Source organism: Streptomyces sp. NPDC043853 (assembly GCF_056436025.1).
In genome coordinates, this window is sequence record NZ_JBWKDJ010000006.1 from 169,563 (window position 1) to 284,905 (window position 115,343).

The window sequence follows — 115,343 nt, forward strand, 5'->3', positions numbered from 1 at the left end:
AACGGCCCGCCATCGGCACCCTCGTGTTCGGCACCGACGGCCGACTGCTCACCACCTACCGCAAGCAGCACCTGTACGGGCAGGAGCGGGAGGTCTTCACCGCCGGCGACCGCGACGGCCGGTTCGACCTCGGCGGCCTGCGCTTCGCCCTGGCCACCTGTTACGACAACCACTTCCCGGCGCTGACCTCCCGCGGCGCCGCCGACGGCTGCAGCGTCCAGCTCGCCTCCTCCCTGTACGGCACCGGAGACGGCGTCAAGGAGCGCGCGTCCCTCTACCCGGCCATCGCCGCGGACTCCGGCATGTACGTGGCCCTGGCCAACCACGTGGGCCCGGCCGGGCCCTGGACCGGCTGCGGCCGCGCCGCCGTCTGGGCCCCGGACGGCACCCTGCTCGCCGAGGCCGACGACCGTACGGCCGGCGTGGTCACGGCCGAGGTCCCGGCCCCGGGACGGCGCTGACAGGAAACTGCCGGACCGGGTGCAGTTTCCTGAGCCGGACGTCCCTGGTGACGGCTTCGCGGCGGTGCGAGATTTCTTCCGTCGCCGCCGGGAGGGCACCCCCTTCCCGGTCAACGCCGAACCGGAGGCCCGCCGATGACCACCGCCGTCCCGCCCGGCACCGCCGCGGACCCGGACACCCGCACCCGGCTGCGGGCCCCGCTGCGCCGCCGCCGGTTCCGGCTGCTCTACGCCGGCCAGTGCCTGTCCCGCACCGGCGACTTCGTCTTCCAGGTCTCGCTGGCCGGATACGCGGTCACGGCGGGAGATCCGGCCCTGCTGGCCTACACCCTGTTCGGGCAGGCCACCGGCACCGTGCTGATGCTCCTCGTGGGCGGCGCGCTGGCCGACCGGTTCGGGGCCCGCTCGGTGATGCTCTGGGCCGACCTGGCCCGGGTGCTGGCCACCGCCGGGGTCGCCGCCCAGGTGGCGGCGGGCGGGCAGCACCTCTGGGCGATCGTCGCCTGCGGTCTGCTGCTCGGACTCGGCGACGGCGCCTTCGAGCCGGCCTTCACCCTCGCGTTCACCGAACTCCTGCCCAAGACGGAGCTGCTGGCGGCGAACGCCCTCCAGTCGGTCGCGCTGCGCACCGCGGGCATCGCGGGCGCGGCCCTCGGCGGGGTCCTGCTCGCGGCGGTCGGCGCCGCCGCCTCCCTGGCCCTGGGTACGGCCGGCTTCGGCCTCGCCCTGGCCCTCGTACTGGTCGCGGGCCGCTGGCCCACCGCGGACCGGCCCGCCTCGGGCGACGGGCTGCTGAAGGAGGCCACCGGAGGCATCCGGTACGTGTTGGCGCACCGCTGGCTGTGGGTGTCGATCGGCAGCTTCGGGGTGAGCGTGGCCCTGGTCATCGCCCCCGCGAAGGCCCTGCTGCCGCAGGTCTCCGCCGACCTGCTGGGCGGCGGCGCGAGCACGTACAGCCTGCTGGTCGGCAGCCAGGCGGCCGGCGCGCTGCTGGGCGGGCTGCTGGTGGGCCGGCTGCGGTGCGTCCCGCCCGGGGTACTGGTCTTCGGCGGGATGACGGTGGTCTGCGCGGGCTTCGCCGTGCTGGGTCTGTCGGCCTCGGCGGCCGCCTCCGTGTGCGTGGCCCTGCTGGTCGGGGCGGTGCTGTCGGCGGCGACCGTGGCCTGGGCCGCCACCCTGCAGAGCCGGGTGCCCGGCGCGCTGATCGGCCGGGTCGCCGGCGTCGACTGGCTGATCTCGCTGGGCGTTTCCCCGCTCGCCCTGGTGGCCGTACCGCACCTGCTGGCGTTCGGCGCCCCCGCCGGCCTCCTGGTCACGGCCTCCGTGATCGCCCTGGCCGTCAGCGCCGCCACGGTGCTGGTGCCGGACGTACGGCGGCTGGCCTGGCCGGGCGGCGAGACCTCGGCTTGACCTGCCAGACCCCGCCTGACCTCACCTGACCGTGCCCGGCTCCGCCGAGAGCCCCCTGCGCCCCTGGTTCCCCGCCCGGCGCACGCTTCCCACCGGCCAGCGAAGCCCCTCAAATTCCGAGATGCGGAAACACTTATCCGAAATCGACCCCCTGGGGTAGCATCGCGCCGGACCGAGCGGAGCCGTGCCAGGGGAGATCTGCATCGTGACCTTGACCAGCCTGGGCCTGAGCCAGCGTGAGGAAAGCGTCTACCGGCACTCGCTCCGCACCACGAGGGTGTGCCCCGAAACGGTCGGCCGGAGCCTGGGCATCAGCCGGGACGAAGCGGACCGGGCGATCCGCAGCCTGTGCCGGCACAAGCTCCTCCGGCCCGCCCGGGAAGGGCACGCGGTCGCGATCGACCCGGTCCTCGGCATCGAGCGCCTCATCGAGCGGAAGCTGCACGAACTCAACGACCAGCTCCGGCTGGTGGCCTCGGCCCGATCGCTGATCCCGGAACTCGTGGAAGAGGCCCGCGCCGGCGAAGGCCCGGGGGAGGCCCCCGGCGAGGGCCGGACGAGCGGGATCGAACGGCTCGACGGACTCGACGAGATCCGCGCCCGCCTCGACGAACTGGCCTTCTTCGCCCGCACCGAGATGTGCGCCCTCCAGCCCGACGGGCCGCTCACCCCCGCGTTCATCGAGGCCGCCCGGCCCCTGGACCTCCGGTGCCTCAGGCGCGGGATCACCCTGCGCACGGTGATCCTGCGCACCGCCCTGGACGACCCGCTCACCAGCGGCTACCTGCACGAGATGACCGACCTGGGAGCCGAGTTCAGGGTCGTCGACACGGTCATGGACCGGATGGTCATCTACGACCGCGCCACGGCGGTCGTCCCCCTGGACCCGTCGGACAGCGCCCGCGGCGCGCTCATCGTCCGCCAGGGCGGACTCGTCTCCAGCATGGTCACCCTCTTCGAGAAGGTGTGGACCTCCGCGGAACCGCTGCCCGGCCGGGAGGCGGAACCGCGGACCGAGGACATCACCGAGACCGACCGCCAAGTGCTCACCCTGCTGGCCCGGTTCGACAAGGACGAGATCGCCGCCCGCGAGATGGGCATCTCCATCCGCACCTTCCGCCGCCACGTCGCCGACCTGCTGCTCCGCCTCGGTGCCTCCAACCGCTTCCAGGCGGCCATGTCCGCCAAGGAACGCGGCTGGATGTAGCCGGGCGGAGGTGCCCGCGCTCTGCGACACCCCCCCCGGAGCGGCCGGCTCGTCGGCAACCACACCCCCGACACCCTCCACGACCTCGCGGTGCGCCTGGCCCGCCGGCCCGGCCTGCTGGACCGGGTGCCCGGTCAGAGCCAGGGGATCTGCTCGGCCGCGTACCGGTAGGCACGGAAGACGGCGTTCTGCGCGCCGGCGGAGGACTCCAGTCCCACCCCCTGCCCGAAGGAGCCGAACTCCGGCACCACGAACTCCCACACCACGTCCCCCTCGGGGGTCACCTCGAAGAGCCGGCCGAAGGAGCCCTCCGCGATGAAGGTGTTCCCGTTGGGCAGCCGCTGGGCGCTGGACATGTACGGGCTGTAGAAGTTCTGCGGCGGGTTGTCCTCGTACGACCAGACCTCCCGGCCCGTGTGCGGGTCCACCTCCACCGCCCGGGAGTACGGCACCGACGTGGTGTCCCGGTAGGTGCCGTTGTCGAAGACCAGGATGTTGCCGTTCTCCAGCTCGTGCGGGTAGTGGTGCTGGGAGTGCACGCCGGGGCCGAGGCTCCAGCGGACCGATCCGTCGGCGCGGTCCACGGCCACCGTCGTGGAGGCGCTGCGGAAGCCCACCACGATGCCGCCGTCGGCGAGTTCGTTGACGGTGTTCGCCATCGGCCAGTGGTTGCGGGCGAAGTGCTCGTTCAACGGCACCTCGGCCGGGTCGAGGTGCTCGACGGCGGCCCAGCGCCACACCACCTCGCCGTCCCAGGTCAGTTCGTACACCACGTCCCCGTAGATCGCCCCGCCCGGGGCCTCGGAGCCGGGGATGCCCCCCTGGATCCGGGCCGCGTCGGCCGGGTCCAGGGGCTCGACGCCCAGCACGATCAGGTTCCCGTTGCGCAGCACGGAGGCGTCGTGGTGGTGGAAGGGGTGCCGGGTCTCCCGCACCACCGTGGAGTCCGGCGCCAGCTCCTGGAAGACGCCGCCGTGGTAGACGTCCCAGATGGGGAACAGGGTCGGGCTGCTCAGGTCCTTGCCCTGGTTGAAGAGGTTCCCGTTCGGCAGCAGGCGGGCGTGCCGGCCGGGCGGCTGCGGCGGGTTCCAGGTGTGCACGGTCCGGCCCTCGATGTCGACGAGGTGGATCTCGCCGGAGCCGGCGATCGGGGTGTACAGGGTGTACCCCCCGAAGCTGCGCTCCGGGTCGTGGGCGCGCAGGCCGAGGCCGCGACGGCGCAGGGTGTTCTGGTCGATGGTCACGGGGTGTCTCCTGATCGGTGTGACGGTGGGTGGGTGACGAGTGGACGGGCGGGGAGCCGCCGGTCAGGGGGCCGCGTTCACGGCGGTCGGGTCGGCGGCCTTCAGCGGCCCGCCGTCCACGTGCTTCAGCAGGGCCGCCCGGTCGGCGGCGCCCGGCAGCTTCTGTGCGGCCTTGGCCCAGGCGGCCTCCTCGGTGAGCTGCGTGAGGAGCTGGGCGCTCAGCGTCGCGCCGTACTCGTACGCGGGCTGGAAGGTCTCGACGTGCTCGGCCTGGAGGGCGCCCTTGGCCTGGGCGAGGACGGCCCTTCGGGCACCGGCCGGGTCGGCCGCGGATTCCCGCTGGGCGCGGATCAGCGTCCGGAGCACGGCCGTGGTGGTCTTCGCGTCCGCCTTGGCGCCGGCCACCAGCAGGGTCCGGGCGGTGTAGCCGGTGAACGGGACCTCGGCGTACTTCTCGCCCAGGGCGGTGCGGGTGGGCCGGTAGAACCCGGGGAAGGTGACCCCGGCGTCGACGTCCCCACGGGCCAGGGCCGGACCGACCTGGTTCGGGGCGAGGTTGACCACGGTCACGTCCGCGGCCGTCAGCCCGGCCGAGGCCAGCATCCGGGACAGCGCGTACTCCACGTTGGTGCCCTGGGGGACCCCGACCTTGCGGCCCTTGAGCGCGGCGAAGCCGCCGATGCCCCGGTCGGTCCGGGTCAGCAGCCGCCAGTCGGAGAACCGCGACAGATCGGCGACGACCTTCACCTCGCGCCCGCCGAGGGCGGCCGTCACGGCCGGCAGGTCCCCGACCACGCCGAGCTGCGCCTGGCCGCCGAGTACGGCGTTCAGCGCGTCCCGGCCGGTGGGCAGGGTGGTCACCTTGGCGTCGATGCCCTCGGCGGACCACAGGCCGCGTTCCCGGGCGACGTAGACGGGTGCGCCGCCGAGGTGGTCGCTCGCGGCGAGGGACACGGTCCGGCTGCCGCCGTCGCCCCGGCCGGCGGGGGCGGCCCCGGAGCAGCCGGTGGCCAGGGCGGTGAGCAGGGCGGCCGCGAGGGCCGCGGCGGCCGCCGCGCGGCGGCCGAGGGCGAGTCCGGGCATGGGGGATCAGGTCCTGTCGGTGTGGTGGGTGCCGAGGGGAAGGGGCAGGGAGAAGGCGTCGGGGATCGGGCGTCGGGGACCAGGCGTCGGGGATCGGGCGTCGAGGATCAGGCGGGGCAGCCGAGCCGGCGGGCGATCAGGGCCCGCAGCTCCGGGTCGGGCGGCCCGGACGGCACGGGGTGGTCGGCCAGCACCCGGCCGGGCGAGCCGCCGAGGACGACGACCCGCTCGGCGAGGGCGAGCGCCTCGTCGATGTCGTGGGTGACGAACAGCACGGTCAGGCCGGTGCGTTGCCACACCTCCCGGAGCAACTGCTGCATACGGGACCGGGTCAGGGCGTCGAGCGCGCCGAACGGCTCGTCCATCAGCAGGATTTCGGGCTCGGCCGCCAGAGCCCGGGCCAGTGCCACGCGCTGCTGCATACCGCCGGACAGCTGGGCCGGGTACTTCTCGGTGCCGTCCGCGAGGCCGACCTCGGCGAGGGCGGCGAGCGCCCGCCGCCGGCGTTCGGCGCGCGGCAGCCCGAGCCGCTTGAGGGCGAACTCCACGTTGCCGCGGGCCGTGCGCCACGGGAAGAGCGCGTAGTGCTGGAAGACCACACCGCGCTCCGGGCCGGGGCCATCCACGGGGGCGGAGCCGGCCGTGACCAGCCCGGTGGTGGGCCGGACGAACCCGGCCACCGTGTTCAGCACCGTGGACTTGCCGCAGCCGCTGGGCCCGAGCAGTGCGGTGAAGGACCCGGGGGCGAATTCCAGGTCGGTCCGCTCCAGCACCGGCGCCGCGCCGGCCCCGTACCCGACGGACAGCCCATCCAGCCGTACGCCGAGGCTCATGGCGCGCTCCAGTGCACGAACCGGCGGCCGGCCGCGGCCAGCGCGAGGTCCACGACCACCCCGAGCAGACCCAGCACGATGAGCCCGGCGAACATCCGGTCCACCCGCAGGAACTGCCCGTCCACCTGGAGCCGGTACGCCAGGCCGCTGTCCGCGCCGCCGAGTTCCGCGGCGACCAGCGCCAGCAGGGCCACCGAGGCGCCGTAGCGCAGGGCGGCGAGCAGGGCCGGCGCGGCCGCCGGCAGCAGCACCTCGGTGAACCTCCGGTGCAGTGGCGCCCCCAGCGAACGGGCCGCCCGCAGGTGGCTCTCCGGCACCCGTGACACCCCGTCGTGCACGTACAGCCATACGGCGAGCAGGACGGCGTACGCGATCAGCAGCCGCTTCGCGGTCTCCCCGATGCCGAACCACGCGGTGGCCAGCGGCACCAGGGCGATGGCCGGGATCGGCCGCAGGAAGGAGACCACCGGGTTCACGGCGGCGGCCAGCCGTGGCAGGCAGCCGGTGGCGAAGCCCAGCGCACCGCCGATGACCGCGCCCAGCGCGAAACCCTGTCCGGCGCGGACCAGACTGGCGCCGAGGTCGGCGGCCAGGGTTCCGCTGCGTGCGCCGTCCGCCAGCGCGGCGGCGGTCTCGGCGGGGGAGGGCAGCAGGCCCGGAGCCACCGCGCCCGACCAGGCGGCCAGCGACCACAGCGCGAGCACGGCGGCGGCCGTGCCCAGGGCCGGGCCGGACCGCCCGGGGGCCCGGCCCCGGGCCGGCGGTGAGGGGGTGGCGTGCACGCGGGGACTCCTCGCTCATGGGCTGCGTTGATAAGCAGGATCAATAATTGACCAGGCTTATGAACCGCGTGTTGCAGCAGTGCGAAACGTTCCGGGGCTCCGGGCGGGTGATCGCGGATGGGGTACGTTCACCAGCGTGTCCCGCCCCGAACCCACCCCCGAAGCCATAGCGGTCGGGCAGGTGATCCGCGCGTGCCGCAAGCGGCGCGGCGTCTCCATGGCCGCCCTCGCCACCCGGTCCGGACTCTCCCAGCCGTTCCTCAGCCAGCTGGAACGCGGCCTCACCACCCCCAGCCTCAGCTCCATCTACCGGATCGCGGAGGCCCTCGACGTCCCGCCCGGCACCTTCCTGCGTCCTCCGGGCCGGCCCGGCACCGTCAGCCACGAGACCGACCCGCAGGTGATCCGGGTCAGCGAGACCGCCGGCCAGGTCGCCCGGGTCCTGATCCCCGGCGGCAGCAGCGCCCTGATGGAGGCCTACGAGCACCACTTCGAGCCCGGCCGCGGCGAGCGGGGCTGGTTCGAGCACCCCGGCGAGGACTTCCTCTACGTACTGGAGGGTGAGGTCGTGCTGGAGGTCGAGGGCGAGGAGCCGCTGACCCTGAGGGCCGGGCAGAGCGCCCACCACCGCGGCGAGGTCCCGCACCGGTGCCGCCTCGCGGGACCGGTGCCCGCGCGCACGCTGCTGGTGGTCGCGGGGGGCCGGTAGCGGGCCGGCCGGGGCCACGCCCGGTGCGGCGGCACGGGTCGGGGAAACACGAACGCCCCGGCCCCCGCAAGGGGAACCGGGACGTTCGCCGTTCTGCCCGCGCCTGCCCGACTGCTGCTGTGTTCCTGTGTTCCTGTGCTCCTGTGTTCCCGGGCTCATGCGTTCCCGGGGCCGGTCAGGACTCCTGGGCGGCGTCCTTCTCCTGCTGCTTCGCCTTGATCCGAGCGGCTTCCTTGCGGACCTCGGCCTGGGTGGCGCGCTCCTTCTGCAGCCACTCCGGCATCTCCTGCTTCAGCGCCTCGATCTGCTCGGTGGTGAGGGCCTCGGTGACCCCGCCGCGCGCGAGTCCGGCGATGGACACGCCCAGCTTCGCCGCGACCACCGGGCGGGGGTGCGGACCGTTGCGGCGCAGCTCGACCAGCCACGCGGGCGGCTCGCTCTGCAGCGCGTTCAGCTCGGCGCGCGAAACCACGCCCTCCTGGAAGTCGGCGGGGGTGGCAGGAAGGTACACACCCAGCTTCTTGGCCGCGGTCGCGGGCTTCATCGTCTGGGTGTTCTGGTGCGACGTCATGCCGTCAAGGGTATCGAGCGTGTGCACGGCCTCCGACCACGCCGGGTAACCTGGCCAGGTGACAGGCTCGGACACCTCCCCCTCGGCTCCCTCGGCCACCGCGGCACCCGCGGCAGCCGGGTCTTCCGCCCCCGGCTTCCGGCTGGCGTACGTCCCGGGCGTCACCCCGGGGAAGTGGGTCCGGATCTGGCACGAGCGGCTGCCGGAGATCCCCCTCACCCTGGTCCAGGTATCCGCCGCCGAAGCCCCCGGCGTCATGGCCGGCGGGGATGCGGACGCCGGCATCGTCCGGCTGCCGGTCGACCGGGACGTCTTCAGCGCCATCCCCCTCTACACCGAGACCACCGTCGTCGTGATCCCCAAGGACCACCTGGTGGCGGCCGCCGAAGAGGTGTCCACCGGCGACCTCGCCGACGAGATCGTGCTGCACCCGATGGACGACACCCTGGTCTGGGAGTCCCTTCCCGGCCGCCCGGCGATCGAGCGGCCCGCCACCACGGCGGACGCCATCGAGCTGGTCGCCGCCGGAATCGGCGTCCTCGTCGTCCCGCAGTCCCTGGCCCGCCTGCACCACCGCAAGGACCTCACCTACCGGCCGGTGACGGACGCCCCCGAGTCACGGGTCGCGCTCTCCTGGCCGGAGGCCCGGACCACCGACCTGGTCGAGCACTTCATCGGCATCGTCCGCGGCCGCACCGTCAACAGCACCCGCGGCCCGCAGACCCCGGCCGCCCAGCCGCAGTCCCGTCCCGCACCGGCGAAGAAGACCGGCAAGACCCCCGCGAAGGGCGCCGCCAGATCCGGCGGCACGGCGAAGGGGAACACGGGCAAGACGGCGGGCAGGAACCCGCGCTCCGGCGGGGCCGCCCCGAAGGCTGCCAAGGGCCGCAAGCCCCGCCGCCGCCCGTAGTCCCGGGTCCCCTCCGGCCCTCCCTTCCTCCTGCCCCTCCTCCGGCCCCTACTCCGGCCCTTCCTCCGGCCCGGCCGGTCCCGCCGGATTTCCTCCGGTGGACCGTCACCCGCGCCCCGGTCCCGTCGTTCATCCCCGGGGCGATCCGGCTTTCCGGGTCCGGTGCGCCGCCAGGTCGTCTCTTTCGGATCTTGCCGGTAAGCAAGATCCGAAAGAGACGGCCTAGGCTGGGGGCGCATCGATGGCGGCGAAGGGGAGAGCCGGAGCGATGGACGACCGGGCGCGCCGAGCGGCGCGGCGGGTGGCGGTGCTGGTCGGCGCGGTGGTGCTGTTCGCCGCCGGATGCAGCGGTGGCGGCGATGGCGGCGGAGACTCCGACGGGGACCGGGGCGCCAAGGAGAAGACCCGCCCCGGCGTCGTCCGGCTGCCCGAGCCGCACATGGCCTTCGACTACCAGATCGGCGGGGCGTACCGGCCCCCGGCCGCTGTACGGGCGGTCTCCCGCGACCGCGGGGACCAACCCGCCCCCGGCCTCTACAACGTCTGCTACGTCAACGCCTTCCAGGCCCAGCCCGACGCGACCGAGTGGTGGCAGAAGAACCACCCCGACCTGCTGCTCCGCGAGGGCGCCCGGGCGGACAGCCCGCCCGTGATGGACAAGGACTGGGACGAGGCCCTCCTCGACGTGTCCACACCCGCCAAGCGGGAACGGCTCGCCCGCATCGTGGGCGAGTGGATCGACGGCTGCGCCGCGGACGGCTTCCAGGCCGTCGAGGCCGACAACCTCGACTCCCACGAGCGGTCCGGCGGGCGTCTCACCGCCGAGCACGACCTGGCCTTCGCCGAGCTGCTCATCGACCGCGCCCACGCCGCGGGACTGGCCATCGGCCAGAAGAACGCCGCCGAGCTCACCGTCCGCGGCCGGAGCCTCGGCTTCGACTTCGCCGTCGCCGAGGAGTGCGGCCAGTACGACGAATGCGAGGCCTACGCCCGGCCCTACGACAACCGGGTCTTCGACGTCGAGTACGAGGCGGCCGGGCTCGCCGCCGCGTGCAAGGCCTACGGCGCCACCCTCTCGATCGTGCTGCGCGACACGGACGTCCGGCCCGCCGGGAAGGACGGCCACCGCCGCCGTACCTGCTGACTCCCCGAAGTGCGGGCAACGCGGAGAGTGCCGAGACTTGTGGCATGACCAAGATGATGGCAGCGCTGGAGGGCGGGCCCGACGACCTGCCGGACCGGACCGTCGAGATCACCACTCCGGGCGAGGACATCAAGATCCAGCACCAGGGCGGATACGAGCACTTCCGGCCGACGCCCCGGCGGCAGGACACCGCCGGGGGGTCGCTCCCGGTCTACGAGTGGTGGGAACGCACCAAGATCGCCGAGTGACGGCAGGACGGCCGGTCCGCATCACCGGGTGACGGCCGGACGGGACGGCGCGCACCGCCCCGCCCGGCCGCCGGCTCACACGGCCGCGGCCTCCGCCCGCGCCGCCGGACGCGGCGGTGCCAGCCGCCCCGCCCGGTGCAGCCCGTACACGGCCGCGGCGCACACCAGGCCGAGCGCGGACAGCGCGATCCACGGCAGGGCGGGCAGCCCCGCGTCACGGGCCGCGTCGAGCGCCACCCCGGTCAGCAGGTTGCCGAGGGTGATCCCGATCCCGCAGACCGTGTTGTACAGCCCGTAGTGCGTGGCCACGAGCCGGTCCTCGGCGAGCCGCACGATGGTGTCCATCTCGAACGGGTAGGCGATCATCGTGCCCAGTGCCAGCAGCAGTGCGGACAGCGCCGGCGCGCCCCCCGCCACCAGCCACCGCCCCGGTCCGCCCTCCGGCACCGGCAGCACCGCCGGCACCAGCAGCGGCACGAAGCCCGCGCCCATCACGAGCAGCCCCCAGGTGAGCGCCCGGCCGGGTTCGACACGGGCCTTGCACCACGCGGTGATCCGCGTCTGGAGGAGGATCGTGCCCAGGCCGGACACGGCGAACAGCACCGCCACCGCCGCCGTGCCGAACCGGCCCTCCCCGCCCAGCCGCCGTACCTCAAGCGGCAGCGCCAGGTAGACCTGGAACGACATCACGTACGAGCCGGTCATCGCCACGGAGAACAGCAGGAACGACCGGTTGGCCAGCATGCCCCGCCACTGCCCGAGCACCCCCCTCGCCGGACCGTCCGCCTCCGCCTTCGGGTCGGTGCCCCGCCGGGCCGGCAGGGCACGGATCTGGACCGCGCTCAGCACGGCGAAGGTGCCGGCCGCCACCAGGCAGGTGACACGGAAGTCGACCCCCGTCAGCACCATGCCGACCAGCGGACCGAGCAGGATCCCGGCCTGGTAGAAGACGTTGAACAGGGCGAACGCCTCCACCCGCCGCTCGCCCGCGTCCGTGGCCAGGTACGCGCGGGTGGCCGGGTTGAACAGTGCCCCCGCCAGCCCGGTGGCCGCGGAGGCGGCCAGCAGCGCGGGCACCGAGTCGACCAGCCCGAGCGTCGCGAAGCCGATGACGCGCAGCACCAGCCCCGCGATGATCATCGGCTTGTAGCCGAGGCGGTCGGCGAGCGTGCCGCCGATCAGGAACATGCCCTGCTGGCTGAAGTTGCGCACGCCGAGGATCAGTCCGACCAGCCAGCCCGCCAGCCCCAGCGGACCTGCCAGATGGGCCGCCAGGTAGGGCATCAGCATGTAGAAGCCCAGGTTGATGGTGAACTGGTTCAGCATCAGCAGCTGGACGCTGCGCTCGTACGTGCGGACCTGCGCGAAGGTGCTCCTCACCGGTCGGCGCCCTTCGTCTCACGGGTGTCACGGGTGTCGGTGGTGTCACGGGTGCCGTGGGCGTCGTCCGCGCTCTGCCCGCCGTCCCCGCCGTCCCCGCCATCCCCGCCGTCCCCGTCGGCCGCGTCGGCCAGGGTGAGCGGGTCGGCCACCGCGGTGCACCGGGTCCAGCGGCCGACCTCCTTCTCGTTCAGGCTGCCGATCACCTCGGGCTCCGCCGCGGGCGGCGCGTCCAGCAGCCCGTGCGCCGCGCAGTAGTCGTCGTCGTAGACCGTGCCGAGGTAGCGCTGCGGCCCGTCCGGGAAGACCGCCGCGATCCGCGTGTCCGCGGGCAGCGCACGGGCCAGCCAGCCCGCCACCAGCGCGACGGCGCCGACGCTCCAGCCGCCGGTCGCGTAGTGCGAGGAGGCCAGTCGGCGGCAGGTCCACACCGCTTCCGCCGGGGACACCCAGTGCACCTCGGAGAACTGGTCGTACGCCACGTTGCGGGGGTAGATGCTCGACCCGAGCCCACGCATCAGCCGGGGCCGGGCGGGCTGCCCGAAGATGGTGGAGCCGATGGTGTCCACACCCACGAGCCGGAGCCCGGGGTAGAGCTGCCGGAGCACCCGGGACACCCCCGCGGAGTGGCCGCCGGTGCCCACGCTGCACACCAGTACGTCGATGTGCCCGAGTTCGGCGGCCAGTTCGAGGGCGAGCGGGGTGTAGGCGGTCGTGTTGTCGGGGTTGTTGTACTGGTCCGGGCACCAGGAGCCGGGGTGCCGCGCCATCAGCTGCTGTACCCGGTCGCGGCGGGCCTGCTGCCAGCCGCCCGTCGGGTGGGGCTCCGACACCACGTTGACCTGCGCGCCGTAGGCGGTCAGCAGCCGGGTCATGGAGCTCTCCAGGCCCGGATCGGTGACCAGGGTGACCGGGTGGCCGTACACCATCCCGGCCAGGGCCAGCCCCAGCCCCAGGGTGCCGCTGGTGGACTCGATGATCCGCGCTCCGGGCCGGAGGTCGCCCCGGGCACGGGCCCGCTCCGCCATGTGCAGCCCGGGACGGTCCTTGATGCCGCCGGGGTTGAACCCCTCCAGCTTGGCCCAGAACCCGCGTCCGGCCGGAGCGAGGGGCTCGGAGATCCGCAGCAGCGGGGTGTTGCCGACCAGCCCTGACAGGGCGGATCGTGCGGATCCTGCGGATCCTGCGGAAGGGGTCGCGTCGGTGGTCGAGGAATGCATTGTTCCGCTCTCTATCGGTGAAGCGCTTCCGGAATTCGCTCGGATCGCATGCTTCTGCGCGCGCGGGCGGTCTATGACGCCCAGGACGGCGGGACGAGCATGCGGCGGCCGCTTCGTGGGCCGCTCGGCGAGCGGTCTAGATGCGCCACCGGCAGACGGCGGTGAGGGTGGACCGGCCCGTCGGGGAGGGGCGGGCCCTGGTCGCGTCGGGGGCGCCGGCCCCCGGCGTACGTGCGGTGGGACGGGCGGCCGTGTCGTACTCGGGCACCTCCGGGGCCGCCGGGACGGGCCGGTGGACGCTCTGCGCCTGCGGGACCAGGCCGGGGGTGGCGCAGGCGGCGCCCCCGTGGTCGTGCGCGTGGTCGTGCGGGGAGTGGTGGTGGCGGTCCGGCGGGGGCGGTACGTGCGGCCGTACGGGTCCGGCCACGGGGGCCGCCGCCACCACCGCCGCGGGTGCGGCAGTGGCGGCGGCGGGCGAGTCCGGTGCCGGGTCGAGGGGGGCGAGGCAGTGGAACGCGGTGAGCAGCAGCGTGCTCAGCAGCCCGGCGAGCAGCGCGCCGGACCTGCGGACCTGGGAAAGGGGCCGACGGGAAGGGAGCCGACGGGAAAGGAGCCGACGGGAAAGGAGCCGACGGGAAAGGAGCCCATGGGCAAGGGGCCGACGGGAAAGGGGTACGCGGGAACGGTGCGGCACAGTTCCTCCGTGCAGCGGTGAGCGGGATGGTCCGGCGGCAGCGGACCGCCGCTATACCCGCAGGACCCCCGTCGTTCTGGCCCCGCGCAGCGAGGTGCCGGAGCCGTCGCGGACGAGGTGACACTGCACCGCACCCGTCCGGGCCGCGGGTGTCGCGTCCGCCGCGGCCGGCGACAGCGGCGCGTGCGCCGGTTCCGCCGGCACCGCCTGGGGCGCCGCCGCAGGCGAACAGTCGTGGGCGGGCGACGCGGGCTCGTGCCCATCACCCTGCCCGTGCCCGTGCCCGTGCCCCTGGAGGGCACCCGCGTCCACGGCGATCGGGGCGGAGGCCGCGCTCCGGTGGCCGGGCGTGCTGCCCGAACCCGGGGCATCGATGCACAGGAAGCCCACGGCCACCAGACACAGCCCGAGCAGGCGCACCCCGAACAGCCGCAACAGGACCGCCCGGGAGCGGCCCGGGACGGCAGGACGGCGCGACCGGGCTGTGATCACACCGTGATCATAACCACCTCGGCTCCGCGCGAGGTGCACGGATCCGGTCAGTCGGGGAAGGAATCGCGTCGGTGTGCCCGGACGGCCCGTCCGGGTCAGCGCGAACGGGTCGCGGCGCCGTCCGTCGTGTCCGGCCCGTCCGGGTGAAGGGTGACCGTACCGTCCGGCTGCGGCCGCAATCGGGCCCCGAACTCGCGGCTGACCCGGTCCAGGGTGCCGCCCAGCCACCGGCAGTCCTCCGCCGAGGCGCGCCGCAGCCGCATGCGCCGGGCCTGCAACGGCACGATCCGCAGCTCGCGCAGCCGTCCCGTGGCGGCCTCCAGGGAGACCAGGTACAGCGGCCGGAGGTCGTCGCGGTACAGCTCGTAGCCGGTGATGCCCTCGTAGTCGTTGATCAGGTCCCCGCAGCCGTAGGCGATGAGACGTCCCCGGTACACCTCGACCGGCCGCGGGTGGTGCGAGGAGTGTCCGTGGACCACGTCCGCTCCGGCGTCGACGAGCGCGTGCGCGAACCGGATCTGGTCCCGGGGCACCCGGTATCCCCAATTGGAGCCCCAGTGCACCGAGATGACGCACACGTCGCCCGGCCGCTTCGCCTCCCGGATACGGGCGGCCAGCGCGGCCGCCGCGGAACCGGACGCCTCGGCGGCGAAGGCGACCCCGCTCCGGTCGGCCGTCGCCGCCCAGCCCGGCGGCACCCCGCTGGACGCCATGCCGAGCGAGAGCACCAGGACCCGCCGCCCGGAGCCCACGGGCACCGCCGCCGGCCGGGCGGCCTGCTCGGCGTCCCGGCCCGCCCCCGCCGTCCGCAGCCCCGCCACGGCCATCACGTCCAGGGTCTCCTCCAGCCCGCGCCGCCCGTAGTCCAGCACGTGGTTGTTCGCGAGCACGCACACGTCGGGGCGGGCCGCCGCCAGACACGGCAGGTTGGCGGGGTGCATGCGGTAGTGCACCCCCTTGCCGGGCATCGCGTCGTCACTTCGCGTGACACTGGTCTCCAGGTTCAGCACCAGGGCGTCGGGCACCGTCCGGGCGAGCACGCGCAGCACGACTCCCCACGGCCAGGAGAAGTCCACCGGCCGCGGGATCGGCCCGTTCACCGCCTCGGCCAGCTCCACATACGTCCGGGCATCACGCACGTACGCCTCCGCCAGCTCCGGATCACCGGGATGCGGAAGGATCTGGTCCACGCCGCGCCCGAGCATCACGTCCCCGGTCAGGCACAGCGTGACGGCACCACCCTGCACAATCCCAGCCTAGGCCGCTCCGGCGGGGCCGGGATCGCCGCCGGTCACAGCGGGCGCCCCGAGCGCAGATCGGGGAGCGGCTCGACAGGGTCGTGGTCGCCGGCCCGGACCCAGCGGGTGTGGTCGTGGTGCTTGATCGGCTGTCTCCCTCCGTGCCGGCCCGGCTCGTACCTCGTGAGGCGCACGCTGGTGTAGCCCTCGGAGGGCGAGTCCCCTGCCACCCCCAAGGCGTAGGAGAAGAGGCGGTCGGCGGCGCCGGGGCCCAGGAGCAGGACGCCCCGCTCACGCAGCACCGGCGCTGCCTCGCGGAGGCGCCGCTGCCAGCTCTCGCCCGCCAGCCGGGCGATCAGGGCAGGCAGAACCCTCTTGCCCTCGACACGCGTGAAGAGCTCGACCAGTCGGTCGCGGGCACTACCCGGAGCAACGATCGCACGCTGGTCCGCGTAGGAGAGGTGCAGCAGGACGTTCTCCGGGAGCGGGTCGTGCCGGTGGAGCCACAGCACCTCGTCGCGCACTGTCAGTGCGCTGAGCCTCCGTGGGGCCCCGTCGACCATCTGCTCGGCCCGCAACCTCAACAGCCCCACGGACCAGCGGGACGACCTGTCGTCGGCGTGGACGAGCACCACGAGCCGGCCGTGCGCGGAGGGCGGAACGTCCCACTGCTGGGACAGCGACAGCTTGACGTCGAAGCCCACGGCCTCGTCGTGCAGGTTCCGGGCGAGCAGGATCAGGTCGGTCGAGCCGCCCGGCCCGAACGACTCCCAGCGCCGCAGACCGTGTTCGACTGCCAGTGCGGCCCTGGCACGTGCCGTGCGGCTCATCGACCTCGGGTCGAAGCTGTCCGGGAAACCCGCACGGGGCTGCACGTTCGCGTCAATGCTTTCGCGCAGCAACCGGGCGAGACGACTGCCGTCGGGGTCCGCTGCCTTCCAGGCCAGCGCGAGCCGGTACAACCCGCGGTCGCTCAGGGGCCAGGCCGGCTCCGCCGGCACCAGAAGGCGGTTCCCGGAGTCCGCTCCGGCAGGCGTCGCGTCCACGTACACTCGCTCGGCCGACGGGCTCGCCGCCATCACGGCATGGGCCTTCGCGGACATGTGGATGACGGGCCAGGTGCTGCTGCGGCGCGCGAGCGAGCGGAGTTCATGGGCGTGCAGCAGCAGCTCGACGCCGTGCGACGGTGTTCCGCTGAGCTCTGTGACGTTGACCGCCATGTGCACCCCGTAGGGGAATCCCGCGGCGGTCAGCGCCCGGGGCAGCTGCTCGGCCAGACCGTTCACCAGGTCCGCCGTGCCGATCGACGCGTCGCAGATCAGAACACAACCGCCCGCGATCACTTCGTTCTCGACGAGGCCGTTCGGCGCAATGTCCAGGCGGTGGATCACCTTTTCCGCCGCCCAGGACAGCTGCTCGGAACGGCGCTCGTCCTCCGCGTCGCCGGTCGGTTCGGCCGTCATCTCCAGACCGATCAGGGTCCTCAGTCCGAAGAGGGAGCGGGACGTCGCCCGGAGTCGGCCCGCCCGCTCGGGGTCGCGTCCGTCCATCAGGAACTGGGCATGTTCCAGAGCGAGCAGGGCTGCGCTCTCGTCGCCCGCGTGCCGGAGCAGCATGGCCTGGAGCTCCAGGGCATCCGCCTGTTCCCATTCGAGTCCCGGCCCCCGGAAACGGAGGACGGCCTCCTCGGCAGCTGCGAGGGCCTCCTGCGGCCGGCCCAGCTGGAGCAAGGTGTCCACCGTGTCGGTCAGGACCTCGCCCACGGCACGGTCGTCCCCCAGGACCTCGTGGACCCGGCCGAGTTCCGTCCGCACCTCCAGTGCCCGTTCGTGGCGGCCCGCCGCCGAGGCCGCGACGGCCAGGAAGCGCAGGGCCTCACGCGCGAGCGGCACCCGGACCGCATCGAGGCCCTCGTCCACCACCCCCTCGGCCCACTCCAAGGCCTCCGGGGTCCTGCCGAGCCGGAACTCCGCCCCGGCCAGGCCGAGATGGGCCGACGAGAGGGCGTAGGGGTCGGAATGCAAGGTGAACCCTTCGGCCGCCTCGTCGAAGAACTTCCGCGCCTGCGTCGGTTCACCCCGGTCCAGGGCCAGTGTTCCGGCCAGCAGCAGCACATGGGAGGACAGCAAGTCCCAGGGCGAGACCTCGGACGAGTGCAGCAGCGGACCCAGGTTCTCGGCGGCGGCCTGCGTCCGGCCGCCGGTGTGGTGGGCCCAGGCGAGCGCCAGCCGGGCGAACCCCTGGTCGCCGGACCGGATGAGGACGTTCGCCGCGCGTTCGAAAGCGTGCCGGTGACGGGCCGATCCGCCGGTGTCGCGCAGCAGGTACAGCAGTACGACCAGGGATTCCCGTACCCACTGGTCGTGCGTGAGGTCGCCGGCCTCGATCACCGACGCGAGCGCGTTCGAGATCCAGGTGTCCGCCAGCGGGCCGAGCAGTTCCCCGGCCACCGGAGGCTCCAGGTCCGGGTCGGGCACACCGAGCAGGTGGCCGAGGTGGGAGGCAGGGCGGGAGGCATCGTGCAGAAGGACCGCGGCAGACCGGTGGAAGGCGGCCAGACCGTCATCGACGTGCTCGCCGGTGCCGGGCCGCGAGACGCGGCGCAGGGCCGCGTGCAGAGCGGCGTGGAACCGGTACACCTCCCGGCTCCGCCGTTCCAGCACGCCCGCGCCGACGAGCTGTTCCACGGTCCTGCGCGCCCGGCCGGCCGTGAAGCCGAGCAGCGCCCGGGCCTCGTGGACCGTCAGCCGGCCCGTTCCCGCGACGGCCAGGCCGGTGGCCGCCTCGATCAGCTCGGGCGGGAGCGTCCGGGTCATCAGCCCGTAGAACGAGAAGTCGGACCTGGCACGCCCTCGCGCGAGGTCGGCGTGGATCAGCACCCTGATCAGGTCCTCGACCGAACGTGACGGGTCCGCCGCCAGCCAGGCGGCGCAGAGCCTCGCCTCCAGCGGGTACCACCTGCCGGTGCCCGCCAGGAAGGCGAGCAGAGCGGACCGGGACTGAAGGTCCAGCCGGGGGCCTGCGGCGACGGCCAGGATCGCCAGGAGGTCCTCCTGGGACAGCGGCAGGAGGCGACCGGTGGTGAACTCGGACGGCACCTGTTCCGGTTTTCGTACGGTCACCAGCCAGGCGCAGTCCGGGGTCGCTGCGCAGAGCCGGTCGAGGAAGCCGGTGTCGTGCGCATCGTCCAGGACGATGAGCACACGCCGCCCTTGGAGGGCGTCGACGGCGGTGGTCAGGAGCTCCCCGGTGGTCCACGGGCGGTTGTCCGGAGGCAGGCCCAGCGCGGTCAGCAGCATGAACAGCGAGGCATCGGTGTCGACGGGATGCGGGGTCGAGCCGCGCAGGTCGAGGAAGACCTGGCCGTCCGGGAAGGAGTCCCGTACCCGGTGCGCGATGTGCAGGGCCATGGCCGTGCGGCCCGCGCCGGGCTGGGCGCCCGTTTCGGTCAGGCACACCCGGCGGCGCCGGTCGCCCCGTGCGGAGAGCGTGTCCGCGAGGACGCGGACCATGTCGGCATGGCCGACGTACGGCTCCGGCGCGGGCGGCAGCCCGTAGGGGCCGGGCTCGGGCGCCACCGCGGAGGGATCTGCCTCGGCCGGCGGCGCGGTCCGCTCCGGTACGGCCACCCCGAGCAGCTCCAGTGTCTCCCGCGAGGCGCGGGCGAACGGCCGCAGTTCTGCCGGCAGTTCTTCGGCCGCCGCCGCATCGGGCAGGACCGAGGCGAGTCCGGTGGTGCCGACGCGATCGCCGATGTGACGGTCGAGGGCGTCGTGGAGGCGCCACACGTCGTCCGTCGTGAGCCGCTCCCGCAGGGCCGCCTGCGCGTCCGGGCCCAGCGAGAGCGTCACCGAGTCACCCTCGTCGGCGACCTCGAACAGGCCGCTGGTGATGACCTCCGCCACGGCCGCCGTGGCCGCCTCCGGCACCAGTGCCTCCCTGATCACCTGCAGTACGGGCAGGCCCAGCCGGTCGAAGGCGGAACACAGCACGGCGAGGCGCACCGCCGGCCGGCTCGCCGTGCGCAGGAACCCGTGCGCGCGGACCTGTGGCGGCACCGGCCTGGCGGCCGGTCCGGACCGGGCGGGCAGGCGGCCGGTCTGCGGGACCAGGACCGCACTGCAGCCGGCCGGATCGTTCCGCATCAGCGCGCGCGACCACCGTCCCAGGGAGTGCGCGGAGAGGGACAGGACGGGCACCGGCTGCGGGCGGAGGACCCCTCCGGTCGCCTCCGGGTCCCGGTCGAGCGGCGGCGGTGCGTCGTAGGGGAGCCGGGCGCCGTAGGGGCCCGGGACGGTCGGGGTGACCCGTACGAGCGGGAGGTCGAGCCCGGTGCTCCGCCACAGCCGGGTGGGCAGCGGGTTGAGCAGGGCGGTCGGGGTCGTCCCCGCCCACGCGTGCAGCTGCTGCCACACCGCGGGCCGCCGCCAGGCGTCCGCCGAGCAGTCGGACACGACGACCACCAGCATCCGGCCGTCGGGGGAGCCGGCCGGGCCCGGCGCGACGGGGCTGCCGTCCGGCCCGAACGACAGGTCGCGGGTCCTGAGCGTGCGGAAGGCGCCGAGCCGGGCGACGAGCGAGGTGAACTCGCGGACGGTCTCCTGCCACACCCGCATGCCGGGGGAGCGGTCGACGACGAAGGTCACGTCGAACCACCGCTCGGGTGCCGGGGCGAACACGGGGATGAGCCGTCCGCCGCGCGCGTACGCATCGACCGTCAGGTCCATGTCGAGTTCGCTCCGCCGTCCCGCCCGCCACCGCCGCTTCCACGGCCGCAGCGCGCGGGTGAGCTCCAGGCCGTGCGGGAGCCCGGACGCGCCGGGTGTGGACACCGCGCTGCCGCGGAGCCGGTCCGGTCCGCCCGACCGCCGCTCGTGCAGGGCGTGCCCGTCGGCACCGCCGGCTCCGTCGGCCCCCGCGGCCCGGTCGGTCGCGGAGGCCGGCTGCCCGCCCGCGGGCGGGGACGGCCGTCCGGCGGCAGCCGGGGGCGTCGGCGGCGCGGACGGCGTACCGGAGACGTCCCCCGCCCCCTCGGTCTCCCCGGGTCCGGGCCGTGTCCCGGCCGTGTCCGGCGGCCGCACGGGATCCGGACCCCTGGGTGCGGTCGCAGCGCCGTCGGCCATGCGCGCGGCGAGCCACAGCACCTCGGTCAGGGCCGTTCCGTCCAGGTCCGGCGCGGCCCCGCGCAACGCCGCCAGGACCCGGGACAGGTCCCCGGACCCGGCGGCCACCGCGGGCACGCCCGGCCCGACGGACACATCGGGCCCGCCGGACGCATCGGGCCCGCCGGACGCGTCAGGCACGGGACAGCTCGCGCAGCAGAAGCTCCTCGATCTCCCGCCGGCGGTCCTCGTCCGGGGCGTTCTCCGTGCTCAACAGGTGTACGGCGTTGAGCAGCTGGTCCACCGCCAGGTTCTCGCCCTCGCCCAGCCGGGCGACGAAGGAGGCGATCAGCCGCTGCGCGGCGTCGGCGCCGGCAGCTTCCGCGTCCAGGTGCGCTGCCACCACCCGGGTCAGCGACTCGACCGTGGGACGCGGCATGGTGAACCGTACGCAGCGCCGCAGGAACGCGGCCGGGAAATCGCGCTCCCCGTTGCTGGTCATCACGATGAAGGGGAACTCGACGCACTGCACCCGGCCCCGCTCGATGTCGTGCCTCATGTCGCCGTCCCACTCGCGGACCGACACCACGTCCTGCGCGTACCGGGCGAGTTCGGGGATCTCGAACTCGCCGCGCTCCAGTACGTCGAGCAGGTCGCTGGGCAGGTCGAGGTCGCTCTTGTCGATCTCGTCCACGAGCAGCGCCCGCGGGTGCGTGGCGGGCAGCAGAGCGGTGCCCAGCGGCCCCATCCGGAGGAACGGGGCGATGTCGTCGCTGCCGTCGCGTCCCTCCAGCCGCTGGGCGTGGATCCGGCCGAGGGCGTCGTACCGGTAGAGGGCTTCGCCCAGGTTGCTGCGTGAGGTGACGTGCCAGCGCAGCACCGGCCCCAGCGCGAGCTCGACGGCGACCTGCTCGATCACGGTCGACTTGCCCGATCCGGCCGGGCCGGTCAGCAGGAGCGGGCGGCGCAGCAGCAGGGCGGCGTTCACGGCCTCCACCAGACCGGGCGGCGGCACGAACTCCTCGTGCAGGGGACGGCGGGGGAAGTGCCGCCAGGGCGGGGCCGGGTCGAGCCGGCGGGGCTGCTCGGGGGCTCGGCCGTGCCCTGCGTAGAAGGGCTGCCAGGTCATCAGGGTGTCTCCCCCTCGGTCGGGAACCCGGTCGGGTGGTCGGTCGGGCGATCGGTCGGGTGGTCGGTCGTGTACTTCTGGAACCAGTCACAGAAATCGAGGTAGTCCAGGTCGGCCCAGACGGCGCGGAGCCGGTGCAGGTCCTCCCGGCCCAACCGGCCGGAGTCCTCGTCCGCCGGACCGGCCGGATCCGGTCGGCCGGTGCGCCGTCGCGCCCGGTAGGCCGTGCAGAACTTGCCGGGCAGCTGGTGCCAGCTCTCGTCGACGTAGCGGCGGGCGTCCTCGGAGACCCGGGCGTCCTCGTCCGGCCACAGCACGATCGGCGAGGCCTCCAGCAGGGTCGCCATGATGTCGCCCAGCCGGGCCGGGTGGTGGCCGAGGGCCACCGCCTTGCCTTCCGTGCGGCCCTCCAGTCGGGCGCGCAGTTCTCCGTCGGGGCGGGTGTCGCCCTCCTCCAGCCAGTGCAGGCGCTGCCCGCACCGCGCGGACTCCAGCACCCGCAGGTGTTCCCGGGCGTCGTCGTTGATCCACCACCGGTGCTCGGGCAGCTGGATCCGGTCGCTCCAGCGCAGCACCACGTCGTGCCGGTCGCCCAGCCGCCGGCCGTAGTCCGTCTCCTCGGGCCGCCACTGGACCAGCAGCAGGGCGGGGGCCGCGATCTCGACCCGCTTCAGCGGGAACCCGAGACGACCGGCCAGACCGGAGGCCCAGCGCAGGGCGGCCGCGATCTGCCGCTCCACCCCGGTGCGGTCCGGCCGGCAGGGGAACTCCCGGTGGCCGTGGTGGGTGTCGCCGTCGAGCAGCCAGGCCGTGAGGGACTCGGGCCATTCGTCGCAGACGGCCGCGTGCAGCGAGACGACGAGCCGGAGCCGCATGTCCCGGCTGCGTTCCGCCCAGCGTTCGAACGCGTCGTTGAGGTCGATGTCCGCGCCGATGTCGGCGGCCCACTGCCGCAGGGCGGGGTGTGCCGGGGGAACCCCCGTATCCATCGCCAGGGAAGCGACGAAACGCGCCAACGGCACCACCGGACTCTGGGCGACCAGGGGCGCGCTCAGCCGGAGGTATTCCACCGCGTCGCGCAGCAGGTCGTTGCCCGTGGCCGTGGGCAGCCCCTCGGCAGCCTGCGGTACGGCGGTGAACAAGGAGCGGTTGAGTACCTTCGAGGTCAGTTCGCTGCCGGGCCACGCGGCCAGCAGTGCGCGGGTGCGTGCGCAGTGCCGGACCGCTTCGAGGACCCTCCGCGCTCGCGCGCCCTCCCGGAGACCGAGCGCGGCCACCGCCCTTTCCAGGTCGTCGAGCCCTGCCGGGTCGTCGAGCCCCTCCAGGCCGTCGAGCACCTGCAGTTCGTCGATTCCGTCCGCGCCGGTGTGCGGGTGTGGACAGGCGAGCCCGCGCACGGTGTCGTACGGTCGCCGTACGCCGTCGGGGCCGTGCGCGGTGAGCCGGCCGGACAGTGCTCGGGCGAGGGCCTCACGGGCCAGCGGGCCCAGCTGCCGGCCGGCCAGGCGGGCCGCATGCCGCCGGTTGTATGCCAGCCACAGTCCGGAATCCTCGAACTGGGCGCCGTCCCAGTCCATCCGGTGGATGTCCTGGCCGACGGCGCCGCCGTCGAGGCGGACGGCGTCGACCACGGCCTCGGGGGACAGGCACGCGGCGGCCCGGTCCACGCCCCGGCGGACCACCCGGGTGACCGTCCGGACGAACTTCAGCTCGAACGCCGCCTCGGCGACGCCCGCACCCATCAGCAGGGACAGCCGCGTGTTGCCCTGCCGGACGCCCGAGACGACCGCCTTGACCTCGGGCACGGCGCCCGCCGCGTGACAGGTGTCCACCACCGTGACCACCCCGGACAGCCCCGGGGTCTCGACCACCTGCCGGAGCAGCGAGCCCACGTCGACCGTGGTGGTCAGCTCGTCGCGCCGGGAATCACCGGCCATGAAGTACAGGCTGCCACCGGATTCGATCCCGTGGCCCAGCAGGGCGAGGACCAGGACCGCACCCTGCCGCCCGGCCGCCCGCGCCGCCGCGCGTACCGCCTGCTCGACCTCGCCCTGGGCGACCTCGCCGTACAGCAGGGTCCTGGCCGGCTCGGAAGTCACGCAGGCTCCGGCCTCCGGGTCGGTCAGTACGGAGTGGAAGTCCTTCGCCGCGGCCTCCAGTTCGGTGAGGATGCCCAGATCGGGGCACTGGGCCGCGATCACCAGGGCGTGGCGGCCGCCGGTCACTGGTCCGCGAGGGTGTCCAGGGCCTCGACGACGGGCCCCGCGACCGCGCCCTGGGCGAGGTAGAGGGCGGCGGGGTGCACCCAGAGCCCGTCCGAGTCGACCCGGCCGCTGGCCGGGCGCACCCGGCCCGTGCTGGGGCGGACGAACTCCTCCAGCACCGGACGCGCCGCGATCACGTCGTCGCGGTCCCAGAAGTTCAGCCAGCGGCCGACGCATTCAGGGGTGCTCGGGGGCTGCGGCCTGGTCCGGGGGAGAACGGCCGTCCGGATGCCCAGGGGGGAGCCGAGGGTCACGAACAGCGGAACCTCGGCCTTGTGCTCGTGGAGGGCTTCCAGGGCGACCACCGTGCCGAGCGAATGCGCGATGACCACGGTCGGCCCGTCCTGGTCGAGGCAGTTCCGCACGCGGTCCCTGACCCGGCGGTCCAGCGGGACGCCCGCGGCGTCCGCCTCACCGCGGTTGAGGTAGCGGGCGACCTGTCCGAGCGCCGTCACGGTGAGCCGGGAACTGGTCAGTTCGCCGAGCCACCGCAGGCCCGGCACGGACGCGAGCGTGGTCAGCGCGTTCAGCGTCCGGCGACCCGCGGCACCGGCCCCCTGGGCCTGTCCGGTCGGTTCGAGCCTGGCCCGGGCGTGGGACAGCACCCGCTGCTCCCGGGAGTCCACCGCGGGGTCGGCGAGCCGACGGTCGATCACCTCCAGCAGGAGTTCGGCGACGACGGCCTCGTCGCCGGCGTCCCCGGTGCCCGGCGCGCCGCCCTGGCCTCCCGCCCGGTGGAAGAGGTCCCCGTAGTACGCGAACCGTGTCTCGACGCCCCAGCCACGTGTCAGCGCGGACACCTTCCGCGCGTGTCCGGCGGCCCGGGCACCCTCGGCGAGGGCGCGCAGCCACTCCGCCTGCTCGGCATCAGGGTCCCGCGGCCCGCCGATGCCGTGGACGAACACCAGACGCGGCGTCACCTTCCCACCCCCCAAGTCGGATTGCCAGCTTAGAGGACTCGTCGGGTCCGACCGCCCACGTCCGGCGCACGACCGCGCCGCGGACCGGACCGCCGGCCGGTGCTCCGGCCGCCCGCGGGGTCGCCCGGCACGGGGTCCGCGGTCGGGGTGTGCTCAACCCCGGGCGTACGACCGGAGGTTGAGCCAACCACCGGTATGGGCTCCCCCGCGCGGGGGAGTGCTCCGCGACTGTGGTCGGACGCGGGTGCGCGTGGGCCCCGGCTAGCGTCGGAGCCATGGTTGCTTCCACCTCTCGCAGGGCGGCCACGGCCGCCGTACTCGCACTCGCCCTCGCGCTGCCCGTCGCCGCGGGCGGTACGGCTTCCGCCGCCGCCCCGGCCCCCGCCTCGCCCTCTCCGGCCTCTCCGGCGCCGTCCGTCACGACGTCGGCGTGGGCCGCGCCGCTCTCGGGGACGTCGGCCGCCGCGGGCCGGCGCCTGACCGCGCCGCCCGCACTTCCGCGGCCCACCGGCGGGTTACCGGTCGGCAGTACCGTCCTCCACCTCGTCGACCGTTCCCGGCCGGACCCGTGGGTGCCGACCGCCGCCGGACGTGAGCTGATGGTCACCCTGCACTACCCGGCCGCCCGCTCCGGCACCGGCCGGCCGGCCCCCTACGCGACCACCGAGGAGGCCGCCCGGCTGATCGAGGGGGCCGGGCTGGGCGACGCCGTCGATCCGGCGGAGCTCAGTGCCACGCGCACGTACAGCAGGAGCGACGTCCGGCCCGCACCGGGCCGGCGCCCGCTCGTGGTGCTCTCACCCGGCTTCAGCCTCTCCCGCTACACCCTCACCGCGCTGGCCGAGGACCTCGCAAGCCGCGGCTACGTGGTGGCCTCACTGGACCACGCGTACGAGTCCTACGGCACGGCCGTGCCCGACGGGCGCGTGCTGGGCTGCGTGGCCTGCACGGAGGTGCTCGAGGGCCGGGCCAAGGGCAGCAAGGTCACGGCCGCGCGGGCGCGGGACGTGTCCTTCCTGCTGGACCGGCTGACCGGCCGTCACCCGGTGTGGAAGCACGCCGGGATCATCGACCGGAAGCGGATCGGGATGGCCGGCCACTCCATCGGCGGCGCCGCGGCGGCCACGGCGATGCTCGGCGACCCGCGCGTCCGGGCGGGCGTGAACATGGACGGCGCCTTCCACGACCAGCTCCCGGCCGGGGGACTCGGCGGGCGGCCGTTCCTGATGCTGGGCGCCGACGACGGGCACCGGCCGGGAGGCGAGGACACCACCTGGGACCCCACCTGGCGCGCGCTCGGCAGCGGCGAGAAGCGGTGGCTGACGGTGGCCGGGACGGACCACGGGTCCTTCACCGACGCGCCCGTCATCTTCGAGCACTTCGGCCTGCCCAGTGAGCCGATGACGGCGGACCGTGCGACGCACCTCACCCGCGCCTACGTCGCCGCGTTCTTCGACCGGCACCTGCGCGGCACGGAACAGCCCCTGCTGGACGGGCCGTCCCCGGCGAACCCGGAGGTCTCGTTCCACCACCCCTGACCGGGCCGGCACGCCGTCCGGTACCGCTCGGCGCGGTCCGGCCCGGGACGGGGGTCCGGGCCGGACCGGGGGCAGTCCGGTCCGGCCGCGGGGACGGGGCGGGCCTACCAGATGGCCTCGACCCACTCCGGGTGGTCGATGAACGGGTTCCGGTTGTGCTGGTAGGTGTCGAAGATGATCTGGTTGCGGCGCTGCTCGAAGGCGTCCGGCGGGTCGATCTCGTTCCACTGCTTCAGCACGCTGATCCGGCCGTGCCACGGTACCGAGCCGTTGCCGGAGGAGTCGTTGACCTCCAGGTCGGCGAAACCGTCACCGCCGTCGTAGCGCACGGCCATGTAGAGGATCATGCGCGCCACGTCGCCCTTGACGGCGTTGCGCGGCTCGAAGGAGTTGGAGTCGGTGTAGCTGCCGGCGGCCTCGCTGACCGGACTGCCGCCCAGGTCGAAGTCCTTGTTGCCACGGGTGCTGTTGACCGTCACGTCCTCGGGGCGGATGTGGTGCAGGTCGGTGCCCGGGCCGGCGGACGTACCGAAGCCGCCGTGGCTCTGGGCCCATACGTGCTCGCGGTTCCAGTCGTTGACCCCGCCGCCGTTCGTCGACTTGGACTGCGAGCGTCCGGAGTAGACGAGGATCACGTTCGCGGAGTTGTTCGGGTCCTGGTCGGTGACCTTCAGGGCGTCCCAGACGGCGGTGTACGAGATCTTGGACTGGTTCTTGATGATGCCGTGCAGCGCGGACTTGAGCTCGGCGCCCGTCTTGCCCTGGGCCGCGGCGTAGTAGTCGGCGGCGTAGGAGTCGGCCGCGGCAGCCGGGGCGGCCGGGGACTGGAGCAGGAGCAGGGTGGCCGCGGCGGCGCCCAGGGCGGCCCATCTCGAACGGCGAGGGAAGATCTTCACGTGGGGGAAACCTTTCGGCACGCACGACCCGCCGTCGGGCACGACGGGTGTCGGTCATTGAGGGGAGGTTCACACCGCGGCATGCCATTCAGGTGACGGCCGGAAGGCATGCACATGACGAAGGTGCACGGTGAACGTACACGTGCCCGGGCGGCCCCGGAACCCGGGGTGTGCGCCCGGGATTTCGGAGGATCGCACTCCGGTTTTCCCTGCTCGCGACGGGTGCCGGCAGGTGGGGCGGCGCCTGCGCGCGGCGCCGCCGCAGACGGCGATCGCCCCGCTAGAACCCGTCCACGCCGAGTTCGGTGATGCCGGCGAAAACGTGCTCCCAGACCTCGCCGGAGGGGTCGCCGTCGAGCGCGTCCGCGTCGAGGTCCCGCATCGAGCGGAGGAAACCGGTCCTGCCGCCCTCGGCCGCGTGGCCGTCCCAGCAGGAGCCCATGTGCCGGCGTACGCCTTCCAGGAAGCGCACGAACACCTCGGCGTCCCGGCACAGCGGGAACGGTTCCTCGCCGCCCGACCCGAACGTGGCGTCCGGCTGGCGCAGCAGGACGGCGCCGGTCGTCCCGTCGACGAGGACCTCGCCCTCGTCGCAGTACCCGAAGTCGAAGCCGCCGAGGCGCAGGAGCCCGTCCCGGCCGTCCGGCCGGGGGCCGCCGGGTTCGGCACGGAACGCGACCGAGCCGGCGCCCCAGCTCGTGGGCATTCCGGGTCCGGACAGCAGCGCCCGGGTGGCCGGGTGGCGGAGCGTCCCGGGGAGTTCGCCCGCCGGTACGCGCACCATCGAGTCGGCGCCGAACACCTCGTCCAGTCGGGCGGCGGTCAGCGGGCCGCGGCCGTCCCGGTCGGTCGCGAACCACGGCTCGGGGACGGGGGCTTCGCCGGGCGCCTCCGGCATCACCTCGCTGTCGCTGTCGCCTTCGGCGGCCCGTGCGCGGTCCCGGTTCTCCTCGACGAGGAACACGCCGCGGGCGACCACCAGGAGGTAGCGGCCGGGCGCCGCTTCGACCGGGTCCTCCCAGTCCTCCGGAGCGAAGGGTGCCGGCCCGTCCTCGGGGTCGAACAGCCAGGTGTCCGGCCACAGGTCCTCGGTCACCTCGGCGACGCCCTCCGGGGCGGCCCGAGACCGTTCGCCGGTGTCGAGGTCGATCCACGTCTCCGGGCACCACAGCGCGGACACCCGCACGAACCGGCGCCCGTCACCGGCCCGTTCGAACACGTCGGTCTGCCACCCGCCGCTCAGGTTCGGGTCGGCCTCGTACGCGCCGACCGGCCGCCACCAGGCCCACAGGGTCCGCCAGGGCAGGTGCGGCGCGGCGGCGGCGATCCCCTCGGCGTACCCGGTGTGGCCGAGCGCCTTCGCCGCGAAGTGCAGCCAGGAGGCGTACTCCGGGCGCGGGACGGCGGCCGTGCCGAGCAGCACCTCGGCCTGGGAGACGATCTCCCGGCCCGGGCCGCCCGCCCGCTCCGGGCCGGACGCGCAGGCGGCGAGGAGTTCGCGCAGCCGCGCCCGGCCGGTACGCAGGACGGCGGCGGGGTCGTCGAAGGCCGCGGCGGGGCCGGCCGGGGCCCCGGAACGGGCATGATCATCGCTCATGGGGCGTCATGCTGTCAGGCGTTGTGCGGCCCCCGCCGACCGCCCCTGTCCCCACCGGCCCCGCCGGTTCAGGTCTCGCAGGATTCGGCGAGGTAGGTCGCCGCCAGCTCGCCCGCCCGGCTGAACCAGTCCGTGAGGACGGCCACTTCGTCCGGGGTGTACTCCGCGAAGAGCGTTGCGAGGCGCGCGTAGTACGGCTCGTAGACCGCCCGGACGCGGTCGGCCGCCTCCGGGACGGCGGCCACGCGCACCCGCCGCCGGTCGGCCGGGTCCGGCTGCCGGGTCACGAACCCGCCGCGTTCCAGGCGATTGATGATGCCGGTGACCGCCCCGGTCGTGACGTGCGCGCGCACCGCCAGGTCTCCGGCCGTGACCGGGGCGTCCCCGGCCTCCAGGACGTACGCGAAACAGATCAGGTCGGTCACGCTGAGCCCCAGGTTCCGGGCGAACTCCTGCTGGCCGACCATGCTCGTCGCGATCAGGTGGTCCATCGCGGAGATCGCCTCCGCGGGCGAGGCTGCGGGGCGGATCGTGCCCTCCATTGATATTTCCTTAGTACCTAAGATAAATTCCTCAGTTGCTAAGACATCATAGGTCGGGGCGGCCCGGAAGGCGTGGAAGCATGAGTGCAGGCAAGGGAAGTGAAGGAAGCCGGGGGCACCAGTACGACGAGGGTCATACCGTCGCCGGATGGTCCGGGACCGCCGTCGCCACGGTCGGGGCGGCACTCGCCGGAGTGGGCGTGTGCGGCTGGACCCCCGGACTGTGGCTGGGGCTCGGCGTCCTCGTGGCGGCGGCCCTGCTCACCTGGGGCCTGCACCTGGCGGGCTGGGGCAAGGCCCCCGGGCCGCGGCCCGTCGGGCAGTGGGGCTTCGGGTCCCGTGACCACGCCGCACGCGCCGGGCACGCGGGCTGCCTCGGCTGCCGCCTGGCCGGCCGGCGCGCGACCGCTCCCGCGGCGGTCTCCGCGGCCGGCGCCACCGCCCCCGGATCCCGTACGGCCGGGGCCGCGGCGGATTCCACATCCTGAGACCCCATCGGGTATCGGGCGATCCTCGGCGAGACTGGCGATCGTCGAACACCGTTGCGTTCGACGTCAGTTCGCCAGATTCCCCCGTTCACTGGTTCGCCAGTCCACCCTGGATCAGGAGTCCCGATGAAGCGTACGTTCCGCACCCGCGCCACGGTCACCGCCGTCGCGGTGGCCGCCGCCGGCGCCCTCGCCTTGGGCACCGCTGCGGCCCAGGCGGGCGAGAAGGACGACCCGCGGCACGGCAAGGCAGGCAAGCGCGAGATCGCCGCACTGTTCGACCAGTGGAACGCGGCCCTGCAGACCGGCAGCGCCGCGAAGGTCGCCGACCGGTACGCCCGCGACGCGGTGCTGCTGCCCACCGCCTCACCGCAGATACGCACCAACCGTGCGGAGATCACCGACTACTTCGAGCACTTCCTGCAGAAGAAGCCGAAGGGCGAGAAGGTCCGCTCGGTGATCAACGTGCTGGACCGCAACTCGGCGATCGACGCGGGCATCTACCGGTTCCACCTCACCGACCCCAAGACCGGGGAGACCAAGCCGCTAGACGCCCGCTACACGTTCGAATACGAGAAGCGCAACGGCAAGTGGCTGATCGTCAACCACCACTCCTCGGTGATCCCGCCCGCGAGCTGATGCCGACGGGCTGATGCCGACGGGCTGATGTCCGTCGGCTGATGTCCGTCGACTGATCCAGGCTGTCCGACCCCGGCCGAGCGATCCCGGGACGGGTGCCGATGGCCGGTCCGCGGACGGGTCCGGTGGCCGGTCCGCGGGGCCCGGTCCCCGCTTTCCCTCCGGCGCGGGGTCGGGCACGTCCGGAACGGACCGGCTAGGCTCGCCCGCATGCCGGACCTGGTGATCCTGCGGCACGCGAAGAGCGCCTGGCCGCCGGGCGTGCCCGACCACGACCGACCCCTCGGCCCGCGCGGCCTGCGGGACGCGCCCGCCGCCGGGCGGCTGTTGGCGCGGTCCGTTCCGCGACCGGACCTCGTGCTGTGCTCCCCGGCCCGGCGCACCTGCCAGACCTGGGAGCTGGCCGCGGGCGCGTTCCCCGCCCCGCCGCCCGTCCGCCTCGAACCGCGCCTCTACGCGGCCGAGGCCGAGGAGATCCTCGACACCGTGCGGGAGACTCCGGACGAGGTCGGGACCCTCCTCGTCGTCGGGCACAACCCGGGCCTGCAGGACCTGGTACTGCTGCTCGCCGGCGGGGCAGCCGGCGATGACGCCCTGGACCGCCTGGAGGAGAAGTTCCCCACCGCCGCGGTCGCGGTGCTCGGCTGCCCCGGAACCTGGGCCGGCCTCGCCCCGGGCGGCGCACGGCTGGCCGCCTTCGAGATCCCGCGCGGCTGACCGCCCGGCCCCGTTCAGACCTCCCGGAACGCCGACGGCCGCCCCGGTGACCGGTCAGACCTCCGGGAACTCCGGGGCGATCCCGAGCACCGGAGCGATGGTCCCCCAGATCGTCGACCGGGCCGTGGCCAGGCCGACCCGCGGGTCCTCCAGCATCACGCGGATGCCGAGGCCGTCGCACAGGGCCAGCACCAGCGTGCCCAGCGCGGCGACGTCGCACGGCCGGAACTCCCCCGACGCGATGCCCCGTTCCACCGCTCCGGTGACCCACGCGTGCAACTGCTCGTACAGGTCGACGGCCAGGTGCCGGGCCGCCGGATCGCGCTGGGCGCGCACCCACAGCTCCTGCCAGAGCTTCCAGTCCTGCCGGAGCTCCTCGTCCGTCGGCAGCATGCTGCGCAGGATGCGGGCCAGGACCACGGCGGCCGGCACCGAGTCCGGGACCCCCTCGGTGTCCAGCCCGGTCTGGGAGAAGGAGTGCGTCATCGCCTCGGCGAAGAGCTTCTCCCGGGTGTCGAAGTGGTAGTGCAACAGGGCCTTCGACACCCCCGCGTGCTCGGCGACCTTCCGCATGCTGATGTTCTCGAAGCCGATGTCGGCGATCACTTCACACGCGGCCGTCAGGATTCGCTCACGCGTCTCCAGTGCGCGCTCGGCCTTGGTCACGTCGGCTGCTCCCCGTGTCGGCGCCCGTCGGCGGGTGAGTGGGTGGACGGCGGCGGTACGGCGGCCCGGCCCGCCGCACCCGTTCCCGTATCGGCTCCGGTACGGGCTCCGGTATCGGTTCCGGTGTCGGTGCGGGTACCCCCATCCTGGCCCATCGCGCTTCCGCCGCCCCCGTAGCCGTGGAAACCGCGGCCCGTCTTGCGGCCCAGCAGGCCCGCTTCCACCATCCGGGACAGCAGCGGCGGCGGGGCGTACAGCGGCTCCCGGTGCTCCGCGTACATCGACCGCGCGATGGACCGTACGGTGTCCAGGCCGATGAGGTCGGCCAGCGCGAGCGGACCCATCGGGTGGGCGCAGCCCAGGGTCATGCCGCGGTCGATGTCCTCGGCCGAGGCCGCTCCGGCCTCGGCCATCCGGACCGCGGCCAGCAGGTACGGCACGAGCAGGGCGTTCACGATGAAACCCGCCCGGTCCCGGGCGCGCACCACCTGTTTCCCCAGGGCACCCGAGGCGAACGCCTCCGCGCGGAGCACCGTCTCCTCCCCGGTGAGCAGGCAGGGCACGAGCTCCACCAGGGGGAGGACCGGCACCGGGTTGAAGAAGTGCAGGCCGATCACCTGCGCCGGCCGGGAGGTGGCCGCCGCAAGGCGGATGACCGGGATGGAGGAGGTGTTCGTCGCCAGCACGGCGTCGGGGCGTTCCACCACCGCGTCGAGCCGGGCGAAGACCTCCAGCTTCGCCCGCTCGTCCTCGGCCACCGCCTCGATGACCAGGTCCCGGTCCGCGATCCGCTCCAGGTCGGCGGTCACCGTGATCCGGGCGGCCGCGGCCCGCGCCGCCGCGGCGGTCAGTTTGCCGGCCGCCGCGGCCCGGCCCAGCGAGCGGGTGATCCGCCCCAGGCCGGCGTCCGCGGCCGCCCGGCTCGTCTCCACCACCACGACGTCCCGTCCGGCGCGGGCGCAGACCTCGGCGATGCCGGATCCCATCAGTCCGCAGCCCACCACCCCGACCCGGTCCGTGCCGGACCCGCCGTCGGTCACCGGGCCCCCGTGCCCTCGTCAGCCGGCATCTGCAGGACGCCCGTGCCCCGCTTGACGAGTTCACCCGCGATGATCAGGCGCTGGATCTCGGAGGTGCCCTCCCAGATGCGGTCGACGCGCAGCTCGCGGTAGAGGCGTTCGACCGGGTAGGAGCGGTCGTACCCGCGCCCACCGAAGATCTGCAGGCACCGGTCGACGACCCGGCCGGACGCCTCGCTCGCCGCCAGCTTGGCGATGGCCGCCTTGGCGTGCAGCGTCTTGCGGTCCACCCGGCCCTCGTCGACCTCCCAGGCCACCTGGTGGGTGTAGGCGCGGTTGACGGCGATGTCCACGGCGCAGTCGGCGAGCATGCCCTGCACCAGCTGGAAGTCGGCGATGGGGGAGCCGAACTGGCGCCGCTCGACCGCCCAGTCCCGGGCCAGCTCCAGGGCGCGCTCGGCGGCGCCGATGGTGCGCGCGGCGATCATCAGCCGCTCCTCGGTGAACCAGGAGCGGGTGATGTCGTAGCCGTTGCCCACCTCCCCGAGCACGGCGTCGTCCGGCACGTGCACGTCGGTGAAGGTGAACTCGGGGTGCTCGTAGACGAAGGTGTGCATCCAGCGCGGCACCCGGGTCATCTCCACGCCCGGGGTGTCCTTGTCGACGAGGAACAGGGTCGGTGCCCGCTCCTCCCCGGCCGCCGCGAGCACGATCATGAAGTCGGCGTGGTCGCCGACCGTGACGAACCACTTCTCGCCGTTCAGCACCCAGCCGCCGTCGGTCCGGGTCGCCGTGGTCCGGATGCTCTGCGGGTCGGAGCCGGCCTCGGGCTCGCTCACCGCGTAGCAGTCGCGGCGCCGGCCCCGGATCACCGGCACCAGGTAGCGCTCGCGCTGCTCGGGGGTGCAGTGGGACAGGGCGTTGGCGGGCCGCCACACCATGTCCCAGAGCGCGCCGGTGAGCCGGCCGAGCTCCGCCTGCACGAGGACCTGCTCCAGGATCGTGAGGCCGGCGCCGCCCCACTCCGCGGGCATGTTGACGGCCTGCAGGCCGCTGTCGAGGACGGCGTCGCGGATCTCGGTGTGGGCCTGCGGGGGCAGGCCGTTGTTCTCCTCGCAGTCGGCCTCGTACTTCATGATGAACTCGGTGAGTTCGCGGGCCGCGCCCTGGAGCTCCTGCTGGCGGGCGGTGAGTCGGAAGTCCATGGGGTCCTCGGGGTCCTTTCGGTGGCTGTGGCAGGTATCGCCGGTGTGGACGGCGTGGTCGTACGGGTGTGGACGGCGTGGTCGTACGGGTGTGGATGGCGTGGTCGTACGGGTGTGGGCGGGGTGGACGGCCCGGGGGCGCGGGTGGGGTCAGTGCGGGAGGGCCAGCACCCGGGTGCCCCGCTTGACGAGCTCGTTGGCGATGATCAGGCGCTGGATCTCGGAGGTGCCCTCCCAGATGCGGTCGACGCGCAGCTCGCGGTACATCCGCTCGACCGGGTAGGAGCGGTCGTAGCCGCGGCCGCCGAAGATCTGCACGCACCGGTCGATCACCCGCCCGGCGGCCTCGCTCGCCGCGAGCTTCGCGGTCGACGCCTTGGCGTGCAGGGTCTTGGGGTCGGTGTGGGGCTGGTCGGCCTCCCACGCGACCTGGTGCGCGTAGGCGCGGTTGACGGCGATGTCGGCCGCGCAGTCGGCGAGCATGCCCTGCACCAGCTGGAACTCGGCGATGGGGGAGCCGAACTGGCGCCGCTCGACCGCCCAGTCCCGGGCCAGCTCCAGGGCGCGTTCCGCGGCACCCACGGTACGGGCGGCGATCATCAGGCGCTCGTCGGTGAACCACTCCTTCGTCAGCTCGTAGCCGTTGCCGACCCCGCCGAGCACGTCCTCGTCGGCGACGAAGACATCGGTGAAGGTGAACTCGGGGTGCCCGTTCACCGCGGAGTGCATGAACCGCGGCACCCGGGTCATCTCCACGCCCGGCGCCTGCTTGTCCACGAAGAACAGGGTGGCCGCCCGCTCCGGGCCGGCATCGGCCTGCACCAGCAGGAAGTCGGCGATGTCACCGCAGGTCACGAACCACTTCTCGCCGTTGAGCAGCCAGCCGCCGTCGGTCCGGGTCGCGGTGCTCGTACCCGACCCGGGGTCCGATCCGGCACCCGGCTCGGTCACCGCGAACGCGTCGAACCGCTCGCCCCGGATCACCGGCAGCAGGTACTTCTCCCGCTGCGCCTCGGTGCCGTGGGCGAGGACGTTCGCAGGCCGCCAGGGGATGTCCCAGAGGCAGTTGGTGACCTTGCCGAACTCCTCCTCGACGATCACCTGGTCCAGCAGGGACAGGCCGGCCCCGCCCCACTCCGCGGGCATGTTGATGGCGTACACGCCGGCGTCGATCGCCGCCCGGGTGAGTTCCCGGACCGTGTCCGCGGGCAGCGGGCCGCCGGCCTCCTCGGACTGGTTCTCGTACCGCATGAGCAGCCGTGCGTAGGCGGCGGCACGGGCCTTGAGGGCGGTCTGTTCGGTGGTGTAGCGGAAGTCCATGGTGCTCTCGGTCTCCTTCGGGGGACGGGGAGGGGAGGTGGGGGTGAGAGGAGGTGGGGTGAGGGGAGGCGGTCCTCAGTCCAGGACGGCCCGGGCGTCCAGGGCCAGTGCGCCGTCCGGGCGCACCAGCAGCGGGTTGACCTCCAGTTCGGCGATCTCCGGATGGGCGGCGGCGACCTCGGTGATCCGCTCGATCACGGCGGCCGCGGCGGCCACGTCCACCGCCGGCCGGCCGCGTACGCCGTCCAGCAGCGCGCCCGTCCGCAGACCTCGGAGCAGCTCCCCGGCCCGCGCGGCCGGTACGGGCGCCAGGGCGAACGCCACGTCGCGCAGGGTCTCGGTGAGCACCCCGCCCAGCCCGACCATGGCCACCGGCCCGAACCGCGGGTCCCGGTTCACCCCGACGATCAGCTCGATGCCGTCGGAGAGGTCGGCCATCGCCTCCACCGAGTAGGCGGGGGCACCCAGCCGGGCGTGCATCTCCCGGTACGCGGCGAGCAGCGCGGTCCGGTCGGGCAGCCGCAGGGCCACCCCGCCCGCGTCGGACTTGTGCAGCAGGTGCAGCGCCTTGAGTACGTACGGGCCCTCGAACTCCTCGGCCGCGGCCAGCAGTCCCGCCTCGTCGGTGACCTCGCGGGCCGCCGGGAACGGCACCCCCGCGGCGGCCAGCAGCGCCCGCACCCCGTGGTACCCGGGGTCCCCGAGCGCTACGGCGGGGTCGGGCAGCGCGGCGATCCCGGGCGCGGGCGCCGCCGCGCGGCCGGTCATCGCGGCCAGGGCGCGGGCGGCGTCCTCGGTGGCGGCGAACACCGGGACCCCCGCCCCGGCCAGCACCCGGCAGCTCGGCGACTGCGGGTACATCGACTGGACCACCAGGGGCTTCGGCATGGCGCCGAGGTGCGCGACGATCTCCTTGGCCGCCCGGGTCTCACCCTCGGCGAGTACGGAGCCGCCGGCCGGGCCGCCGCCAAGGCCGCCCTCGGAGGCGGCGTACCCCCCGAAATAGCCGGTCATCAGCACGGCGTCGACGTCCTGCGCGGCGAGGAGTTCGGCGACGGTGGCGGCGTAGGAGAGCGGGTTCCGCTCGCCCATGCCCGCCAGGTCGACCGGATTGCCGACCGCGGACTGCTCCCACAGCACCGTCCGCAGCCGGTCCTGTGCCGCCCCGCCGAGCTCGGGCACGTCGAGCCCGGCGTCCTCGGCGGCGTCCGCGGCGACGGCGCCGTGGCCGCCGCCGTCGGTGAAGACCGCCGTACGCCGCCCGCTCCCGGACCGCCCGCCTCCGGACCGCCGGCCTCCGGACGGTCCTCCTCCGGCCGCGGCGGAGAGTCCGGCCAGGACCACGGTCATCTCCCGCGGCGTACGGACGAGTTCCACGCCGGCGTCGCGGCAGGCGGCGGCCACCACGTCGGCCGAGGTGGTGAGCGCCCCGGTGTGCGACCGGGCGCTCCGCGCGGAGGCGGTGCCCCGGCCCGCGGTGAGCAGCACCACCGGCTTGCCGGCCGCGGCGGCCGCGGTGGCGAAGGCCCGGCCGTCGCCGAAGTCCTCGGCGTACACGGCGATCACCGCGGTGGCCTCGTGGCGGCCGCAGTCCTCGACGAGGTCGACGAGGGTGACGTCGGCCTGGTTGCCGAGCGAGACGAACCGGGAGAAGCCGAGGCCGTGCGGCTCGCCGCGGAGCTGGAGTTCGAGGGCGAGGTTGCCGCTCTGGCTGAGCAGGGCGATCCCGCCGGGCGCGAACCGGTCGGAGGCGAGGTACAGCTCGGTGGTGTTGTCGGCGATGCCCAGGCAGTTGGGTCCGACGAGGACGGCCCCGGCGTCCCGGACTCGCTGGGCGACCGCCCGCTGCCGGGCCAGGCCCGCCGGGCCGGACTCCGCGAAACCCGCGGTGATCGCGACGATCGCCCTCGCGCCGCAGGCCAGGGCTTCGTCCACGGCGGCCTCGAAGCCGGCGCCCGGCACGGAGATCACCACGAGGTCGACGGGTTCGCCGAGCGCGGTGAGCGAGGGGGCGGCTGTGCGGCCCAGCACGGTGCCGCCGCGCCGGTTCACCAGGTGCACCGGCCGCCGGTCGGGGGCGCGGAGCGCCTGGGAGGCCACCGCGTGGCCGTACTTCGCGGGATCGTCGCTGGCCCCGATGACGGCGACGGAGCGGGGGTCGAACAGGGCGGTGAGGTCGCGTCGGTCACGTCCCATGTCAGCGCTCCACGCGGAGGGCGGAGTTGGGGCAGCTCTCGGCGCAGGCACTGGCGGTGCCCTCGGCGCCGGGCGGGACGGGCACGGCGATCACCTTCGCGTAGCCCCATTCGTCGAGTTCGACGAGCTCGGGCGCGTGCTCCTGGCACAGCCCGTAGCCCTGGCAGAGGGTGGAGTCGAGCAGGAGTTTCACGGCGTGTTCCTTTCGGTGGTGCGGTGCGTGTGGTGCGTGCGGTGCGGTTCGCGGGGGTGGTGGGCGGCGGGTGGAGGGCGTCCCGGGCACGGGATCGGGGTCAGTGACCGCCGTCGGACCGCGGGCGCCGGGCGGCAGGGCCCTGCGCCCGCGGCACGGCCGGACCGCGGGCCGGGAGGGAGCCGGCCACGGCACCCGGGGCGGGGTGGCCGATCGGACCGGTGACCTGACCCGGACGGCTGTCTGCCGGGGCAGGGCGGGTGCCGGGCACCGGCCGCGTACGGCCGGCTGCCGGGGCGGGACCCTCGGGCGGGTCCGTGCGGTCGTGCCGGTCGTCCGCCGTTGCCGGGGCGGGGGTGGGGCGGTGTGCCGGGGCCGGACGGGCGAGGGGGGAGGGCGGGGGAGAGGCGGCCGAGCCGACGGCCGCCGACAGGTCCGCGGCGCGGTGGTGCTGGTCGGCAGGGGCAGGGGCAGTCGCGACCGGGGCCGGGCCGTGCGCCGGGCCGGGACGTGCGGTGGCGGACGGCGGGAGCCGGCCGGCCGGGCCGACGGTCCGCCGTGGGTCGTCGGCGCGCTGGTGCCGGTCGGCCACGGGCGCTGTCCGGGTGTCGCCCGTCGCCGCCGCCGTCGTGGCTGTGGCCGTGGCCGTGGCCGTCGTGAGGGCGGGGTGCGGTGCGCGGCCGGGGCCGGGGCCGGTGGTGAGGGGCGGGTGGTGGCCGACGGGGGCCGTGTTCGCCGGCCGGTCCGCCGCGCGCCGGTCGCGGGTGTTCGCGGAAGCCGCCGTCCGGTTCGGGGCACTGTGCCCCCCGGGGCCGGGTACCTCCTGCTCCGGGGCGGCTTCGGCAGGGTGGGCGTACCCGGGCGCCGGTGCCGGCCCGGATACGGGGACCAGGGCCGGTTCGCGGTCGGTGAGGGTGCGCGGGTTCCCCGGCGGGCCCTCGCCGCGGGCTGAGGCCGGGAGCCCGGACCGCTCGGCGCCGGGGCCGAGGCCGGGGCCGGGGCCGGGGCCGGAGGAGTCCGGCATGACTGCGGCGCGAGGGCGTGGACCAGGGTCGGCGGGCTTCGCCGCCGGGGTGTCGGCCACCGATGGGACGGCCACGGTGAGGCCGGTCCGGGCGCCCCGGGGCGAGGAGGCAGCGGCCTGGCAGGCCGGGCACGGTGCGTCGAGGTGGGCGCGGGCCGCGGCGGGGAAGGCGCGCAGCAGGCTGCCCGCGATACCGGCGGCGGCGTCGAGGAGACCGCAGGCGCCGCGCCCGCGGAGGCCCCGGGACCAACGCTCCAGGTTCTCCAGGGTGCCCGGCCCGGCCGATCCGGCGGTGAGGGCCCGTACGGCGTCGCGGACCGCCGCCGTGCCCGAGACGCAGACGCCGCACTGGCGGGCGCTCTCGGCGGCGAGATGGTCCACGGCCTGGGCCGCGGCGGCCACCGGGCAGTCGCCGGGAGCGAGGAACCGTACGGCCCCGCAGCCCAGGGCGGTACCGGCGGCCGCGAGGGCCGCCGGCTCCAGCGGGAGGTCGAGGCCGTCGGGACCGACGAGCCCGCCGAACAACCCGCCCATCAGCGCCCCGGCCGCGTCCGCGCTGCCGTGGGCCGCCGCGAGGGTGCGCAGCGGGACGCCGTAGGGGACCTCGGTGAGGACCGGTGCGGCGCCGCCGCCGGACAGGGTGACCAGGGTGGTGCGGGCGATCCGGTCCGCCAGCCCGGGCCGGGCGGCGGTGAGCGCGATCCGGGCGAGGGTCTCGACGTTGGAGACCAGGGTCGGTGCGCCGCCGACGCCCCGCTCGAAGGGCCGGGGCGGCTTGGCCGTGGGCAGCGCCGGACCGCCGTCGATCCGGCGGACCACCGCGGTCTCCTCGCCGGCGACGTAGGCGTGGGGGGTCTCGACGACCTCGACCGGCAGGCCCGGGGGGTGCTCGGCCAGGGCGCGGCGGACCCGTACGGCCGCCTCCCGGTCCGAGAGGTAGACGTAGCCGCGTACGGCTCCGGTGATCGCGGCGGCGTGGGCGAGGCCGTCGAGGACCAGGTGGGGCCGGGCACGCAGCAGCCACCGGTCCTTGACCGAACCCGGCTCGCCCTCCTCGCCGTTCGCCACCACGACCGGGCCGCCGCCACCGGCACCGCCTGCGATCCCGATCCCGATCCCCGTCCCGGTTCCGTTTCCGGTCCCGTCGTGTCCGGCGCGCTCGCCCTGCTCGCGTACCGAGCGCAGCTTGACCGCGGCCGGGAAGCCGGCCCCGCCCCGGCCGCCCAGCCCGGAGGCGGCGAGGTGGCGCAGCAGCTCGTCCGGGGTGGTGGTGCCGGCGTAGCCGCCGGCGGCGCGGTACGCCCCGGCGTTCTCCGTCACGTCCGGTGCCGTTCCGAGCAGGGGGCCCGGCGGCAGTGCTCCCGGGTATCGGATCACGGTCACGGTCGGTCTCCTGTCGGGATGTGGGTCCGCAGCGTCCGTACGGCCTCTTCGAGCGCGGTGCGGTCCCTGGCGGTGCGGCCGTATCCCGCTCCGGGGAGGCCGATGAGCATGCGGTGGTGGTCGAGCACGACCTCTCCGGCGAGCAGGGCGGCGGCGGGGTCGCCGGGCCTCGACCCGGCGGCGACTGCGGTGACCAGGTCGGTGACCTCGGCGAGGTATCGGAGCCAGCTGTGCCGGCTGCCGCGCAGGATCAGGCGTTCCACGCGGCGCCGTTCGGCTGCCGCCATGTGGGCCGGAGCCGCGGGAGAGGGGGCCCGCGCGGGTTCCGGGTGGCCGGGGTGAGCCGGGGGCGGGCCGGGCGGGAACACCGGAGCCGCGCGCAGGGCCGCGACCGCAGCGGGCAGCTCCCGCTCCGGCTCGGGGGTGAGCCCCAGCCAGTCCAGACGCCGACGACCGCTCATGCGTGCCTCCGGGGAGGGGTGGGTGGCGCCGCCGCCCGGTTGGACCGGACGACGGGGCCAGGGGGAATGGGGGAGTGGGGAAAGGGGTGACGGGGTGGGAAGCGCCGCGCTGCCGGCCTGCCGGCCCATCGGGGCCTGTCGGCCTGCAGGCCCGATCGGCCCTGGGGCCTTTCTGTCGGCCCGGTGACCTGCCGTGCGCCGCCCGCCCGTGGGGCGTCGAGCGTGTTGCGGGCCTGACCGGGTTCGTCGGGTCCGTGTTCCGGCGGCCTCGGGAGTGCTGTCGTGTCGATTCCGCGCCGCGTCGCGGACGGATCGTGCAAGGACCGGTACGTACGGGAGCGGGCGGTGCGGTGTCTCGGCCGTGGGGTCGTCCGGGCGTACGGGTGTCCGTGCCCCCGTCGGGGACGGATCGTGCACGGACCGACCGGGTGCGGGCCACGCGGCGCCGGATGGATCGGGACGGGCCGCGAGGCGCGGATCGGATCGGCTGCGTACGGCCGGACGGCGGTGGCCGTACGCCGGCTGCTTCGGACCGGCGAGCAGGGAGAACAGCGGAAACACGCCGGCGCAGCGACGAAGGAACTCGCTTGCTGACCGATCGGTCAGCCTGTAATCAAGCTAGCTGACCGATCGGTCAGCGTACAAGTCTTGACCCGGCGGAATTCAGCCAGCAATCTGACTGTCCAATCGGTCAGCGTAGTTCCGGTTGTCCGCCGGACCCCTGCCTGTCCGCCGCCGGGACGACTCGACATCGAACGCCGACACCGATCGCCGCACGCGCGGCACGGAGGAGTCAACGATGCACTCCAGAGCACCTGCCACACCCCTGAACCAGCCGGTCGACCGGTCCGTCGACCAGCCCGTCGACCGGCCGCCCGGCCACCCCCTCCGGGACGCCCCCGCGCCCCCGCCCGCACTGGCGGCCCGCTACTACACCGATCCGGACACCGCCGCAGCGGAGACGGAAGCGGTCTTCGCCAAGTCGTGGCAGGTCGTCTGCCACGAGTCCGACCTGCCCGACCCGGGGGCCCGGCTCGCCGCCACCGTGGCCGGCCGCGAGGTCCTCGTCGTCCGCACCGAGGACGGCGGACTCGCCGCCCACCTCAACGTCTGCCGCCACCGCGGAACCCGCCTGGTCAGCGGCCCGGAACCGGCCGCCAAGGCCATCCGCTGCCCCTACCACGGCTGGACCTACCGCCTCGACGGAACCCTGGTCGGCGCCCCGGAAGCGCGCCAGATCCCCTGCCTGGACAAACCGAAACTCGGGCTCTTCCCGGCCCGCGTGGAGTCCTTCCTCGGGTTCGTCTTCGTCAACCTCGACCCCGACGCCGTACCGCTGGCCGAGAGCTGCGCCGGGCTCGCCCAGGCCGTCGGCCACTACGCCGACGCCGACCTGGTGCCGGTCGGCCGCGACCGGATCCACGACCTGGCCCGCGCCGAAGTCCAGGAAGCCAACTGGAAGGTGGCGGTCGACAACTATCTGGAGGGCTACCACGTCCCGGTGGCCCACCCCGGGCTGATGCGCCTGCTCGACTACCAGGGTTACACCTGCGAGATCGAGGACTCCTACGTCCTGTTCGCCTCACCGCTGCGCGACAAGCCGTCCTCGAACTGGGCGGAGCGCCTCTACCAGCGCATCGCCGCGCCCATGCCCGGTCTGGGCGAGGCCGACCGCCGTGTCTGGCGGTACGCGGTGATCTACCCGAACACCCTCATCGACTTCTACCCCGACCACGTACTGGCCTGGACCGCGATCCCGACGGCGGTGGACAAGGTGGCCGTGCCCGGCGCCTTCTACACCCGCCGGGGCACCGGCCTGCGCACCCGGCTGGCCCGCCGCCTGAACATCCACATCGGCTGGATCACCAACGACGAGGACGCCGAGCTCGTCGCCCGCGTGCAGAAGGGGCTCTCCACCCCCGGGTTCGAGCCAGGTCCCCTGTCCCGCCGTGAATCGGCGGTCGGCTGGTTCGCCGACCGCATCCGGGCAGCCCTCGGCCATACGGAGCGCTGAGCGCGGCATCCGCCCCGCGCCCGCCACCGTCGAGCCCCGCGCGGCCCCACCGGCCCCACCCCGCCCCACCCCGCACCCGTGCCACGCCGCCCGCCCCCTCGGCCCCGCCGTCCCCCCACCCGGCCGGCCCCTACGGAGAGGACCTCCATGTCCCCCGAGGCACTTCCCCTGTCCCGCCGCTCCCTCCTCCGCGCCGGCACCGCCGCGGCCCTCGGCCTCACCGCGGCCGGCTGCGGATTCGCGTCCTCCGACGACCCGGCCGCCGGAGCGACCGCCGAAGCACCGATCGACGTCAAGGTCGACGGCGACCTCGTCTACTTCAACTGGGCCGACTTCGTCGACCCGGCCGTCTTCGCCGGTTTCGAGAAGGAGTACGGCGTCAAGGTCGTCCAGTCCAACTACGACTCCATGGAGGGCATGGCCGCCAAACTCAACGCCGGCAACCGCTACGACATCGTCTTCCCCACCGCCAAGTGGGCGCAGCGCCTCGCGGCCGGCGGCAGGCTGCGCCGGATCGACCATTCCCGCCTGCGCAACGCCGAGGCCGTCTTCGGCGGTTACGACTACTTCGCCGACCCCTGGTACGACCCCGAGTCCGCCCACACCGTCCCGTTCACCATGTACAAGACCGGCATCGGCTGGCGCCGGGACCGCCTCGGCGATCTCACCGGCTCCTGGGACGACCTGTGGAACGCGAAGGCCAAGGGCAAGGTCTTCGTCCTCGACGACCGCGACGAGGTGCTCGGCCTGGGCGCCCTCAAGCTGGGCCTCGACCTCACCACGGGCGACCCGGCCGGCCTGGAACGCGTCACCGACACCCTGCGCTCGCTCCGCCCCCACCTGCGCGGCTTCTCCAGCGACAGCTACAACAACCTGCTCAACGGCAACGCCGACATGACCCAGGCGTGGAGCGGCGACATGGCCGCCATGCTCGCCCAGGCGGAGGACCCCAAGGTCTTCGGCTTCGAGGTCGCCCGCGAGGGCGCGCCGGTCAACTCCGACTGTTACGCCATCCCCGCCAACGCGCGGCATCCCGGCACCGCGATGCTCTTCATCGACTACATGCTCCGTCCGGAGAACGTGAAGAAGAACATCGAGTACATCGGCTACCCGATGCCGGTCCGCGGCACCGAGGACACCTACGCCGCGCTCGTCGAGCCGTTCCCCCAGTGCCGGGTCACCGAGGCCGACCTCAAGGCCGACCTCTTCTTCCGCAACGGCACCGCCAAGGGCGAACAGGCCCGCGACGCCGCCTGGACCAAGGTGAAGGCCGGCTGACATGCCACGACCCGAGAGTCCCTCCCGCCCCGGTGTCCCGGCCGGATCCGGCCCCGAAGACCCCCAGGTCTGTGGCAGCCCCGGCAGCCCCGGCAGCCCCGGCAGTGCCGACGACCCCGGCAGCCCCGACGGCAACGGTGCGGAGCGAAGGGGCAGTTCACCCCGGGCCGCGGAGGCCGGCCCCGGCCGGACCCGCCGCCCCCGGCCGCAGTCGCAGACCCGCCTGTGGACCTGGCTGCTGCTCCCCGGCACCCTCTGGATGACCGGGTTCCTCGTCGCCTCCCTGCTGCTGGTGGCCACCCTCGCCCTCGGCACCACCGACCCCCTCGGCAACCCCCGGTTCGGGTTCAACCCCGAGAACTTCACCGCCCTCGCCGACCCGGCCTACCGCACCGTCCTGTTGCGCTCCCTCGGCTACGCGCTGATCACCTGCCTCGTCTGCCTGGCCGTCGCGTACCCCGTCGCGTACGCCATCGCACTGCACGGCGGCCGCTTCAAGAACCTGCTGATCGCCGCGATCGTCGTCCCGTTCTTCGCCAACTACCTGGTGCGGATGTACGGCTGGTCCGTGGTCCTCTCCGACGACGGGCCGCTGCTGAAGGGCCTGCGCGCCATCGGCCTCGCCGACGAGGGCACCAGGATCCTCCAGACCGGCCCGGGCGTCATCGCGGGCCTCGTCTACGGCTTCGTCGTCTTCATGATCATCCCGCTGTACGCGGCCCTGGAGCGCATGGACACCTCCCTCATCGAGGCCGGACGCGACCTCTACGGCGGCCCGCTGCGGACCTTCCTCTACGTCACCGTGCCCGCCACCCGGCAGGGCGCCGCCGCCGGCTGCGTCCTCGTCTTCCTGCCCGCCATGGGCGACTTCGTCAGCGCCCAGCTCATGGGAGGCCCCGACCAGATCATGATCGGCAACCTGATCCAGGACAAGTTCTTCCAGGGGCAGAACTGGCCGCTCGGCTCCGCCCTGACCATGCTGCTGATGGCCGTGCTGTTCATCGGGATGCTCGGCTACCTGCGGCGCGCCCGCAAGGACGAGGCGGAGGCGGTCCGATGAGCCCGCAGAGCCCCCGCGGTCCACGCGCAGCCCGCCCCTCCCGCTCCTCCCGCCCCGGCCTGCGCGGGCCCCGCCGCGGAGCCTCCCGCCGCCCCCGCTTCGCCATCGCCGTCACCGCCCTCTTCTTCGCCCTGCTCTACCTCCCGGTCGGCGTCGTCGTCCTCTTCTCCTTCAACTCGCAGAAGTCCCTCACCGTCTTCGAGGACTTCAGCCTCCGCTGGTACTCCGCCTTCCTCCACGACGACCTGCTCCTCGACTCGCTCGGCATGAGCCTGCGGGTCTCCCTCGTCGCCATGGCCGGCTCCCTGGTCCTCGGCGTCGCCCTCGCCCTCGGCCTGGTCCGCAACCGCGGCCGCCTCGGCTCCCTCGCCGGCCTGATCATGCTCGTCCCGCTGATCACCCCGGAGATCGTCACCGGTGTCGCCGCGATGCTCCTCTTCAAGGGCACCGGCATCACCCTGTCCACCACCACCGTGATGCTCGCCGAGATCACCTTCTCCATCTCCTACGTGACGGTGATCCTCCGCTCCCGCATCGCCGCCCTCAATCCGGAGGTCGAGGAGGCCGCGATGGACCTCGGCGCCACCCGCGCACAGGCACTGCGGCTGGTCACCCTGCCCGCGCTGCTCCCGGGCATCCTCGCGTCAGCGGTGCTGATCTTCGCCCTGGTCTTCGACGACTTCGTCCTCGCCTACTTCACCACCGGCGTCGACCCGCAACCGCTCTCCGTGCGCATCTACTCGGCGATCCGGTTCGGCGTACAGCCCACCATCAACGCCGTCGGCACCCTGATGCTGGCCGGATCCATCGGACTCGTCCTCCTCGCGCTCGCCATCCCGCGCCTGTTCGGCCGCCGGGGCGGCCTCGACCTCCTCTCCGGGAAGTGAACCCATGCACGACCGGCACCCGCACCCCCACCCCGCCGTCCGGCTCGACCGGGTCGGCAAGCAGTACGACCGCACCGGCACCCACGCCGTCCACGACCTCGAACTCGACATCGCCCCGGGCGAGTTCTTCTCCCTGCTCGGGCCCTCCGGCTGCGGCAAGACCACCCTGCTGCGGATGATCGGCGGCTTCACCGACCCCACCGAGGGCCGCGTCCTGCTCGACGGCGAGGACGTCACCGGGCTCCCGCCGAACAAGCGCAACGTCAACACCGTCTTCCAGAGCTACGCCCTCTTCGACCACCTCTCCCTCGCCGACAACGTGGCCTTCGGCCTCAAGCGCAAGGGCGTCGCCCGGCCCGAGATCCGCGAGCGGGTCGGCGCCATGCTCGACCTCGTCCAGCTCGGCCACCTCGCCGACCGCAAACCGCCCACCCTCTCCGGCGGCCAGCGGCAGCGCGTGGCCCTGGCCCGCGCCCTGGTCAACCGGCCCCAGGTGCTGCTGCTCGACGAGCCGCTCGCCGCCCTCGACCTCAGCCTCCGCCGCCGCATGCAGGTCGAGCTCAAGCAGATCCAGCGGGAGATCGGCATCACCTTCGTCTTCGTCACCCACGACCAGGACGAGGCGCTGACGATGTCCGACCGGGTCGCCGTCATGAACCAGGGCCGGATCGAGCAGTGCGGCACGCCCGAGGACGTCTACGAACGCCCCACCAGCAGCTTCACCGCCTCCTTCATGGGCACCTCCAACCTCGTCCCCGGCACCTACCGCTCCGGTGAGGTCCTCGTCGACCAGGGCCCCGCGCTGCCCGTCGGCACCCGCGCCGGCCTCCCCGACGGCAGCCGCGTCAACCTCTCCATCCGTCCCGAGAAGATCTGGCTCTCCGACTTCGAACCGGGCATGGCCCAGGCCACCGGAACCGTCCGGGAGACCGTCTACTCCGGCCCCACCACCACCTACCTCATCGAACTGGCCCCGGGCGTCACGGTGTCCGTCCTGGAGCAGAACACCGTCCGCTCCCGCATGGAGGACCGGTGGAGCGGCGGCGAACGCGTCGAGATCGCCTGGAAGCCCGAACACTGCCTGGTCCTGGACTGACATACCGGCCCACCGGAGGAACACCGTGAACCACGACGTCATCGTGCTCGGCGCCGGCCTCGCCGGTCTCGCCGCCGCACGCGACCTGGCCGCGGGCGGCGCCGACGTGCTCGTCCTGGAGGCCCGCGACCGCGTCGGCGGACGGGTCGAACAGACCGCCCTCCCCGACGGCCGGCTGGTCCAGCTCGGCGGGGAAGTCGCCGGCCGCGCCCACACCGCCTACACCGCCCTGGCCGGCGAACTCGGCCTCACCCTCGTCCCCAGCTACGTCGCCGAGCCCGGCGCCCTCACCCGCGCCACCCCCGAGGAGGTCTCCGACGGCGATCCGCCCCACTGGTTCGGCCCCGGCGACGAGGCCTGCCACCGCAAGGCCACCGCCGCCTTCACCGCCCTCGCCCGGACCGTCGACCCCGAAGACCCCTGGTCCCACCCCGACGCCGCCGCCCTCGACCGTCTCTCCGTCGCCGCCTGGCTGCGTGCGCACGGCGCGACCCCCGCCGTCGTACGCCTCTGGGAGATCGGCCAACTGGCCCTCGCCGACGGCTCGTACGAGCGGACCTCGCTGCTCGCCGCCCTGCGCAAGCACGCCGCCGTACCGGGCACCGGCGACGGCCACTACGAGTACGAGGCCTGGGAGGGCCTGCGCGTGGCCGAGGGGTCCGCGACGGTCGCCCTGCGCATGGCCGACGGGCTCGGCGGGCGGATCCGCACCGGAGCCCCCGTCGAGGCCCTCACCGTACGCTCCGGCGGCCCCTGCTCCGTACGCCTCGCCGGCGGCGAGATCCTCACCGCCGGAGCCGTCGTCAGCGCCCTCCCCGTCGGCCCGCTCCGCAGGATCGCCGTCACCGGCGTCTCCGGGGAACGCCTCGCCTCACTGCACCGCCAGCGCCAGGCCGTCGCCGCCAAGTTCACCGCCGCGTACCGGGAACCCTTCTGGCGGTCCCGCGGCCGCAGCGGACTCTCCGAGAACGAAGGGATCCTCGGCAGCACCTGGCCGCAGAGCGAGGGGATCCTCTCGGCCCTCGTGCCGCCCGAACGCTACGGCGTCCTGCTCGGCATCCCCGAACCGCTGCGCGCCCCGGAACTGCTCGCCGAAACGGCCCGTCTCTACGGCGAGGAGGCACTCCGGCCGCTCGCCACCCACACCCGCCTGTGGGGCACCGACCCCTGGACCCAGGGCTACGTCACCCAGTGGACCCCCGGCGACGTCATGGCCGTCGGCCCGCTCCACGGCACCCACGAACCGCCCTTCTACGTCTGCGGATCCGACCAGTGGGTGGCCGGATACATGGAAGGCGCGGTGCGCACCGGCCGCGCCGCCGCGAAGGAGGCGCTCCGCCGTGGCTGACACCCCCCACGACCACCCCGGCCCCGCCGTGCTCCTGAACCACATAGGCGGAGCGGACCGTCCCGCCGCGTCCGGCGCGACCATGGACCTGGTGGACCCCACCACCGGAACCGTCCACGGCCGTGCACCGCGCTCCGGCCGCGCCGACACCGACGCCGCCTGCGCCGCGGCGGCAGCGGCGTACGGGACCTGGTCCAGGACCACCCCGGCCGGCCGGCAGCGCGCCCTGCTCGCCATCGCCGACGCCGTGGAGGAACACGCGGACGCCCTGGTCGCCGCGGAGACCGCGGACACCGGCAAGCCGGCCGAGCGGTTCCGGAACGACGAACTGCCCGCGTCACCGACACCCTGCGCTACTTCGCCGGCGCCGCCCGGAACCTCCCCGGTGCCGCCGCGGCCGAGTACACCGAGGGCCGTACCTCCCTGCTGCGCCGCGAACCCGTCGGGGTCTGCGCCCAGATCACCCCCTGGAACTACCCGCTGATGATGGCGGCCTGGAAGATCGCCCCGGCGCTCGCCGCCGGCAACACCACCGTGCTCAAACCCGCCGACACCACCCCCTCCTCGGCCGTGCTGCTGGCCGGGATCGCCGCCGCACACCTGCCGCCCGGGGTGCTCAACGTGGTCTGCGGCGACCGAGACACCGGCCGGGCCCTGACCGCCGACCCCCGCGTCGCCCTGATCGCGGTCACCGGCAGCGTCCGGGCGGGCCGGGAGATCGCGGCCGCCGCGGCGGACGGCCTCAAACGGGTCCACCTGGAACTGGGCGGCAACGCCCCCGTCATCGTCCACGAGGACGTGGACGTCGAGGCCACCGCCGCGGCCCTCGCCGAGGTGGCCTACTACAACGCCGGCCAGGACTGCACCGCCCCCACCAGGCTCCTGGTCCACCACCGCGTGCACGACGCCTTCCTCGCGGCCTTCGCCGCCTCGGCGCGGAAGCTGCGCCCGGACGCCGACCTCGGCCCGCTGAACAGCGCCGGCCAGCTCGCCTCGGTCCGCTCCCTGCTGGACCGGCTGCCCGGGCACGCCGGGATCGTCACCGGCGGCGCCGCCGTCCCCGGACCAGGCTGGTTCCACGAACCCACCGTGGTGGCCGGCGTCCGCCAGGACGACGAGATCGTGCAGGAGGAGATCTTCGGGCCGGTGGTGACCGTCCAGCCGTTCGCCGACGAGGCGGAGGCGCTCCATCTCGCCGACGACGTCCGTTACGGCTTGGCCGCGAGCGTGTGGACCGCCGACCACGACCGGGCGATGCGCGCCACCCGGGCCCTGCACACCGGCATCGTCTGGGTGAACACCCATGGCACCACCGTCTCGGAGATGCCCCACGGCGGGGTCAAGCACTCCGGCTACGGCAGCGACCTCTCCCTGTCCGGCCTGCTGGACTACACCCAGGTCAAGCACGTCATGCTGTGACCCGCGGCGTGCGGCGGTCAGCCGCCGCCGGGGCCCGTGGGGCCCGTGGGTCCGGTGGGGCCTGTCGCGCCGGTGGCTCCGATGGGGCCGGTGTCTCCGGTGGCTCCGGTGGCTCCTGTGGGGCCGGTGTCTCCTGTGGCTCCTGTGGGGCCGAAGTCTCCCGTGACTCCCGTGGGGCCGATGTTTCCCGTGGGTCCGGTGGCGCCGGTCGGGCCGGTGGCTCCCGTAGGCCCCGGGGAGCCGGTCTGGTTCCAGGTGATGGTGTTCTCAGAGGCACGGCACACCTGGCCCGCCTCGGCATCGATCACCCGGAGGTTACCGGTGGCGCGGGTGTAGCAGCCGGTGAAGACGCCGTTGGCGCCCGGGATGTCGGCGTGCGCCGGGCCGCCGAGCAGTACGGTGCTCAGGCTCAGTGCCGCGGCTGCGACCGCACCGGCCTTCGCGCTGGATGAAGAGGGGGACACGGGGACTCCTGGGGGACTCGGGACAGGACCGTTCCCAGGGTCGTGCCCGCCCCCCGCGGGACCGGGGATTTCGCCCGGCCCGCCGCCCGCGGTCGCCCGTCTGCCGCACCGGGTCCCCGGAAGGGCCCCGGGCCCCGCCTTGCGACGCACCCCGGCGCGGTCGGACCATGAAGGGGACACGTGGTCGTGCAGCGACCCGATCCGCCTCGTAGGGCGCTCCGCCCGCACCGGGCGTGCCGCACGAGCCGCGGCCGTACGTCCCCACGGACCGCCTCGGGTTGACACCCGCCGGCCCTGACACGTCGGGGAGACGTCATGGAACTCGGTTTTCTCAAGCCGCTCTTCAGCAGGCCGGGGCCCTGGGCCTCGGTCTACGTCGAGACCACCCGCGCCACCGAGGACGCGGCGAAGATCCAGGAACTGCGCGAGCGGGCCATCGCCGGCCAACTGGTCGACGCGGGCGCCGACGCCTACACCATCCGGGCCGTGATGGAGCACCTGGCGGGCGAGCCCGTCTCCGGGGCGCCGCCCGGACGGGCCCTGTTCGCGGCGGGTGCCGAGGTCGTCCTCGACGTGCCGCTGTCCGTACCGCCGCCGGCGGGCGAGGCCACCTGGTCCCCGCTGCCCCATGTGGCGCCGCTGGCCGGCCTGCGCGGTGACGCCCCGGCGTGCCTGGTGGCGTACATCGACCGCACGGGCGCGGACCTGGAGCTCCGCGACGGGTACCGGCGGGAGGCGCTCGGCCAGGCACAGGGCCCGGAGTGGCAGGCCCGCGGCCACCGCGGCGTCCCCGACGACCGCAACGAGTGGCACTACCGGAACAAGGTGGAGAACGCCTTGAACGAGACCGCCGACAGGATCGCGGAGGAGCTGGTCCGGCAGTGGCCGCAGACCGGCGCCGAGCTGCTGGTGCTCACCGGCGACGCCCGCGAGCGGCGGGCCGTGTACGGCCGGCTGCCCGAGCACATGCGGGCCGTGACCGTGGAGGCGGAGAACGGCAGCCGCTCCCCGGGCGCCTCGACCGCAGGACTCGACCAGGAGATCGCGCAGGTGTGCGAACGGTACGCGCGGGACCGCCTCCGCCGCACCCTCGAACGCTTCCGGGTCGGCCGGGGCAAGCCGGGGGAGCACCGGGAGGCCTCCGTCGACACCGGACCGGGCGAGGCGGCCGAAGGGATCCCGGCCGTGGTCGACGCCGCGCGCAAGCACCAGGTGGCCACCCTGCTGCTGACCCCCGATGCCTCCGACGCGGGCCGCCAGGTCTGGATCGGGCCGGGCGCCGACGACATCGCGGTCCAGCGCGGCGAGGCGCGGGCGATGGGAGTGCCCAGGCCGGAGCAGGCACGGGCGGACGACGCCGTGCTGCGGGCGGCCGCCGCGGCCGACTGCGAGGTGCTCCTGGTCCCCGCGGGGATGGGCGGCCCGGCGGGCGGCCTGGGCGCGGTGCTGCGCTGGAGCTCCTGACCACGGCCATCGCCGTCCACAGGTTCCGGCGGGCGGGCACGGGGTGTCGGCTGCTGCCGTTAGGCTTCTGGAATGGCCCTTCCGGACGCTTCCCCCGAGATCTCCGACGCTCTGCAGGCGCTGCACCGAGTCTTCGGATACAGCTCCTTCCGCGGCGAGCAGCAGGAGATCATCGACCAGGTCGTCGGCGGCGGCGACGCCCTGGTGCTGATGCCGACCGGCGGCGGCAAGTCGCTCTGCTACCAGATCCCGGCGCTCGTCAGAGACGGCACCGGGGTCGTGGTCTCGCCGCTGATCGCGCTCATGCAGGACCAGGTGGACGCGCTCACCGCGCTCGGGGTGCGGGCCGGTTTCCTCAATTCCACCCAGGACACGTACGAGCGGCAGGCCGTCGAGCAGGCCTTCCTCGCGGACGAGCTGGACCTGCTCTACCTGGCCCCGGAGCGGCTGCGGACCGAGGGCACCCAGCGGCTGCTCGACCGGGGCAAGGTGTCGCTCTTCGCGATCGACGAGGCGCACTGTGTCGCCCAGTGGGGCCACGACTTCCGGCCCGACTACCTCGCGCTGTCGATGCTGCACGAGCGCTGGCCCAAGGTGCCGCGGATCGCCCTGACCGCGACGGCCACCGAGGCCACCCACGCCGAGATCGCGAAGCGGCTCGGCCTGGAGGAGGCCCGGCACTTCGTCGCCAGCTTCGACCGGCCGAACATCCAGTACCGGATCGCATCCAAGAACAACCCGCTCAAGCAGCTGCTGGAGCTGATCCGCACCGAGCACGACGGGGACGCCGGAGTCGTCTACTGCCTCTCCCGCTCCTCGGTGGAGAAGACCGCGGCCTTCCTGGTGGAGCAGGGCATCGACGCCGTGCCGTACCACGCCGGCATGGACGCCCGGGCGCGCGCCGCGAACCAGGGCCGCTTCCTGCGCGAGGACGGGGTCGTGGTGGTCGCCACGATCGCCTTCGGCATGGGCATCGACAAGCCGGACGTGCGCTTCGTGGCCCACCTGGACCTGCCCAAGTCGGTCGAGGGGTACTACCAGGAGACCGGCCGCGCCGGCCGGGACGGCGAGCCGGCCACGGCCTGGCTGGCGTACGGCCTGCAGGACGTGGTCCAGCAGCGCAAGCTCATCGAGGGTTCCGAGGGCGACGAAGCGCACCGCCGGTCCCTGGCCATGCACCTGGACGCGATGCTCGCCCTGTGCGAGACGGTGGACTGCCGCCGGGTGCGGCTGCTGGCCTACTTCGGGCAGGCGGGCGAGCCCTGCGGCAACTGCGACACCTGCCTGACCCCGGTGGAGTCCTGGGACGGGACGGTCGCGGCACAGAAGCTGCTGTCCACGGTGTGGCGGCTGGCCCGGGAACGCCGCCAGAAGTTCGGCGCCGGCCAGATCATCGACATCCTCCAGGGCAAGAAGACGGCCAAGGTCATCCAGTTCGACCACGACGCCCTCTCGGTGTTCGGCGTCGGGGCGGACCTGGGCACCGCCGAATGGCGCGGCGTGATCCGCCAGCTGCTGGCGCTGCGGCTGCTGGCCGTCGAGGGCGAGTACGGCACGCTGGTGCTCACCGAGGAGAGCGGCGAGGTCCTCGGCGGCCGCCGCACCGTCCAGATGCGCAAGGAGAAGGCGGCCCCCGCGCCGTCCCGCAAGGATTCCGGGTCCCGCTCGGGGAAGGGCGCCCGCGTCCCGGTCGACCTGCCGGCCGCGGCCGTGCCGGTCTTCGAGGCCCTGCGGGCCTGGCGGGCCGCGACGGCGAAGGAGCAGGGCGTGCCGGCGTACGTCGTCTTCCACGACGCCACGCTGCGGGAGATCGCCACGCGCCTCCCCGCCACCGTCGCCGAGCTGGGCACGGTCGGCGGCGTCGGCGAGGCCAAGCTCGCCAAGTACGCCGAAGGCGTCCTGGAGGCCCTGGCGGAAAGCGGCGCATCGGCCGTGTCCGCGCCCGCCGCCGCCCCCGCCGCCGCGCCCGCCGCCGCCCCCGCCGGGGCGTCCGTGCCGGCCCCCCGGCAGGAGACGCGGTCCGAGGACGAGCCGCCGTTCGACTTCGACGACACCGAGCCGCCGTGGGACGACTGGGAATAGTCACCGGATAGGTCATGATGGGGCCCGGCACAGGGCCCCGTCACGACCTTCCAGGAGCGACCGGTATGGCTGTTGCGGCACCCCAGAAGATCACCACCTTCCTCATGTTCGAGGGCCGGGCCGAGGAGGCCATGGCCTTCTACACCTCGCTGTTCGACGACGGCCGGATCATCACCATGACCCGCTACGGAGCCGGCGAGGCCGGCCCCGAGGGCACCGTGCAGGTCGCCGTCTTCCAGCTCGCCGGCCAGCGGTTCATGTGCATCGACAGCCCGGCCAAGCACGAGTTCGGCTTCACCCCGGCCGTCTCGCTGTTCGTCGACTGCGCGGACGAGGCCGAACTCGACCGCCTCTACGCGGCCCTCTCCGACCAGGGCGCGGCACTGATGCCGCTGGGCTCCTACGGCTTCAGCCGCAGATTCGGCTGGGTCAACGACCGCTTCGGGGTCTCCTGGCAGCTGAACCTGCCCTGAGGAACGGTTCGTTCCGAGCGGAGCGCAAGACTTCGGTCAATGTCGTCGGCGCGGGGCACGGGTGGCCGGTACTGGTCCGAACCAACACTGGCGTTCGCGCTAGTGTGCGCACGTGAACCTTCATGTCGTCATTGGCTATGGACCCGCCGGGGCTGCGACGGCCCGCCTGCTCGCCCAACAGGGCCACTCCGTAAGGGTCATCACCGCGTCGGGCCGTGACCCGGAACCCGGCATCGAGCACCTCGCGCTGAACGCGACGGACAGTGCTCGGCTGACCGAAGCCGTGCGGGGCGCCACCGCCCTCCACAGTTGCGCCGCGCCGCCGTACCAGCACTGGGCGACCGGCTGGCCCCCGCTGGCCGAGTCCCTCTGCGCCGCGGCCGAGGAGACCGGGGCCGTGCTGGTGCTGCTGGGCAACCTCTACGGCTACGGCCCGGTGGACCGCCCCATGACCGAGGACCTGCCGCTCGCGGCGACCGGCCCCAAGGGGAGGGTGCGCGCCGCGGTCTGGGAGCAGGCCCGGACCCTGCACGAGCAGGGCCGCATCAAGGCGGTCGAGGTACGGTCCTCGGACTTCTTCGGGCCCGGAGTGACCGACGGCGGCCACCTCGCCGCCCGGGTCCTGCCCCCGCTCCTGCGCGGCAAGCCGGTCTCCACGCTCGGCGACCCGGACGCCCCGCACAGCTGGACCTACCTCCCCGACGTGGCCCGGGCCATGGTCGAGGTCGCCGGCGAGGAACGCGCCTGGGGCCGGGCCTGGCACGTCCCCACCGAGCCCCCGCTGTCCGTCCGGGAGATGACCGCCCGGCTCGCCGCCCAGGCGGGCACGGCACCGGTACCGGTCCGCCGGCTCCCCTCGGCCGTCCTGGCCGTGGCCTCCCTCTTCTCCCCGCTGATCCGCGAACTGAAGGAGATCCGCTACCAGTTCGACCGCCCGTTCGTCGTCGACACGAGCGCCTACGAGAAGGAGTTCGCCGTCCGGGCCACCCCCCTCGACGAACAGCTCAAGGCGACCGTGGACTGGTGGCGCGCACGCCTGGCGACCCCAGGGTCACCCCGGTGACCTCGACGAACTCCACAGAGGACCCGCGGGGAACACGGCGCGAGGACATCGCGGTGGTGGGCATGGCGTGCCGCTTCCCCGGGGCCCGGAACGTGAACGAGTACTGGCGGCTGCTGACGGCCCCACGGGCCCAGTTCTCCACCGTTCCGGACGAGCGCTGGCGCGGCGCCGCCTTCCTCAGCGAGGACTTCCGGGACGCGGCGTCCACGTACACGGACACCATGGCGCTGCTCCCGGACGTCGGCCACTTCGACGCGGCGCACTACGGCATCCCGCCGCGCCGGGCCAGGGCGATGGACCCGCAGCACCGGCTGCTGGTCGACCTCGCCCGCGAGGCGATCCAGGACGCGGGGTGGGAGGCCGACGGCTTCGACCGCGAGGAGACCTCGGTGATCACCGCGCTCACCGAGAGCGGCTACCGCGAGCTCAGCACCATGCGGATCCGCATGCGCCAGCTGGCCGGAGGCGAGTTCGGCGCGCCGGCGGCCGGCCTGCCCTGGCAGGAGACCGTCCGCGGGGTCGACGGACTGCACGGCACCTCCGTCGCCGGGCTCCTGCTCAACATGGGCCCGAACACCATCAGTTCGGTCTTCGACCTGCACGGCGAGAGCTACGCGCTGGACTCGGCGTGCTCCGGTGGACTCATGGCCGTGGCCAACGCCGTGTACGCCCTGCGCGCCGGACGCACCCGCATCGCCCTCGCGGGCGGCGCCCAGCTGGTCCTGACCCCCGACCTGCTGATCGGGCTGTGCCGGATCGGCGCCGTCTCGCGCAGCGGCAGGTGCCTGCCGTTCGGCGCGGAGGCCGACGGCTTCGTGCTCGGCGAAGGCGCCGGGGTACTCGTACTGCGGCCGCTGGCCGACGCGCTGGCCGCCGGGGACCGGGTCTACGCGGTGATCAGGGGTGTGGGAACGGCCAACGACGGGACCGTGCACGGCGGTCTGCACCCCCAGGCGGCCGGCCAGCTCCGCGCCCTGCGCCGGGCCTACCGCGACGCGGGCCTGGCGCCGGACGCGGTGGGCTATCTGGAGGCGCACGGCACCGGCACCACGGTCGGAGACCCCGTGGAGCTCGCGGTCCTGCGCGAACTCCGCGGCGAACGGGCCGCCCCCGCCTTCATCGGCGCGGTGAAGGCGGTGGTGGGGCATTCCCTCAACTCCGCCGGCGTCGCCGGGCTCATCAAGTCGGTCCTGGCCGTGCAGCGGGGAGTGGTCCCGCCGCAGCCCGCGTTCGAGCTCGGCGACCGTGCCGCACTCGACGCCGCGCACCTGACCGTCCCGACCGAGCCGGTCCCCTGGCCGGGCGGCGGCCTGCCGCGCCGGGCGGGAGTGAGCGCCTTCGGCTTCGGCGGCACCGGGGTCCACATGGTGGTGGAGGAGTGCCCCGCACCGTCGCGGGCCCGCCCGGAACCCGCCGGGGGACCGCACCTGCTGGTGCTGAGCGCCCGCGACCGGGCCGGACTGGCCCGCTACGCCGCGGACCTCGCGCGCACCCTCACCGAGGACCGGCCGTCGCTGTCCGCCGTGGCCGACACCCTGGCCCGCCGGACGCCCCTCGGCGAACGTCTCGCCGTACGGGCGGGGGACACCGCCGACGCGGCAGCCGCGCTGGCCGCCGCGGCCGAGGCGCTGGAGTCGGGCAGCCGGGGCACGGCCGGGGAACCGGAGGAGGCCGTCGCCGTCCCGGCGGCGGAGCGCACACCCCCGTGCACCCTGCCGCCGAGCCCGCTCGCCCCGCGCCGGCACTGGGTCGTGGACGAGTCGGCGCGCGAGCCGGCATCCGAGCCCGCACGCGGGCCGGTACCCGAGCGGGCCGCCGCCCCGGCCGTACCGGCGCAGCCGACGCCGGAGGCGGGCGTGCCCGGGCCGGTCCCCGTACCGGCGGCCGACGCCGCGCGGATCGTACGCGAAGAGGTGGCGCGGACCGGGGTCTATCCGGTCTCCGACCTGCACGAGCACATGCGGCTGGTCACCGACCTCGGCTTCGACTCCCTGATGCGGCACGAGCTTGAGGTCCGGCTCGGCGAGCGGATACCCGGCTTCCGCACCGAGGAGATGCACTCGCCGGAGCTCACCCTCGGCCGCCTGATCGCCCTCGTCGACCCCCACCGCACGGAACCGGTTCCGCAGCAGCGGGCTCCGGAACCGGCCCAGGACCGGGCTCCGGCCGTCGTCGTACCGCCGCCGCGGGAAGCCCGGCCGGAGTGGGAGGCGGGGACCGCGTGCGTCGACGACTTCCCGGAGGTGGCCCGCTTCGAGCGGCAGCTGGCCGCGGTCACCGGCAGCGGCGCGGACTACCCCTACTTCCGGGTCCACGAGGGCACCATCGGTGACACCACGGTCATCGGCGGCCGCCCGTACCTGTCCTTCGGCAGCTACAACTACCTCGGGATCTCCGGCCATCCGGCGGTCAACGAGGCCGTGAAGGAGGCGGTGGACCGCTACGGGACCTCCGTCTCCGCCAGCCGTGTGCTCTCCGGCGAACGGGAGGTTACGGTCCGCCTGGAGCGGGCACTGGCCGCCTTCCTCGGCGTCGGGGACTGTCTGACGCTGGTGAGCGGCCACGCCACCAACGTCACCGCGATCGGGCACCTGGTCGGCGCGGGCGACCTGGTGCTGCACGACGCCCTCGCCCACGACAGCATCCTGCAGGGCTGCGCCCTGTCGGGGGCGGCCCGGCGCCCCTTCGCCCACAACGACACCGATCAGCTGGAACACCTGCTGCGGCTCAACCGGTCCCGCTTCCGCCGGGTCCTGATCGCCGTCGAGGGCGCGTACAGCATGGACGGCGACCTCGTCGACCTGCCGGCCGTGATCGAGCTGAAGAAGCGTTACGGCGCCCTGCTGATGGTCGACGAGGCGCACAGCATCGGCACCGTGGGTGAACGCGGCCGCGGGGTCGGCGAGTTCTTCGGAGTGGACCGGTCCGGCGTGGACCTGTGGATGGGCACGTTGTCCAAGGCCTTCGCCAGCTGCGGCGGTTATCTCGGCGGCTCGGAGCGGATGGTGCGCTGGCTGCGCCACACGCTGCCGGGCTTCGTCTACAGCGTCGGCCTGACCCCGGCCAACGCGGCCGCGGCCCTGGCCGCCACCGAGCTGATCACCGCGGAACCGCAGCGGGTCCGGGCCCTGCGGCGGAACGCCGATCTCTTCCGCGGTCTGGTCGCCTCGGCCGGTCTGGCGACGGGCTCCAGCGCCGACACCCCGATCGTGCCGTGCATCCTCGGCGACTCGGAGAGGACCCTGCGGGTCGCCGACGGGCTGTTCCGCCGCGGGGTGATCGCCGACCCGATCTTCCATCCGGCCGTCGAGGAGGGACTGTCGAGGCTTCGGTTCTTCCTCACCGGCGAGCACCACGAGGAGGACATCCGGCGTGCCGTCGCGGTCCTGGCGGAGGTGGTGGCGTCCACCCGGGTCCGGGGGGTGTTCTAAGCGCTCCATCTCAGATCAGGGTGCGTTCGATGCGGTGGAGCAGGGCGCTCTTCCCGGGGTCGCCGGGCCGTTCCGCCTCCCCGGCCGGGGGAGTGGCGTGCAGCTGCTCGGCGTTGCCCAGCCGCTGGGAGAGCAGGTAGGCGATGATCTCCGCCTCCTGTTCCTGGACGTCGTCATACGTCGCGCGCAGGAGCATGTCGCGTACGAGTTCGGGGTCGAGGTCGGGGAACAGGAGGCGGGCGGCGGCCTCGTCCAGTCCTCCGGCCCCGCGATGGCAGCAGATGATGTGGCCCAGCTCGTGCAAGATGATGTGCTCCTGATGCGCGCTGGTGGTGTTGGCGTCGTAGAAGATGAGGTCCTCCTCGCGCGCGGCGACCCACATGCCGCACGGATGGGAGGAGGGCATCTGCATCGGGACCAGGAGGATGGGGCGGCCGCGCACCTCGCCGAGGTGGCGGCACAGTTCGGCGACGTCGGCCACCTCCGGCAGCCCGAGCTCGGCGAGCCGCTGGGCCCCGGCCTTCCGGAGCCTCTTCAGCTGGCTGCGCCGGTCCTGGCCGCCCGGCCGCTCCTTCCTGGAGCCCCAGAGTCCGGTCATTCCGGGTCGGTGGAGCCGGAGACGGAGCCGGAGACGGAGCCGGAGGGGGAGACGGAGTCGGTGGAGTCGGTGACCGGCGGAAGACCCTGCATCTGCCGGTACTGGTCCATGATGGCCGTGATGGCCTGGAGGTTCTCCTTCTTCATGCCGGCCGCGCGCATCGCCACCGCGCGGACGCCGGACTGCCGCAGCGCCTCGATGGCGGCGAGCTGGCTGGTCACCGACTCGGCGACCTTGTCGTCGAAGAAGTAGGCGACGGAGACCCCGAAGAAGCGCGCCAGGGCGGCCAGGAGGTCCGGTGAGGGGTTGCAGCGCTTCCCGGTCCGCAACTGCGACAGATAGACACCACCGACCTTGAGTTCGGGGTTGGCCCGCTTCAGTTCCTCCGCCACCTCGGCGTTGGTCCAGTGTCTGCCCTTGGGGCGGACCGTCCTGAAAAGGTCGTCCAGACGCACGGCGAGCAGGGGTCGGTCGTCGGTCTCGGTCATGGTGAAGCTCCCTCCCGTCACCTCCTCGGAATAGCCCTTGGCTATACGCCAGTTTCACAGATTAGCTGTCAGTTGACAATTGGCCTGAACTCCGCCACGGTTGGAGTCCGCCGATAGCTGGCAGCTAACTTGGCTCACGGGGGTCGCCAAGTTGGCTGTCTGTGACGTCGGTTGAAGTCGGGTATGCCGGACCGGCCCGGTCCTCGGGGGGATGGGCCGGGCCGGTCCGGACGGGGCCACCCGTCCGCCCGACGGAACGCGGGGGGAAACGGGGGATGCCCGCCCGGTTTGACGGGGGATGCAAACCGGGCGGGAGCTCTCAACTCGCGTTGCCGAGTTTACTGTAGGCGGATGCGACTTTGGTGAGCCAGGCCACCTCCGCCGTGAAGTTGTCGGTATCGCGGTCCTCGAAATCGCCCGCGTCCTTGTTGTCGTGCGGGATCGTTCCGGTCCGCTTCGCCCGCAGGGCCTGCTTGATCTGCGCGGCTTCGGTGAACGCCTGGCGCGACTCCTCGTTCCCCTCCGTGCCCGGACCGCCGGAACCGGGGGCGGCACGATCGATGTAGGGGCGCAAATCCCGCCACCCGTCCCGTATTTCGACCACCCGGCGGTGCAGCCGGTAGTCGAGGTCCGAGACCGACGGCCCCGGTGGCTCCAGCGCGATGTCCGGAGAGGCCTCGTACAGGTCCCGCCAGAGCGGGTAGAGGGCCCGGTACGACCGGTACGAACGGCTCCACCCCAGCAGCCGGGCGACCCCGGGCCCCCAGGAGGAGTTGGTCAGGCTCAGCGACAGGATGACGATGCCGGTCGCGCTGAAGAGGTTGGAGGCGAGCTTCCAGGCGCCGATGTCGGCCCCGGCCGCCGCCGTGAGGATGTTGACCGTCCTGGCCGTGCAGTAGAGGAACAGGACCACCGCGGCGACCGACAGCATCCGCAGGGCCTGCCGCAGCGAGGCGTTGTCCGTCATCTCGGCGTACGGCCCGCACTGCCGGAAGATGGTCACGCACGGCACCGCCTGGGAGACGATGAACGCCAGCAGGTAGACGAGGACCAGCGGCCGGCCGCTGCCCGTGTCGAAGTCCGAGGCGGGCCGCCCGGGACCGTCGGCGAGGAGGAAGAGCGCGGTCAGCGCCACGTTCAGCACGATGCCGGTGGTCAGCCACCAGCGCGTCTTGCGGACCGCGACCTCGTCGGAGGCGGCCCACCGCAGCAGGATGATCTGCGCGCTGACGCAGAAGGCGACCGCCGACAGGTGCATCAGGAGGATGGCGAGGTTGCCGACGCCCAGGAAGGTCCCGCCCCCCATCGCGACGGCACCCATCGTGAAGGTGAGGCACTGGAGCAGCAGGGTGACGATCAGCGCCCGGTAGGCGCTGTCCTTCCAGCTGCGCCGTGCCTGGGAGAGCCGGTACGCGAGCGCGGCGTACGAGGAGAGCGCGGCGATGCCGAAACAGAGTGTTCTGATGGTGTTCAAGGCCTGGGTTTCCTACGGGTCCTGCAGGACGTGGGGGGACGGTCCGGCCGGGCGGTACGTCCGGGGGAGGCCGGGGCGGGGAGGCCGGACCGGCGGTGACCGGGTCGGGGGAGGCTCAGCCGGTCTTCTCGTCGAGGGGGACGACGAGCCCGATGCTCTCGGCCGCCACGGCGATGGCGTAGTCGAAGAAGGCGGCCTCGTCCCGGACGCTGTCGTGCGTCCGGCTGAAGACCTGGAAGACCAGGAGTCCGATCAGATTGCTCCACAGCACGATGCCGCGTTCGACGATGTCCGAGAACGGTGCCTCGGGCACGCCGCCGAACGCCTCCACGGCAGCCGGCAGGAGCAGCGGCGGACCGGGCACCGCCCGTCGCGGCGGGGTCAGTTCACCGCCTTCGAGCGCAGCCCGGACGATGCCCGCGAGCACCGCGGGGGTCCGGGCGGCGGACGGCACCGTGTCCTGCGGGGCGTGGTAGCCGGGCACGGGGGAGCCGTAGATCAGCGTGAACTCGGCCGAGTGGGCGAAGGACCACTCCCGCAGCGCCCGCGTGACCGCGAGCAGCCGGGCACCCGCCGACGCCCCCGCCTCCCGTGCCGCCTCGTCGGCCCGCTCCATGGCGGCGCCCGAGGCGTCGTAAGCATCGATGATCAGTGCGGTCAGCAGACCGTCCCGGTCCGGGAACACGGCCTCCACCCCGGCGACGCCGAGCCCGGCCTCGCGCGCGACCCCGTCGAGGGAGAGCCCGCCGGCCCCCGTCTTCACCAGCAGCTGCCGCGCAGCACCCTTGACCGCGCTCGCGGCCGTCATGTCACCGTCATTCGAACTGATTGCGGAAAGATCCATGCCGGAACCGTACCCGCCGCATCTCCGGCCCGTGAGCGCGCCGTCCACGAACTCCCGGCCCGCCGGGCGGAATCCGGCCACCTCGTGCCGGACGGTCCGTGGGGGCCGGGGCGGCGGTGTCTACCAGCCGAAGCGGCGGTCGACCACGGCGGCGAACTCCTCGAAGGTCAGCACGCGGTCGCCGTTCTGGTCGGCCGCGTCGAAGAGGGCGGAGGAGTCCTCGGCGCCGCCGACGCCCCAGACGGGAATCACGCCCTGGGCGGCGAGGGTCGGGCCCTTGGCCAGGAGGGCACCGATGACCTCGGCGCGGGTCAGGGTGCCGTCGCGGTCGAGATCGAGCGCGTCGAAGAGTATCCGTGCCTTGTCGCTCATCGCGTGTCCTGTTCCCCGGAGCCGTACGCGCCGTGTCGGCCGGCGCGTCCTGTGGAGAGGGACGCCCGGCCCGCCGGGCTGGTTGCCTCCCGGGGAGGGGAGGGGAGGGGAGGGGAGGAGCGAGCCGAAGGGGAAGAGGGGGAGACGGGGGGAGGGGAGGGAACGACGCCGACGGGGGCGTACCGGCCGGGGGAACCGGTACGCCCCCGTCAGGGAGTGCGTGTGGTGCTGCGGGGCGGGGCCCCGTGCGGGTCGGTCAGGACCGGCCCGCGGTCTCCGGCTCGCGGTCGCCCGCCGCCGCGCGCGCCGCGATCTGCGGGTTGCGGGACTTCAGGACCGCCCAGCCGATCGCCAGGCAGGCCGCCCATCCGGCACCCACGTAGAGCGAGATGCGGCTGTCCGGGTCGATCGCGATCATCGCGGTGACCAGCAGCAGGAAGCCGACGGCGATCCAGCTGCACACCGTGCCGCCGGGGGCCGGGAAGGAGGAGGCCGGCAGCTTGCCGGCGACCACCGCGCGGCGGTAGCGGATGTGGCTGACCAGGATCATCAGCCAGGTCCAGATGCCCGCCGCGGTCGCCACCGAGGTGACGTAGCCGAAGGCCTTCTCCGGGACGACGTAGTTGAGGACCACGCCGATGCCCATCAGGGCGGCGGAGAGGGTGATGGCCACGGCCGGGGTCTTGGTGGAGCTCAGCTTGCCCAGCAGCTTGGGCGCCTCGGAGTTGGCCGCCAGGTCGCGCAGCATGCGGCCGGTGGAGTACATGCCCGAGTTGCAGGAGGACAGGGCCGCGGTGAGGACCACGAAGTTGACGATGGCCGCGCCCGCCGGGATGCCGATCTTGGCGAAGGCCGCCACGAAGGGGCTGACGCCGGGCTGGAACTCGGTCCACTTGACGACCATCAGGATCACGCTGAGGGCGCCGACGTAGAAGACGATGATGCGCCAGGGCAGGGTGTTGATGGCCTTGGGGAGCGTCTTCTCCGGGTTCTCCGACTCGCCCGCGGTGACGCCGACGAGCTCGACGGCCAGGTAGGCGAACATGACGCCCTGCAGGGTCATCAGGCTGGAGCCGACGCCCTTGGGGAAGATGCCGTCGAAGGCCCAGAGGTTCGACACGGCGGCGGTGTCACCGGCGGCGCTGAAGCCGAAGGTCACCACACCGATGCCGATCACGATCATGCCGATCAGGGCGGTGACCTTGACCATCGAGAACCAGAACTCGATCTCGCCGAAGATCTTCACCGAGATCAGGTTGGCGACGAACAGCACCACCAGGAAGATCAGGGCGGTGGTCCACTGGGGCACGCTGGGGAACCAGTAGTGCATGTAGATCGCCGCGGCGGTCAGCTCGGCCATGCCGGTGACCACCCACATCAGCCAGTACGTCCAGCCGGTCACGAACCCGAAGAACGGACCGAGGAACTCGCGGGCGTACTCCGCGAAGGAACCCGAGACGGGCCGGTAGAGCAGCAGCTCGCCGAGCGCCCGCATGATGAAGAAGACGATCACGCCGGCGAGGGCGTACATCAGGATGAGACTGGGTCCGGCCTTCGCGATGTTCGCGCCCGCGCCCAGGAAGAGGCCGACGCCGATGGCGCCGCCGATGGCGATCATCTGGACCTGGCGGCTGCCGAGCCCGCGCTCGTAGCCCTCCTCGGGCGCGCCGCCCGTGGTCCCGCTGTCGTCGCCCTTGTGCATGTCGACCTGCGTCGAGGTCATGTGTGGTGCGCCTTTCCGCTCCATGCCGACCCGCGCCGTTCTCGATCGCGGATCGGGTTCCGATCCCCCGGATGGTGATGGAGTTGCTGCCGGCGATCGGCCGGCCCCAGCGCCCCTGCTCGGACATGGGTGGTCCGGCAGGCGGTCGTGAAGATGTACCACGGCGTCCGGCAGGTGACTGTGGGGCACATCACCGGCAATTCGGCTATTCCGCCGTGACCAGGCCGAAAGACCCTTGTGTGGTGATCCGATCGTTATCCGGATCTGAGCCTCCGCTGAGCGAACACGGGATGACATCCAGGCAACACGTGCCGCCCCGGGCACCCGCCCGCTCGCTACCGGCGCGTAGCGTGAGGAAGGCGCTCGGTGAGCCCGCCCCGCGCCCGCACTCCGCGCCCCTCGCGCGCCCTTGCGCCGTCGCCGTGAGGTGGACGAAGGTACGACTTCCGAGAACGCCAGGGCCGTACGTACGCACGGGGAGAACGCGCGGTGACCGAACCGAACCGGGGAGACGCCGGCCGCCAGGAGCCGTCGGAAGGGCTCCGCGAGCTGCACGAGGAGTTACGGCGCCGCGATGCGGAGCTCCAGGGGCTCCGGGGACAGCTCGGCACCCTGTCCGGCGGCCTGGAGGAGCTGGGCGGCCAGACGGACCGGCTCACGGCCAGGGTGCGGAAGATAGGCACGGCCACCGAGGAGCTCCGGACGGGCCTGACGACCGCGCAGACCGAGATCGGCCGGATCCGGACCGACCTGGAGGCGTTCCGCGCGCGGTACGACCGCGACCAGGCCGTCCTGGCCGCCCACTTCGAGCTGGACCGGCTGACGGAGGAGTGGCGGGCCAGGTTCGGGAACCGGGACAGGGTGCGGTCCCTGGCCCGCGGCCTGGTCCGGCAGCTCACCCCGAAGCTCGTGGCCAGGGGGGTGCTGGGCACCGGCACCGTCCGGACCGCCCTGGAGGAGCACCTCGCGCACGACCCCGAGTTCTGGCTCGTCCACGCCGCCCTGTCGGTCGTGGCCCGGCTCGACGGCGACGACCTCGTCTTCGGGCACGAGAGCCACGCCCAGCTCCTGGACCCCGGCAAGGCGCACCTCTTCTTCGCGCTCGCCGCCGCCAGGACGGGCGACCACGGACGGGCCGGCACCTCGATGGACCGCTATCTGCAGAGCGCCGTGGACCCCGAACGCCTCGGCCGGGACTTCCTCGTCGTCCTGGACGCGGTGGCCAGCCAGGAGCTCGGTGACCAGGCCCACGGCTACGTCCGCCAGGTGATGGTCCACTGGGCCGGGGAGGCCGGGGTCGGCGGGAAGGTCTCCCGGGCGAGCACCCGGCGCTGGGGCGCCCAGCTGCAGACCCTGCTGGTCCCGCCGGACGACCGGTTCGACGCGCTGGGGGCGGCGTACGAGGGGGACTGGGCGGAGCTCCGGGAGGGGCTGCGGCTCGCCACCGTCACCACCGCCACCCTGGAGCACCTCGGCAGGGAGTTCCCGCCCCCGGGTCCCGCGGCCCCCTCCCGCTACGCGGAGGCGGCCATCGACCGCCTCATCCGCCACATGGAGCCCGACGAGGCAGCCCTGCACACCCGGATGGAAGCGCTGCGGCGGCTGATCGAGCACCGCGGCGACGAAGAGGCGGCCCTGCGGGACCACGCCCTGCGCCGGGAAGTGGACGCCGAGGTCATGGACTTCGCGACCCTGCTGGACAACGCGGTGTTCAAGCCCAGCCAGATCGAGCTCGGCGACGACGCCCGCCGCTTCGCGCTGCTGCAGGTGCTGCCCAACCTCGGTGCCGCGGCGGAGGAGATCGTCGCGGAGGCGCTGCGCCGCCGCCCGCGCGAGTTTCCCGTGGTCGTCGAAGGATGGCGGACCGTGCTGCCCGTGGACCCCCGGGCCGCGGTGGACGCCCCCGCGCTCTCCGCGGCCCTGGACGCCGACCTCCGGGCCCGGACCGAGGCGCAGGCCGACGCGGTGGACCGCAACCTCCCCCGCCGGGTCGGGGGCACGGCCGGCGGGCTGGCCGCCGCGGGTCTCGCCCCCGTCCTCGCGGCGGGCCCGCTGATGTGGCTCCTCGTGGTGCTCGGGGTCGCCGCCGGACTGTGGGGCCTGCTGGACCTCACGCGGGTCCCGGCCGAGCGCACCCGGATCCGTGCCGCGGGCGACGCGCGGCGCGAACGCGCCCGGCACCGCCTCGACGACGTCCTCAGCCGGCGCGTCCTCTTCTTCGCCGAGTGGAACGGGCACGAGGCCCGGCTGTCCGAGCTGCAGTCCTGGAAGCCGGCGGGCCGCTGAGATGACGCTGCATCCCGGCCGGGTCCTGGACCGGCGGTACCGGCTCGACGCCCGTCTCGGCAGTGGCGCGCAGGGGGCCGTGTGGCTCGGCCACGACCTGCGGCTCGACTGCCAGGTCGCGGTCAAGGTCGCCCTCCTCGACCGGGGTCCGGGGCGGTGCTCCGAAGAGCTCGCCCGCGCCGTCGAACGCTTCGGCAAGGAGGCCCGGGCCATGGCGCGGGTCCGCAAACACCCCCATGTCGCGGTCATCCACGACTACGGCGAGGACGGCGACACCCTCTACCACGTCATGGACTACATCGAGGGCACGCCCCTGTCGGCCCACACCGGCCAGGGGCGCCAGCTCACCCTGGAACAGACCGTGCGGTGGACCCGGCACATCTGTGCCGGCCTCGCCGAGGTGCACGCCGCCGGAGTGGTCCACCGGGACATCAAGCCGGACAACGTGGTCATCGACACCGCCGGATCCGCGCACGTGGTCGATTTCGGGCTGGCCCTGCTGCCCAGCGCCCCGCTCTCCCAGGGCCTGCCGATGGGCACCCCGCACTACACCGCGCCGGAACGCTTCGCCGGCCTGCGGGCGACGGTGCGCAGCGACCTGTACTCCCTGGGCTGCGTCCTCTACGAGATGCTGACGGGCTGGTCCCCCTTCGGCCACGTCCGTGAGCCGCTGGCCCTGGTGTGGCACCACGCGAGCCTGCCGCCGCAGCCGCCGCGGGCCGCCCGTCCCGGCATCCCCGCGGCCCTGGAGCGCCTGGTGATGGGCCTGCTGGAGAAGGCGCCGGAGCGGCGTCCGCCCGATGCCCCGGCCGTGGCGGAGGCGATCGGGGAGATCGCGTACTCCTCCGACCGGGGCGCCGACCCGTACGTGGACGCACGGCACGTCGCCGAGATCCAGGACCTGGAGCGGTTCATCCAGCGGAACGCCGAGGGGCCGCGCGCGGGGGACCCCGAGGTGCTCGACGCGCGCGCCAGGCACGCCCGGCTCACCGGGGAGTCCGGGGACCCGCGCGGAGCGGCCGCGCTCTACCAGCGGCTGGGGCAGGACTGCGTGCGCCTGTGCGGCCCGGGTGACGACCGGGCCTTCGAGGCGTACCGGGAGGCGTCCCGGTGGCAGGAGCGGACGGGTTGACCGGGGGGCGGGCCGCCGGGCCGTGCGCGGGAGCGGGGCGCGGGCCGGGCGGGTGAGCCGCGTCTCACCGGCGTGTCCGCGCTTGTCTATGCAACGAGTTGCATAGAGGATCGGGGTATGGCGCTCGAGCACGCGATCCTCGTCTCCCTGCTGGAGAAGCCGGGCTCCGGCTACGAACTGGCCCGGCGGTTCGAACGGTCCATCGGCTACTTCTGGACCGCCACCCACCAGCAGATCTACCGCGTCCTCAAGCGCATGGAGGGCGAGGGCCTGCTCGCTGTCCGCGAGGTCCCGCAGCAGGGCCGGCCGGACAAGAAGGAGTACTCCGTCGCCGGCCCCGGCCGTACGGCCCTCTCCGCATGGCTGCACGAGCCGATCGAGCCCGAGAGCCTGCGCCACGACCTGGCCGTCAAGATCCGCGGTGCCGCCTTCGACGACCCGGCCGCGCTGATCCGCGAGGTGGAGCGGCACCGGCAGGTGCACGCCGACCGGCTCGCCCACTACCTGGCGGGGGAGCTGCGCGACTTCACCGGGCCGCAGGCCCCCGTCCCCCTGGACCCCGGCCGGGAACTCCAGCACGTCGTGCTGCGCGGCGGCATCGCCTACGAGCGCATGTCGGTCGCCTGGCTCGACGACGTCCTCGCCACCCTCCGCCGGCTCGCCGCGGCCCGCTGACCGCGCCCGCCGCCGGCGACCCGTACGGCTCGTCACCCCTCATCCACCGACCCCCGGAAAGGCGGACCTCCATGGCCGACGCCCTGCTGTTCAACCCCCGCACCTACGACCCGGCGCACTTCGACCCGGAGACCCGCAGGCTGCTCCGCGCCACCGTCGACTGGTTCGAGGACCGCGGCAAGCGCAAGCTGATCGAGGACTACCGGGACCGCGCCTGGCTGGGCGACTTCCTCGCCTTCGCCGCCAAGGAGAACCTCTTCTCCACCTTCCTCACCCCGGCCTCCGCCGCCGGGCGCGAGGAGCAGCGCTGGGACACCGCCCGCATCGCCGCCCTCAACGAGATATTCGGCTTCTACGGCCTGGACTACTGGTACGCCTGGCAGGTGACCATCCTCGGCCTCGGCCCGGTCTGGCAGAGCGACAACGCCGCCGCCCGCGCCCGCGCCGCCGAGCTCCTCGCCCAGGGCGAGGTCTTCGCCTTCGGCCTGTCCGAGAAGACCCACGGCGCGGACATCTACTCCACCGACATGCTGCTGGAGCCGGACGGCGACGGCGGCTTCCGAGCCACCGGCTCCAAGTACTACATCGGCAACGGCAACAAGGCGGGGCTCGTGTCCGTCTTCGGCCGCCGCACCGACATGGAGGGACCGGACGCCTACGTCTTCTTCGCCGCCGACAGCCGCCACCCGGCCTACCACCTGGTCAAGAACGTCGTGGACTCCTCCAAGTACGTCAGCGAGTTCCGCCTGGAGGAGTACCCGGTCTCCGCCGAGGACGTCCTGCACACCGGCCGCGCCGCCTTCGACGCCGCCCTCAACACCGTCAACGTCGGCAAGTTCAACCTGTGCACCGCCTCGATCGGCATCTGCGAGCACGCGATGTACGAGGCCGTGACCCACGCCCACAACCGGGTCCTCTACGGCCGCCCGGTCACCGCCTTCCCGCACGTGCGCCGCGAACTGGCCGACGCCTACGTCCGCCTGGTCGGCATGAAGCTGTTCAGCGACCGCGCCGTGGACTACTTCCGCTCCGCCGGCCCCGATGACCGCCGCTACCTCCTCTTCAACCCGATGACGAAGATGAAGGTGACCACGGAGGGCGAGAGGGTCATCGACCTGATGTGGGACGTCATCGCCGCCAAGGGCTTCGAGAAGGACAACTACTTCGCCCAGGCCGCCGTGGAGATCCGCGGCCTGCCCAAGCTGGAGGGCACGGTCCACGTCAACCTCGCGCTGATCCTCAAGTTCATGCGCAACCACCTGCTGGAGCCGGTCGAGTACCCCGCCGTGCCGACCCGCCTGGACGCGGCCGACGACGACTTCCTGTTCCGCCAGGGTCCGGCCCGCGGCCTGGGCTCCGTACGCTTCCACGACTGGCGCCCCGCCTTCGACGCGTACGACGCGGTCCCGAACGTGGCCCGGTTCCGCGAGCAGGCGGACGCCCTGTGCGCGTTCGTCGCCACCATGGCCCCGGACGAGGCGCAGAGCCGGGACCTGGACTTCCTGCTCTCGGTCGGCCAGCTGTTCGCCCTGGTGGTCCACGGTCAGCTGATCCTGGAGCAGGCCGGTCTGACGGACCTGGACCGGGACGTCCTCGACGAGCTGTTCTCGGTCCTGGTCCGGGACTTCTCCGGCCACGCCGTCGAACTCCACGGCAAGGACTCCGCCACCGAGGAGCAGCAGGGCTGGGCCCTCGCCGCGGTCCGTCGCCCGGTCGTGGACGAGGCCCGCGCGGCCCGTGTCTGGGCCCGGGTGGAGGCCCTCTCCGGTGCGTACGAGATGGCGCCGTAGCGGAACGCCCGTGGTCCCGGAGGAGCAACCCGCCGGGACCACACGGGCGACTTGTGCGCTAAATGCGTAGAAAGTCCGTATTGCCTCCGTAGGGTGGGTCGGCAGCAGCCGGGCACGGAGGTGGCGCAGTGCGGCGATGGCGGGCTCTGATGGTGCTCGGCACCGCGCAGTTCCTGATGGTGCTGGACACCTCGGTCATGAACGTGTCCATCAGCGCCCTGGTGGAGGACTTCGACACCGATGTCACGGCCATCCAGGCAGTGATCACGCTGTACACCCTGGTGATGGCGGCTTTCATGATCACCGGCGGGAAGATCGGTGACATGATCGGGCGCCGCCGTGCGTTCACCCTGGGCCTCTGCGTCTACGGCGTCGGATCCGGCCTCACGGCGGTGTCGCCCGAGCTCTGGGTCCTCACGGTCGGCTGGTCCGTCATCGAGGGCCTGGGCGCCGCGCTGGTGCTGCCCGCGCTCGCGGCGCTCGTCGCCGGTGCCTACCAGGGCCGGGACCGGGCCGTGGCCTACGGTGTGATCGGCGGGCTGGCGGGCGCCGGCATCGCGATCGGCCCGCTGCTGGGCGGCTGGGTGACGACCTACCTCACCTGGCGCGTCGTCTTCGCGGGCGAGGTCGTGATCGTGCTCGCCATGCTCTGCGTGGTCCGCTGGATCACCGAGCCGCCGCCCCCGGACCGGCGCCCCCGTCTCGACGGCGTCGGCGTGGCCCTGTCCGCCCTCGGCCTGGGCGGTGTGGTGCTCGGCATCCTGCAGAGCTCGACCTGGGGGTGGCTGGAGCCGCGCGACGCGCCCTTCACCGTCCTCGGCTTCTCCCCGACCTTCTTCGTCATCGCCGCGGGCGGCGTGCTGCTGTGGCTGTTCCGCGTCTGGGAGCGGCGCCGTGAAGCCCGGGGTGAGGACCCGCTCGTCAGCTTCTCCCTGCTGGGCATCCCGCCGATGAGGGCCGGGCTCACCATGCTGCTCAGTCAGAACCTCATCCTGCTGGGCCTGTTCTTCGTCATCCCGCTCTACCTCCAGATCGTGCAGGGCCTCAACGCCTTCGAGACGGGCCTGCGGCTGCTGCCGGTCTCGGTCACGATGTTCGTCTCCGCGCTCAGCGGCCCTCTCCTCGGCCGGCTGGCCGGACCGCGGACGGTGGTCAGGGTGGGGCTGCTCGTCCTCCTCGCGGCGATCGTCTGGCTGCTGGCGGCGATCCAGCCGGAGCTCGACGACGCCCAGTTCGCGGCAGCGATGGCCGTGCTCGGCCTCGGCATGGGCCTGCTCGCCTCCCAGTTGGGCAACGTGGTGCAGTCCAGCGTCGAGGAAGGGCGGCGCAGCGAGGCCGGCGGACTCCAGTACACCGCCCAGAACCTGGGCTCCTCCCTGGGCACCGCGCTCATCGGATCGGTGCTGATCGGCGCGCTCGCCCTGGTCTTCGTCCGGGAGATCGAGGACAACCCGGCCATCTCCGACGCCGCGCGGGAGCAGACCGGGATCGCGATCGAGGGAGGGATCAGCTTCCTCTCCACCGACCAGGTACGGACGGCGGCCGAGGAGGCCGGAGTGCCCCCGGCGGAGGCTGACGCGTACGTGAACGAGTACGCGGAGGCGCAGCTCGGCGCACTCAAGGGGGCGATCCTGGTCGTCGGGGGCATCACCCTGGCCAGTTTCCCGTTCACCCGCCGGCTGCCCGCAGAGCCGCTCGGCAAGCCCGAGGCCGCCCCGGCGGGCACCTGACCCCGGCGGGCACCTGAGCTCGGTGCGACCGACCTCGGTGTGGCCTCGGTGTGACCGGCCTCAGTGCGACAGGGCCGTCTTCAGGCCCACGATCACCGCACCGAGCAGCAGGTTGACCACCGCCGCCAGGATGATCAGACGGCGTGGCGCACCCGCCCGGACCGCTCCCGTGACCGCCCAGCCGATCTGCCCGGCGAGGGCGACGCCGAGCGCGAACCACGCCGTCCCCTGGGGGCCGAGACCGAGCGGCTGACTCAGGGCGACCGCGACGGCCGGCGGCACGGCCGCTTTGATGAGGGGGTTCTCGTCCGCGCACACCGTGCGGAACTCGTGCCAGGTCAGCGGCTCGTTGGCCAGGGACGCGCCGAACAGGTGGGCGAAGACGTGCGCGGCCCAGAACACCACCCCGGTGCCGAGCAGCAGCACGATCAGCTCCACCTTCGGGAACTTGCCGAGCTCGCCCGCGCCCACGACCACGGAGCCGGCGAGCATCGACCCGTACACGGCACCGGAATAGTCGAACCGCCGGTCGGGATGCCGGCGCCGCCAGTGCCGGTGCGCTCCCGGGTGGTCGCGGCTCCCGCCCTGCACGGGCTGCCCGCCGACGGCGGCCCGGCCCATCGTCAGGGCGAGCCTGCGCACCGCGGCCCAGTTCATCGGCACCCCCGCCCGGACCCCGGGCCGGTGCCGGGGGAGCAGCACCCGCAGGGCGCGGGGCTCCACCCGGCAGCGCACCGGGGCGGGCATCGAGAGGAATTCGCCGTCCACCCCGACGCTGACGAGCGGGGCGTCCGAGTCCACCTCGACCTCCCGGGCCGTCAGCGCGGTCAGGCCGCTCGCCTGCCCGCCCCGCAGGATGCCGGCCGCCTGGGCGGCGTTGTTCACCTTCACGCCCAGCACGCCCAGGGTTCCGGTGTCCATGCGGGTCCGCCGCCCGAGCCCCGCCACGTCGCCGCGGCCGTACGGGTTGTTGCTCACCAGCACCGCCTGCGGCTCCTCGACGGTGGTCCCGTCGGCGCGCACGGTCAGCCGGGGCCCGGCGTGGCGGGCGAGCAGGTCCGGGAGCAGCGCCAGCGTCGTACGGATCTTGTCGTCGCGGTACGCCGGGCTCTGGACCACCTCCGCGTACGTCCCGAAGGAGGCGTTGTTGACGAAGGCGCGGTCCCCGATCCGGCCGAGGTCCACCCGCACCTCCACCCCGTCGGTCAGCGCGTCCAGACAGGTCGACGGGTCGTTCCGGTCCAGCCCGAGGTCCATCGCGAAGTGATTGCGGGTGCCTGCGCTGACCACCAGGAACGGCACGCCGCGCTCCGCGGCCACCCCGGCGACCAGGGCCTGGGTGCCGTCGCCGCCGGCGACCCCCACCAGGTCGGCGCCCCCGTCCACCGCCCGGCGGGCGAGTTCGGCGACGTCCTGGGGGTGGTCGGGGTCGAGGAGCACCACCTCGGCCCCCAAGGCCTCGGCCTTCTCCCGCAGGTGGAAGGTGCCCACCTTTCCGCCCCCGGAGCGCGGGTTCATGATCAGGAACGGGCGTTTCGGGGGCACCGCCCGGTGCTCGGGCATCCGGAACCGCCCCTCGTCGGCGAGCGCGGCCCGCCCGGCCGCCACGGCCAGGGCCCACAGCAGCACCGCGCTCAGCACGACCCACAGCAGGCCGGCGCGCGCGTACCAGACGATCACGGCCGCGGGCGCCGCCACGAAGAACAGCAGCGCCAGCCAGCGGACCGGGCCGCGGTGCGCCAGCACCAGCCACATGGCGGCGGCCGTGGCGGACACCCCGGCCAGCCCCACCACCAGCAGGATGATGCTCCGGAAGCCGGCGAACACCAGCATGACGACCAGAGCCGCCGCGCCGGACAGCAGCGCCAGCCGTGCCTTGGCGTGCATGCTCACGTGGTGGACCTCCGCTCGGCCGCGGGTTCCCGCAGGGAGGCCGTACGGCGCCCCTACGCGTCTGCCGTGTCTCCATTGAGCGCCGGACCGGGGCGGCGCGCATCGCCCGGCCCGGGCGACCTTCCCCCGGCTCCGGCGTGGCGATCACCGGCGGGGCCCGTGACCATGGAACGAGCCGCGCTCCCGACCAGGCCCGGCTCCGCCTCCCCTGGGGGGTTACCACCCATGACCCTGCCGATCACCCGCCTCCGAACGCCCCGCACGGACGTCGCCGACCTCGCGGACGCCCCCGGCGCCCCCGATGCCGCGGACGTCCGCGGAGGGCAGCCGCCCCCGCGTCCCGGAGCACAGCACCCGCGGTCCGGTCCGGATCCGTACGCCCCGCCCGACCCGCTGCTCGCCACCAAGCTCGCCGTGCCCTTCCCGGACCCCGGCCTGGTGCGCCGCCGGCGGCTGCTGGACCGGCTCACCCGGGCCACCCTGGGCCCGCTGACGGTCATCACCGGCGGCGCGGGCACCGGCAAGACCGCGCTCGCGGCGTCCTGGGTCCGGTCCGGGGCACCGCAGGGCCCGGTGGTCTGGCTGACGCTCGACGAGGACGACACTCCCGGCGTGTTCTGGGCGTACGTCCTGGAAGGGCTCCGGCGCGAGGGGCTCCTGACCGACGAGGCCATCGGCACCCCCGCCTGCCCCGACGGGGTCGACCGCGCCCTGCTGGTCAGGCTGGCCGCCGCACTCGAACGCCTGACCACACCCCTGGTGCTGGTCCTCGACGATCTGGACAAGCTGCCCGGCCGTGACGTCTTCACCGGCCTGCGGTTCGTCGCCGACCATGCCGGCCCGGCCCTCCGGCTGGTCCTCGTCGGCCGGGAGGACCCGCCGCTGCCGCTCCACCGCCACCGCGCCGAGGGCAGCGTCCACGAGATACGCGAGCAGGACCTGGCGTTCACCGGGCGCGAGGCGGCCGCACTGCTGCGGGGATCGGGCCCCGCTCCGGACGAGGAGGTCGTGGAACTGCTGCTCGGCCGCACCGAGGGCTGGGCGGCCGGGCTGCGCCTGTGCGCCCTGGCCATGGCCCGGTCCGAGGACCCGGCCGGCTTCGCCCGCTCGTTCACCGCCACCGAGCAGGCCGTCTCCGACTACCTCCTCACCGAGGTGCTCGCCGCCCAGCCGTTGCCCTCCCGGCGGCTGCTGCTGCGCACCGGCATCCTGCCCCGGGTCCACCCCGACCTCGCCGTCTTCCTGACCGGGCAGTCCGACGCCGAGCGGATCCTGCGGGACCTCGCCCGCGCCCACGCCTTCGTCGAGCCGGTCAACGGCACCCGGTGGTACCGCTTCCACCCCTTGTTCGCGGAGGTCCTGCGGGCCCACCTGCGCAGCGAGCGGCCCGAGCTGGAACCCCTCCTGCACCGTCGCGCGGCCCGCTGGTTCGCGGACCGGGGCCGGACCGCCGAGGCGGTGGACCAGGCCGCCGTCGGCGGCGACTGGCGCTACGCCTCCGCCCAGGCCGTGCAGCACCTGATGGTCGGCCCGCTGCTGGCCGGCCCCGGCGCCGCCCCGTCGGCCGAGACCTTCTCACACATGCCCGACGACACCCCCGGGACCGCGGCCGCCCTGGTCGCGGCGGCCTGCCGGCTGGCCCGCGAGGACACCGCCGGCTGCCGCGCCCGCCTGGCCCGGGCCGAACGCCGCATGATCCGCGAGGCCCCCCGCGCCGGCCCGGCGGAACTGCTCACCGCGGCCCTGCTGCGCCTCCTGTGCGCCCCCGACCACCTCACCGCAGAGGAGGCGGCCCACCGCGTCGCCGGACTCATGGCGCACGTGCCGCCCGAGGAACGCGTCCGGCACCCCGAGATCGAGCCGCTGCGCCTCTACGGCCTCGCGAGCGCCCTGCTGCGCGCCGGACGCCTGCGGCAGGCCCGGGCCGTGCTGGAGGAGACCGTCCGCTCCTGCACCGAGGACACCACGGCCCTGCTGCGCCACCGGTCGCTGGGGCGGCTCGCCCTGGCCGAGGCCGTCCAGGGGGCCCTGACCGACGCGAACGAGCACGCCACCGCCTCGCTGGAGGTCGCCGACCGGCACGGCATCCTCCAGGAGCACCGCTCGGCGGCGGCCGGGCTGGCCCTGGCCTCGGTGGCCCTCGACCGGAGCGAGGCCCACACGGCGACCCTCCGGCTCGACGAGGCGGAACTGCTGCCGGACGGATCCTCCGAGCCCGTCCTTCGCGCCGAACTCACCGTGCTGCGCGCGGAGGCCGATCTGGCCCTGGGCCGGTGGCAGGCCGCGCTCACCGCACTGGGGGAGCCGGGCGAGGCCGGTGCGCCCGGTCCGGCCGCCCGTTTCGCGGTCACGCGCGCCGCCGCCGCCCTGGCCCACGGGGATCCGGACGGGGCGGTCGCCGCCCTGGAACGCGTACCGGACGGCCCGCCGTCCTGCGCGGTGGCCCTCGCACAGGCCCACCTCGCGGCCGGACGCCCGGACCGGGCCCTGCCGTTGATCCGGGCCGCCGAGGACGCGGCGGAGGCGACCACGCCGGACCGGGTCCGGCTCGCCCTGCTGCGCGCCCATCACGCCCTGTTGGCGGGCGAGGAGGGCACCGCACGCGACCGCCTGGTCGAGGCCCTGGACGCCGCGCGTCCCGAGCGGCTCGTCCGCCCGTTCACCGAGGCCGGACCCTGGGTGCGGCACCTCGCCGGGGGGCTCGACGGGCGCCGCGAAGCCTGCAACTGGCTGGAGGCCGCCCCGCCGGACCGGGCCGGATCCCCCGTGGTGGAGGCGCTGAGCCCGCGCGAGCGGGAGGTGCTCGCCAAGGTCGCGCGGATGATGTCGACCGAGGAGATCGCCACCGAACTGCAGCTGTCCGTCAACACCGTGAAGACGCACCTGCGGGGCATCTACCGCAAGCTGTGCGTCTCGCGGCGGCGCGACGCCGTCGAACGCGCCCGCGAGCTGCACATCCTCTGACCTCCGCCGTTCCCTCCTCACCTCCCACGGGTGAGGCGCACGGCCCGCCCCCGCGGTCAGCATGGTGGAGGCCCCGCCCCGGGGCGTCGGCAGGCTCCGGCAGGGACGGAAGGACTGCTGCCCATGCGCTACGAATTCCGGATCACCGGTCTCGTCTCCGAGCCGATGTCCCACGCCTTTCCGGAACTCGACACGGCACCCGTGTACCGGCAGACCCTCTTCTTCGGCACCGTCACCGACGAGGCACATCTGTACGGCCTGCTCAGCCGGTTCCGGGACCTGGGCCTGCGCGTCGAGGAAATGCGGCGCCTTCCCGACTGACCCTTCCGGGCTCTCCGGACGGACCCTTCCGGACCAACCCCTTCCGGCTTGGCCGGCGGCCGACACCGCCGCAGCAGCAAGGAGGAAGCATGGACCCCACCGCCCCGGCCCCGGACAACCGCGGGGGCCGTGCCGAGGACCGCCCGCTGACCGCCCAGGAGCGTGCGGATTACGAGCGGCTGCGCAAGCACGCCGACGTACGCCACCGGCGCCTGCGCTACACCGGCGCATCGATCCTGCTCCTGCTGGCCCTCCTGCTCTCCCCGGTCGCCGTCGTTTCCGCCTGGCTGCACAACACGATCTCCGACCAGGACCGCTACGTGCAGACGGTCGCCCCGCTCGCGGAGGACCCCGCGGTGCAGAACGCGGTCACCGATCGGCTCACCAACCGGATCGTCTCCAACATCGACGTCAAAGCGATCACCGAGGCCCTCCAGCGCGCCCTCCAGCAGGCGGACGCGCCGCCGCTGATCGTGGAGAAGTCGGAGGCACTCGAAGGCCCCCTGAAGAGCGCCATCAGCTCGGCCGTGCGCTCCGTGGTGAACCGGCTGGTCACCAGTGACCAGTTCGAGACCGTGTGGATCGAGGCCAACCGGCGTGCCCAGGCCGCCGTGGAGAAGGTGCTGACCGGCGAGGGCTCCAGCGCCGTCCAGGCCAGCGGCGACACCATCGTCCTGAATATCGGCACCCTGACCGACGAGCTCAAGCAGCGCCTCGTCGACGCCGGCTTCGAGAAGGCCTCCGCCATCCCCGAGGTGGACAAGCAGATCCCGCTGCTGCAGACCGAAAAGCTCAACAAGGCCCAGGACGCCATGCGGCTGCTCAATGTCGTCGGCGTGTGGCTGCCCGTCGTGGTGCTCGTCCTGGCCGCCCTGGCCATCTGGGCTGCTCCGGCGCACCGCGTGTGGCTGATGGCCACCGCCATCGGCCTGTTCGTGATGATGCTGGTCCTGCTCGTCGCCCTGGCCGTGGCCCGGCGCATCTACCTCGACTCGGTGCCCCCGGCCACCCTGCCCCCGGACGCGGCCGCCGCCGTCTACGACACCCTCGTGCGCTTCCTGCGGCAGAGCACCCGTACGCTCCTGGTCCTCTCCGTGGTCACGTTCGTCGCCGCGTACCTCTACGGTCCCGGACGCGGCGCCCGGTTCGTACGCAAGGGCGCCACCCGCTCCACCGGTGCCGCCGGACGCTCCCTCGAACGCATCGGCCTGCGCACCGGAACCACCGGCCACTGGCTGGACGAGCACCGGAAGTGGACGACCGGCATCGTGATCGGAGCGGGCGCCCTCACCCTGCTGCTCTGGAACTACCCCACGCCGGGAGTCGTGGCCCTGGTCTTCGGCATCGTCATCGTCGTCCTGGTCATCCTGGGCATCCTCGCGGCCGCCCCGGGTGACACCCCCCGCCGCGGCACCGGCGGAGGCGAGCCGAAGCACGGACCCGGCGTCAGCGCCGGATGAACCTGCGCGGAGCGCGGGCCCGGCTGGAGCGCTTCACGGCGCCCTTGGAGCAATTCATGGCCCGCCTCCTCGAGGTGTACCTCTGGGAGAGCGCGATCAGGTTGGCCGCCCAGACCTTCCTGGCCGCACTCCCCCTTCTCATGGTGGTGGCGGCCTTCGCGCCGCCGAGCCTCCAGGACCTGATGGCCGACTCGCTCAGCGCGGTCCTCGGCATCAAGGGCCAGACCCTGCAGGAGGTGCGCACCACGTACAACGCGAGCGGCTCGGTCCGGGACGCGACGGGATCCGTCGGCATCCTGGTGGCGCTGCTCTCCGCGACGGCACTGAGCCGGGCACTCCAGCGGGTGTGCGAACGCTGCTGGAAGCTGCCCAAGGCCGGCCTCCGCAACGCGGCCTGGCGCTGGCTCGCCTGGCTGGTGGTGTGGCTGGTGGTGCTCTTCTGCCAGGCGCCGCTCCGCAGCGGCTTCGGGGTCGGCGGCGCACTGGGGGTCCCGCTCTCCGTGGTGGTGTCCGTCCTGCTGTGGTGGTGGACCCAGCACCTGATGCTGTGCGGGCGGATCGCCTGGGTCCAGCTGGTGCCCGGAGCCCTGATCACCGGCCTCGCGATGGTCGTGGTCGGATACGCCTCCGAACTCCTCATGCCGGCTGCCATGCAGCGCGGATACGAGGAGTTCGGCCCGCTCGGACCCGTCTTCACCCTGCTCAGCTGGCTGATCACGGTGTTCGTGGTGGTCGTGGTGGCGCTGACCCTCGGGCAGTGGGCGGGCACCTCGGCCTGGTACGGGCGGCTCTCCGGGCGGTTCACGGAGCGGTCCGCGGAGCGGCTCTCCGGGCGGTTCACCCGCCGGGGGTGATCCGGCCGCTGCGCTTCCACGGCACAGTCGAATCCGGCACCCGTGCGCGGTGCCCAGCCCTCAAGGAGGACGAGATGGACGGTCTCATGCCGCTGGCGTACGACTATCCGCTGCTCGGGGTGTTCTGGACCACCCTCGTGATCTTTCTCTGGGTCCTGTGGTTCTTCCTGCTGTTCAAGATCATCATGGACATCTTCCGTGACCATGAGATGGGCGGCTGGGGCAAGGCCGGCTGGCTGATCTTCGTGATCATCCTGCCCTTCCTCGGAGTCTTCGTGTACCTGCTGGCCAGGGGCAAGGGCATGGCCCAGCGCGACATGAAGGACATGAGGGACCAGCAGCAGATGATGGACTCCTATATCCGGCAGACCGCCGGAACGCCCGGGCAGAGCCAGGTGGACCAGCTCGCGAAGCTGTCCGAGATCCGCGCCAGGGGCGACATCACCGACGAGGAGTTCCAGGCGGCGAAGGCGCGCATCCTCTCGCAGTGACGAGGGGTACGTCCCGCCGACGGGGCCGGCGCGCCCCCGCTCCGTGAACCGCGCGCCACCGAACCGGAAAGCCGAGAGCCATGACATCGACGACACCGACGCGCAGCAGTGCCGAAGGGCGGCACCCCTTCGCCAGTGGCCTGGTCGTGTTCGCGGCCGTGCTGCTGATCGTCTTCGGAGCCCTGGACTTCTGCCGCGGCATCATGGGGATCGTCCGCGACGAAATCTTCGTCACCACCCCCAACTACGTGTTCAAGTTCGACCTGACGACCTGGGGCTGGCTGCACCTCATCTTCGGCGCGTTCGCGGTCGTCGTCGGCCTCGGGCTCCTGAGGCCCACGACATGGGCCCGGGTCGGAGGCATCGGCCTGTCGGCCCTTCTGATCATCATCAACTTCCTCTCCCTCCCCTACTACCCGTTCTGGGCCATCCTCTCCATCGTCATGTACGCGGTCATCATCTGGGCCCTGTGCGTGACGAAGGCCCCGGAGAGCTAGGCCGGGTCCGGACGGCCGGGCCGACCACGTCGCGGTGGAGGCAGCGATGGACGATTACCCCCTGCTCGACGCCTTCCTGACCATGCTGTGGTTCTTCCTCTGGATCCTGTGGCTCTTCCTGCTGTTCCGGATCCTCGGGGACATCTTTCGGGACGACACCATGGGCGGCTGGGGCAAGGCCGGCTGGACGGTGTTCGTCTGCGTGCTGCCCTTCCTGGGTTGCTTCGTCTACCTGATCGCCCGCGGCCGCGGGATGGGACAGCGGGAGATCCGCCGGGCGCGGGACCGGGAACTCGCGTTCCGGGCCTACGCCCGGCCGACGGCCGACGACCCCGTGGCGGCCGCCACCACCAAGGCGGAGCAGCTGGCCAGGCTCGCGGGAATGCACAACCACGGCGACCTCACGGACGCCGAGTACGAACAGGCCAAGGAGAGGATCCTGGCCCGCTGAGGAACGCCCGGCTGCCCCGGACGACGATCGACCGCCCGGGATGGAGTGAAACGGGACCGGTCCAGGCCCTGGCCGGAACCGGTGCGGATGCGCGAGGATCACGCCCGCACCTGCCACCGCTCCATCACGGGAGAATGCTTATGGCTCGCCGCATACCCCGCGGCCTCGTCGCCGCGGCCACCGCCACCGTGGCGCTCTGCACCCTCGCCGGCCCGGCCTCCGCGCAGCCCGCGGACACCGGCACCGGCACCGGCTCCGCCACCGCGGCGCCCCAGGCCCGGCTCTTCATGGTCAACCCCGTCCAGTCCTCCGGCGACCAGTCCCTGGCCGATGCCAAGGACGCGGACGGCGCGGTCCCGGCGTCCGCGTACACCGCGGCCGCGCTGCGGAACCTGGACGGCAGCGGCACGCTGTCGGGCAGGTGGGCGCAGGTCCGCTCGGACACGGGATCCTCGGCCCGCCTCGCCGACGCGGCCGGGTACGACCGCCACGACGACCAGTTCGAGCAGGTCATGGCCTACTTCTGGGTCAACGAGGCCCAGGAGTACCTGCAGGGCCTGGGCTTCGGCAGCGAGCTGCCCGGAGCCAACGACCGCGCACAGCCGGTCCGGATCAACCAGTGGGGCTCCGACAACTCCTTCTTCACCGACAAGAAGGCCGAGATCCGCTTCGGCAAGGGCGGGGTGGACGACGCCGAGGACGCCGAGGTCATCGTCCACGAGTACGGCCACGCCGTGCACCACGCCCAGGTGCCCGGCTTCGGCACCACCGCGGAGGCGGGCGCGATCGGCGAGGCGTTCGGCGACTACCTGGCCGTCGCCGTCGGCTCGCACGCCGCCGCACGCTACGGGTGGCCGGTCAAGGCCGACCCCGCCTGCGTCGCCGACTGGGACTCCGTCCCCTACAGCGAGGCCCCCCACTGCCTGCGGCGCATCGACGGGACCAAGGTGTACGCCGACCGCACCGGGGAGGTGCACGCGGACGGGGAGATCTGGTCCCGGGCGCTGCTCGACATCCGCGGGGCACTGGGTGCCCGGACCGCCGACCGAGTCATCGTGAACGCGCAGTTCGGCTTCCGCCCCGACACGAGCTTCCGGGACGCCGCGCTGACCACGATCGCCACCGCGCAGCGCATGTACGGCCCCGCCGCGGCCGCCGCCGTCCGCGAGGCGTTCAGGGCGCGGCAGATTCCCGGGATCGGGTAGGGCGGCGCGGCGGCGGTCCCGGACCGGTCAACACCCCCGTGCGGAAAGGCGGTTGCCCCGCACGGCCGACCGGGGGTCCGGGGCCGCCGGGGCCGGCCGAGCGCGTACCGGCGCGTTGCCGGTGCGCGGGTGCGCTGACCGGGTGAAACGTACGCCGGGCGCACCGGGCCCTCCGGCCGCCGGGCGGAGGGGAAAGGCCGAGCTGGGAGGGGGCGCGAGCGCTCCGGCGGGGCCGTACGGGCCCGTCCGGCGCGCCCGTCCGGCCCGTGTGCGGGCACTAGCCTCCCGGAGAGCTCGACGCCCCGCCGCCGACGGCGCGCACCCGTTCGACCGACCAGGAGCCACCACCGTGACGATCACCGCGACGACCTCCGAGACGTCCGTACTGACCCGCAAGCTCCGGCACATGTTCGGCCTGCTGGACGCCGACCGGGACGGCTTCCTCACGGCCGGTGACCTGCCCGCGGTCGCGGACCGGCTGGCGGAGGCCTTTCCCGCCGATCCGGAGAAGGTCCGGCGGTTCCGGACGGCGCTCCGGCGGATCTGGGACGAGCACCTCCGGCACATGGACGGGAGCGGAGCCGGCCGCATCGACCCGGAGGCGTACGAGCGCGGGGTGCGCGCGGCCACCGCCGCCACCCCGGAGGCGTTCCTCTCGGCCCTGCACGAGGCCGCGGCTGCCTGGCTGGCCCTCTGCGCCGCGGAGGGCAACGGCACGGTCGGCCTCGCCGAGTACACCCGGCTGGGGCAGGCCGCCAACGAGATCGCCCCGGAAGCACTGAAGGAGGCCTTCGAGCGGCTGGACCGCAACGGGGTCGGCTGGCTGGAACCGCAGGAGTTCCACGCGGCCGTCATCGAGTTCTTCACCAGTGACGACCCCGAGGCCGACGGGAACTGGCTGTACGGCCCGCTGCCGCCGTACGGGCCGCTGTAGTCGTACGGCCCGCTGCCGCCGTACGGGCCGCTGAGCCGTACGGGCCACCAAGAGAAGGCCGCCTCCGGACCCCGCTTCCAGCCGGGCCCCGGAGGCGGCCTTCGGCGTTCCCGGGAGCTCCGCCCGGTGCTTTTACCCGGCGCTTACGGGTGCGTCAAGTCCCGAGTTTCCGGCACATGACCCGGGTGTGCCCCCCGGGGCTTACTTGTGGTGCGGGCCTCACCGGAAAGGAAAACCCGAAAGGGAAATCCCGAAGGAACCCGGAAGGGAAATGAGGCTCAGCGAAATCCCGGAAAACCGGGGCAATGAATACTCACCATAGGTAGGAGAAAGTCATGAACCGCAAGATTGAGACCACGCAGGCCGTCCGTCCCGCCAAGCGCCGCGGGTTCCGCCTGGCGACGCTGGTCGCTTCGGCTGCTGTGATCGGCGGAGGAGTCCTCCTCCCGGCGTCCATGGCGACCGCGGCTCCCGTGCCGGCCCACGTGGCCACTGCTCTCCCGCAGGCCGGCGGTGCCGGTGGTGACGGTGGGGACGGCGGCGGCGGTGGCCTGGTCGGCGGCGGTGGCGGCTCCGGCGGCTCCGGTGGCGGCAGCGTCCTGGGCACCGGTGGTGCGGGTGGCAACGGCGGCAACGGCGGCGACGGCAAGCTCGCCGGCGGTGGTGGCGGCGGCGGTGGCGGCGGCGGCGAGGGCAAGATCGGCGGCGCCGGCGGCAACGGCGGCAACGGCGGCAAGGGCCTCTTCGGCGGCAACGGCGGCGGCGGCGGTGCCGGTGGCGACGGCTGGCTCATCGGCGGCAAGGGCGGCAACGGCGGCAAGGGCGGCTTCGGCGTCTTCGAAGGCGGCAGCGGCGGCAAGGGCGGCAAGGGCGGCTTCGGCGGACTCATCGGCGGCCTGGGCGGCAACGGCGGCGCCGGTGGCGGAAGCATCTTCTGATCCGCACCACGCCTGACGGGTGGAGGTCCTCGGGGGCCTCCACCCCCCACCCCCTCACTTCTCGTTCCCCATGCTCCATCCCGCACATCGACTTCTTTGCTCACGACAACGGAGAACCCCCATGTTCACGAATTCCTGGCAGCGTCCGCTCATCCTGGCGGCGGCCTCCCTGGCCTTCGTCGCCGGTACGGCCTGCGCCGCGAACGCTTCGGAATCCCACGCCCCGACGGGCACCGGCGCCTCGGCCATGGCCTCCTCGTTCTGCGGCAAGGGCGGCGAAGGCGGCAAGGGCGGAGAGGGCGGCAAGGGCGGACAGCCCGGCCAGCCGGGCGAGCCCGGCAAGCCCGGCGGGATCGGGTGCTTCCGATTCGGCGACCTGCCCGACAAACCGAAGGACAAGCTGACGCTGGCGGACAAGGTGCAGATGGTGATGATCATGCTGGCCGACGGTTCGGACGAGATGAAGGAACGGATCGCCGACAAGTACAAGGTCTCGACCGACCAGCTCGACACCTGGAAGCAGCAGTACATGGACGGCAACTGGTTCGCCCTGATGGACGACAGCAGCAACCCGTTCTGCCCCTGAGGCACCACGACGGAAGAACAGGCACAAGAAAGCTCGGGGACGGGGGCCCGACCGGTCGGTGACCGGCCGGGCCCCCGTATTTCACCACCACGTATCGACCGCAGTCCTCTTGCACATTCCGGAAAGGGAGAATCCCATGCGTGCGCGCTCTTGGAAGTTCCGTCTCGGTCTCGTCGTCTCCTCGGCCCTCATCGGTGCCGGCTCGATGGCATCCGTGGCCACCGCGGCGCCCGCCGCACCGGCCGTGACGGGGCAGGCGGCCCCCGCTGCCGCCGCGCCGCAGCTCGGCTCCGCGTTCGGCAGCGGTGACGGCAACTCCGCCGGGAAGTGGATCGGCGGCGGCAAGATCGGCAGCGCGGTCAGCGGTCTCAAGTCGGGCAAGGGCGGCGTCACGGTGGGCAACGGCACTGTCAACGTCGGCGACCGGGTCTGCGCGGGCAACTGCACCGGTTCCGTCAACGGCACCAACGGAAGCAGCGGCGGGGTCTGCGTGGGGCGGTGCGACGGCAGTGCCAACGGCGGCAACGGCACGAACGGCGTGCCGGGCGGCAACGGCACCAACGGCGGCAACGGCGGCGTGTGCGTGGGACGGTGCCACGGCAGCGTCAACGGCGGCAACGGGGGCAACGGCGGGAACGCGCTCCCCGGCGGCGACGGCGGCAACGGCGGCCGGGGCGGGGACGGCGGCATCTGCATCGGCTCCGGCTGCCAGACCAGCGGTCGCGGCGGCAACGGCGGCAGCGGCGGCAGCGACGAGGACTGACCCCCGTCTCCGCACGGCCCACGGGCCTGTCACACGACCGGCGCCCTTCGCGGGGCGCCGGTCCGCGTGGCCCGGCCCGTGCGGCCGTGCGCGCCCATAGACTTCAGGCAGGGAAGGGGGCGGCTGATGGCCACGGCATCGAACCCGAGCCGGCGCGCGGGCCGGCCCTCCGACCTGATCGGGAAGCAGATCGCGGGCTACCGGGTCGAGCACATGATCGGCCGCGGTGGCATGGCCGTCGTCTACCGGGCGAAGGACCTGCGACTGGACCGCACCGTGGCGCTCAAGCTGATCGCCCCGGAGCGTGCCCGCGACGACACCTTCCGGCAGCGCTTCACCCATGAGTCCCGGGTGGCCGCGAAGATCGACCACCCGCACATCGTGCCCATCTTCGAGGCCGGCGAGACCGACGGCATCCTTTACATCGCCATGCGCTACGTCTCCGGCCTGGACCTCCGCGCCCTGCTGGACCGGGAGGGACCGCTGCCCGTGGCCACCGCCCTGCGCATCGCCGGCCAGGTGGCCTCCGCGCTGGACGCCGCGCACGGCCACGACCTGGTGCACCGGGACGTCAAGCCGGGCAACATCCTGGTCGCCGCGGGCACCGACAGCGATCACCCCGAGCACGTCTACCTCACGGACTTCGGCCTGACGAAGAAGGCCCTGTCGCTCACCGGGTTCACCACCGCCGGCGAGTTCGTCGGCACCCTGGACTACATGGCGCCGGAGCAGATCTCCGGCCGCCCGGTCGACGGCAGGTGCGACCTCTACAGCCTCGCCTGCGTGGTCTACGAAACCCTGGCCGGCGGGCCGCCCTTCGAACGGGACGAGGACGTGGCGCTGCTGTGGGCGCACCAGTACGACCAGCCCCCGCCGCTGACCGGGCGGCGTCCGGACATCGCGGGCGCCGCCGACGGGGTGCTGGCGAAGGCCCTGTCGAAGGTCCCCGAGGACCGTTACGGCTCCTGCCTGGAATTCGTGGCCGCCCTGCGTGCCGCCACCGGGTACCGCAACGGCCGGTCCGCCGAACCGCCGCGTCCGCAGGCCCCGCCGCCGGACCCCCCGGCCTGGGCCGCCCCGGTCTTCCGCGGGTGAGGACCGGACCTCCGGCCCCTCCGAGCGCCGCGAACCCTCCGGACACCTCCCCTGTGACGCGCCTGTGACAGTCGACGGACACCGTCATGACGTCGCGCGGCCAGTCTTTTGAGCAAGGACATAAACGGACATTCCGTTACATGTCACTCTGCTTTCGAAGGCGCGAGCAGTGATGGCCGATCCGATCCGTCGGAGGATTCCCATGAGCCTCACCCTCACCACGCCGCAGGTCGAGACCCCCGCCACCCCGCTGGCTCCCCGCGAGCAGGAGGCCCTGCGACACATCGCCGCCGGGTGCACCTACCTGCAGACCGCCCGGAACATGGGCCTCTCGAAGCACACCGTCGACGCCTACCTCCGCCGCATCCGGACCAAGCTGGGCATCAACACCACGGCCGAAATGGTCCGCCTGGCCATCTCCCTCGGCCTCTGACGGCACCGGGCCCCCGACGGCACGACACGGGCCGGCGCCCGCTCCCCCCGGAGCGGGCGCCGGCCCGTGTCGTGCCTCGTCGTCCGGCGGTCAGAACCCCTTCAGGGACTGCTCGGCCCAGATGGTCTTGCCGATCGGGGCGTGCCGGGTGCCCCAGCGCTGGGCGAGCTGGGCGACCAGCAGCAGCCCCCGCCCTCCCTCGTCGAAGGTCCGGGCCCGCCGCATGTGCGGAGCGGTGCTGCTCGCGTCGGAGACCTCGCAGATCAGGGTGCTGTTCTCGTGGATCAGCCGCAGCTGGACCGGCGGCCGGCCGTACCGGATCGCATTGGTGACCAGCTCGCTCACCAGCAGCTCGGTGACGAAGGAGGCCTCCTCCAGCCCCCAGGCGGTGAGCTGGTCGGTGGTGTTCCGGCGGGCCTGGGCGACCTCGGACGGATCCGAGGACAGGTCCCAGACCACGACCCGGTCGGCGTGCAGGGCCCGGGTCCGGGCGACGAGCAGCGCCACGTCGTCCTCGGGACGGTGGGTCAGCAGGGCCGCCAGCACCCGGTCGCAGACCGTGTCCAGCGTGGCGGCGGGCCGGGTCAGCGCCGAGAACATGGTGTCCAGGGCCTCGTCGATGTCGTGGTCGCGGGCCTGGAGCAGGCCGTCGGTGTACAGGGCGAGGATGCTGCCCTCGTCGAGGTCGACGTCGACCGTTTCGAACGGCAGGCCGCCCAGACCCAGCGGCGGGCCGGCCGGGACGTCCAGGAAGTACACGGAGCCGTCCGGGGAGACCACCGCGGGCGGCGGGTGGCCGGCCCGGGCGACGGTGGCGCGCCGGGTGACCGGGTCGTACACCACGTACAGGCAGGTGGTGCCGATGCCGCCCGCGGCGTCCCCGGCGGTCTCCCGGTCCGCCTCGTCCGCGGACAGGTGGATGATGAGGTCGTCGAGGTGGGTGAGCAGTTCATCGGGTGGCAGGTCGACGTCGGCCAGGGTACGGACCGCCGTGCGCAGCCGGCCCATGGTGGCGGCGGCACGGATGCCGTGGCCCACGACGTCGCCCACGACCAGCGCCACCCGCGCCCCGGAGAGCGGGATCACGTCGAACCAGTCGCCGCCCACGCCCGCGTCGGTTCCGGCGGGCAGGTAGCGGTAGGCGATGTCCAGCGCCGACTGGTCGGGCAGCGTGTGCGGGAGCAGGCTGCGTTGCAGCGTCATGGTCGTGGTGTGCGACCGGTGGGTGCCGTGGGCGGCCGGGGTCTCCGCCGACTCCGCCGTCTCCTGGCCCGCGCGGGGGCTGTCCAGGGTGTTGACCCGGGCGTCGTCGCCCTCCTGCAGCAGCAGCTGCGGCCCGTTGCCCTCGGCCCCGGGCCGGTCGTGCGCGGTCAGGCACACGGCGTGCGCCCGTCCGTCCGTACCGCGCAGCGGGTCCAGCGAAGCCGTCCAGCCGTAGGCGCCCGTACCGGCGGGGCGAACGAAGGCCTCCATGTGCTGGGGCTCCCCGGTCTCCAGGGCCAGGCGCATCCTCCGCTCGGTCTCGTCGCTCACCGGATCCGGGGCGATCTCCGGAAGCCGCAGGCCGCGCATCTCGGCCTCGGTCAGCCCCAGCGTGTGCTCCATCCGGGAATTCGCCCGTACCAGCCGCAGATCGGTGTCGAAGATCGCCTGGAAGCAGGGGGACTGGGTGAACGCCCATTCCTTCAGCGGTTCGCCCGGGGGCGTTCCGGGCTCGCCCGTCACCGCGGACACCAGGAACCACTTGGCCGTGCCCCCGGAGGAGGTCCAGCGGTGGGCGAGCAGCGCCACTTCCACCCGGCGGCCGTCCCTGTGGCGCAGTGCCACCGTGCCGCTCCACCGCTCCTGTCCGGGCGGGACGGCGGGCTCCGGCCCCCCGGCGGGCCGCTCGCCGTCGACACCGTCGGCCAGCAGCCGGCCGGCGGGCAGGCCCACGACCTCGGAGGACTCGTAGCCGAGGAGGCGCCGGGCGTCATCGCTCCACTCGGTGACGATGCCCTGCTCGTTGACGGTGGCCGTGGCCGTGTACGCCGACCCGTGCGGGACGTCCGTCTCCTCCGGCCGCTCACCCGGAGAGGTGGGAAGTCGCTCCATCGCCGCTCATCTCGCCCTCGATCGTCTCCAGCCGCTGTCCCACGGGACCCGCACCGCCAGGGGCTCCACTCACCAGCATGATCCGGCGGGCCACGGAGCACCAACGCAGTGCTGCGCGAGGACGAGCGCCGGGACCGGTCCTCCCGCCCGCCACACCATCGCGCGGCGCCGTCCGCCCGGGGCCGGCCTGCCGCCAGGCGGGCAGGGCCCGAAGTGCCCGATCACCGTGACGTCGGTGGCGTGACCCGCGCGGACCGCTGTTCGGGGACGGCTGCGCCGTCGCCGCCGCTGTCGCTGTCGCCGTCGCCGTCTGCGAGGGCGCCGGCGATCACGGCCGGGGCATCGGGCCGGTGCGCGGGGAGGGTGGCGGCGAGGCCGCTGAGCAGGGTCACCTGCTGCTGGACCAGCCGGAGCAGCTCGTTCATCAGGCCGTTCACGGGGTGGCCCGCCCGAGGGCTCGCCGGATGGCTCACGGTGTCGTGCGTCGAGTGGTTCATCCGGTTGACCTCGTTGACGTGGCTGATGTGGCTGACGTGGTTGACCTGGTTGAGCTGGTTCATCGGGGTCTCCACGGAGGGGTCCTGCCGTGCGGCGCGAGCGTCGGGCACCCAGTAGGAGCGGCCGTCGAGGCCCGCGACCGGCAGGTCCAGCAGGCGGCGGTCGTCCTCGGGGACCAGGGCGCGCGGGTCGACGGGCACGCCGAGGACCGCCAGCCTGGCCAGGGCCCGGACGAAACCCAGGGCACCGTCCGGCGCCTCGTCGAGCGGGACCACCTGGACGTCCTCGTGGCCGTAGAGGATCCGCTGGACCGAGCTGAGCAGCGAGCCACCGCCGTTCACCTGGAGGAAGACCCGGGCTCCCTGGCCGTAGGCGGTGCGGACGGCATCGCCGAAGTGGACCGGCGCGGAGGCGTGCCGGGCCCACAGCTCGCGCAGTTCCTCGGGGTCCGTGCAGACCCGCGCGTTCACCGACGAGACGAACGGCAGGCCGGGAGTGCTGATCGGGCGTTCCGCCAGACCCGCACGCACGGTCTTCTCCACGGAGGCCAGCAGCGGCGAGTGGAACGCGCCCGACACCTCCAGCGCGGCGGTGACGATACCCGCCGCGGCGCAGACCTCCCGCAGGGCGGCCAGCCCCCGCGGGGTGCCGCTCACCACGACCTGCCGCTGCTGGTTGAAGCAGGCGAGCCACACGTCGTCGATGCCGTCGAGCAGCCGGCGGCAGGTCTCCTTGTCGGTCTGCACGGCGAGCATCCCGCCGCGCAGGCCGCTCTCGGCCTCGCGGAGGGCGGCGCCCCGGTGGACCAGCAGCCGGACGGTGTCCTCGCCGGTGAGTGCTCCGGCCGCCGCGGCCGCCGCGAACTCCCCGACGCTGTGGCCGAGGGTGAGGTCCGGGGTGACCCCGCAGTCGGCGAGGAGACGGGTGGCGGCGATCTGGACGGTGCCGAGCACCGGCTGGCACACGTCGGTGGCGGTGAGCCGCCGCCTGAGGTCGTCGGAGTCCCCGAAGGCGGCCGCCGCCCGGCTGTACAGCAGGTCGGCCGGGTCGAGTCCGGCGTCCCGCAGGGCCACCGCGCTCAGCGCGCCGACGGTCTGCCGGAACCCGGGGAACCGCTCGTACAGGTGCCGCATCATGCCCGGCCGTTGGCCGCCCTGGCCGGGGAAGAGGAAGGCGATGCGGCGCCGTGCGGCCGGCAGGGGGGCGTCGGCGGCGAAAGCGCCTTCGCCGAGGTCCCCCCGGGCGCCGTCCTGGAGCTGCCGGCGGGCGCGCCGCAGCCGTTCGGTGAACGCGGCGGTGCCGGTGGCCACGATCGCCAGCCGGGTCCTCAGCGGCTCGCGCGAGCCCAGGGTGTGGGCCAGCGCGGTCAGCGGCGTGCGGGCGTCCGCGTCCAGTACGTCGAGCAGCTCGCCGATGTGGCGGTCCAGCTGCTCCGCACTGCCGGCGGAGAGCAGGAGCAGCTGCGGCGCGGTCCCTGCCGTGCGCACCGGGGGTCGGGTGACGGCCGGGCCGGGCTCCTCCTCCAGGACCACGTGCACGTTGGTGCCGCCGAACCCGAACGCGCTGACGGCCGCGCGCCGCGGGGTGCGCCGGCCGGTGTCCGGCCAGGGCAGCACGGTCCCGGCGAAGCGCAGGCCGGCGGCGGAGACGCCCAAGTCCGGGTGGGGGACGGTGGCCGGCTGCGGCACGATCGTGCGGTGGTGGACGACCAGCGCCGCCTTGATCAGGCCGGCGATGCCCGCCGCGGACAGCGAGTGCCCGATGAGGGCCTTGCCCGCGCCCAGGTAGCACAGCGCCGGGTCGTCGTCCGGGTACTCGGTGCGCAGCCGGCGCAGCGCCTCGATCTCGGCCCGGTCGCCGACGGCGGTACCGGTGCCGTGGGCCTCCAGGAAGTCCACCGAGGAGGGGGCGACCCCGGCGTCCTCGTAGGCGCGGAGCATGGCGCGCAGCTGGCCCTCGGGGGTGGGGACCAGCGGTCCGGGGGAAGCGCCGTCGTTGGCCGAGCCGATGCCCTTGATCACGGCGTAGACGCGGTCCCCGGCGGCGAGCGCGTCGGCGAGCGGGCGGATGACGACGGTGCCCGCGCCCTCGCCGAGGACGAACCCGTCGGCCGCCTCGTCGAAGGGGCGGCACACCCCGTCGGCGGACAGCGCGCGGAGCCGGGAGAAGCCGACCAGGCCGTCGGCGGTGAGGCTGAGGTACACACCGCCGACCACGGCGATCCGGCAGCCGCCCTGGCGCAGCTGGGCCACCGCCTGGTCGAGGGCGACCAGGGAACCGGAGCAGGCCGAGTCCACGGCGAAACTGGGGCCGCCGAGGCCGAACCGCCGGCTGACCGAACCGGCCGCCATGTTGAGAAGGCTCCCCGGCAGGGTGAAGGTCTGGACGCTGCCGTACGGGCCCGCCTGCGCCCGGACGGCCTCGGCACCGCCCGGGTCGTCCGACGGGTGCACCGCGTCGGCCAGGGCCATGGCCCGCAGGGGCGCCGACATCAGGTCCTTGTAGTCGGAGACCGACACGCCGACGAAAACGCCGGTGCTCTCCCGGTCGAAGTCGCCACGCCCCAGCCCCGCGTCGTCGAGCGCCTCCCGGGTGACGTCGAGCATCAGCCGGTGCTGCGGGTCCATGGCCCGCGCGCGGGCGGGAGGGATCCCGTGGTGCAGGGCGTCGAAGCGGTCCACCTCGTCCAGGAAGGCGACCTGGTCGGTGTACGAGGCGTTGGCAGCCGACGGGTCGCCCGGCGCGTGGAAGGGCTCGTGGTTCCAGCGCTCGCGGGGAACGGCGGAGAACTGCCGCTCCCCGCTCTTCAGAAGCTCCCAGTAGGCGCGGACGTCGGGGGCCCCGGGGAAGCGGCAGCCGAGTCCGGTGATGGCGATGTCGCCGACGTTGCTGATCTCGCTCATGACGGGTCTTCCTTCGGGTCGTCGGCGGTGGCCGCCGGCCGTCAGCGGTGGGCGGGGGAGAGGACGGGCGGAGGCACGGAGAGCAGGGCCGAGGTCGGGCACGGTCCGGCGGCGGCCGACGGAGGGCCGGTGGCCGGGCGCGGCACCAGGGGGGTCGGCAGCAGCAGGCTGCGCGTGCACCAGAGCAGCACCGCGAACGCGGTGAGGGGGATCAGGGAGAGGGCGAGCTGCTGGGCGGTGCGCGACCAGGGCGCGGTCAGCGGCACGGCGGAGAGCAGCGCCGACTCGCCGTGCCGGAACCCGCCCTCGGGCCCGTGGATCACGGGCAGCGCCCGGTCGTCGGGGGTGGCGAAACCGGCGTGCGGGAACGGCAGGGTCGCGCGTGCGGCAGAGGCCGCCGCGGCGCTGAGGACGACGAGGAACACGAGCGCGGCCAGGAGCGCGGGCCGGGGACGACGGGTGGCGAAGCCGCCTGCGCGACGGAACATCGGGTGCCTCCGGAACGGGTGGCGAATCGGCCCTGCTCTTGCGCAGGACGGTCGATTTCCACCGTGCCGGGAGGTCGACCGGGGCCGTAGCCCCGGCTATTCGTCACTTGACACGCGCGTCGGGACTACTCGTTGCCCGGCTGCTGCTGGTCTTGCTGTTGGTCTTGTTGCTGGTCCTGCTGCTGTTGCTCCTGCTGTTGGTCTTGCTGCTGTTCCTGTTCCTGCTGCTGATCCTGCTGCTGGGGGGTTTCGGCGGGCGGCTCCGCCGGGGGCGCCTCGGTGCGCTGCTCCTCCGTGCGGGGGGCTTGCGGCGTGGGCGTCTGGCGGTCGGGAGCCTGCGTCGTGGGCGCCTGGGGCGCCGGGGTCTCGGCCGGTGCCTTGGTGGTGGCCGGCGCCTGGGTGCGCGGCACCTCGGAGGTGGGTGGCCGGTCCGTCGGCGCTTGGCTCGACGGTGCCTGGCTGGTGGGCGCCTGGCTCGTGGGCGGCGGGGCGGGGGAGGCGGGCCGGGATTCAGTGGGAGAGGGCTCCTCCGTGGGCTCCTTGGCGGGGGAGGACTCCTTCACCGGGGTCTCCGTTGCCGGGGTCTCGGTCTTTGGGGTCTCCGTCTTCGGGGTTTCGGCGGGGGAGGTCTCCTTCAGCGGGGTTTCGGTGCTGGGCTTCTTGGTGTCGGTGGGGGTTCTCGTGCTGGGCTTCTTGGTGTCGGTGGGGGTTCCCGTGCTGGGCTTCTTGGTGTCGGTGGGGGTTCCCGTGCTGGGCTTCTTGGTGTCGGTGGGGGTTCCCGTGCTGGGCTTCTTGGTGTCGGTGGGCGTTCCCGTGCTCGGCTTCCGGGTGTCGGTGGGGGTCCCCGTGCCCGGTGACTTCGTGTGCGTGGGGGATTCGGTGCCGGTCGGCCCGGTGTCCGTCGGCCTGGTGTGGGGCGGCCGGGTGGGCGTGGCGGGTTCCTCCGGCGGCCACTTCGTCGGCGGCAGCGGCCAGTGCTGTCGCGGCGGTGTCGTCTTCCTGTCGTGTGCGCCGTTGTGGTCACCCGCGTGCCGGCTGACCCACTGCTTGTCCTTCTGGTCGAGGATGACGAAGGTCTTGATCGGCTGGGGCGCGCGGTTCACCACCACGACGTTCTGCGGCCGGTACCCGGGCCAGGAGGTCCCCTTCTGCTCGGGCGTGCCCCGCTGCGCGACCGCCCGTGTCAGCGGGTTGCCGCAGGCGCACCGCACCTTCGGCTCCCCGTGGTTGTCCACCAGTACGGCCGTACCGGCCTGGAGCACCGACTGGTAGCTGGTCGCGGCGCCGTTGCGGAAGCCGTGGTTGGTGACCCTGGTGTCCGACCGCAGTTGTACGGGCGTCAGCGAGCGCAGATAGCCGGGAACGCCGGTCGCCTGGATGCCCAGGACCGCGGCGAACGCCCGGTTCTTCCCAGGATCGGCGTTCAGATAGCCGATCTGCTTCTCCACGTCGCAGCTGGCGGTGTTGCGGCTCCCGCCGTAGAGGCCGGGCTCCGATCCCGTGACGCTCGCGAGGGCGGCGGCCCTCGTCGGCACGGCGTGGGGCTGGGCAGCGGGCAGCGCCGACGTGGTGTTGGCCGTCGACGGGGTGAAGGCATCGGGCCCCGAGGTGTTCGTGGGCTGGAGGATGACCTCGCCGGCCACGGCCGGGCTGCCGTCCGGGCGGGTGAGGACGACGGCCAGGACCACGGCGGCCACCACCGCGGTGGTGACCGTGGCGATCCGGGGCACGGAACGCCACCAGCGGCCGTGCTCACCGTTTCCCGAAGGCCCCCCGGGCCCGCCCGCACCGCCGGATCGCCCGCCCGTACCGCCGCCGCCGGTGGGCGGCGGAGGTGGCGGTGGTGGCGGCGTCGCAGAGGGCGGGGGAGGCGGAGGCAGAGACCCGGTGTGATCGCCGGAAGGGCGGCCGGAAAGAGGGCCGGCGGGCGGGCCCGTAGGACGCTCTGAACGCGGTTCGGAACTCATCTTCGCCTCCCGCCAGGCTAGGTGCGGCTGACCATAAGACCTTCTTTATGCCGCTTTGTGAGAGGTTTCACACCTTTGGACCTCATTGTGTGCCCAGGTGGCGTAGATCCGCAGCATCTGGGTCCTCCCCGGGCCTCCCGCGCACACCCGGCGGGTGCCGCCGGGGGAGTGGGGCCACAAGACCCCTCTGGGCAACCCGCGATGCTCCGATAGCATGTTCGGATTCGCGACACGCCCTCGTCGCCCGCCCTTCATCGGGGGGAGCATGTCATCCGGTCGATGAGTGGCTTATTTGACCAAAACCTAACAAATCGGCCAAACAATTGATATCAAAAGCATCGCGGGTTTTTTCTCGAATAAGCGGCAGGACGACGATCGCCGGGGGGCTTCGAACAAGGGCGATCCTGTGGGCCGCGGCGGGTGTGGTGACCCTCGGATTCCTCATCGCGCTGGAATTCACCGCGCGCCACTACGGCCTACGGGGGCCGATGACCAACCAGGTGCGGGAGGTTGTGTTCGCCCCCAAGTCGGCCCCGCTGCTGTACGGCAGCATGGCGCTGATGATGACGGTGCTCACCTGGCGCCAGCGCTTCATCTCCATCGGCACCGCGATCGGCATCGACCTCGTCTTCTTCCTGGTGCGCTGGGTGGCCGACGCCAAGATGATGCCGGGCAACGGTGCGCTGTGGGTGGTGCTGGCCTGGGGGATCATCGCCCTCGCCCGCCGCACCGGCGCGGAACGCGTCCTGCTGCTGAAGGGCGTCGGGCTGGGCCTGCTGCTGGTGACCGGCCGCAAGGTCGGTGACATCTGGCTGCTCATCACGTCGAACAGCCGCCCGATGGTGCTCGACCAGTACGTCGCGACCGCCGACCACGCTCTCGGCAACCCGTCCTGGCTCGCGGGCCGGCTCGTCAACGCCACGGGTCCGGTCGGCTTCCACGTCCTCGACTGGGTCTACGCCCAGCTCGGTGTGGCCGCCGTCCTCGTCTCGCTGTACGGGCTGCGCAACGTGGCGGCCGAGCGCCGGTTCCCGCGCCACCACCTGGTGCGCACCTTCCTGGTGATCGGCCTCCTCGGGCCGGGTATCTACATGATCTTCCCGGTGGTCGGGCCGATCTACGCGTACGGAGCCGAGGGCGCGCACTGGGCGGTGGCCAACCTGTGGCCGGACGTCATGCCGCAGCCGTCCGACGCGCCCCGCCCCATGCCGTTCGACGGGGTCACCCCGCGCAACTGCATGCCCAGCCTGCACACGGCCTGGGCCACCGCGATATTCATCCATTCCCGCAAGGGCCCGCGCATTCTGCGTTTCTTCGGTACCTTCTGGCTGATCACCACGCTCGCCGCGACGCTGGGATTCGGCCTGCATTACGGCGCCGACATCATCGCGGGCGTGGTGTTCACGCTCACCATCGAGATGGCCCTGCGCTCGCAGGCGCGCGGCTGGGACCGGGCGGGAATCCGTTTCGTCGCCTGCGGAACGACCGTATTCCTGGCGTTCCTGCTGTCCTACCGCTATCTGCCGGTGGAGATGTCCCGCCTGCCGTGGGTGTTCGGACCGCTCCTGGTGCTGGCCACGGCCTCGGTCGTCCTCGGCTACGTACGGATCACGCGGGGCTGGGAGCAGAAGGCCACCCTGCCGGCGCAGCGGCAGCCCGAGAAGCAGCCCGAACTGGTCTGAAGCCCGCACCGGCCCGCGTCCCCGGACGCGGGCCGGTGGTCGAACGGCCGTGCTGCCGGGACACTGTCCGTAGGGGGTCTGCGGCGCGGTGCCCGGCAAGGCGGTGAGGAGCATGGCCAGACCGGTCTGGACCGGAGTGCTGAGCTTCGGGCTGGTGAGCGTCCCCATCGGTGTCTACACCGCCACCGACAGCCACACCGTCCACTTCCACCAGCTGCAGCGGGGCACCTCGGACCGGATCCGGAACCGGCGGGTCAACGAGCGCACCGGTGACGAAGTGCCCCTCGACGAGATCGTCAAGGGCTACGACGCGGGCGAGGAGTACGTCCTGGTGGAGCCCGCCGAGCTGGACGAGATCGCACCGGGGCGTTCCCGGGCCCTGGAGATCAGCGGCTTCGTGGACCTGGACGAGATCGACCCGATCTTCTTCGACCGCACCTACTACGTCGGCCCCAAGGGCCAGGAGTACGCCAAGGTCTACGCCCTGCTGGAACGGGCCCTCACCAAGAGCAACCGGGCCGGCGTCGCCACCTTCGTCATGCGCGGCCGCGAGTACCTCGTGGTGCTCAAGGCCGAGGACGGCATCCTGACCCTCCATACGCTGCACTGGGCCGACGAGATACGCGACCCGCGCTCGGAGGTCCCCGACCTGCCCACCGCGTCCGCCACGCGGACCTCCGCCAACGAGATGAGGATGGCGGAGCAGCTCATCTCCGCCCTCGGCGTGGACTGGGACCCGGAGGAGTACCACGACACCTACCAGGAGAAGATCACCGAGCTGATCCAGGCCAAACAGGCGGGTGAGACCGTGGAGAAGGCCGCGCTCCCGGCGGAGGCCACGAACGTCGTGGACCTGACGGAAGCACTGCGCGCGAGCGTCGAACGGGCCCGCGGCGGCCGGGAACCCGCCCGCAGGGGACGTGCCCGTACGGCGCCCAAGGCACCCAAGGCGCCCGAGGAGTCCAGCCCGCCCGGGGAGTCCGGGAGGTCCGAGGGCTCCGGGGCCGGTCTGGAGTCCCTCACCAAGGCCGAGCTGTACGAGAAGGCGGCCTCCGCGGGGATCCGGGGCCGCTCCGGGATGACCCGCGCCGAGCTGCTCGACGCGCTCACCCGCGGCGCCGCGGCCGCCTAGCCGCACCGGATTCCGGGTCCCGTCGATGCCACTCGTCCCACGGAGCCGGAGCAGGATCCGATTCCGGTTCCGGTTCCGGAGGCGGATCCGAGTCCGGAGGCGGATCGGCACCCGGACGGCCGTGGCACTCACCGTGGCCGTGCTGGCCGCCGCCAACCTGGCCGTCCACCGATGGCCCGGCTCGTTCGGCCTGGTGACCGCCGTCGCGGTCAGCGCGCTGCTGCTCGGCGTGCTCCGGTGGGCCGGGGGCACTCCGGCCGACGCGGGGCTGGCGCCCGGCAGCTACGCCCGCGGCGCCCGCTGGGCGCTGGTGCTGATCGGGTCGGTCGCCGCCGTCTACCTGGCCGGGGCGCTGCTGCCGGCCACCCGGGTGCTGTTCGAGGACCGCCGGTACGAGGCGATGACCGGGGGCGAGGTGCTCTTCCGTGCCTTCGTGCTCGTTCCGGTGGGCACCGTCCTGCTGGAGGAGACCGCCTTCCGCGGCGTGCTCTACGGGCTGGTGGACCGCGCCCGCGGCGCGGTGTGGGCGACCGCCGTGTCGAGCCTGCTGTTCGGCCTGTGGCACGTGCTGCCGTCCCTGCACCTGGCGACCGCGAAACCCGCCGTGAACTCGGTCTTCGGCGGCTCCGGGGCCGGTGCCGCCCTGACGGTCCTGGCGGCCGTGCTGTTCACGGCCGCGGCGGGCGTGCTGTTCTGCGAACTGCGCCGGCGCAGCGGCAGCCTGCTGGCCCCCATGGGCCTGCACTGGGCGGTCAACGGACTCGGCTACCTCGTCGGGTTCCTGCTCCGCTGACCGGCGGACCCAGCCGCTCCGCGGGCCGCCGCTACTGTCCGACGATCTCCTTCAGCCGTTCCAGGTCCTGTGCCGTGAATCCGTCCGGGCGCATGACCGCGTTCCAGCCGTCGACGTACGCCACCTTGTAGGTGTGACCGTGCCCGTCCGGCACCCCCGTGGAGAACGGCAGGTCGGCGGTGATCTGCCAGAACGTCACGAAGGGGATCCAGACCATGGACTCCAGCACGTCGTCGCCGGGTGCCTGTCCGATCCAGTCGGGTTCGGACAGGACCAGGTTCGGGCTCCACCAGACGATCGGATCGGAGGGGTTCATGAGGTAGAGCACCCGGGTGCCGTCCCACGGCGCGCCCGCCGGGGTGATCCCGGTGGCCGGGTCGTCGGTGAACCGCACGGTCCGGCCCTCCCGGTAGACGGGTTCCACCTCGGGACTGCCCGGGTCCCTCCCGTCGCTGAACTCGCGGAACAGCGTGTTGAAGTTGGGCGGGCCGGCGAACAGCGTCCCGGCGGTGCGGTTGCGCAGGTCGTACTCCCCGCTGAAGGCCGTCTCACCGCCGAACGACCCCAGGCTCTCACCCGCCACGAACAGCCGCGGGCGCTGGTCCGCGGGCAGCTTCGACCAGGTGTCGTACACCGCGTCGAAGAGTTCGCGGCCCGCCTCGCGCGCCTTGGACTGGTCGACGAGGTACGACAGCCACGACGGCAGGTAGGAGTACTGCATGGCCACGGTGGCCGCGTCGCCGTTGCCGAGGTACTCGAACGTCTCCACCGCGGCGGGATCCACCCAGCCGCTGCCCGTGGTGGTCATCACCAGCAGGTTCTCGCGCTGGAAGCCGCCGGCCCGCTGGAGGTCCGCGACGGCCTTCGCCGCCCGGCCCTCCGCGTCGTCGGCGGTCTCCAGCCCGGCGTAGGACCGGACCGGCTGCAGTGCCGGCCGGTGGGTGAACGCGCCGATCTCCTGCGCCGACGGCCCGCCGCCGGCGAAGGCCCGGCCCTCCCGGCCCAGCGTGTCCCAGGGCACGACGGAACCGGGCCCGCCCGAGCGCAGGCCCGTGGTGGGCTGGTGCACGCCTTCCGGAGTCTCCGTGTCGCGGAGCGAGAACGCCTCGTTGGCCGCGTTCACGAAGCCCTGCAGCAGCAGCCCGGAGAACGCCAGCCAGGCCAGGAGCGCCACCACCAGCCAGCCGGTCACCCGGGCCGCGCGCTCGCCGAACCAGCGGTCCAGCAGCCGGGCGCACCCGTGGTAGGCGGCCCGCAGGCCGCGCCCGGCCAGCAGGAGCAGGAAGAACACGGCCGCGGCCACGAACGGGCAGGCCACGGTGGTGAGGACGTTGTAGTCGGTGACCCCCATCAGCCGGCGGATCTCGTGCTGCCAGTACTGGCCCAGTCCGAAGAAGACGCCGAACAGCACGACGGCGGCCACCACCAGGACCAGCCACGACCGGCGTGCGGGGGTGCGTGCCCCGCGGTCGGCGAAGGCGCGCCACACGTAGGCCGCCACCACGCCGAGCCCGTACCCGATGGCCGCGCTGATGCCGCAGATCAGGCCCTGCAGGACGCCCCCGCGGGGGAGCAGTGACGGGGTGAAGGACAGACAGGCCAGGACGAGCGCGCCCCAGCAGCCGGGCAGGGTGAGGTGGAGGAGGCGGCGGAGCCTCCCCGGGGCAGCGGTCGTCGGCCCGGGCGTTGCCCGCCCTTCGGACGACGCCTGTTCTCGTGCGGGCTCCGGTTCTTCGGGCGGGGACGCCTGGGCCCGGTTCATCATGGCTGTCCTCCGGGGGCGTGCTCCCCGGGCCCGTCCGGCGGGGCGGTCCACTCCGCTCCGGTGCGCGTGCGGAACGCGGCGACGGCGGACTCCAGGGTGGGGAAGAAGTGACGGGGGTCGATGGTGCGGTCGAGTTCGTACCGCTGGATCTTCTGCCGCACGGGGTCCTTGAGCTCGGCGAACACCAGGTGCACGCCCGCCGCGTTGAGCTGCTCGTCGAGCTCCTCGAGCACGTCGGCGGCGGTGGTGTCCACGTCCGTCATGGGCTCTGCGGCGATCACGATCCAGCTCGGCCCCGGATCCGTGGCGGCCAGTCGCCTGACCTCGTCGCGGAAGGCCTTGGCGTTGGCGAAGAAGAGCGGCGCGTCGAACCGGTAGATCACCAGCCCGGGCAGCCGTCCGGCCCGCGGGTAGGAGCGGACGTCGTGGAAGCCCTCCAGCCCCGGCACCCGCCCCAGCACCGTGCTGTACGGCCACCAGGCGCGCCGGAACACGTTGAGGACGGACAGTGCCACGGCGATGGCGATCCCGGGCAGCACGCCCAGCAGCGCGACCCCGAGGAAGGCGGCGGTGCACAGCAGGAACTCGGTCCGGCGCTGCCGCCACAGCCGCACCGCCCCCGGGACGTCGGCCAGTGAGAGGGAGGCGGTGATGACCACGGCGGCCAGGGCGGGCTGGGGCAGGTTGCGGAACAGGCCGGGCACCAGCAGCAGCATCAGCACGATCAGGGCGGCTCCGACGACCCCGGTCAGCTGGGTCCGGGCACCGGCGCGCTCGGCCACCGCCGTCCGGGACCCACTGGTGCTGACCGGGAAGCCCTGGAAGAAGGCGGCCGCCAGGTTGGCGGCGCCGACGCCCGCCATCTCCGCGTTCCCCCGGACCTCCCCGCCCGTACGGGCCGCGAACGCCGAGGAGTTGGAGATCGTGTCGGCCAGGGACACCAGCGCGATGCCGAGCGCACCGCCGAGCAGCGGTGCGAGGTCGGAGAGCCCCACCCGGGGCACGGTGAACGGCGGGAACCCCTCCGGCAGTACCCCGACCAGGCCCACCCCGCGCTCGGCCAGGCCGAAGAGGCCGGCCGCGGCGATCGCCAGGACCACCATCACGAGCACCGCGGGGACCTTCGGCAGGAACCGCTGCAGGACCAGGATCAGGACGATCCCGCCGATACCGACCGCGGCGGCGGCCGGGACCACCGCCCCCTCGGCGATCTTCCGGACCAGGCCGGCGCACTCGCCGATGAGGCTGTCCGCGTCCACCGAGAAGCCGAGCAGCTTGGGCAGCTGGCCGATCAGGATGGTCAGGCTCAGCCCGTTCATGTAGCCGATCATCGTCGGTTTGGAGACCAGGTCGGCGACGAAGCCGAGCTTCGCCACCGAGGCGAGGATCATGATCGCCGCCACCATCAGTGCGAGCATCGAGGCCAGGGCGACCGCCCGGCCGGGATCCCCGCCCGCCGCCACCAGCGGCAGCACGGTGGCCGCGATCATCGGCCCCAGCGAGGAGTCCGGGCCCAGCACCAGGATCCGGGACGGCCCGCACACGGCGTACCCGAGCAGGCAGAGGATCGTCGTGTACAGGCCGGTGATCGCCGGCAGGCCCGCCAACTCGGCGTACGCCATGCCCTGCGGCACCAGCAGGGTGGTCAGCACCACCCCCGCGACGAGGTCCTTCACCAGCCACTCGCGCCGGTACGTGGACACCGCGCGGACCCCCGGCACGGCCCGGAGCCGGGCGAGGGCCACGGGGCCGCGGTACTCGGTCGTCACGGAGCCCTCCCGCTCAAGAGCTCCTCGACCTGCGGGCCAGGAGCTTGCCCAGCTCCCACAGGAGCAGGAGCACGACGGCGGACAGCAGCGCCCAGCCGAACTGCCGTGCGTTGATCCCGGTCGTCCCGAGGATGCGCCGGAAGCCGTCCAGCTGGGTCACCATCACGGCGAGCACGAACTGCGCCAGGGCGACCCAGTTCATCTGCTTGCTGTCGAACGTGGACGTGGTCAGCACGGAATCGGTCTCGCTGCGGCATTCGAACGCCGCCACGATCAGACAGAGGGAGAAGGCGGTGAAGGCGATCGACTGGCCGGTCGCGGTGCTGCCGAAGTGGTCCTGGCCGAGCCGGATCAGCCCGAGCAGGATGACGGTGATCGCCAGGCCGGCCAGGCCGACGGTGACCAGCACGGGCCGGGTGAGCACCGATTCCCCGCGGGGACGCGGTCTGCGCCGCATCAGTCCGGGGCTCTCCCGGTCGAAGCCGAGCGCGAAGCCGAAGGAGGCGTTGACGACGAAGTGGATCCACAGCACCTGGGGCGGCGTGAACGGCTCGCCGGCGGCGATGTTGAGGACGGTGGCCCCCAGGAACGTCAGGACGAAGGTGACCAGCAGGAGCAGCACGAAGCGGATGTACTTGGTGAGGTTGTCGTAGATCGTCCGGCCCTGCTCCACGGCGTAGACGATGGTGGCGAAGTTGTCGTCGGAGAGGATCATGCGTCCGGCGTTCTTCGCCACGTCCGTGCCGCTGCCCATGGCGATGCCGATGTCGGCGGCCTTGATGGCCGGGGCGTCGTTGACCCCGTCCCCGGTCATCGCGACCACCTCGCCCTTCTTCTTGAGGGTGTGGGCGAGCAGCACCTTGTGCTCCGGAGCGACCCGTCCCAGCACGCCGATGGCGTCGATGCGGTCCAGCCGCTCCTCCTCGCTCATGGCGGCGAAGTCGGCGCCGAGCACCGCCTCGCCCGGGATGCCGAGCTGCCGGGCGATCGCCGCCCCGGTCGTGACGTCGTCGCCGGTCACCAGGCGGACGGTGATGTGGGCGTCCCGGGCACTGGCCACCGCGGCCCCGGCCTCATCGCGGGGCGGGTCCACCATGGCGACGAGACTGGTCATCCGCAGGCCGGTGACGTACCCGAGGAGGTCGCCGTCCGGGTCGAACCCGTCCGGGTCCAGGTCACGGGTGGCGGCGGCCATCACCCGGCGGCCCTCGCCGCCCATCCGCGCGGTCTGGGCCTCGGCCCGGGCGGTCAGATCGGTGTCCCACGGGACGGTCCGGCCCGCCGCGAGCGCGGTGGCCGCCCGTGCCATCACCGCGGGGGCCGCGCCCTTGACGAAGCAGCGGACGACCGGCCGGCCGGCCTCGTCGACCGCCGAGTTGAAGGTGGCCATCAGTTTGTAGCCGGGGTCGAAGGGGAGGGTGGCCAGCCGGGGGAGGGCCGCCCGGGTGCCGTCGGTGTCCAGGCCGGCCTTGTGCGCGAGCACCAGCAGGGCGCCCTCGGTGGGGTCGCCCACCACCGCGCCGTCCACCAGCTTGGCGTCACTGGCCACCACGTACGGCAGGATCGCGTCCTCGATCCCCCCGGCCGCGGCCCCGGCCGCGTGGTGCACCTTCCCCTCCAGCCCGTAACCGGTACCCGAGACGGTGTACCGGTCGGTGGGGCTGATCACTTCGACGGCCGTCATCTGGTTCATCGTCAGGGTGCCGGTCTTGTCCGAGTTGATGGCCGAGGTGAAGGCGAGGGTCTCGACCGACGGCAGTTCCTTGACGATGGCGTTGCGCCGGGCGAGGTTGAGGCTGCCGACGGAGAGGATCGCCTGGGTGACCGTCGGCAGGGCCTCGGGGATGGCCGCGATGGCCAGCGAGACCGCGCTGACGAACAGCACGTCCCAGGCCTGGCCGCGACTGCGCCCCAGCGCGAACATCACGATCATGGTCAGGCCGGCGGCCCCGGTGATCCACAGCGTGAGGGTGTCGAGCTCCTTGGTGAGCGGCGGCACCTCCTTCTCGGTGGCCGACAGCATGCCGGAGATCTTGCCGAGTTCGGTGTCCTTGCCGGTCGCGGTGACGACGAGAACGCCGCTGCCGTGGGTGACCGGCGTGTTCATGAAGGCGGTGTTGGTCAGGTCGCCGGGAGAGGCATGGCCGGCCGGCAGGGCCTGGGTGTCCTTCGCGGAGGGAACGCTCTCGCCGGTGAGGGCCGACTCGTCGATCTGCAGGGCGCTGGCCTGCACCAGGCGCCCGTCCGCGGGCACCTGGTCCCCCGCGGAGACCAGCACCACGTCACCGACGACCAGCTGTTCGGCCGGGATCTCGGCCTCCGTACCGTCCCGGCGCACCCGGGCCGTCGCCTTCATCATCGACTTCAGCGCGTTCATCGCGCTCTCGGCCTTGCCCTCCTGCCGCAGCCCCACGACCGCGTTCAGCAGGGTCAGTACGATCAGCAGGACCGCGGTGGTCCACTCCCGGATGAGGAAGGAGACGATGGCCGCGGCCACCAGGACGATCTGCATGTAGCTGCGGTACTGGGCGAGGAACCGCTGCCAGCCGGGGGTGCGGGCCTCCTCGGGCAGCGCGTTCGGGCCGTGCGCCGCCAGGAGCCGCGCGGCCCGCGCCGCGGACAGACCGGCCGCCGGATCGACGCCGAACGCGGCCAGGACCTCCTCGGCAGAGCGCGCGTGCCAGCCCTCCTCCGGAGGCCGGGGGGCTCCTCCCGTGACATCCGACTCCACCGTCATCGTTCCGCCTTCGATCCGCGGCCCGCGGGGCCGGCCTAGTCCCGCCCCCTCTTCCCCTCCTTCCTCGGCTGGTCCTTCCTCGGCTTCTCCCTCGACTTCTCCCTCGACTTCTCCGCGTACGGATCGGGCGCGGCCCCGGCCGGGGCCTCCCGCTCCAGCTCCCGCCGCGCGGTGAGCAACTCCTCCCGAGCCGCGTCGCCCACGTCGGGGAACTGCGGATCGATGCCGATGAGGGTGTGGGCCAGGACCGCCGCCGCGCAGATCCGCGCGAACCACTTGTGGTCGGCCGGCACGACGTACCACGGCGCCCACCTGGTGCTCGTGGCCGACAGCATCTCGGAGAACGCCAGCTGGTAGTCGTCCCACCGGCGCCGCTCCCGGACGTCGGCGGCGGAGAACTTCCAGTTCTTCTCCCGCAGGTCGATCCGCTTCAGGAAGCGGGTGCGCTGCTCCTCCTCGGACAGGTTCAGGAAGATCTTCACGACCTTGAACCCGTTGTCCGTGAGGTACCGCTCCCAGTGGTTGATCTCCCGGTAGCGCCGCTCCCATACGTCGGGCCCGCGCGCGTGGGCCGGCAGTTTCTGCCGGACGAGGTTCTCGGGATGGACCCGCACCACGAGGACCTCCTCGTAGTGCGAACGGTTGAAGATGGCGATCTCGCCGCGCTCCGGGAGCCGCCGGGAGTAGCGCCACAGGTAGTCGTGGTCCAGTTCCTCGGCGGAGGGCACCTTGAAGCTGCTGACCCGCACGCCCTGCGGGTTGACCCCGCTCATCACGTGGCGGATCGTGCCGTCCTTGCCGCCGGCGTCGAGCGCCTGGAGACACATCACCACGCCGTAGGAGTCCGCTGCGGCCAGCCGCTCCTGGTACTCGGCGAGCAGTTGTACGCCCGTCCGCAGCAGCTGGACCCCCTCCTCCTTCGTCATGCCGCCCCGGTAGCCGGGGTCGAAGTCGCGGTGCAGCTTCACCGTCGACCCGGGTTCCACCCGCAGCGGCGCGATGAACTCCGCGATGCGCTCGGCCCTGTCGTCCGACATCACCGATCAGCCCTTCCCGGGTCCTGTGCCCTGGCGCTCATTCTCTGCTCGACCGGGCAAGATCGCTCCCCGAGCCGCTCCGGGCCGCCGCGCCCCGGTCAGGGCCCGCGCCAGATCCGCTCGTACGCCGCCCGGTAGCCCAGCGGATCCCATGACGTGGCCCCGCCGCTGTTCGCCGCCGTCACCACGTGGACGGGTGCGACGTAGCCGCTGGCCGGCCGGCCGGCGAAGGCGCGATTGAACTCGTCGACGATCTGCCAGCCCTGCTGGTTCAGCGGCTCGGGGACGGTGGCCGCCTGGTACTGCCCGCTGTTGATGCGCTGGAAGGCAGAGGGGTCGCCGTCGCCCGCACCGATGTTGAAGGGCGGCCCGGCGCCGGGCCGCCGGGCCGCCCGCAGGGCCGGGGCGGCATCGGCGAAGTACAGGTCGTTGATCGCCACGGAGTCCGTCCACCGGTCCCCGAACCGGGACAGCAGGGAGGAGACCTGCTGCGGGGTGCGCTCGGTCGCGTCCGGGATGGGGATGTTCTCGGTGGCCAGCAGCCGTACGCCGGGGCAGTCGGCCAGCCGCCGTTTGATCAGCTCCGACTTGTCGCGGGCGAACGGGATGGAGTCGTCGGTGAAGACCACGGTCCCGGAGTTCCCGCCGGACCGGGCGATCACCCAGTCCGCGCTGATCCCCGCCACCTCCTCCACCTTGGTCGTCACATTGGTGAAGAGCCGGGGCTTCGTGCTCGGGCCGGGGGAGCTGACGGCGTGCCAGCCGACCAGCGGAATGCCTGCCTCCGCCGCCCGCGCCGTCTGCTGCGCGGTGAGCAGGGGATCGAACCCGCCGATGACGATGCCCGAGGGCTTCAGGGTGACCGCCTGGCTCAGCGCCGCCTGGATGCCCGCCGGGGTGCCGCCCCCGTCGATCACCCGGACCTGCCAGCCGATGGCGGCCGCGGCCTCCCGGACGCCCTCGGCGACTCCGGCGACCCCGGGGTTGGTCATGGTCTGCGCCACGTACACCAGGCTCTTGCCAGGAACCGCCGCGGGCCCGGTCGTGGGCCCGTTCCAGGCGAGGTCGGTCCGTTCGGCCTGCGCCACCGCCGACTTCGCCCGCGCGAGCGCCGCCGGACAGCCCGCTCCGGGGGACGCGGCCGGGGCCCGGTCCTCGCCGCCCGCACAGCCCGTGACGACGACGGAGACGGCCGCCCACAGGGCCGCGGCCGCGAGGACGCTGGTGCGGTTGGGGTACACGGTGCTCCTGACGTGAGGTGCCTGCGGGCGGTCGGTGCGGGTGGTCAGGGCGGGCGGTCGGTGCGGGCGGTGGGTGCGGGGTGGTCAGGGCGGGTGGTCCGTGGCCCGCGCGCGCAGCCGCCGCCGGGACGCGTACCCGGCGAGGCCCACGGCCAGCAGCAGCGTGCAGCCGTTGAACAGCGGGGTGGCCCAGAACTCGGCGCCGAGCTGCCCGATCCCGGCGAGTCCGACCGCGAGCAGGCCGACGGCCACCAGGGTGCCCAGCGCGTTGGCGCGCCCCGGCCTGACCGTGGTGGAGCCGAGCAGCGCGCCGACGAACGCGGGCAGCAGGTAGTCCAGGCCCACGCTCGGGTTGCCGATCTGCTGCTGCGCGGCGAGCAGCACCCCGGCGACGCCCACCACCAGGCCCGACCCGGCGAAGGCGTAGACCGAGTACCTGCGGGTGCGGATGCCGAGGATGCCGGCTGCCCGCGGGTTGGAGCCGACCACGTACATGTACCGCCCCAGCGGCAGCCGTTCCAGCACCACCCAGAGGACGGCCACGGCGGCCGCCACGTAGAAGGCCGGCAGCGGCAGACCCAGGAACCGCCCGTCGTACAGGCCGGTGAACGCGGGCGGCAGACCCTCCGGGCCGGGCACGATCCGGCTGCCGTCGGTGAGCCAACCGGTGAACGCGTACATGATGCTGCCCGTGCCGAGGGTGGCGATGAGCGAGTCGATCCGGGCGAACTCGACGATCACCCCGTTCAGTACGCCCACCAGCGTCCCGCCGAGGACCACCACGAGAGCGGCGAGGGGCCAGGGGGTCCCCGCCTCGACGATCAGGTACATCACCAGTACGTGCCCCAGGCCCAGCCCGTAGCCGACGGACAGGTCGAACTTGCCGGTGGCGATGGGCAGCGTCACACCGAGCGCGAGGAGCGCCGGGATCGACTGGTTGGACAGGATCGAGGACACGTTGTCCCGGGTGGGGAACGTGTCCGGCAGCACGGCGGAGAAGACCGTGAACAGCACGACCGCCAGGGCCAGCAGGCCGTAGCTCCCGATGAGGTGGTGCCCGCGCGGGGACCGGCGCGTCACGGGGCCGTGTCCCCGGTGATCGCGGGCATCGCCGAGGCGGCACGGGTCAGTCCGGCGGGCGTCAGGGCAGCACCGGTGAGCTCGGTCCCCACCGAGCCCCGGACGAACACCAGCGCGCGGTGGCAGAGGTCCGCGACCTCCTCGAAGTCGGCGGACACCAGCAGCACCGCCAGCCCCTCGGCGGCGGCGCCGTCGAGCAGTCGGTGGATCGCCGCCTTGGCACCGACGTCCACGCTCGCCGTCGGCTCCTCCAGCACCAGCAGCTTCAGCCGCCCGCGCAGCGCCCGGCCGAGGACCACCTTCTGCTGGTTGCCGCCGGACAGCGTGGCGATGGGCACCTCGGTGTCCCGGGGGCGTACGGCGAACCGCTCGATCAGGGCCGCGGTCTCGCGCCGCTCGTGCCGGGGAACGAGCGGGCGCCACGCCCGCACCCCGGCCGCCCGGGGATTGGCAAGGAAGTTCTCCCGGACCGTCAGATCCAGGGCGCAGCCCTCCTCCTGGCGGTTGGCGGCCACGAAACCGACTCCGAGGCGGAGGGCGGCCGCCACCGTCCGCGGCCGGTACGGGCGCCCGTCGAGCAGCGCCCGCCCGCCCAGCGGCGGCAGCGCACCAGCCAGCGCGCGGCCCAGGTGCATGTGCCCGGCCCCGGTCAGCCCCACCATGCCGAGGATCTCCCCGGGCGCCAGGTCCAGGCTGACCGGCCCGGTTCGCTCCGTGGTCACCGCGTCCAGGCTCAGTACGGGAGGCCGGCCGCCGGGCACGGCGGCCGCCGGCCCGCGCCCGGCCGGGACGCCGCCCGCGATGTCCTGCACCAGCCGGGCGGGCGGGTACCCGGCGAGCCGCCCGCGGGCCACCAGGCGGCCGTCGCGCAGCACGGCGAACGCGTCGGCGACCCGGTACACCTCGTCGAGCCGGTGGCTGACGTAGAGGATGCCGTGCCCCCGGTCCCTCAGCGTGTGCAGGACCTCGAAGAGCCGGGCGCAGTCGGCGGCGGGGAGCGTGGCGGTCGGCTCGTCGAGGACGAACAGCTCCGCGCGGCGGGCCAGGGCCCGGGCGATGGCCACCAGCGAGCGTTCGGCGGGCGGGAGGTCCGCGATCCGGGCGCGGGGGTCCAGATGGCCCGCGACGACCGCCAGGGCCTCGGCGCAGAGCTCCCGGTTGCGCCGCCAGGAGATCAGGCCGCGGCGGCGCGGGTAGCCCGTGCCCAGGGCGATGTTCTCGGCGACCGTCATCCACTCGACCAGGCCGAGGTCCTGGTGGATGAAGGACATCCGCGCCGACGCCGCCTCGGAGCCGAGCGGGTGCCCGGCCACCGTCACCTCGCCCTCGTCGGGCCGGTACACCCCGGCGAGGACCTTGATGAGCGTGGACTTCCCGGCGCCGTTGGGGCCGAGGAGGGCCAGCACACTGCCGCCGTGGAGGTCGAGGCTGACCCGGTCCAGCGCCACGGTTCCGCCGAACCGCTTCCCCAGACCCCGCACCCGCACGAGCGGTTCCCCGCCGGAGCGCCCGGGCCGGTGGCCGGGCGGAGGGGGTGAAGGCTCATGGGCGTCAAGCACGGACGTCTCCGGGGCCGCCGCGGATCTCCCTCTCGGGAGCATGGGACAGAGAGGATGCTACTGGGATCAAAGGGGCATCCCCCTGCATTGTCGAACGCATACCGGATGTCACGCGGCGTCCAGGGCGCATTCGGCCCAGATCACCTTGCCCTCGGGGGTGTACCGGGTGCCCCACGCCTGGGACAGCTGGGCGACGAGGAACAGGCCGCGCCCGCCCTCGTCCGTGCTCGCCGACCGCCGCAGGTGCGGGGCGGTGCTGCTGCCGTCGGAGACCTCGCAGATCAGGGTGCGGTCCCGGATCAGCCGCACCCGGATGGGATCGCCGCCGTACCGGACCGCGTTGGTCACCAGCTCGCTCAGCATCAGCTCGGCGGCGAACGCGAGCTCGTCCAGGCCCCAGTCGGCCAGCCGGCGGGTGGCGGCGGCGCGGAGGTCGGAGACCTTCGCGGGATCGGCCGGCACCTCCCATACGGCGATCCGGTCCTCGGGCAGGGTGTGGGTCCGGGCCACCAGCAGGGCGATGTCGTCGGCGGGGTGCTCAGGCGCCATGGCGTCGATCACGGCCTCACAGGTGTCCTCGGGGGTGCGGTCCGGATGGGCCAGGGCGCGCCGCAGGTCGTCGAGGGCCAGGTCGATGTCGCGGTGGCGGTCCTCGACGAGACCGTCGGTGTAGAGGATCAGCGTGCTGTCCCGGGGCAGCACGATCTCGGCGGTCTCGAAGGGCAGGCCGCCCAGGCCCAGCGGAGGCCCGGCCGGCAGGTCGGGGAAGGTCACGGTCCCGTCGGGGCCGACCAGGGCCGGCGGGAGGTGGCCGGCCCGGGCCATGGTGCAGTGCCGCGAGGTCGGATCGTAGACGGCGTACAGGCAGGTGGCGCCCACGATGCCGTTGCTGCCGGTGGGGCCGTCGTCGCCCTCCTCCCGGTCCAGCCGCACCAGGAGGTTGTCCAGGTGGGTCAGGAGCTCGTCGGGGGCGAGTTCCAGTTCGGCGAAGTTGCGTGCCGCGGTCCGCAACCGCCCCATGGTGGCGGCCGCGTGCAGGCCGTGCCCGACGACGTCGCCCACCAGGAGGGCGACCCGGGTCCCGGACAGCGGGATGACGTCGAACCAGTCGCCGCCCACCCCGGATTCGGCCGGCAGGTAGCGGTGGGCGACCTCCACGGCGCCCTGCTCGGGCAGTCCGCGCGGGAGCAGGCTCCGCTGCAGGGCCAGGGCCAGGGTGTGCTCGCGGGTGTAGCGGCGGGCGTTGTCGATGCACAGGGCGGCCCGGGCGCAGAGCTCCTGCGCCAGCCGGCTGTCGTCCTCCCCGTAGGGGGAGGGGTCCCGCAGGCGGTAGAAGCTCGCGATGCCCAGCAGGGCGCCGCGGGCGAGCAGCGGTACGGCGACGAGCGAGTGCACGCCGTAGGCGAGGAGCCGGAGGGAACGCTCGGGACTCTGGGCGAACCAGCCCGCCGCGTCCTTCAGTCTCGGCTCCAGCACCGTCTGCCCGCTGCTCAGACCTCGCATGTGCGGGGTGCCGGGCCGGAAGTCCAGCTCCTGTCCGGTCGGGTAGAAGGGGGCGTCGTCGCTGATGCCGTGGAGCACCGTGCGGTGCAGGTCGGTCTCGGGGTCGAAGGTCTCGTCACCGCGCAGTACGGCCCCGGGCAGGTCGACGGTGACGTAGTCGGCCAGACCCGGTACCGCGAGCTCGGCGAGCTCCTCCGCGGTCCGGGTCACGTCGAGCGTGGTCCCGATCCGGGCGCTGGCCTCGGCCAGGAGCTCCAGCCGGCGCCGTGCCTGGACGGCGTACTTGCCGACCTCCGGCTCGCCGACGAGGACCAGGCCGCGGACCGAGCCGGAGCGCGTACCGGCGGTGCCGGTGCGGCTGCCGGGCGCGACCGGTGGTCCGGCGGGCGCCGGGCCGGCGCGGGGCGAGAGGGAGAGGTGGTGCACGGGCGGCGTGTTGCTGCCGATCAGGGCCTCGACGACCATGCCCTCCACCCCGGAGGGACTGGTCACCGGGTGGCTCAGCAGGGTCGCCCCGCGGCCGTGGGGCAGGGTCACGTCGACGGCGCCCCGCCGGGACAGGGCGATCAGCTCGGTGGCCTTCTCCTGGAGGATCCGCCGGTCGTGCGGGTCCAGCTCCAGACCGGCCGGCTCGACCAGTTCCTCCAGTCCGTCAGGCCCGGCCGGGACCGCAGGGCCGAGATGGCGCCCGTCCACGGCGGTCCCGCCCGGTGCGGCGCGCCGCCGTTCGGCGTCGAGGTAGGTCCGCAGCAGCCCGCGCTCCCGCGCCGAACTCTGCTCCATCAGCCGCTGCTCGATCGTCTCGGCCGCCCGCCGGACCAGGGCGGCCAGCGCGGGGCGTTCGTAGGCGTGCGGGTATCCCAAGCAGAGCACGCCCACGGTGTCCCCGCTGAGCTGGTCGCGGATGGGGACGGCGCAGCAGGCGCTCGTCTGGCTGCGTTCGGCGAAGTGCTCGGCGCCGTAGACCTGGACGAAGTCCCTTTCCGCCAGCGCGAGACCGATGCCGTTGGTGCCGGCGTACCGCTCGGCGAAGACGAAGCCCGGCACGCTCTGGATCGGGGGCAGGGTCCGGGCCAGGGCGGGATCGCCGAAACGGCGCTGCAGCACCGTGCCGTTCGCGTCGGCGACGGAGATGTTGATCTGGCTGCCGGAGAGCCGGGACTGCAGCTGGTCGAGCACGGGTCCGGCCGCCCGCACCAGGCGGCTGTCGGGGTCGAAATCGTCCCGGTAGGGCAGCTCGGTCTGCTCGGGGGAGAGCCCCAGCAGCCGGCAGCGCAGCCACGAGTTCAGGATCGGGTTCCGCACCCCCGTCTCGACCGGCTCGCCCCCCAGGAACCGCTGACGGGAGCGCGCGGGGCCGATCTGTTCTCCCGTGACCCCCATCTGCATCACTTCCCCTTGCCGGGTGATGGGTGAAGTTGAATCGGCGCCTTTGAGTATATTCCCGGCGATTTGCCCCTTCACAGGAGAGCGACGGGATTGACCGGGGATCCCGTTCCGCCGGGGACGTTCAGGGGCGTGACGACGAGCATGAACTCGTGACGTCCCGCCGCGGCGCACGCGGCGGACAGCTCCTCCAGGTCCAGGTTGTCCAGCAGCGGCACCCCCATGGCCGCCACGGCCAGGGTGTGCACGGGGGAGTGCACGCCCTCGACCGGGGAGGGGCGCAGATCGCTGTCCCCGTCGGCGCCGAGCAGGCTGACGGCCCGCTCGGCCAGCAGCGGCACCGCGTCCACGTGGAAGCCGGCGCTCGCCGCGTCCACGTCCCACGGCCCCTTCTCGCGCAGACGCCGGAACCGGCCGGAGCGCAGCAGTACCGCGCACCCGTCGTCGACCGACACCCCGAGCGCCTCCTCGGCGGCCAGCACGTCGCGGGCGCGGACCGGCCGGCCCGGTTCGAGCCAGTCGGTTCCCAGGACGGCGGGCAGGTCGAGGAGGACTCCTCGGGTGACGAGCGGGCCGAGCGCCGACACCGAGCCGAAGCGGGCGCCGCCCGCGCCGATGACCTCGCGGGCCCGCTGCCCCCCGTAGAGCCGCCCCCGGTAGGCGACGTGCGAGAGGGCGTCGAGGTGAGTCACGGACTTGCCGTGGTAGTCCACGGCGAGGAAGTCCTTGTGGGTGGCCGGCTCCGGCGGTTCCACGTCGCCGAGGTCGGACATGTAGTGCAGGGCGGGCCGGGGGTTGCCGGGGCCCGGCCGGGTGTCCCAGGGCAACCCCAGGGACACCGCCGTACCGTCCCGGACCAGGGCGGCGGCCCGCCGCACGTGGTGGGGGGCGACCCGGTTCCAGGCGCCCCGGTCGGCCCGCTCCCAGCGGCCCCAGGTGCGGACCGCGGCGAACAGGGCGTCGAATTCCTGACGGGAGACCCGGGGAGCTTCCGCGGGGTCGGTGCTCATGACCCGCATGCCTACCCGGTCCGGGCGGTGGCCGGACACCCGGCGTGCGTACGGCACGCCTACGCCACGCCTAAAGCCACGTTTCACGCCGTCTGCGCCGCGTTCCCGGCCCGCCTGCGCCGCGTACCGTTCACGGCGCGCGAACGGTTCGCGCCCGCGGACCGCGCGGAGCCGTACCGGCCCGTGAAGAGTGGCGTGCGCGCATCCGGGGGAGGCAGGCTGGATGCATGAGAGCGCCGCTGCGCGCGCCCCGGGAACCAGGGGCCGGCGGGCACCACCAGGTCCTCTACCGCCTCGCGGAGGCCCTGCCCTTCGCGATCGCCCTGCTGGTGCTCGTGATCGAGCTCACGCCCCTGCACGTCGTGTACACCGGACCGATGCTGGTCGCGACCCCCGCCCTCGCGGCGGTGACGATGGGCCCCAGGGGCACGCTCGCCGCGGTGGGGCTGGCGCTCGTGGTCAGCGTGATCACCGCCACCCACAACCAGGCCTGGGGCGGGCAGCAGGTCTACACGAACCTGTTCGCCCTGGCCCTGGTCTCTTCCGCGAGCTTCATCACCAGCCGGGCGGCGCAGTTGCGCCGGGAGAGCGAGCTCAGCCAGATCCGGCGGATCGCCGCGGCCGCCCAGGAGGTGCTGTTGCGGCCCGTGCCGGCCCGGCTGGGACCCGTGCGGGCGGCCAGTATGTACCTGGCGGCCGAGACGGGCGCGCAGATCGGCGGCGACCTCTACGACGCGGTCCAGACCCGCTACGGGGTCCGGATGATCGTCGGGGACGTCCGCGGCAAGGGGCTGCCCGCCGTCCGGGCGGCCGCGGTCGTGCTCGGGGCGTTCCGCGAGGCCGTGCACTACGAGGACGATCTCGTGGAGGTCATCAACCACTGCGGCGAGGCCCTGCGGCGGGACGCGGCCCTCGCGGGTGCGAGCCGGCCCGACGGCGAGGACTCCCTCCTGGAGGCGTTCGTCACGGTGCTCGTGGTCCAGGTGCCGGAAGGCCACGAGGTGGAGGTGATCAACCGCGGGCATCCGGCACCCCTGCTGCTGCGCGAGGACTCGGTATGGCCCCTGACGCCGACCGTCCCCCTGCCGCCCCTCGGCCTGGAGGAGTTCATCAGCGGGCCGCCCGGGCGGCTGGACAGCTACTCCTTCGAGCCGGGGGACCGGCTGCTGCTGCACACCGACGGGGTGATCGAGGCCCGGGACGGCGGGAACACCTTCTTCGACCTGGCCGGGGCCATGCAGCGGATGCGCAGCCACACCCGGAAGGCGTTCCTGGAGGGACTGCGCCAGGCCCTGATCCGCCACACCCAGGGCAGCCTGTCGGACGACGTGGCGATCATCCTGGTGGACCGGCTCGACGCGTAGCCGGACGACGCGGAGGCCCGACTCGCAGGCACGGCCAAGACGCACGGATCACGGCCCGCAGGCGCACGAAAGCGACCTACGAAGTGGGCTCCCTGCGCCGGCATTGCCCGGATCAGGTGGTGGGGGTCGCCTTCGGGTCATGCGACCGTCGGGCCTCTCAGCCCTACCGCCACAGTCGGCCACGGCGGCGAACCTGCTTCCGCCACAGTCGGCTACTCCGGTCGGGCTCCCTCGCTCGCTTCGTAGGTCTTACATACATCATTACCGGTCGACGGCAACCGGAAACCTTTTCATCCGGTTTTATCCAGATTTTTTTGGGGATCTTTCGCGGGTC

General features: G+C 73.5%; 89 protein-coding genes and 3 pseudogenes (1 of these 92 only partly in view). 46 read left to right on the top strand and 46 right to left on the bottom strand.

Annotated features, from left to right (window positions below; translation table 11 throughout):
* From AC067U_RS18345 to AC067U_RS18355, 3 genes are all read left to right on the top strand, one after another.
* Positions 1-461: the 3' portion of a carbon-nitrogen hydrolase family protein gene (locus AC067U_RS18345; RefSeq protein ID WP_478830752.1), read on the top strand. The gene continues 268 nt to the left of window position 1, outside the view; the window shows 461 of its 729 coding nt (coding positions 269-729); its start codon lies off the left edge, out of view; its stop codon occupies positions 459-461.
* A 135-nt stretch (positions 462-596) separates the two neighbouring features.
* Positions 597-1,871, top strand: a complete 1,275-nt coding sequence (locus AC067U_RS18350) for an MFS transporter (RefSeq protein ID WP_478830753.1) — start codon at positions 597-599, stop codon at positions 1,869-1,871.
* A 205-nt stretch (positions 1,872-2,076) separates the two neighbouring features.
* Positions 2,077-3,078: a helix-turn-helix transcriptional regulator gene (locus AC067U_RS18355; protein WP_478830754.1), complete on the top strand. Its 1,002-nt coding sequence runs from the start codon at positions 2,077-2,079 to the stop codon at positions 3,076-3,078.
* A 134-nt stretch (positions 3,079-3,212) separates the two neighbouring features.
* Here AC067U_RS18355 and AC067U_RS18360 read toward each other — a convergent pair whose 3' ends face one another.
* From AC067U_RS18360 to AC067U_RS18375, 4 genes are all read right to left on the bottom strand, one after another.
* A complete protein-coding gene (locus AC067U_RS18360) occupies positions 3,213-4,322 on the bottom strand; it encodes an aryl-sulfate sulfotransferase (protein WP_478830755.1) in 1,110 nt (369 codons plus the stop codon).
* Positions 4,323-4,385: 63 nt separating this feature from the next.
* Positions 4,386-5,405, bottom strand: coding sequence for an ABC transporter substrate-binding protein (locus AC067U_RS18365; protein ID WP_478830756.1), 1,020 nt, complete (start codon positions 5,403-5,405; stop codon positions 4,386-4,388).
* Positions 5,406-5,512: 107 nt separating this feature from the next.
* Positions 5,513-6,238, bottom strand: a complete 726-nt coding sequence (locus tag AC067U_RS18370) for an ABC transporter ATP-binding protein (RefSeq protein ID WP_478830757.1) — start codon at positions 6,236-6,238, stop codon at positions 5,513-5,515.
* Positions 6,235-7,020 carry an ABC transporter permease gene (locus AC067U_RS18375; RefSeq protein ID WP_478830758.1) on the bottom strand — a complete coding sequence of 262 codons (786 nt, stop codon included), beginning with the start codon at positions 7,018-7,020 and terminating at the stop codon, positions 6,235-6,237. Before AC067U_RS18375 ends, AC067U_RS18370 begins: the two co-directional genes overlap by 4 nt.
* 136 nt (positions 7,021-7,156) lie before the next feature.
* On the opposite strand from AC067U_RS18375, the gene AC067U_RS18380 reads away from it, so the two are divergent.
* On the top strand, positions 7,157-7,729 hold the full coding sequence (locus AC067U_RS18380) for a helix-turn-helix domain-containing protein (protein WP_478830759.1): 573 nt from the start codon (positions 7,157-7,159) through the stop codon (positions 7,727-7,729).
* A gap of 175 nt (positions 7,730-7,904) precedes the next feature.
* Here the strand turns inward: AC067U_RS18380 and AC067U_RS18385 are convergent, their stop codons facing one another.
* Positions 7,905-8,300 carry a DUF5997 family protein gene (locus tag AC067U_RS18385; RefSeq protein WP_478830760.1) on the bottom strand — a complete coding sequence of 132 codons (396 nt, stop codon included), beginning with the start codon at positions 8,298-8,300 and terminating at the stop codon, positions 7,905-7,907.
* A gap of 58 nt (positions 8,301-8,358) precedes the next feature.
* On the opposite strand from AC067U_RS18385, the gene AC067U_RS18390 reads away from it, so the two are divergent.
* The 3 genes from AC067U_RS18390 (at position 8,359) to AC067U_RS18400 (ending at position 10,602) form a co-directional block, all read left to right on the top strand.
* On the top strand, positions 8,359-9,210 hold the full coding sequence (locus tag AC067U_RS18390; protein WP_478830761.1) for a LysR family substrate-binding domain-containing protein: 852 nt from the start codon (positions 8,359-8,361) through the stop codon (positions 9,208-9,210).
* A gap of 268 nt (positions 9,211-9,478) precedes the next feature.
* On the top strand, positions 9,479-10,354 hold the full coding sequence (locus AC067U_RS18395; protein WP_478830762.1) for an endo alpha-1,4 polygalactosaminidase: 876 nt from the start codon (positions 9,479-9,481) through the stop codon (positions 10,352-10,354).
* Positions 10,355-10,398: 44 nt separating this feature from the next.
* The gene (locus AC067U_RS18400; protein ID WP_478830763.1) at positions 10,399-10,602 is read left to right on the top strand and encodes a DUF5988 family protein; all 204 of its coding nucleotides are present in this window, start codon (positions 10,399-10,401) and stop codon (positions 10,600-10,602) included.
* 75 nt (positions 10,603-10,677) lie between these two features.
* Here AC067U_RS18400 and AC067U_RS18405 read toward each other — a convergent pair whose 3' ends face one another.
* The 9 genes from AC067U_RS18405 to AC067U_RS18445 form a co-directional block, all read right to left on the bottom strand.
* Positions 10,678-11,982, bottom strand: coding sequence for an MDR family MFS transporter (locus tag AC067U_RS18405; RefSeq protein ID WP_478830764.1), 1,305 nt, complete (start codon positions 11,980-11,982; stop codon positions 10,678-10,680).
* Positions 11,979-13,202 (bottom strand): PLP-dependent cysteine synthase family protein, encoded by a 1,224-nt coding sequence (locus tag AC067U_RS18410; protein WP_478830765.1) that lies wholly within the window; start codon positions 13,200-13,202, stop codon positions 11,979-11,981. Before AC067U_RS18410 ends, AC067U_RS18405 begins: the two co-directional genes overlap by 4 nt.
* 136 nt (positions 13,203-13,338) lie before the next feature.
* Positions 13,339-13,896 carry a hypothetical protein gene (locus tag AC067U_RS18415; RefSeq protein ID WP_478830766.1) on the bottom strand — a complete coding sequence of 186 codons (558 nt, stop codon included), beginning with the start codon at positions 13,894-13,896 and terminating at the stop codon, positions 13,339-13,341.
* Positions 13,897-13,947: 51 nt separating this feature from the next.
* Positions 13,948-14,388 (bottom strand): hypothetical protein, encoded by a 441-nt coding sequence (locus AC067U_RS18420; protein WP_478830767.1) that lies wholly within the window; start codon positions 14,386-14,388, stop codon positions 13,948-13,950.
* 95 nt (positions 14,389-14,483) lie between these two features.
* Positions 14,484-15,635: a CapA family protein gene (locus AC067U_RS18425; RefSeq protein WP_478830768.1), complete on the bottom strand. Its 1,152-nt coding sequence runs from the start codon at positions 15,633-15,635 to the stop codon at positions 14,484-14,486.
* A gap of 44 nt (positions 15,636-15,679) precedes the next feature.
* On the bottom strand, positions 15,680-20,929 hold the full coding sequence (locus AC067U_RS18430) for a NaeI family type II restriction endonuclease (RefSeq protein ID WP_478830769.1): 5,250 nt from the start codon (positions 20,927-20,929) through the stop codon (positions 15,680-15,682).
* Positions 20,922-21,857 (bottom strand): MoxR family ATPase, encoded by a 936-nt coding sequence (locus tag AC067U_RS18435; RefSeq protein WP_478830770.1) that lies wholly within the window; start codon positions 21,855-21,857, stop codon positions 20,922-20,924. The genes AC067U_RS18430 and AC067U_RS18435 overlap by 8 nt, the downstream gene beginning before the upstream one ends.
* Positions 21,857-24,082 (bottom strand): vWA-MoxR associated conflict system protein, encoded by a 2,226-nt coding sequence (locus AC067U_RS18440; RefSeq protein WP_478830771.1) that lies wholly within the window; start codon positions 24,080-24,082, stop codon positions 21,857-21,859. Before AC067U_RS18440 ends, AC067U_RS18435 begins: the two co-directional genes overlap by 1 nt.
* Entirely contained in the window at positions 24,079-25,041 is a 963-nt protein-coding gene (locus AC067U_RS18445; protein ID WP_478830772.1) for an alpha/beta hydrolase, read from the bottom strand. The genes AC067U_RS18440 and AC067U_RS18445 overlap by 4 nt, the downstream gene beginning before the upstream one ends.
* A 275-nt stretch (positions 25,042-25,316) precedes the next feature.
* Here AC067U_RS18445 and AC067U_RS18450 point away from each other — a divergent pair, with 275 nt between their 5' ends.
* Positions 25,317-26,579: an alpha/beta hydrolase family protein gene (locus AC067U_RS18450; RefSeq protein ID WP_478830773.1), complete on the top strand. Its 1,263-nt coding sequence runs from the start codon at positions 25,317-25,319 to the stop codon at positions 26,577-26,579.
* Between the two features lie 104 nt (positions 26,580-26,683).
* Here the strand turns inward: AC067U_RS18450 and AC067U_RS18455 are convergent, their stop codons facing one another.
* The 3 genes from AC067U_RS18455 to AC067U_RS18465 all read right to left on the bottom strand — a co-directional run bounded on the left by AC067U_RS18455 (position 26,684) and on the right by AC067U_RS18465 (position 29,614).
* Complete coding sequence (locus tag AC067U_RS18455) at positions 26,684-27,475, bottom strand: endonuclease I family protein (protein ID WP_478830774.1); 792 nt, start codon at positions 27,473-27,475, stop codon at positions 26,684-26,686.
* Positions 27,476-27,755: 280 nt separating this feature from the next.
* Positions 27,756-29,072 (bottom strand): SUKH-4 family immunity protein, encoded by a 1,317-nt coding sequence (locus AC067U_RS18460; RefSeq protein WP_478830775.1) that lies wholly within the window; start codon positions 29,070-29,072, stop codon positions 27,756-27,758.
* Positions 29,073-29,140: 68 nt separating this feature from the next.
* The gene (locus AC067U_RS18465; protein ID WP_478830776.1) at positions 29,141-29,614 is read right to left on the bottom strand and encodes a MarR family winged helix-turn-helix transcriptional regulator; all 474 of its coding nucleotides are present in this window, start codon (positions 29,612-29,614) and stop codon (positions 29,141-29,143) included.
* Between the two features lie 80 nt (positions 29,615-29,694).
* On the opposite strand from AC067U_RS18465, the gene AC067U_RS18470 reads away from it, so the two are divergent.
* The 3 genes from AC067U_RS18470 (at position 29,695) to AC067U_RS18480 (ending at position 31,458) form a co-directional block, all read left to right on the top strand.
* Positions 29,695-30,102, top strand: a complete 408-nt coding sequence (locus AC067U_RS18470; RefSeq protein WP_478830777.1) for an HGxxPAAW family protein — start codon at positions 29,695-29,697, stop codon at positions 30,100-30,102.
* A gap of 126 nt (positions 30,103-30,228) precedes the next feature.
* Positions 30,229-30,741, top strand: a complete 513-nt coding sequence (locus tag AC067U_RS18475; RefSeq protein WP_478830778.1) for an SgcJ/EcaC family oxidoreductase — start codon at positions 30,229-30,231, stop codon at positions 30,739-30,741.
* Positions 30,742-30,951: 210 nt separating this feature from the next.
* Positions 30,952-31,458, top strand: a complete 507-nt coding sequence (locus AC067U_RS18480; protein WP_478830779.1) for a SixA phosphatase family protein — start codon at positions 30,952-30,954, stop codon at positions 31,456-31,458.
* Positions 31,459-31,512: 54 nt separating this feature from the next.
* Here AC067U_RS18480 and AC067U_RS18485 read toward each other — a convergent pair whose 3' ends face one another.
* The 8 genes and pseudogenes from AC067U_RS18485 to AC067U_RS18520 form a co-directional block, all read right to left on the bottom strand.
* Entirely contained in the window at positions 31,513-32,124 is a 612-nt protein-coding gene (locus AC067U_RS18485) for a TetR/AcrR family transcriptional regulator (RefSeq protein ID WP_478830780.1), read from the bottom strand.
* Between the two features lie 170 nt (positions 32,125-32,294).
* Positions 32,295-33,164: pseudogene (locus tag AC067U_RS18490) on the bottom strand (3-hydroxybutyryl-CoA dehydrogenase); the annotation flags it as partial.
* Positions 33,161-34,348, bottom strand: coding sequence for an acyl-CoA dehydrogenase family protein (locus tag AC067U_RS18495; RefSeq protein ID WP_478830781.1), 1,188 nt, complete (start codon positions 34,346-34,348; stop codon positions 33,161-33,163). The gene AC067U_RS18495 and the pseudogene AC067U_RS18490, both read right to left, overlap by 4 nt.
* A 150-nt stretch (positions 34,349-34,498) precedes the next feature.
* Positions 34,499-35,668: an acyl-CoA dehydrogenase family protein gene (locus AC067U_RS18500; protein WP_478830782.1), complete on the bottom strand. Its 1,170-nt coding sequence runs from the start codon at positions 35,666-35,668 to the stop codon at positions 34,499-34,501.
* 75 nt (positions 35,669-35,743) lie between these two features.
* Complete coding sequence (locus tag AC067U_RS18505; RefSeq protein ID WP_478830783.1) at positions 35,744-37,864, bottom strand: acetate--CoA ligase family protein; 2,121 nt, start codon at positions 37,862-37,864, stop codon at positions 35,744-35,746.
* A 1-nt stretch (position 37,865) separates the two neighbouring features.
* Positions 37,866-38,057: a ferredoxin gene (locus AC067U_RS18510; RefSeq protein ID WP_478830784.1), complete on the bottom strand. Its 192-nt coding sequence runs from the start codon at positions 38,055-38,057 to the stop codon at positions 37,866-37,868.
* Between the two features lie 100 nt (positions 38,058-38,157).
* Positions 38,158-40,464, bottom strand: coding sequence for an NADH-ubiquinone oxidoreductase-F iron-sulfur binding region domain-containing protein (locus tag AC067U_RS18515; RefSeq protein ID WP_478830785.1), 2,307 nt, complete (start codon positions 40,462-40,464; stop codon positions 38,158-38,160).
* A complete protein-coding gene (locus tag AC067U_RS18520; protein WP_478830786.1) occupies positions 40,461-40,925 on the bottom strand; it encodes a hypothetical protein in 465 nt (154 codons plus the stop codon). Before AC067U_RS18520 ends, AC067U_RS18515 begins: the two co-directional genes overlap by 4 nt.
* A gap of 799 nt (positions 40,926-41,724) precedes the next feature.
* On the opposite strand from AC067U_RS18520, the gene AC067U_RS18525 reads away from it, so the two are divergent.
* From AC067U_RS18525 to AC067U_RS18555, 7 genes and pseudogenes are all read left to right on the top strand, one after another.
* The gene (locus AC067U_RS18525) at positions 41,725-42,939 is read left to right on the top strand and encodes an aromatic ring-hydroxylating oxygenase subunit alpha (RefSeq protein ID WP_478830787.1); all 1,215 of its coding nucleotides are present in this window, start codon (positions 41,725-41,727) and stop codon (positions 42,937-42,939) included.
* Between the two features lie 147 nt (positions 42,940-43,086).
* Complete coding sequence (locus AC067U_RS18530) at positions 43,087-44,217, top strand: polyamine ABC transporter substrate-binding protein (protein ID WP_478830788.1); 1,131 nt, start codon at positions 43,087-43,089, stop codon at positions 44,215-44,217.
* Between the two features lies 1 nt (position 44,218).
* On the top strand, positions 44,219-45,277 hold the full coding sequence (locus AC067U_RS18535; protein WP_478830789.1) for an ABC transporter permease: 1,059 nt from the start codon (positions 44,219-44,221) through the stop codon (positions 45,275-45,277).
* Complete coding sequence (locus AC067U_RS18540; RefSeq protein ID WP_478830790.1) at positions 45,274-46,164, top strand: ABC transporter permease; 891 nt, start codon at positions 45,274-45,276, stop codon at positions 46,162-46,164. Before AC067U_RS18535 ends, AC067U_RS18540 begins: the two co-directional genes overlap by 4 nt.
* Before the next feature lie 4 nt (positions 46,165-46,168).
* Entirely contained in the window at positions 46,169-47,260 is a 1,092-nt protein-coding gene (locus AC067U_RS18545) for an ABC transporter ATP-binding protein (RefSeq protein WP_478830791.1), read from the top strand.
* 25 nt (positions 47,261-47,285) lie between these two features.
* Positions 47,286-48,608, top strand: a complete 1,323-nt coding sequence (locus AC067U_RS18550; RefSeq protein ID WP_478830792.1) for a flavin monoamine oxidase family protein — start codon at positions 47,286-47,288, stop codon at positions 48,606-48,608.
* Between the two features lie 82 nt (positions 48,609-48,690).
* Positions 48,691-50,027 (top strand): annotated as a pseudogene (locus tag AC067U_RS18555) (aldehyde dehydrogenase family protein).
* A gap of 17 nt (positions 50,028-50,044) precedes the next feature.
* On the opposite strand, the gene AC067U_RS18560 reads toward AC067U_RS18555, so the two are convergent.
* Positions 50,045-50,491 carry a hypothetical protein gene (locus AC067U_RS18560; protein ID WP_478830793.1) on the bottom strand — a complete coding sequence of 149 codons (447 nt, stop codon included), beginning with the start codon at positions 50,489-50,491 and terminating at the stop codon, positions 50,045-50,047.
* A gap of 315 nt (positions 50,492-50,806) precedes the next feature.
* On the opposite strand from AC067U_RS18560, the gene AC067U_RS18565 reads away from it, so the two are divergent.
* The 5 genes from AC067U_RS18565 (at position 50,807) to AC067U_RS18585 (ending at position 59,004) form a co-directional block, all read left to right on the top strand.
* The gene (locus AC067U_RS18565) at positions 50,807-51,955 is read left to right on the top strand and encodes a baeRF2 domain-containing protein (protein ID WP_478830794.1); all 1,149 of its coding nucleotides are present in this window, start codon (positions 50,807-50,809) and stop codon (positions 51,953-51,955) included.
* A 72-nt stretch (positions 51,956-52,027) separates the two neighbouring features.
* A complete protein-coding gene (gene recQ / locus AC067U_RS18570) occupies positions 52,028-54,037 on the top strand; it encodes a DNA helicase RecQ (protein ID WP_478830795.1) in 2,010 nt (669 codons plus the stop codon).
* A 65-nt stretch (positions 54,038-54,102) separates the two neighbouring features.
* Positions 54,103-54,510 carry a VOC family protein gene (locus AC067U_RS18575; RefSeq protein WP_478830796.1) on the top strand — a complete coding sequence of 136 codons (408 nt, stop codon included), beginning with the start codon at positions 54,103-54,105 and terminating at the stop codon, positions 54,508-54,510.
* A gap of 112 nt (positions 54,511-54,622) precedes the next feature.
* On the top strand, positions 54,623-55,573 hold the full coding sequence (locus AC067U_RS18580) for an NAD-dependent epimerase/dehydratase family protein (protein WP_478830797.1): 951 nt from the start codon (positions 54,623-54,625) through the stop codon (positions 55,571-55,573).
* Positions 55,534-59,004 (top strand): aminotransferase class I/II-fold pyridoxal phosphate-dependent enzyme, encoded by a 3,471-nt coding sequence (locus AC067U_RS18585; RefSeq protein ID WP_478830798.1) that lies wholly within the window; start codon positions 55,534-55,536, stop codon positions 59,002-59,004. The genes AC067U_RS18580 and AC067U_RS18585 overlap by 40 nt, the downstream gene beginning before the upstream one ends.
* Before the next feature lie 10 nt (positions 59,005-59,014).
* On the opposite strand, the gene AC067U_RS18590 is transcribed toward AC067U_RS18585, so the two are convergent.
* From AC067U_RS18590 to AC067U_RS18615, 6 genes are all read right to left on the bottom strand, one after another.
* Positions 59,015-59,602: an ImmA/IrrE family metallo-endopeptidase gene (locus tag AC067U_RS18590; protein ID WP_478830799.1), complete on the bottom strand. Its 588-nt coding sequence runs from the start codon at positions 59,600-59,602 to the stop codon at positions 59,015-59,017.
* Positions 59,599-60,090: a helix-turn-helix domain-containing protein gene (locus AC067U_RS18595; RefSeq protein WP_478830800.1), complete on the bottom strand. Its 492-nt coding sequence runs from the start codon at positions 60,088-60,090 to the stop codon at positions 59,599-59,601. Before AC067U_RS18595 ends, AC067U_RS18590 begins: the two co-directional genes overlap by 4 nt.
* A 319-nt stretch (positions 60,091-60,409) precedes the next feature.
* Positions 60,410-61,564, bottom strand: coding sequence for an MAB_1171c family putative transporter (locus AC067U_RS18600; protein ID WP_478830801.1), 1,155 nt, complete (start codon positions 61,562-61,564; stop codon positions 60,410-60,412).
* Positions 61,565-61,679: 115 nt separating this feature from the next.
* Positions 61,680-62,408, bottom strand: a complete 729-nt coding sequence (locus AC067U_RS18605) for a TetR/AcrR family transcriptional regulator (RefSeq protein WP_478830802.1) — start codon at positions 62,406-62,408, stop codon at positions 61,680-61,682.
* Between the two features lie 120 nt (positions 62,409-62,528).
* On the bottom strand, positions 62,529-62,780 hold the full coding sequence (locus AC067U_RS18610; protein ID WP_478830803.1) for an EF-hand domain-containing protein: 252 nt from the start codon (positions 62,778-62,780) through the stop codon (positions 62,529-62,531).
* A 256-nt stretch (positions 62,781-63,036) separates the two neighbouring features.
* Positions 63,037-64,503, bottom strand: coding sequence for an amino acid permease (locus AC067U_RS18615; protein WP_478830804.1), 1,467 nt, complete (start codon positions 64,501-64,503; stop codon positions 63,037-63,039).
* 489 nt (positions 64,504-64,992) lie between these two features.
* On the opposite strand from AC067U_RS18615, the gene AC067U_RS18620 reads away from it, so the two are divergent.
* From AC067U_RS18620 to AC067U_RS18640, 5 genes are all read left to right on the top strand, one after another.
* Positions 64,993-66,789, top strand: a complete 1,797-nt coding sequence (locus tag AC067U_RS18620; protein WP_478830805.1) for a hypothetical protein — start codon at positions 64,993-64,995, stop codon at positions 66,787-66,789.
* 1 nt (position 66,790) lies between these two features.
* A complete protein-coding gene (locus AC067U_RS18625) occupies positions 66,791-67,921 on the top strand; it encodes a serine/threonine-protein kinase (protein ID WP_478830806.1) in 1,131 nt (376 codons plus the stop codon).
* A 117-nt stretch (positions 67,922-68,038) separates the two neighbouring features.
* Positions 68,039-68,596, top strand: coding sequence for a PadR family transcriptional regulator (locus AC067U_RS18630; RefSeq protein ID WP_478830807.1), 558 nt, complete (start codon positions 68,039-68,041; stop codon positions 68,594-68,596).
* A gap of 71 nt (positions 68,597-68,667) precedes the next feature.
* A complete protein-coding gene (locus AC067U_RS18635) occupies positions 68,668-70,386 on the top strand; it encodes an acyl-CoA dehydrogenase family protein (RefSeq protein WP_478830808.1) in 1,719 nt (572 codons plus the stop codon).
* A 149-nt stretch (positions 70,387-70,535) separates the two neighbouring features.
* Entirely contained in the window at positions 70,536-72,116 is a 1,581-nt protein-coding gene (locus AC067U_RS18640) for an MFS transporter (protein ID WP_478830809.1), read from the top strand.
* Between the two features lie 603 nt (positions 72,117-72,719).
* On the opposite strand, the pseudogene AC067U_RS18645 reads toward AC067U_RS18640, so the two are convergent.
* A pseudogene (locus AC067U_RS18645) lies at positions 72,720-74,003 on the bottom strand (diacylglycerol/lipid kinase family protein); the annotation flags it as partial.
* 231 nt (positions 74,004-74,234) lie between these two features.
* On the opposite strand from AC067U_RS18645, the gene AC067U_RS18650 reads away from it, so the two are divergent.
* From AC067U_RS18650 to AC067U_RS18715, 14 genes are all read left to right on the top strand, one after another.
* Entirely contained in the window at positions 74,235-76,973 is a 2,739-nt protein-coding gene (locus AC067U_RS18650; RefSeq protein ID WP_478830810.1) for a winged helix-turn-helix domain-containing protein, read from the top strand.
* A 123-nt stretch (positions 76,974-77,096) separates the two neighbouring features.
* Complete coding sequence (locus tag AC067U_RS18655) at positions 77,097-77,294, top strand: hypothetical protein (RefSeq protein WP_478830811.1); 198 nt, start codon at positions 77,097-77,099, stop codon at positions 77,292-77,294.
* An 89-nt stretch (positions 77,295-77,383) separates the two neighbouring features.
* Complete coding sequence (locus tag AC067U_RS18660; protein ID WP_478830812.1) at positions 77,384-78,754, top strand: hypothetical protein; 1,371 nt, start codon at positions 77,384-77,386, stop codon at positions 78,752-78,754.
* A 56-nt stretch (positions 78,755-78,810) separates the two neighbouring features.
* Positions 78,811-79,608 carry a YhjD/YihY/BrkB family envelope integrity protein gene (locus AC067U_RS18665; protein WP_478830813.1) on the top strand — a complete coding sequence of 266 codons (798 nt, stop codon included), beginning with the start codon at positions 78,811-78,813 and terminating at the stop codon, positions 79,606-79,608.
* 74 nt (positions 79,609-79,682) lie between these two features.
* Complete coding sequence (locus tag AC067U_RS18670; protein WP_478830814.1) at positions 79,683-80,099, top strand: SHOCT domain-containing protein; 417 nt, start codon at positions 79,683-79,685, stop codon at positions 80,097-80,099.
* Between the two features lie 80 nt (positions 80,100-80,179).
* On the top strand, positions 80,180-80,596 hold the full coding sequence (locus AC067U_RS18675; protein WP_478830815.1) for a DUF7144 family membrane protein: 417 nt from the start codon (positions 80,180-80,182) through the stop codon (positions 80,594-80,596).
* Between the two features lie 46 nt (positions 80,597-80,642).
* Positions 80,643-81,047, top strand: a complete 405-nt coding sequence (locus AC067U_RS18680) for an SHOCT domain-containing protein (RefSeq protein ID WP_478830816.1) — start codon at positions 80,643-80,645, stop codon at positions 81,045-81,047.
* Positions 81,048-81,187: 140 nt separating this feature from the next.
* Positions 81,188-82,252 carry a M4 family metallopeptidase gene (locus AC067U_RS18685; protein ID WP_478830817.1) on the top strand — a complete coding sequence of 355 codons (1,065 nt, stop codon included), beginning with the start codon at positions 81,188-81,190 and terminating at the stop codon, positions 82,250-82,252.
* A 349-nt stretch (positions 82,253-82,601) separates the two neighbouring features.
* Positions 82,602-83,186, top strand: a complete 585-nt coding sequence (locus tag AC067U_RS18690) for an EF-hand domain-containing protein (RefSeq protein ID WP_478830818.1) — start codon at positions 82,602-82,604, stop codon at positions 83,184-83,186.
* Positions 83,187-83,521: 335 nt separating this feature from the next.
* The gene (locus AC067U_RS18695) at positions 83,522-84,124 is read left to right on the top strand and encodes a hypothetical protein (protein ID WP_478830819.1); all 603 of its coding nucleotides are present in this window, start codon (positions 83,522-83,524) and stop codon (positions 84,122-84,124) included.
* Between the two features lie 121 nt (positions 84,125-84,245).
* Complete coding sequence (locus AC067U_RS18700; protein WP_478830820.1) at positions 84,246-84,710, top strand: hypothetical protein; 465 nt, start codon at positions 84,246-84,248, stop codon at positions 84,708-84,710.
* A gap of 136 nt (positions 84,711-84,846) precedes the next feature.
* A complete protein-coding gene (locus AC067U_RS18705; protein ID WP_478830821.1) occupies positions 84,847-85,473 on the top strand; it encodes a hypothetical protein in 627 nt (208 codons plus the stop codon).
* Positions 85,474-85,599: 126 nt separating this feature from the next.
* Positions 85,600-86,568, top strand: coding sequence for a serine/threonine-protein kinase (locus AC067U_RS18710; protein ID WP_478830822.1), 969 nt, complete (start codon positions 85,600-85,602; stop codon positions 86,566-86,568).
* 202 nt (positions 86,569-86,770) lie between these two features.
* Positions 86,771-87,001, top strand: coding sequence for a response regulator transcription factor (locus AC067U_RS18715; RefSeq protein WP_478830823.1), 231 nt, complete (start codon positions 86,771-86,773; stop codon positions 86,999-87,001).
* A 90-nt stretch (positions 87,002-87,091) separates the two neighbouring features.
* Here AC067U_RS18715 and AC067U_RS18720 read toward each other — a convergent pair whose 3' ends face one another.
* The 4 genes from AC067U_RS18720 to AC067U_RS18735 all read right to left on the bottom strand — a co-directional run bounded on the left by AC067U_RS18720 (position 87,092) and on the right by AC067U_RS18735 (position 94,714).
* Entirely contained in the window at positions 87,092-89,095 is a 2,004-nt protein-coding gene (locus AC067U_RS18720) for an ATP-binding SpoIIE family protein phosphatase (RefSeq protein WP_478830824.1), read from the bottom strand.
* Between the two features lie 221 nt (positions 89,096-89,316).
* Positions 89,317-92,496: a type I polyketide synthase gene (locus AC067U_RS18725; protein ID WP_478830825.1), complete on the bottom strand. Its 3,180-nt coding sequence runs from the start codon at positions 92,494-92,496 to the stop codon at positions 89,317-89,319.
* A gap of 41 nt (positions 92,497-92,537) precedes the next feature.
* Positions 92,538-92,984, bottom strand: coding sequence for a hypothetical protein (locus AC067U_RS18730; RefSeq protein ID WP_478830826.1), 447 nt, complete (start codon positions 92,982-92,984; stop codon positions 92,538-92,540).
* A gap of 125 nt (positions 92,985-93,109) precedes the next feature.
* Positions 93,110-94,714, bottom strand: a complete 1,605-nt coding sequence (locus AC067U_RS18735; protein WP_478830827.1) for a DUF6777 domain-containing protein — start codon at positions 94,712-94,714, stop codon at positions 93,110-93,112.
* A 611-nt stretch (positions 94,715-95,325) separates the two neighbouring features.
* On the opposite strand from AC067U_RS18735, the gene AC067U_RS18740 reads away from it, so the two are divergent.
* The 3 genes from AC067U_RS18740 (at position 95,326) to AC067U_RS18750 (ending at position 98,558) form a co-directional block, all read left to right on the top strand.
* Positions 95,326-96,633, top strand: a complete 1,308-nt coding sequence (locus AC067U_RS18740; RefSeq protein ID WP_478830919.1) for a phosphatase PAP2 family protein — start codon at positions 95,326-95,328, stop codon at positions 96,631-96,633.
* A gap of 112 nt (positions 96,634-96,745) precedes the next feature.
* Positions 96,746-97,765, top strand: coding sequence for a non-homologous end joining protein Ku (gene ku, locus AC067U_RS18745; protein WP_478830828.1), 1,020 nt, complete (start codon positions 96,746-96,748; stop codon positions 97,763-97,765).
* Between the two features lie 121 nt (positions 97,766-97,886).
* Positions 97,887-98,558, top strand: a complete 672-nt coding sequence (locus tag AC067U_RS18750) for a lysostaphin resistance A-like protein (RefSeq protein ID WP_478830829.1) — start codon at positions 97,887-97,889, stop codon at positions 98,556-98,558.
* A gap of 31 nt (positions 98,559-98,589) precedes the next feature.
* Here the strand turns inward: AC067U_RS18750 and AC067U_RS18755 are convergent, their stop codons facing one another.
* From AC067U_RS18755 to AC067U_RS18795, 9 genes are all read right to left on the bottom strand, one after another.
* Entirely contained in the window at positions 98,590-100,320 is a 1,731-nt protein-coding gene (locus AC067U_RS18755) for an alpha/beta hydrolase (RefSeq protein ID WP_478830830.1), read from the bottom strand.
* Positions 100,320-102,092 carry a SulP family inorganic anion transporter gene (locus AC067U_RS18760; RefSeq protein ID WP_478830831.1) on the bottom strand — a complete coding sequence of 591 codons (1,773 nt, stop codon included), beginning with the start codon at positions 102,090-102,092 and terminating at the stop codon, positions 100,320-100,322. The genes AC067U_RS18755 and AC067U_RS18760 overlap by 1 nt, the downstream gene beginning before the upstream one ends.
* 13 nt (positions 102,093-102,105) lie before the next feature.
* A complete protein-coding gene (locus tag AC067U_RS18765; RefSeq protein ID WP_478830832.1) occupies positions 102,106-104,829 on the bottom strand; it encodes a cation-translocating P-type ATPase in 2,724 nt (907 codons plus the stop codon).
* Between the two features lie 35 nt (positions 104,830-104,864).
* Positions 104,865-105,866 carry a polyphosphate kinase 2 family protein gene (locus tag AC067U_RS18770; protein WP_478830833.1) on the bottom strand — a complete coding sequence of 334 codons (1,002 nt, stop codon included), beginning with the start codon at positions 105,864-105,866 and terminating at the stop codon, positions 104,865-104,867.
* Positions 105,867-105,964: 98 nt separating this feature from the next.
* On the bottom strand, positions 105,965-107,107 hold the full coding sequence (locus tag AC067U_RS18775) for a substrate-binding domain-containing protein (protein WP_478830834.1): 1,143 nt from the start codon (positions 107,105-107,107) through the stop codon (positions 105,965-105,967).
* 84 nt (positions 107,108-107,191) lie between these two features.
* Entirely contained in the window at positions 107,192-108,187 is a 996-nt protein-coding gene (locus tag AC067U_RS18780; RefSeq protein ID WP_478830835.1) for an ABC transporter permease, read from the bottom strand.
* On the bottom strand, positions 108,184-109,788 hold the full coding sequence (locus AC067U_RS18785; RefSeq protein WP_478830836.1) for a sugar ABC transporter ATP-binding protein: 1,605 nt from the start codon (positions 109,786-109,788) through the stop codon (positions 108,184-108,186). The genes AC067U_RS18780 and AC067U_RS18785 overlap by 4 nt, the downstream gene beginning before the upstream one ends.
* 66 nt (positions 109,789-109,854) lie before the next feature.
* Positions 109,855-112,632 (bottom strand): SpoIIE family protein phosphatase, encoded by a 2,778-nt coding sequence (locus tag AC067U_RS18790; RefSeq protein ID WP_478830837.1) that lies wholly within the window; start codon positions 112,630-112,632, stop codon positions 109,855-109,857.
* Positions 112,633-112,709: 77 nt separating this feature from the next.
* Positions 112,710-113,645 carry a cyclase family protein gene (locus AC067U_RS18795; protein WP_478830838.1) on the bottom strand — a complete coding sequence of 312 codons (936 nt, stop codon included), beginning with the start codon at positions 113,643-113,645 and terminating at the stop codon, positions 112,710-112,712.
* A 227-nt stretch (positions 113,646-113,872) separates the two neighbouring features.
* On the opposite strand from AC067U_RS18795, the gene AC067U_RS18800 reads away from it, so the two are divergent.
* On the top strand, positions 113,873-115,009 hold the full coding sequence (locus AC067U_RS18800; RefSeq protein WP_478830839.1) for a PP2C family protein-serine/threonine phosphatase: 1,137 nt from the start codon (positions 113,873-113,875) through the stop codon (positions 115,007-115,009).
* Positions 115,010-115,343 lie beyond the last annotated feature (334 nt).

Excerpts from the sequence above, each read along its gene's own strand:
- AC067U_RS18350 (WP_478830753.1), top strand. The coding sequence starts at position 597 with ATGACCACCGCCGTCCCGCCCGGCACCGCCGCGGACCCGGACACCCGC.
- AC067U_RS18365 (WP_478830756.1), bottom strand. The coding sequence starts at position 5,405 with ATGCCCGGACTCGCCCTCGGCCGCCGCGCGGCGGCCGCCGCGGCCCTC.
- AC067U_RS18370 (WP_478830757.1), bottom strand. The coding sequence starts at position 6,238 with ATGAGCCTCGGCGTACGGCTGGATGGGCTGTCCGTCGGGTACGGGGCC.
- AC067U_RS18385 (WP_478830760.1), bottom strand. The coding sequence starts at position 8,300 with ATGACGTCGCACCAGAACACCCAGACGATGAAGCCCGCGACCGCGGCC.
- AC067U_RS18395 (WP_478830762.1), top strand. The coding sequence starts at position 9,479 with ATGGACGACCGGGCGCGCCGAGCGGCGCGGCGGGTGGCGGTGCTGGTC.
- AC067U_RS18400 (WP_478830763.1), top strand. The coding sequence starts at position 10,399 with ATGACCAAGATGATGGCAGCGCTGGAGGGCGGGCCCGACGACCTGCCG.
- AC067U_RS18410 (WP_478830765.1), bottom strand. The coding sequence starts at position 13,202 with ATGCATTCCTCGACCACCGACGCGACCCCTTCCGCAGGATCCGCAGGA.
- AC067U_RS18435 (WP_478830770.1), bottom strand. The coding sequence starts at position 21,857 with ATGACCTGGCAGCCCTTCTACGCAGGGCACGGCCGAGCCCCCGAGCAG.
- AC067U_RS18450 (WP_478830773.1), top strand. The coding sequence starts at position 25,317 with ATGGTTGCTTCCACCTCTCGCAGGGCGGCCACGGCCGCCGTACTCGCA.
- AC067U_RS18460 (WP_478830775.1), bottom strand. The coding sequence starts at position 29,072 with ATGAGCGATGATCATGCCCGTTCCGGGGCCCCGGCCGGCCCCGCCGCG.
- AC067U_RS18465 (WP_478830776.1), bottom strand. The coding sequence starts at position 29,614 with ATGGAGGGCACGATCCGCCCCGCAGCCTCGCCCGCGGAGGCGATCTCC.
- AC067U_RS18470 (WP_478830777.1), top strand. The coding sequence starts at position 29,695 with ATGAGTGCAGGCAAGGGAAGTGAAGGAAGCCGGGGGCACCAGTACGAC.
- AC067U_RS18475 (WP_478830778.1), top strand. The coding sequence starts at position 30,229 with ATGAAGCGTACGTTCCGCACCCGCGCCACGGTCACCGCCGTCGCGGTG.
- AC067U_RS18480 (WP_478830779.1), top strand. The coding sequence starts at position 30,952 with ATGCCGGACCTGGTGATCCTGCGGCACGCGAAGAGCGCCTGGCCGCCG.
- AC067U_RS18495 (WP_478830781.1), bottom strand. The coding sequence starts at position 34,348 with ATGGACTTCCGACTCACCGCCCGCCAGCAGGAGCTCCAGGGCGCGGCC.
- AC067U_RS18500 (WP_478830782.1), bottom strand. The coding sequence starts at position 35,668 with ATGGACTTCCGCTACACCACCGAACAGACCGCCCTCAAGGCCCGTGCC.
- AC067U_RS18505 (WP_478830783.1), bottom strand. The coding sequence starts at position 37,864 with ATGGGACGTGACCGACGCGACCTCACCGCCCTGTTCGACCCCCGCTCC.
- AC067U_RS18520 (WP_478830786.1), bottom strand. The coding sequence starts at position 40,925 with ATGAGCGGTCGTCGGCGTCTGGACTGGCTGGGGCTCACCCCCGAGCCG.
- AC067U_RS18525 (WP_478830787.1), top strand. The coding sequence starts at position 41,725 with ATGCACTCCAGAGCACCTGCCACACCCCTGAACCAGCCGGTCGACCGG.
- AC067U_RS18530 (WP_478830788.1), top strand. The coding sequence starts at position 43,087 with ATGTCCCCCGAGGCACTTCCCCTGTCCCGCCGCTCCCTCCTCCGCGCC.
- AC067U_RS18535 (WP_478830789.1), top strand. The coding sequence starts at position 44,219 with ATGCCACGACCCGAGAGTCCCTCCCGCCCCGGTGTCCCGGCCGGATCC.
- AC067U_RS18540 (WP_478830790.1), top strand. The coding sequence starts at position 45,274 with ATGAGCCCGCAGAGCCCCCGCGGTCCACGCGCAGCCCGCCCCTCCCGC.
- AC067U_RS18545 (WP_478830791.1), top strand. The coding sequence starts at position 46,169 with ATGCACGACCGGCACCCGCACCCCCACCCCGCCGTCCGGCTCGACCGG.
- AC067U_RS18565 (WP_478830794.1), top strand. The coding sequence starts at position 50,807 with ATGGAACTCGGTTTTCTCAAGCCGCTCTTCAGCAGGCCGGGGCCCTGG.
- recQ (WP_478830795.1), top strand. The coding sequence starts at position 52,028 with ATGGCCCTTCCGGACGCTTCCCCCGAGATCTCCGACGCTCTGCAGGCG.
- AC067U_RS18575 (WP_478830796.1), top strand. The coding sequence starts at position 54,103 with ATGGCTGTTGCGGCACCCCAGAAGATCACCACCTTCCTCATGTTCGAG.
- AC067U_RS18590 (WP_478830799.1), bottom strand. The coding sequence starts at position 59,602 with ATGACCGGACTCTGGGGCTCCAGGAAGGAGCGGCCGGGCGGCCAGGAC.
- AC067U_RS18595 (WP_478830800.1), bottom strand. The coding sequence starts at position 60,090 with ATGACCGAGACCGACGACCGACCCCTGCTCGCCGTGCGTCTGGACGAC.
- AC067U_RS18605 (WP_478830802.1), bottom strand. The coding sequence starts at position 62,408 with ATGGATCTTTCCGCAATCAGTTCGAATGACGGTGACATGACGGCCGCG.
- AC067U_RS18610 (WP_478830803.1), bottom strand. The coding sequence starts at position 62,780 with ATGAGCGACAAGGCACGGATACTCTTCGACGCGCTCGATCTCGACCGC.
- AC067U_RS18615 (WP_478830804.1), bottom strand. The coding sequence starts at position 64,503 with ATGACCTCGACGCAGGTCGACATGCACAAGGGCGACGACAGCGGGACC.
- AC067U_RS18625 (WP_478830806.1), top strand. The coding sequence starts at position 66,791 with ATGACGCTGCATCCCGGCCGGGTCCTGGACCGGCGGTACCGGCTCGAC.
- AC067U_RS18630 (WP_478830807.1), top strand. The coding sequence starts at position 68,039 with ATGGCGCTCGAGCACGCGATCCTCGTCTCCCTGCTGGAGAAGCCGGGC.
- AC067U_RS18635 (WP_478830808.1), top strand. The coding sequence starts at position 68,668 with ATGGCCGACGCCCTGCTGTTCAACCCCCGCACCTACGACCCGGCGCAC.
- AC067U_RS18640 (WP_478830809.1), top strand. The coding sequence starts at position 70,536 with ATGGTGCTCGGCACCGCGCAGTTCCTGATGGTGCTGGACACCTCGGTC.
- AC067U_RS18650 (WP_478830810.1), top strand. The coding sequence starts at position 74,235 with ATGACCCTGCCGATCACCCGCCTCCGAACGCCCCGCACGGACGTCGCC.
- AC067U_RS18655 (WP_478830811.1), top strand. The coding sequence starts at position 77,097 with ATGCGCTACGAATTCCGGATCACCGGTCTCGTCTCCGAGCCGATGTCC.
- AC067U_RS18660 (WP_478830812.1), top strand. The coding sequence starts at position 77,384 with ATGGACCCCACCGCCCCGGCCCCGGACAACCGCGGGGGCCGTGCCGAG.
- AC067U_RS18665 (WP_478830813.1), top strand. The coding sequence starts at position 78,811 with ATGGCCCGCCTCCTCGAGGTGTACCTCTGGGAGAGCGCGATCAGGTTG.
- AC067U_RS18670 (WP_478830814.1), top strand. The coding sequence starts at position 79,683 with ATGGACGGTCTCATGCCGCTGGCGTACGACTATCCGCTGCTCGGGGTG.
- AC067U_RS18675 (WP_478830815.1), top strand. The coding sequence starts at position 80,180 with ATGACATCGACGACACCGACGCGCAGCAGTGCCGAAGGGCGGCACCCC.
- AC067U_RS18680 (WP_478830816.1), top strand. The coding sequence starts at position 80,643 with ATGGACGATTACCCCCTGCTCGACGCCTTCCTGACCATGCTGTGGTTC.
- AC067U_RS18685 (WP_478830817.1), top strand. The coding sequence starts at position 81,188 with ATGGCTCGCCGCATACCCCGCGGCCTCGTCGCCGCGGCCACCGCCACC.
- AC067U_RS18695 (WP_478830819.1), top strand. The coding sequence starts at position 83,522 with ATGAACCGCAAGATTGAGACCACGCAGGCCGTCCGTCCCGCCAAGCGC.
- AC067U_RS18700 (WP_478830820.1), top strand. The coding sequence starts at position 84,246 with ATGTTCACGAATTCCTGGCAGCGTCCGCTCATCCTGGCGGCGGCCTCC.
- AC067U_RS18705 (WP_478830821.1), top strand. The coding sequence starts at position 84,847 with ATGCGTGCGCGCTCTTGGAAGTTCCGTCTCGGTCTCGTCGTCTCCTCG.
- AC067U_RS18710 (WP_478830822.1), top strand. The coding sequence starts at position 85,600 with ATGGCCACGGCATCGAACCCGAGCCGGCGCGCGGGCCGGCCCTCCGAC.
- AC067U_RS18715 (WP_478830823.1), top strand. The coding sequence starts at position 86,771 with ATGAGCCTCACCCTCACCACGCCGCAGGTCGAGACCCCCGCCACCCCG.
- AC067U_RS18720 (WP_478830824.1), bottom strand. The coding sequence starts at position 89,095 with ATGGAGCGACTTCCCACCTCTCCGGGTGAGCGGCCGGAGGAGACGGAC.
- AC067U_RS18725 (WP_478830825.1), bottom strand. The coding sequence starts at position 92,496 with ATGAGCGAGATCAGCAACGTCGGCGACATCGCCATCACCGGACTCGGC.
- AC067U_RS18730 (WP_478830826.1), bottom strand. The coding sequence starts at position 92,984 with ATGTTCCGTCGCGCAGGCGGCTTCGCCACCCGTCGTCCCCGGCCCGCG.
- ku (WP_478830828.1), top strand. The coding sequence starts at position 96,746 with ATGGCCAGACCGGTCTGGACCGGAGTGCTGAGCTTCGGGCTGGTGAGC.
- AC067U_RS18755 (WP_478830830.1), bottom strand. The coding sequence starts at position 100,320 with ATGAACCGGGCCCAGGCGTCCCCGCCCGAAGAACCGGAGCCCGCACGA.
- AC067U_RS18765 (WP_478830832.1), bottom strand. The coding sequence starts at position 104,829 with ATGACGGTGGAGTCGGATGTCACGGGAGGAGCCCCCCGGCCTCCGGAG.
- AC067U_RS18770 (WP_478830833.1), bottom strand. The coding sequence starts at position 105,866 with ATGTCGGACGACAGGGCCGAGCGCATCGCGGAGTTCATCGCGCCGCTG.
- AC067U_RS18785 (WP_478830836.1), bottom strand. The coding sequence starts at position 109,788 with ATGCTCCCGAGAGGGAGATCCGCGGCGGCCCCGGAGACGTCCGTGCTT.
- AC067U_RS18790 (WP_478830837.1), bottom strand. The coding sequence starts at position 112,632 with ATGGGGGTCACGGGAGAACAGATCGGCCCCGCGCGCTCCCGTCAGCGG.
- AC067U_RS18795 (WP_478830838.1), bottom strand. The coding sequence starts at position 113,645 with ATGAGCACCGACCCCGCGGAAGCTCCCCGGGTCTCCCGTCAGGAATTC.
- AC067U_RS18800 (WP_478830839.1), top strand. The coding sequence starts at position 113,873 with ATGAGAGCGCCGCTGCGCGCGCCCCGGGAACCAGGGGCCGGCGGGCAC.